This is a genomic window from Blastococcus sp. CT_GayMR16 (assembly GCF_004570875.1).
GTDB lineage: Bacteria > Actinomycetota > Actinomycetes > Mycobacteriales > Geodermatophilaceae > Blastococcus_B.
Genome location: NZ_SPQK01000008.1, coordinates 1 through 112,583, shown reverse-complemented (window position 1 = coordinate 112,583; position 112,583 = coordinate 1). Strand labels below are relative to the sequence as shown.

Here is a 112,583-nt window from a genome sequence, read left to right as displayed (position 1 = left end):
GTCATCAGTGGTGTACCTCCACCGGCCGAGGTTACGTGCGTGTGTCCGCGGCCGGGATGTGGATCCGGACACGATGATCTGCACACGCCAGCAACCTGCGGTGCTCGTGCGTCATTCCGAGGGGGGAGCGGCGCCGCTCCGGGAGGGAACGGCGGCCAGCACGGTCGCGTTGGACGGGTCGTGCAACGCTGGAACAACGGACTGAAGACCGCCCTGCTCCTCGGGCTCATGGGGGGCCTGATCCTGGCCGCCGGGGCCCTGATCGGCGGCCGGGGTGGTCTCTTCATCGCCCTCGTGATCGCGCTCGGCATCAACGGCTACGCGTACTTCAACTCCGACAAGCTCGCGCTGCGGGCGATGCGGGCTTTTCCCATTACCGAGACGCAGGCCCCACAGCTGTACTCGATCGTCCGCGAGCTGGCCACCGACGCACGTCAGCCGATGCCCCGGCTGTACGTCAGCCCGACCAACCAGCCCAACGCCTTCGCCACCGGCCGCAACCCCCGCAATGCGGCGGTCTGCGTCACGCAGGGCATCCTCGAGCTGCTCGACCGCCGCGAGCTGCGCGGGGTCCTCGCCCACGAGCTCTCCCACGTCTACAACCGCGACATCCTGATCAGCTCCGTCGCCGGCGCGATGGCCACGGTGATTACCTACCTGGCGCACATGGCGATGTTCGCGTCGCTGTTCGGCGGCCGCTCCGACGACCGGGGCGGCGGCAACGCCCTCGGGGGGCTCCTGCTCATCATTCTCGGCCCGGTCGCCGCCGGCCTCGTGCAGCTGGCGGTCAGCCGCAGCCGGGAGTTCCAGGCCGACGCCTCGGGTGCTCAGCTCTCCCAGGACCCGCTGGCCCTCGCCAGCGCGCTCCGCAAGATCGAGCGCGGCGCCTCGGCGCTGCCGCTGCCGCAGGACGACCGGCTGGTCACCCAGAGCCACCTGATGATCGCCAACCCGTTCCGCGGCCAGGGGCTGGCGTCGATGTTCGCCAGTCACCCCCCGATGCCCGAGCGGATCGCCCGGCTCGAGGGCATGGCCCGCGAGCTCGAGCAGCGCTGAGAACGTCCCGCTCAACTCCCGGACGGCCGCAGCGGCTCGTGGAGGTAGCGCTGGATGGTCGCCCCGACGTTCGCTGCGATCAGGTTCGGCGGCATCGCGTCGAACGGAGGGAGCTCGAGGACGGATCGAGCCAGCGCTAGGCCGAGGATCTGACTGGCCAGGAGGGCCGCGCGCTGCGGCACCTCGGACTCGTCGGGAATCAGGCGGCGCAGCGCGGGCACGAGCTGGGAGGCGAAGAGCTCGCGCATGGCGGCTGCCGCGTCGGCGTCACTGGCGGCGGAACGAAGCAGGCTCAGGAGAACCTGACCCTCCAGCGTCCCCGCATCCCAGCGCGAGAGGAAGTGCTCGACCAGGCTGTTCGCCTACCTGGTCGTCATCGCCCTGGCGCAGCACGCGTTCGTGCGCAGCTACGAGGAACCCACGCTGAGCGAGGTCTACGGGCCGTCCTACGACGAGTTCTGCGCGAACGTGCCCCGCTGGCTACCGCGCCCGACTCCCTGGCGGGGAGCCACCAGACGCCCCGATCTGAGCGTCGATCAGCGGTAGTTGTCGAACTGCAGGGCGACGTCGAGCTCGGCGCCGCGCAGCAGCTGCTGCACCGCTTGCAGGTCGTCCCGCTTCTTGCCGCTGACCCGCAGCTGATCGCCCTGGATCTGCGCCTGGATGCCCTTGGGGCCCTCGTCGCGGATGAGCTTGGCGATCTTCTTCGCGGTGTCGGACTCGATGCCCTGCTTGATGCGGGCGGAGATCTTGTACGTCTTCCCCGAGGACTGCGGCTCGTCGGCGTCCAGCGACTTCAGCGAGATCCCCCGCTTGATGAGCTTCTCCTTGAAGACGTCCAGCGCCGCGACGACCCGCTCCTCGGTGTCGGCCTGCAGCGTGACGCCTTCGTCGCCGGCCCACGCGACGGTGGCATTGACGCCCCGGAAGTCGAATCGCTGCGACAGCTCCTTGCCCGCCTGGTTGAGGGCGTTGTCGATCTCCTGGCGGTCGACCTTGCTCACGACGTCGAAGGACGCGTCTGCCATGGCTCATCCCTTTCACTGCGCGGGGCGTCCCCCCGGGGTTCGGGAACGCCGTCCACGGTTCTTGTACTCTTCTCCGGTACCACCGCACGGCGGGTTGCCCGAGTGGCCAATGGGAGCGGACTGTAAATCCGTCGGCTTAGCCTACGAAGGTTCGAATCCTTCACCCGCCACGCCTCGGTACGACGGCCCCCGACCCTTCTGTGGTCGGGGGCCGTCGCTGTTCTAGAGGGTGGGGGCGCGCGCGCTCGCAGTGGCGGTGCGCTCGAGCTGCTCGCCGCCGAGGAACAGCCAGCCGAAGGCGATGTCGACGTACCGCGTGCAACGGACGGTCACCTCGGCGCCGTCGGTCTCCGCCGCCCAGGAGTCCAACTGCATGCCGCCGTCGCCGAGCTGGTCGGCGACCGCGGCCTGCGCCGTCGCCCGCGTGAGCGGCAGCTCGGTGCCGACGCCGCTGGTGTAGACGACCGCTTCGTCGGTGCGGTTGGCGGCGGCGAGGGCGGCGCCGTCGCACACCGACTGCACCTCCTGCTGTTCGAGGAAGGCGTCGGAGGCGGCGATCGCGCCGAAGGCCATGAGGGCCGCCACGGTCCAGCAGACGAGCACGAAGGGCAGCGTCGATCCCCGCTCCGCCGTGTCCGCATCCCTCCGCACGCCGGGCAGCGTAGGCGGAGACAGCCCTGTCCACCGCCTGTGGACAGCACCTGTGGACACTGTGGACACCCGATCGGGTGGCGGCCTACCCCGCCAGCGAGCCTGTGGACGACGCCGGCGGGCACAGCGTCCGCGCCGACACACTGCCCGGCATGTCGATCGATGTGCCCGTGGCCGAGGTGTACCGGCTGGCCAACTCCCTGCGCGGTGCGGCCGGCGACGCCGAGGAGATCGCCGTCCGCCTCCAGGACACCGCTCCGGTCGGCAGCGGCCTGCTCGGCGACACGACCGCCGCGGTGGCCAACTCGTGGCTGCGGCTGGACGGCGCGCTGCAGGAGCCGCACGGACGGGCGAGCGCCGAATGAGCACCGAGATGCCCGATCAGATCCCGCTGGACATGCCGCCGGGCGACCCCGACGCGCTGGCCGACCTCGTCCGCGCCATAGCCGGCGCCGGCGTGTGTGTCGCCGCCGTCGACGACCGTCTCCTCGGAGCCGCCGACGCCGCGCCAGGGTGGCTGGGGGACGACGCCGCTGCGGCCGCCGCGCAGGTGGTCGCAGTCACCGCGCTGGTCCGGGAGGTCTCCGCCGCCGTGCTGCCGGCGAGCGGTCGGCTGAGGACCCACGAGGAGCGCCTCCGGGAGACCCGGCGCCAAGTGGCCGCGCTGGGGGCCGAACAGAGCGAGCAGTTCGCCGAGGCATGGCGGCGCCTCGGGCAGGTCGAGGACCTGCGGCTGCAGGTCATGTCCGGCGGCGCCGACGTCCGGGCGATTGTGGCCGACGTCGAGGCCGGGGAGGGGCGCCGGCGACGACGGCACACCGCGCTGCTGGAGGAACTCGAGGACGACGCGGCCGCGACGGCGCGCGTGCTGGACGACGCATGGGCCGCGGTCGGGGGCCGCAGGGCGCCGGGTGACGCGAACCGGGTCGTTGCGTACCTGGCCGCTCAGCTGCCGGGCTGGGGTGACCTGGAGCTCGCCCGCCGTGGCCGCGCGCTCGCAGACGGGTTTGGTCAGTTCATCAACCCGGAAGACCGGGAGGATCTGGCGCGCGACGCGTTGGCCTTCGCGGGGTCCGTGTCCTTCGCCGGCGCCCTTCTGGCCGGCCTGGGACCGGTCGGGACGAGGGATGCTCTGGAACACCTCGGCGGTGGTGACTACGGACCGCAGAGTGCCCTCGCCCGAGTGGTCGCTCTCGCACTCGGCGCCGCCGCTCGGAACGACGGAACGGGGCCGGTCGCCGAGGTTCTGGCGGCCGAGTACACGTCGGCCGACGATCCCGCCGGCCTCGACGACCTCGGTGTCCTGGGCATGGGCACCGTCCTCGCCGCGAGCCTCGCGCTGGGCCCGCGCGGCCTCGACCCGCAGACGGTCGCCGCGTGGGGGCGGCAGATCGCGCTCCGCGAGCGGGTGCTCGGGGCGGCCTCCGTCGATCGGATCAATCCACTGAGCGACGTGGCGGCACCGGTCGACGCACTCGTCGCCGTCGTGGCGATCCTCGGCGAGGGCACCGATCCGGCAGCCGGGGCCGCCTTCCTGAACAGGCCCTGGGTGTGGGGCGTTCTTCTCGCGCGTACCTGGGAGGACTGCGGAACGTCGCTGCAGGCACTCGTGGCGTCGGCCGGGGCGGTGGAGGGTCCAGCAGGCGAGGCGGTCGTGCGTGGTGGGCTCGAGGCCCTGGGTGCGCCTGGAGGACGGGAAGGCGGACGACTGGCCGGTCGCCCGGGCTGCGGCGAACGCGGTGTCGACCGCGCTGGCCGACGGACGGCCGTGCACGTCTCGCTCGCCGGAGAGGTGCTCATGTCCGGGGTGGATGGTTCTCTCCCAGCCGCCGACGCCGCGCTGTTGCGCGGCCTCGGCTACGTGACCTTGGACCGGAGCGCCTCGGCAGTTGTGGAGGAGGCCTTGCAGGGCTGGGTGACCGCCCAGCCGGTCGACATCAGCGGCGGCAGTTCGCTCCCGCAACTACCCGCGGTCGTGGTCCCGAATGCCTACCTCGCGGTGCAGAACTACGGCCAGGAACTCGCGTACACGTTGCATGGCCTCGAGGAGCAGAGGGAGGCGCAGGACCGCGCATTCTTGTGGACCATGACTGTCGATCTCGCCGTATCCCTGGCGCCTGGTTCTGCGGGCGTGGTTCTGGGGCTGCTCGCGGATTATGCCGCGATGGGGCTCGGCTACGACGGCACTTGGGACAACGGGGGGTTTCACGGGCTGACGTTCGAGCCGACGGCCGAGATCGCAGCGCTGACCCCTGACGAGGGGCTCGCGGTCCTCGGGATCGCGGAACAGGCCCGCGACTCCTTCGAGCGGACGGCCGGTGTGCTGGGGCATCCCGCCCCGCCCACGTCGCCGCAGTCGCACTGGTACGACCCGATTCTGGATGCCGTTGCCCCCGGGCCTGCGGACCGCATCGAGCAGATGGAGGAGCGACGCGGCGGCCGGGTACGGCTGCCGAGGTGAGTTACGGATCGACGGAGGACCTATCCGTTCACCCGTTTGGTGACAAGTCGCTTAATTCTGACTACGGAGCGCTACGACGCGAGGGACCGTCACCCCGTCGTGATCTTCGAAGCTTGTCCAGACGAGTGACGGGAAGCAATGTCTCCAGCGCGGTCCGTACTGAACGACGCTCTGCCCCCGCGCGTAAGTGGCTGCCGCATGCCGCAGTCAGTCATGCCGAGGAGGCAATCATGGGGATCAACAACGTCCAGTCTGGTCAGAGCGCAGTTCGCGGAGCCAAGTGGGGCCGCGGTGCCAAGTGGGGTCGCGGTGCCAAGTGGGGCCGCACGGTCGCTGTCTGATCAACGCATCTGATTCATAACGCGCTGCTCAGCGCGTGAACTCAGGGCAGCCGGTCTTACGACCGGCTGCCCTGAGTCGTTTCACCAGCCGTCCGACGCGACTGCCAACAGCCTTCGTGAGGGCCGATCCGCTGTTAGCCTCGGCGCCGCCCGTCTTCCCCACGAAATGCAGGTATCAGTGGCCGAGCAGGACGACCGCGTGCCACGTCGGCCGCTGACTTTCTTGAGTCAGTGGACGGTGGCCTGGATCGGGATCGCCGTCGCGGTCCCGATCGCTCTCTGGGCGCTCGTCCCGATGAACAAGCCCGTCGACGTCCCACTGCTGATCGCCGCATTCCTGGGCTTCCTCGCCGCCGAATCGTTCAACGTCCAGTTCGAGTTCCGCAAGCAGAGCTTCTCCTGGTCGCCCAGCGAACTCGCCTTCGTGATGTCGCTGGTCGCCATCGGCGGGTCCTGGACGGCGGTCGCCTGGGCCCTGGGCATCGGGGTCAGCGTCGTGGTGCAGGGCTACCCGCGGCCGAAGGTGGTCTTCAACGTCACCGTCGTCGTCCTCGAGGTGTGCGCGGCCGTCGGCGTGCTCCGCCTGCTGCCGGCCGGGGACATCGTCGATCCCTCGACCTGGTTCGCCTACCTCGTCGCCGTCCTGGTTGCGAGCATGGTCGGCGCCGCGCTCATCGCCGGCGCCATCTGCGCCACGCAGGGCTACCCCGGCCGCACGCTGTGGGCCAGCCTCTTCGTCCCGGTCGTGCTGGTCGGGCCGGTGTCGGTCCTCGTCGGCCTGGCTGTCCTGCTGCTGGTCAGCGTCACCCCGTGGGCCTGGTTGCTCATCGCGCCGCTCCTCGGCGCGCTCGCGCTCGTGTACCGGCGTTTCGGGTCGGTCACCCGCGAGGGCCACAGCGTGGAGCGGGTCTACGACTTCGCCCGCCGGGTCGAGCAGGTCTCACCGGACGAGGCCGGCACGCGGCAGATCGTGCAGGCCGTGCGGGAGCTGCTCAACGCCGAGCGGGTGGCCCTCTGGCTGCCGCCCTACCTGGACGAGGAGCCGCGGCTGGTCGTCTCCGCCGAGAACGGCGCCGTCTGGTACGACGGCCCCGGCGACCCGGACGACGTCTTCCGCCGGCGGGCGGTGACCTCCGACGGGGGACCGCTCCTGGTCTCCATGGGCCGGGCCGACAGCGAGGAGATCGCCGCCCTCGCCCGGCGTGGCGTCTCCGACCTGATCGGTGCGCCCGTGATGACCGCCGCGGGGGAGCCGGGTTACCTGGAGGTCTGCGACCGCCGCAGCGACATCGTCTCCTTCGCCGACAGCGACCGTGCCGCGCTGGACTCCATGCTCACGCACGTCAACGCGGCGATCCGCCATCAGCAGCTGCTCACCCAGATCCGCTACGACGCCGACCACGACCGGCTGACCGGCCTGCCCAACCGCCAGCGGCTGGCCGCCGAGATCGACCAGCTGCTCGCCGAGGACCCCGTCGGGGCCCGCGCCGGCCTGATCCTGGCCGCCCTCGGCAACTACACCGAGGTCACCGACACCCTGGGCCACGCCGCCAGCGACGAGCTGCTCCTGGTCACCGCCGGGCTGTTGCGCGAGCACGCACCCCCGCAGGCACTGCTGGCCCGGATGGAGGGCGAGCAGTTCGCCGTCCTGCTGCCCGGGCTGTCCCTGGCCGCCACCGAGCGGGCCGCACGGCGCCTGCGCGAGGCCGCCTCGACCCGGTCGCGCGTCGCCGGCCTGGACCTCGAGGTCACGCTGACCATCGGCGTCGCCGCAGCACCGGTGCACGGCACTGACGCCGGGATGCTCATGCAGCGCGCCGACGTCGCCCTGCTCGCCGCGGCCGATTCCGGCGGTGTCGCGAGCTACCACCCCGTCCTCGACCAGCAGAGCCTGCGCCGCCTGCAGCTGGGCACCGAGCTCGAGCAGGCGATGGCCGACGGGCAGATCAGCGTCGTCTTCCAGCCGATCATCGACGCGCAGACCTCCGACATCGTCTCGGTGGAGACGCTGGTGCGCTGGGCCCATCCGCGCTACGGCTCGATCCCGCCCGACGACTTCATCCACCTGGCCGAGCAGATCGGCCGGATCGGCGCCGTGACCGACCACGTGCTGGACCTCGCGCTGGCCCGCTGCCGCCGATGGCTGGACCAGGACATCGCGCTCTCGGTCGCGGTGAACCTTTCGGTGCACTGCCTGACCGAGCCCGACCTGGTCTCGCGGGTGCGGCGGGCACTGCAGCGTCACGGCGTGCCCGGGGAGCTGCTGACCCTGGAGCTGACCGAGGGCAGCGTCGTCGACGATTCGGTGCGCGACAGCAGCGTGCTGGGCGACCTGCACGCGCTCGGGCTGCGGCTGTCCATGGACGACTTCGGCACCGGGTATTCGTCGCTGTCCCAGCTGCGGCAACTGCCGATCGATGAGGTCAAGATCGACAAGTCCTTCGTGCTGGGCATGTCGACCAGCCAGGGGGAGTCCTTCATCGCCCGCTCGATCATCGAGCTGGCGCACAACCTCGGGCTGCGGGTCGTGGCCGAGGGCGTCGAGGACGAGCTGACCCGCAACCTGCTGGCCGAGATGGGCTGCGACAAGCTGCAGGGGTTCCTGGTCAGCCGGCCGCTGCCCGACGACCGGCTCGAGACCTGGCTGCTCGCCCGCACCGGCGTCCGGTCCGCGGGGCCGGGCGCCACGCACCGCCGGCTGTTCGTCCGGGCCTGACGCGGCGCGCCGACCCCCTGGCGGGCCACGCGGCGACGGCGAGGTAAAGTCTCCGACGGCTCTTCGAGCACGCCCCTTTAGCTCAGTCGGCAGAGCGTCTCCATGGTAAGGAGAAGGTCTACGGTTCGATTCCGTAAAGGGGCTCTAGCATGAACGCCGACCTGCCGGTCCTGTCGAGAGACCGGGCCGCGTGGTCGTCCTGGCGGTGTAGCTCAGCCTGGTAGAGCAAGCGGCTCATAATCGCTGTGTCACCGGTTCAAGTCCGGTCACCGCTACTCCCGACGGACCCCGGCTCTCCGGGGTCCGTCCGCACGTACGAAGACACCGCGTCGGCATCCGCCGCCGCGGACGCACAAGGCTAGGAGCACTCACGTGGCAGCCACCGACGTCCGACCGAAGATCACCCTGGCGTGCCAGGAGTGCAAGAACCGCAACTACATCACCCGCAAGAACCGTCGGAACGACCCCGACCGGCTCGAGCTGAAGAAGTACTGCCCCAAGGACCGCAAGCACACGGTGCACCGCGAGACCCGCTGACCTAGTCAGCCACAGACGCGAGAGGGCGGGAGCATGGCGCTGGACCGGGAACTGGTCGGGCGCAGCTACCCGCCCTCCGCCGTCTACGAGGTCGGCCGGGCGAAGATCGCCGAGTTCGCGCGCGCCATCGGCTCGGACGATCCGCTGCACCGCGACACCGAGGCCGCCCGGGCGGCCGGCCATCCCGACGTCATCGCCCCGCCGACGTTCGCGATCGCGCTGACCCTCGAGGCCGCGATGGTCGTGCTCGACGACCCGGATGTCGCACTCGACTACAGCCGCGTCGTGCACGGCGAGCAGCGCTTCACGCACCACCGGCCGATCCGGGCCGGTGACCGCCTGGTCGCGACCACGACGATCGAGGCCGCCCGGACCGTCGCCGGCAACGACCTGCTCACCGCTCGGGTCGACGTCGCCACGGAGGACGGGGAGCCAGTCTGCGCCTCCACGTCGATGCTCGTCGCCCGGGGTGAGGCATGACGCTCCGTCTCGCCGACGTCCAGGTCGGCACCGAGCTGCCGGAGCGGACCTTTCCGGTCACCCGCGCCGACCTCGTCCGCTACGCGGGCGCGTCCGGTGACTTCAACCCCATCCACTGGAACCAGCGGGTGGCGACCTCCGTCGGCCTCCCCGACGTCATCGCGCACGGCATGTTCACCATGGCGCTGGCCGGCCGCGCCGTCAGCGACTGGACCGGTGATCCCGGGGCCCTCGTCGAGTACAACGTGCGCTTCGGGCGCCCGGTCGTCGTCCCCGACGACGACGCCGGTGCCGAGGTGACCGTCCGCGGCAAGGTCGGGGCACTGCTCGAGGACGGCGGGGTGCGGGTCGATCTCACCGTGACCGCCGGCGGCGAGAAGGTGCTCTCCCTGGCGCGCGCGATCGTCCGCCTGGCATGAGCGCGGCGCGGCGGGCAGCCGTGGCCGGTGCGGCGGTGCTGCTCCTCGGCGGCTGCACGTCCTTCGCCGACACCGTGACGACCGGGACGGCGCCGAGCGCGGCCCCCACCACCGAGGCCCCCGACGAGGTCGAGGCGGGCGGCTGTCCCGCCGAGCGCGCCCGGCCCGATCCCGAGCGGCCGGTGGTCACGCTGGACTACCGCCTCGAGGACGACCTCGTCACCGTCACCGGCACCGAGACGGTCGTCTTCACCCCGGACCGCCGCGTCGACGAGCTCGTCTTCCGCCTCGTCCCGAACGGCCCCGACTCCGCGCCCGCGGGCAACCGGCTCGTCGTCGACGACGTGCGGGGCGACGACGTCGACGCCGGCCGCTACGAGGAGGCCGCGGCGGCCGACCCCGGCGGCCTCTACGTCGTCACTCTCGAGGACGACCTCGACGCCGGCGACTCCACCGAGGTCGAGCTCGATTTCACCCTGACCCTCGGCAGTCGCGGCTTCGACCGCTTCGGCACCGACGAGGGCGTCTCCTGGTGGGCCAGCGGTGCGCCGCTGCTCGCCTGGGAGCCCGGCGTCGGCTGGGCGGAGGACCCGTTCGTCGACCTGGGCGGGGAGACCACGACCAGCCCCGCCATGGACACCTCCGTCAGCGTCTCGGCCCCGGAGGCCCTCACGGTCCTGATGACCGGGGCGACCGCCGAGCCCTCGCCGGCGCGGGACGGCCGCCGCACCTGGACCTCGACGGAACCGGTCGCCCGCGACGTCGGTGTCGCCGCCGGCCTGTTCACCACCGAGCGGGTGACCACGCCCGGCGGGGTGGCCGTCACCGTCGGCGTCCTGCCCGACGGCGAGCTACCGGCCCCACAGCTCGCCGAGTGGACCAGTGCCGCGATCACCCATCTCGAGGCGCACGTCGGGCCCTTCCCGTACCGCACGCTGACGGTCGCCCTGCTGCCCGACTACGGCGGCGGGATCGAGTACCCGAGCATGATCTTCGAGGCCACTCCGAGCCGCCTGGTGCTCGTGCACGAGGTCGCGCACATGTGGTTCTACGGAATGGTCGGCAACTCGCAGTTCCGCGACCCGTGGCTGGACGAGGCGTTCGCCACGTGGGCCGAGGCCGTCGTCGACGAGCAGTCGGCCTTCGGCTACCAGGCCGCGCTGGGGATGCCCGGTGAGGTCGGGGGGGCGATGACCGACTTCCCCGACGACAACACCTACTTCGACGTCGTCTACGGGAAGGGCGGGGCGGCGCTGCTGGCCGCGCGCGAGGCCGCCGGCCCGGAGGCCTTCGACGCCGCGATCCGCTGCTACGTCGACGCCACCGCGTGGTCCATCGCCACGCCGGGGGACGTCGCCACCGCGCTGGCCGACCTCCCCGGCGCGCTCGCTGCGCTCACCGAGGCGCAGGCGCTCGGGAAGGACGACCTACCCCGCTAGGACGGGGGTCCTTACTCCGCCGAGCCGAGCAGTCGCTGCATGCGGGTGACGCCCTCGACCAGGTCCTCGTCGCCCAGCGCATAGGACATCCGGACGTAGCCCGGGGTCCCGAACGCCTCCCCGGGGACGACGGCCACCTCGGCCTCCTCGAGGATGAGCGTGGCCAGCTCGGCACTGGTCTCCGCCGTCCGCCCGGCGATCGGCCGGCCCAGCAGGCCCTTCACCGACGGGTAGACGTAGAACGCGCCCTGGGGCTCCGGGCAGGCGATGCCCGGGATCTCCCGCAGCATCGACACGATCGTCTGCCGCCGCCGGTCGAAGGCCTCACGCATGGTCGCCACCGCCGAGAGGTCGCCGGTCAGGGCAGCGACAGCCGCGGCCTGGGAGACGTTCGCGACGTTGGAGGTCGCGTGTGACTGCAGGTTGGTCGCGGCCCGGACGACGTCGGCGGGGCCGACCATCCAGCCCACCCGCCAGCCGGTCATGGCGTAGGTCTTGGCCACGCCGTTGACGACGACGCAGCGGTCGGCCAGTTCGGGCACGACCACCGGCATCGACGGGGCCGTGACTCCGCCGTAGGTGAGGTGCTCGTAGATCTCGTCGGTCAGCACCCAGAGGCCGGCGTCCAGCGCCCAGCGGCCGATCTCCTCGACCTGCTCCGGGGGGTAGACCGCCCCGGTCGGGTTGGACGGCGAGCAGAACAGCAGGACCTTCGTCCGGGGCGTGCGGGCGGCCTCGAGCTGGGCCGCCGAGACGAGGTACCCGCTCTGCTCGTCGGCGACCACGGGCACCGGCACCCCGCCGGCCAGCTGGATGGCCTCCGGGTACGTCGTCCAGTAGGGGGCGGGCACGAGCACCTCGTCGCCCGGGTCGAGCATCGTGGCGAAGGCCTCGTAGACCGCCTGCTTGCCACCGTTGGTGACCAGCACGTTCGCCGCCGTGGCCTGCAGCCCGGAGTCGCGCACCGTCTTGGCGACGATGGCCTCCTTGAGGGCGGGCAGCCCGCCGGCGGGCGTGTACCGGTGCATGGCCGGCTGCCGGCAGGCGGCCACCGCGGCCTCGACGATGTAGTCCGGCGTCGGGAAGTCCGGTTCGCCCGCGCCGAAGCCGATGACCGGCTTGCCTGCGGCCTTCAGGGCCTTGGCCTTGGCGTCGACGGCCAGGGTCGCGGACTCGCTGATCGCGGCGATGCGGCGGGAGATGCGGCGCTCGGCGGGCGGGAGGGTGGCGGACGGGGCGGACTCCGAGGAGACGGCGGTCATGGCCCCATCGTGTCAAAGACGGCGCGTCAGTGACGAAGGCGTACATGGGCCACGGCGTCCGACGGCGCGAACTCCACGCACGTCAGTCGTCGAGGGCCTCGCCGAGGTCCTCGAAAAGCCGCTCCTCGCTCCCCAGGAGCACCGGGACGACCTCGAGATGCAGTTCGTGAGCAGGCCGGCCCGGAGATACTCCTGCACCGTGGCGGACCCGCCGCCGAGCCACACGTGCCGGCCGCCGGCCGCGGCGCGAGCCTGGTCGAGCGCGGCCTCGATGATCGTCGCGCCGACGTCCCGCCGGCCGAGCTCGATGAACCGGTCATGCAGGGAGGACCGCGGCGGGTCGGGCAACTCATCGGCCCCGGCGCGGGGACCGGTGGGACGTTGGCTGTGGGCAGGTGCGGTCCCGTACACTCGCAGACCTGGGGCAGCTGACCCCGCCACCGGCGTGCCCCGGAACCTTCCTGAGGATCCGCGCTGCCGTGGTGAGGCGGGCCGTCCCGGGCCCCGGCCAGGGCATAGGGGTGTAGCTCAATTGGCAGAGCAGCGGTCTCCAAAACCGCAGGCTGCAGGTTCAAGTCCTGTCACCCCTGCCACCCGCACAGCAGTAACCGACCACCCGGCCGCTCACCCGAGCGGCCACCACCACGAGGCGAGCGAGGCGCAGTGAGCGACGAGAAGCCGGGACGCGAGGACGACGCTCGCGATGCCGAGCTGACCGACGAGCAGCTCGACGCCGAGGCCCCCGGGGTCGACGACGCCGGTGAGCTCGAGGCGGCCGAGGACGAGATCGCCGCGGAGGCCGAGGCCGACGAGGACAAGGTCGTGGCCACCCCGTCGCGTCGCCGGCGTGGGCGCATCACCGCCCCTGACGACGACGAGGACGAGGACGACGAGGAGCCCGCGGCGACGCGGCGGGCCGCCCGGTCGGCCTCCCGCCCGGCGCGCACCGGCGAAGGCACCCGCTCCCGCGCGGCAGCCGAGCGGGCCCGCGCCGACGGCGTCCGGCAGAAGCGCTCCCTGGCCCGGTTCCTCCGCGAGGTCGTGGCCGAGCTGCGCAAGGTCATCTGGCCGGGCCGCCGCGAGCTCATCACATACACCACGGTGGTCATCGTCTTCGTGGCGTTCATCGTCGCGCTGGTGGCCGGCCTGGACCTGCTCTTCGCCAGGGGCGTGATCGCCGTCTTCGGCTGATCCCCCGCCCCGCTGCAACGCACCATGACAAGGAAGAGATTTCTGTGACCGACCCCCGCGAGCCCAACGAGCGCGACAGCCCGGTCGAAGGCGGCGCTGCCACCGACCTCGACGACGCCCGCCTGGGCGAGCCGGGGGCGGTCGACCTCGACACCGGTGCCGGCGAGACCGGCGCGGCCGAGGGCTCCATCGACACCGCTGACCAGGACACCGACACCGAGGTCGCCGACGTCGTCCCCGAGATCGAGAGCGGCGACACGGACAGCCTGGTGAGCGACCCGCTCGTCGAGCCCGCTGCCGACTCCGACGTCGCGGTGGAGGTCGAGGAGGACGAGGACCCGGCCGAGGCGATGAAGAAGGCGCTGCGGATCGCTCCCGGCGACTGGTACGTCGTGCACTCCTACGCCGGCTACGAGAACAAGGTGAAGACCAACCTCGAGGCGCGGATCCAGTCCCTGGACGTCGAGGACTACATCTATCAGATCGAGGTGCCCACCGAGGAGGTCACCGAGATCAAGAACGGCAAGCGCGCGCAGGTCAACCGGAAGGTCCTGCCGGGCTACCTCCTCGTCCGCATGGAGCTCAACGACGAGTCGTGGGGCGCCGTCCGGAACACCCCGGGTGTCACCGGCTTCGTCGGCGCCACCTCGCGCCCGTCGCCGCTGACCCACGACGAGGTCGTGAAGATCCTCGTCCCGGCGATCACGCCGCAGGCCGCCCGCGCCGCCGGTGGCGAGGCCGCCACCGGAGCCGCCGCCGCACCCGCTGCCGTCGTCGACTTCGAGGTGGGGGAGTCGGTGACCGTCATGGACGGTCCCTTCGCGACCCTGCCCGCCACCATCAACGAGATCAACGCCGAGCAGCAGAAGCTGCAGGTGCTGGTATCCATCTTCGGCCGCGAGACGCCCGTCGAGCTGTCGTTCAGCCAGGTCCAGAAGTTGTAGGACCCCGGTGCCCCCCGACCCTCGCTCCGCTCGGGTCGGGACCCTGCACCGGGGCCTTCCAGACAAGACCACGAAGGAAGAAGAGAGAAAGAGATGCCCCCCAGGAAGCGGTTGACCGCGGTCATCAAGCTCCAGATCAACGCCGGTGCGGCCACCCCCGCGCCGCCCGTGGGTCCGGCGCTCGGCCAGCACGGCGTCAACATCATGGAGTTCTGCAAGGCGTACAACGCCGCGACCGAGTCGCAGCGCGGCAACGTCATCCCCGTCGAGATCTCGGTCTACGAGGACCGCTCGTTCACCTTCGTCACCAAGACCCCGCCGGCCGCGCGCATGCTGCTCAAGGCCGCCGGTGTCGACAAGGGATCGGGCGAGCCGCACAAGACGAAGGTCGCCACGGTCACCCGTGACCAGGTCCGCGAGATCGCCACCACCAAGATGGCCGACCTCAACGCCAACGACCTCGACCAGGCCGAGAAGATCATCGCCGGCACCGCCCGGTCGATGGGCATCACGGTCCAGTAGAAGGACCCCGGTGCCCCAGGCCCTCGCTCCGCTCGGGCCGGGACCCTGCACCGGGGCCGTTCCAGCACGTCACCAGTGGGAGGGCCTTCGCCGGCCCGCGAAACCACGCGATCGGGGCGCGAGCGTCCCGCGAGAGGAAACATCATGGCGAAGCACGGCAAGAAGTACCGCGCAGTGGCCGACAAGGTCGACCGCGACAACCTGTACAGCCCGCTCCAGGCCGCCACGCTGGCCAAGGAGACGTCGACGACGTCCTACGACGCCACCGTCGAGGTCGCCATGCGCCTGGGCGTCGACCCGCGTAAGGCCGACCAGATGGTCCGCGGCACGGTCAACCTGCCCCACGGCACCGGCAAGACCGCCCGCGTCATCGTCTTCGCGACCGGTGACAAGGCCGCCGAGGCCGAGGCCGCCGGCGCCGACGTCGTCGGCTCCGACGACCTGATCGAGAAGATCCAGGGCGGCTTCCTGGACTTCGACGCGGCGATCGCCACCCCCGACCAGATGGCCAAGGTCGGTCGCATCGCCCGCATCCTCGGCCCCCGTGGCCTGATGCCGAACCCGAAGACCGGCACGGTGACCCCCGACGTCACCAAGGCGGTCAACGACATCAAGGGCGGGAAGATCAACTTCCGCGTCGACAAGCAGGCCAACCTGCACCTGGTGATCGGCAAGACGTCCTTCGGTGAGACCCAGCTGGTGGAGAATTACGCCGCCGCGCTGGACGAGGTCCTGCGGGCCAAGCCGTCGTCGGCCAAGGGCCGGTACCTGAAGAAGGTCACCGTCTCCACGACGATGGGCCCGGGCATCCCGGTCGACCCGAACCGCACCCGCAACATGACGGTGGACGAGCCCACCGCCTGAGCAACACCGTTCGCTCTGCGTTCCGCCGGACGGGGGCCGGAGGCCTCCTCCGGCGGAACGCGCAGCGGCTCAGCTCAGCTGGGGGACGGCCGTTGGCCGCGGTGCGGCGCGGAGCGTCGCGGGGGTAATGGCAGGAAGCCGCTGGTGCGGCTGACGTAGTCGGCGTAGCCGCGCCGCGAGCTGGACATCCGCTTCTCGGTCAGCGGCGCTCCCGTGCCCTTCGCCAGCGTCCAGGTCATGAGCACCGGCGAGAGCACGAACAGCAGCCCCGACCAGTGCGAGGCGGCCAGCAGGAAAAGCCCCCACCACACGCACGCGTCGCCGAAGTAGTTCGGGTGCCGGGTGTACCGCCACAGCCCGCGGTCGTTGACGACGCCGGCGTTCGCGGGGTCGGCCTTGAACCGCTCGAGCTGCCAGTCGCCGACCGCCTCGAAGAACAGCCCGAGCGCCCACACCGCGATGCCGAGCACGGTCACGATCAGCGAGGCGCCCGACCAGAGCGGTCCGCGCTGGTACATCGCCACCTGCACCGGGAGCGAGACGAACCACAGGGCGGCCGCCTGGGTCACATAGACCCGGCGGTACATGTGCATCGCCGGGCTGCCGGTCGCCCGCGCCTGGATGTCGGCGTACCGCGGGTCCTCGCCCTTCCCGGCGTTGCGCCGGCCGATGTGCACGGCCAGCCGCAGTCCCCAGATCCCGGTCAGCGCCAGCACGAGCAGGCCGCGGGCCGGGTTGCCGGCGTCCTGGGCCCGGGCGAGCAGCAGGCTCGCCGCCGCCACGACGACGAACCCGCTGCCCCAGACGACGTCGACGACGGCGTGCCGCTGCACCCGCAGGGCCACCAGCCAGGTCGCCGTCAGCAGTGCCCATACGACGGCCAGGCTGATCGCGGCGTTGAGCCCGAAGGCCGACCAGTCGACACCTGCCCTCACGTCGCGGGGGTCCAACCTGCGCGGGTCGCCGGCATGCCGCTGGCACCGGTGTCGCCGGGCCGCACGAACAGCAGTTGGTCGACCCCCATCCGGTTCTCGGCGAAGGTCAGCCCACCGCCGGCGAGGTAGAGCCGCCAGATACGGGCCCCCGCCTCGCCGATCAGGCCGACGATCTCGTCCCAGCGCTGCTCGAGGGTGTCGGCCCAGGCGCGCACGGTCCAGGCGTAGTGCTCGCGGATGCTCTCGACGTCGCGCAGCTCCAAGCCCGGCCGGGCGAGCATCGCCGCGGTCTCCCACACCGGCCGCATGTGCATGTCCGGTGCGACGTAGCGCTCGATGAAGGCGCCGCCGCCGGGGGCACTCGGGTGGCTCATCGCCTGCAGGAGCACCCGCCCGCCGGGGCGCACGAGCCGGTGCAGGGTGGCCGCGTACTCCGGGTACTGCTCTTGCCCGACGTGCTCGCTCATCTCGATGGAGGCGACCGCGTCGTACGGGCCGACGGCAGGGACCGGCACCTCCCGGTAGTCCTGCAGCCGGACGGCGACGCGATCGGCCAGGCCCCGTTCGGCGACCAGCTTCTCCACGTGGTCTCGCTGCTGCGCGGAGATGGTGACCCCGGTGGCGTGCACGCCGTGGTGCTCGGCCGCGTAGAGGATCAACGACCCCCAGCCGCAGCCGACGTCCAGCAGTCGCATGCCCGGCTGCAGTCCGAGCTTGCGGCAGACCAGCTCCAGCTTGTCCCGCTGCGCCTCGGTGATCGTGTAGCCCGCGTCCCCGTTGTCCGCCGGGTCGGCACGGAAGTACGCGCAGGAGTAGGCCATGTGCTCGTCGAGCAGCGCCGCGTACAGCTCGTTGCTCTGGTCGTAGTGGTAGCTGATCGCATCGCTGTCGCGGTCGGTGCTGTGCTTCTCCCCGGAGAGCACCGCCTCCTCGGCCGGCGGTGGCGGGCGCCGTCCCACGACGCCGAGGCGCAGGGCGGTGCCCGCCCAGCGCAGCCGGTCCCGCCACCCGGGCAGTACCGGCGGCCGGGCCCGGACCAGCGTCCAGACACGGGACAGCCCCTCGGCGAGATCGCCCTCGACGTCGATCTCCCCGGCAACGTAGGCGCGGGCCAGGCCCAGCTCGTCCGGGTTCCACAGCAGCCGACGCAGCGCCGTCCGCGACCGGAGGACGACGACGGGTGCGTCGTCCGGTCCGGACTCGCTGCCGTCCCAGGCCCGGATGCGGACGGGGACCATGCCGAGGACGTCGCCGACCACCCCGGCGAGGCGACCGGCGATGGAACGGTCGGGGGAGGGGATCGTGCGCACGGCGGCTCCTGACGTCGAGGGAGGATCCTCCGGTCTTCGCATCGCGGGCGCTCCCCGGATGCGCCGGTACCCGGCCCGGCGGAGGTCTCGTCCCGCATGGCGTATGCTCGGCGCTGTTCCCCCCAAGACCGCAGGTCGTCGCACGTCCGCGTGCGATCGAAGGCTCCGGATTCCGGACGACCAGCGCAGGAGGACGGTTCGATAGACGAGCGGTTGCGCTCGTTCCTCGCCCCGTGCGCCCTGCGCCGGGGCGTTCCTCGTCTCCGGGCCCGGCTGATCGCTCCAGTGCACCGGCCGGTGGTCGCCCGACAGACGAGAGGAGGCCCATGCCCACCCAGGCGAAGGCCGCGGTGATCGACGAGATCACCGAGCGGTTCCAGAACTCCAGTGCGGCCGTGCTCACCGAGTACCGCGGGCTGACCGTGGCGCAGCTGACCCAGCTGCGCCGTTCCCTCGGTGCGGGCAGCAGCTACGCAGTCGTCAAGAACACCCTGACGAAGCGGGCGGCGGACTCGGTCGGATTCTCCGACCTCGGCCCGCTGCTCAACGGCCCGACCGCGATCGCCTTCATCGAGGGTGACCCGGTCGAGGCGGCCAAGGCCATCCGTGACTTCGCGAAGGCGAACCCGGCCCTGATCGTCAAGGGCGGCGTCGTCGAGGGCCGCACGGTCGACGCCCGCGAGGTCACCCGCCTCGCCGACGTCGAGAGCCGTGAGGTGCTCCTGGCGAAGCTGGCCGGCGCGATGAAGGGCAACCTGACCAAGGCCGCCGGGCTCTTCCAGGCCCCGCTGTCCCAGATGGCCCGCCTCGCCGCCGCGCTGCAGGAGAAGAAGGCCGCCGACGCTCCGGCTGCCGACGCTCCTGCCGCCGAGGCTCCCGCTGCCGACGAGACGGTTGCCGACGACACGGCAACCGACGCTGCTGCTGCTGACACCACCCCCGAGACCGAGACCGACACCGCTGCCGCCGACGCGGCCAGCGACGACTGACCCAGAAGGAGACCGACATGGCCAAGATTTCCAGCACGGACCTGCTCGACGCGTTCAAGGAGATGACCCTCCTCGAGCTGTCCGACTTCGTGAAGCAGTTCGAGGAGACGTTCGACGTCACCGCTGCTGCCCCCGTGGCCGTCGCGGCCGCCCCCGCCGCCGGTGGCGGCGGCGGTGGCGACGAGGCCGCTGCCGAGCAGGATGAGTTCGACGTCATCCTCGAGGCTGCCGGCGACAAGAAGATCCAGGTCATCAAGGAGGTGCGCACGCTGACCTCGCTCGGCCTCAAGGAGGCCAAGGACCTGGTCGACAACGCGCCGAAGCCGGTCTTGGAGAAGGTCGCCAAGGACGCCGCCGAGAAGGCCAAGGCCGCTCTCGAGGGCGCCGGCGCCACCGTCACCGTCAAGTAAAGGACCCCGGCGCCCCCCAGCCCTCGCTCCGCTCGGGCCGGGTCCCTGCGCCGGGGCCGTTCCATCGCGTCACCAGGGGCCGTTCCTCATTCGGGGGAACGGCCCCTGTTCTGTACCCCCACCAGGCGTAATAGCGGCCCGCGCGGGGCATTCGTGGAGACGCGGGTCACGGTAACCGCGTGACGCACGTAACCTAGGGCGAGCGTTGTCGTTACTCGTCAGTAGAAGCGGCTCGTGGGCGTCCGGATGCGGACCGGCCTGCGACGTCGCACACTGCCGGGGCTCGTCAATGCGACGGGGCGGGGAACCGGCAATGAAGCCGGAACGGAGGGGCAGGCAGTCGTGGGCGTCGCAGTAGAGGTCGAGGGTCTGTCGAAGTCGTTCGGCAGCCAGAACATCTGGAGCGATGTCACGCTCACCCTGCCGCCGGGCGAGATCTCGGTGCTGCTCGGCCCGTCGGGTACCGGCAAGTCGGTGTTCCTCAAGTCGCTGGTCGGTCTGCTCAAGCCCGAGAAGGGCTCGATCGTCATCCAGGACACCGACCTCGTGCGGACGAGCGAGCACAAGCTCTACGAGATCCGCAAACTCTTCGGCGTCCTGTTCCAGGACGGCGCCCTGTTCGGCTCGATGAACCTCTTCGACAACATCGCCTTCCCGCTCCGCGAGCACACGAAGAAGAGCGAGTCGGAGATCAAGCGCATCGTCCTCGAGAAGATGGACATGGTCGGCCTCCAGGGCGCCGAGGGGAAGCTCCCCGGCGAGATCTCCGGCGGTATGCGCAAGCGCGCCGGCCTCGCTCGCGCCCTCGTGCTCGACCCCGAGATCATCCTGTTCGACGAGCCGGACTCCGGCCTCGACCCGGTCCGCGTCGCCTACCTCAACCAGCTGATCGTCGACCTCAACGCCCAGATCGACGCGACCTTCCTGATCGTCACGCACGACATCGGCACGGCGCGCACGGTGCCGGACAACCTGGGCCTGCTGTTCCGCCGGAACCTGGTCATGTTCGGTCCGCGCGAGCAGCTGCTCACCTCGCAGGAGCCCGTCGTCCGCCAGTTCCTCAACGGGCGCCGCGAGGGCCCGATCGGGATGAGCGAGGAGAAGGACGTCGCCCAGGTCGAGGCCGAGATGGCGGCGCTGGAGGCCCGTGGCGGCGACGCGCACAACGGCGTGGGGCCCAAGGGCGCCAGCGGTGGCGACGCAGTCCCGCCGCAGCTGACGCCGACCGAGGGCCTGCCCGAGCGCAAGGCGGAGCGTCGCCGGCAGGAGCGGGTCGCCCGCATGCTGCACGAGTTCGACGAGGAGACGCAGGAGGCCATCCGCGCCTCCCTCCCCGAGGATCTCCTGGCCCAGGCCGACTCCGGCGCCTACGAGTCCACCCAGGGCTCCGGCGGCCGGCACTGGGCGCCGGAGCCCGACGCCGTCGGGTCTACCGGCCGGGGTGCCACCGCGACGCTGCCCCGTCAGGGTGGTGAGGCGTGACGGCGACCGACAAGCCGAAGGCGCCGGGGCTGCTCGACGGCAAGTTCTCGCCGACCCGCCCGCTCGCTGCCAGCGGCAACCTCTTCGCCTTCGCCCTGGATGTGCTGAGGGCGCTGCCCAAGCGCCCCTTCCAGATCCGCGAGTTCATCCAGCAGACCTGGTTCATCGCCAGCGTCACGATCCTGCCGACCGCGCTGGTCGCGATCCCCTTCGGCGCGGTCATCGCGCTGCAGCTGGGGTCGCTGACCCGACAGCTGGGCGCGCAGTCCTTCACCGGCTCGGCGTCCGTGCTCGCGGTGCTCCGTGAGGCGAGCCCGATCGTCACCGCGCTGCTCATCGCCGGGGCCGGCGGCTCGGCGATCTGCGCCGACCTCGGCGCCCGCAAGATCCGCGACGAGATCGACGCGATGGAGGTCCTGGGCATCAGCCCGATCCAGCGTCTCGTCGTGCCCCGCGTGCTGGCCTCGATGCTGGTCGCCGTCCTGCTCAACGGGCTGGTCAGCGTGGTCGGTGTCGCGGGTGGCTACTTCTTCAACGTGATCCTGCAAGGCGGGACACCGGGCGCCTATCTGGCCTCCTTCAGCGCGCTGGCACAGGTCGCCGACTTCTGGTCCGGGGAGATCAAGGCGCTGATCTTCGGCCTGATCGCCTCCGTGGTCGCCTCGTACAAGGGGCTGCGCGCCGGAGGTGGCCCGAAGGGCGTCGGCGACGCGGTGAACCAGTCCGTCGTCATCACGTTCCTGCTCCTGTTCGCGGTGAACTTCGTGATCACGGCGATCTACTTCCAGCTCGTTCCGCCGAAGGGGCAGTGATGGCGCTGCTCTCGACCACCGACCGCGTCAAGGTCGGCATGCGGAAACTCAAGAAGGTCTACCGCCAGCCGATCGGGGCCCTCGACGACCTCGGCGATCAGCTCGGGTTCTACGGCCGGGCGCTCGCCTGGACCCCGCGCACGCTCAAGCGCTACAAGAAGGAGACCTTCCGGCTGCTGGCCGAGGTCACCTTCGGCAGCGGCGCGCTGGCCGTCATCGGCGGCACGGTCGGCGTCATCGCCTTCCTGTCGTTCTTCACCGGCACCGAGGTCGGCCTCCAGGGCTACGCGGCGCTGGACCAGCTGGGCACCTCGGCGTTCACCGGCTTCCTCTCGGCGTACTTCAACACCCGGGAGATCGCGCCGCTGGTGGCCGGGCTCGCCCTGTCGGCGACCGTCGGCTGCGGGTTCACCGCCCAGATCGGCGCCATGCGGATCAACGAGGAGATCGACGCCCTCGAGGTCATGGGCGTGCCGTCGCTGCCGTTCCTCGTGACCACCCGGATCATCGCCGGCTTCATCGCCGTGATCCCGCTGTACGTGCTAGGGCTGCTGACCAGCTACTTCGCGACGCGGACCATCGCGACGCAGGCGTACGGGCAGTCCACCGGCACCTACGACCACTACTTCAACCTGTTCCTGCCACCCCAGGACGTCCTGTGGTCGTTCCTGAAGGTGCTCGTCTTCGCGGTCGTGATCATCCTGACCCACTGCTACTACGGCTACCGCGCCAGCGGCGGTCCGGCGGGCGTCGGCCTGGCCGTCGGCCGGGCGGTCCGGTTCTCGATCGTCGCGGTGAACATCATCGACCTGTTCCTGTCGCTGGCCATCTGGGGTTCGACGACGACCGTCCGGATCGCGGGGTGAGCGCGCGATGAGCAAGAAGATCCGGATCCGGATCCAGGGGCTGGCGTTCCTCGTCGTCCTGGCGCTGCTCCTCGGGCTGGCCGTGGCCACCTACCAGAAGGCGTTCACCGAGGTCGCCCGCGTGACGCTGGAGACCGACACCGCCGGCAACCAGCTGCAGGAGGCCTCCGACGTCAAGGTGCGCGGCGTCATCGTCGGCGACGTCCGCGAGGTGAACGCGAGCGCGGACGGCGCCACCATCGAGCTGGCCATCAACCCCGACTACCTCGACCAGATCCCCGCGGACGTGAGTGCGCGGCTGCTGCCCAAGACCCTGTTCGGCGAGCGCTTCGTCGCCCTGGAGATGCCCGACAACCCCGGCGACGAGCGACTGGCCGACGGCGACGAGATCGGTCAGGACCGCAGCGAGAACGCCATCGAGCTGCAGCGGGTCATCGACGACACGCTCCCGCTGCTGCAGGCCGTGGCTCCGCAGGACCTCGCCTACACGCTGGGGGCCATCGCCGACGCGCTGCGCGGCCGGGGGAACTCGCTCGGGGAGAACCTCGCCACGACCGGCGAGTACTTCGGCGAGATCAACACTGTGCTCCCGCAGCTACAGGACGACATCTCCAAGCTCGCCGACTTCGCCGACACCTACGACGCCGCCGCCGACGACCTGCTCGCCGTCCTCGACAACCTGTCGGTCACCAACACGACGATCGTCGACCAGTCCGAGCAGCTGCGCCGCACGTTCACCGTGGTCGACGCCTCCTCGAACGTGACGGCGGGCTTCCTGGAGACCAACGAGCAGAACCTGATCTCGCTCGCGGCCACCTCGCGCCCGGTGCTCGGCGTGTTCGCCAAGTACTCGCCCGAGTACCCCTGCCTGCTCAACGGGCTGACCCGGTTCAACCCGATGATCAGCGAGGCCTTCGGTGCCGACGGCGACCCGGCGCTGAACCTGAACATCACCGTCAGCCTGCCGCCGCGCAATCCCTACGTGCCGGGTGACCAGCCCGAGTACATCGACACGAGCGGCCCGGACTGCCGGGGGCTCGTCGACATCGACGCGATGATCGCCGCCGCGGCCAACAACGAGTACTACTGCCCGACGCCTCCGGCCGACGGCGTGGACTCCGTGGACAACCCGACGACCGGCAACCCGAACTGCCTGGGCGGCCGCGGGCCGAACGACATCCCGCCGGGGGCGGGCGAGCCGAGCGCCGGGAACTCCCTGCCCTACAACCTTGCCGGCTCGACAGCAGAACTGGACTTCGTGCGCAGCATCCTCGCGTATCAGACCGGCGTGGACCCGGACCAGATCTCCGACCTGGCCGCCTCCTCGATGGCTCCGTTGCTGCGGGGGACGCAGGTGATGCTCCGATGAAGGGCCAGTTCCGCGGGCTCGCGGCGCCGATGGTCAAGCTCGTGATCTTCGGGCTGGTCACGGTGCTGGCCAGCTACGTGCTCATCAGCACGATCACCAACGCCGGGTACGGCGAGCAGCTCGCCTACCGCGCGGAGTTCACCGACGTCGCCGGCCTCGTGGAGGGCGACGAGGTGCGCATCGCCGGTGTCCGCGTCGGTCAGGTCACGGGCATCGGGCTCACCGACAAGCAGGATCGGCCGACCGCGGTCGTCGAGCTGGAGGTCAGCGCGGACATCCCGGTCCCCGCCGCCGTCCAGGCGACCATCAAGTACCGCAACCTGGTGGGTCAGCGGTACATCTCGCTGACCGAGGGAGAGGGCTCGGGCGGCGAGACCCTCGAGGAGGGCGGGGTCATCCCGCTGGCCCAGACCAAGCCCGCGCTCGACCTGACGACGCTGTTCGGCGGCTTCCGGCCGCTGCTGCAGGCGCTGTCGCCGGCCGACATGAACCGGGTCTCCTTCGAGATCATCCAGGTCTTCCAGGGCGAGGGCGGCACGGTGGAGAGCCTGCTGTCCCACGTCGCGTCCCTGACCGACTCGCTCGCGGACAAGGACGCCGTCATCGGCAGCGTGATCGACAACCTGTCCACCGTGCTGGGCAGCGTGGCCGCCCGCGACGAGCAGCTGTCCGGCCTGATCGTGAGCCTGCAGCAGTTCGTCACCGGCCTGGCCGGCGACCGCGACGCGATCTTCGACTCGCTGCAGACCATCGACACCCTGGCGACGACGACCAGCGGCTTCCTCGAGGACGCCCGGCCGCCGCTGGCCGCCGACATCCAGGCGCTGGGCGACCTCTCCACCAACCTCGCCGACACCGGCGACGTCCTGGAGAGCTTCCTCCAGCTCGCCCCGATGAAGATCGACCTGATCACCCGCACCGCCATCAACGGCAGCTGGTTCAACTTCTTCATGTGCTCCGCGTCGGGCTACGTCGTCCTCCCGGTGACCGGGGCCGACGGCACCGAGACCGGCGTCCAGGTCCCGGCCGGCGACGGTCTCGACAACGGCGAGCGGGGGTGCAACTGATGGCCCGCGAATCCAAGCCGTTCCGTGACCGCAACCCGGTGACCATCGGGGCGGTCAGCCTGACCGTGATCGCCGCCCTGGTCTTCCTCGCCTTCAACGCGCAGTCGCTGCCCCTGATCGGTGGCGGCACGGTCTACCGCGCCCAGTTCTCCGAGGCGGCCGGCCTGCAGCCCGACGACCCGGTGCGCGTGGCCGGCGTGAAGGTGGGCAAGGTCGAGAGCCTGGCCCTGGAGGACGGCGCGGTCACCGTGGAGTTCCGGGTGACCGACGCCTTCGTCGGCGACCGCTCCGAGGCAGCCATCAAGATCGAGACCGTGCTCGGCGCCAAGTACCTCGCGCTGGTGCCCCGCGGTAGCTCGGAGATGGACGCCGACCAGCCGATCCCGCTGGAGCGCACTGCCTCGCCCTACGACGTGGTGGAGGCCTTCGCCGACCTGTCGACGACGGTCGACCAGATCGACACCTCTCAGCTGGCCAGCTCCTTCGAGGTGCTGTCGGAGACCTTCAAGGACACCCCGGAGGAGGTGCGGACGTCCCTGGAGGGGCTGGCCCGGCTCTCGGACACCATCTCCTCCCGTGACGCACAGCTCGGTCAGCTGCTCACGGCCACCCGGCAGGTCAGCCAGGTGCTCGCCGACCGGAACGGGGAGTTCACCCAGCTGATCGTCGACTCCAACACCCTGCTCACCGAGGTGCAGGAGCGGCGGGAGCTGATCGACTCGATCCTCACCAGCACCCAGGAGCTCTCGCGGCAGCTGTCCGGCCTGGTCGCCGACAACCGTGAGGCGCTCACCCCGGCGCTGCAGCAGCTCTCCACGGTCACCGACATCCTGTCCCGCAACCGGGCGGCGCTGGGGCAGACGATCAACAACCTGGCGCCGTTCGTCCGGGTGTTCACCAACACCCTCGGCAACGGCCGCTGGTTCGACAGCTTCGTCGACAACCTGCTGCCGGCCGTGGTCGGCGGGGTCATCTGCAGTGGCGCTCCCGAGCCGTTGCCCGTGGGCTGTTCGGAGGGCAACTGATGAGCGGCTCGATGCAGCGCGGTGTCGCCCTGGCGGCCACCGTCGTGCTGCTGGCGGCACTGGGCTGGACGATCCTCCGCCCGGTCGGCCAGTACGGCGTGACGGCCTGGTTCACCCAGACCGTCGGCCTCTACCCGGGGTCCGACGTCCGCATCCTGGGCATCGCCGTCGGCGAGATCACCGACGTCATCCCCGAGGGCGACCGCGTCCGCGTGGAGATGCTGATCGACGACGACTACGACATCCCGGCCGACGCCGACGCCATCGTCCTGGCGCCGTCGCTGGTGTCCGACCGGTACGTGCAGTTCGCGCCGGTCTACGACGGCGGGGCGACGATGGAGGACGGCGCGGAAGTGCCGCTGGACCGCACCGCGACCCCGGTCGAGCTGGACCAGGTCTACGGCGCCCTCGACGAGCTGTCCTCGGCGCTCGGCCCGACAGGGGCGAACAAGAACGGCGCGCTGTCGGACCTCATCGACACCGGTGCGGCCAACCTCGACGGCAACGGTGAGCTGCTCAACCGGACGCTCACCGGGTTCTCCCAGGCCGTGGAGACCCTCTCCGACCACCGCGAGGACCTCTTCTCCTCGCTGGACAACCTGCAGGCGTTCACCAGCGCGCTGGCGACCATCGACGCGCAGGTGGGGCAGTTCAACACCAACATGGCCGCGGTGGCCGACCTGCTGGCCCAGGAGCGGGCGGACCTCGCCGCGGCGATCTCCCTGCTCAACCAGGCGCTGTCCGACGTCGCCGGGTTCGTCCAGGACAACACCACCCTGCTGACCACGAACGTGAACCGGCTGGCCGACGTGACCCTCGCGCTCGTCCAGCAGCGGCAGGCGCTGGCCGAGGTCCTCGACGTCGCCCCGGCGGCGCTGGGCAACCTGGCCCACGCCTACAACCCCGACTACGGGACGCTGGACACCCGCGACAACTCCGTGGGCTCCACCGCCCCCGAGGTCATCGTCTGCCAGATCCTCGCCGCGACCGGGCGGGTCACGATCGCCGACCTCCCGGTCCAGGTCCCGCAGCTGCCCGTCCCGCTGCCGACGACGCCGGAGGGCATCTGCGCGCGGCTGCTGTCCGGTGACGCCGACGCCAACAACATCCCCGACGACGCGAACGGCAACGGCGTGCCCGACCTGCAGGAGCTGTTGACCCTGCTCGGCGGCGGGGGTGCCGGCAGCGGTGCCAGCGGCCGCTCGGTCGCCGGACTCCCGTCGATCCCGGGGAGCCAGGGATGAGCGCGACACCGATGAGGCGGCGCCTGCAGCAGCTGGCCGCGCTCGGCACGGGCGTGCTGCTGCTCGCCGGCTGCGGATTCCGCGGCGCCTACTCCTTCAGCCTGCCCGGCGGTGCCGACGTCGGCGACGACCCCTACACCGTCCAGGTGGAGTTCCTCGACGTCCTCGACCTGGTGCAGCAGTCCGGCGTCCGGGTCGCCGACGTCCCGGTGGGCCGGGTGGACAAGATCGAGCTCGCCGACGACTGGACGGCGCTGGTCACCCTGACCGTCGACGGCGACGTCGACCTCCCCGCCAATGCGGTCGCCATGATCCAGCAGTCGTCGCTGCTGGGGGAGAAGTACATCGAGCTGGCGGCTCCCGGCGACGAGGACCCACAGGGCGACCTCCGCGAAGAGCCGCGCATCCCGCTCGAGCGCACGAACCGCAACGTCGAGGTCGAGGAGCTGCTCGGCGCGCTCTCGCTGGTCCTCAACGGCGGCGGCCTCGCCCAGCTGCAGACGATCAACCGGGAGCTCGGCGAGGCGCTGCAGGGCAGGGAGTCCGCCGTCCGCAGCACCCTCACCGAGCTCGACACGTTCATCGGCGGCCTGGACGACCAGAAGTCGGAGATCAACCGGGCGCTGGACAGCGCGAACGCCCTTGCCAGCACATTGGCCGCCCGCACCGGCACGATCGAGACCGCGCTGGACACCATCGGCCCGGGCCTCGACGTCATCAACCAGCAGCGCGACCTGCTCGTCTCGATGCTGGAGAGCCTCGCCCGCCTCGGCGACGTCGGCACCCGGATCATCAACCAGTCCGCCGCCAACACCGTCGCCGACCTGCAGCTGCTCCAGCCGATCCTGACCCAGCTGGCCGCGGCCGGTCCCGACCTCGCCGGGTCGCTGGACCTGCTGCTGACCTATCCGTTCCCGGCCAGCTCCGTCATCGGGGCCGGCGACGGCGGGCCCACGCCGCTGAACTACCGCCAGGACCAGCGGACCGGCGGGTTCGCGCTGTTCACGAACATGACGGCCACGGTCGAGCTCGACCTCACCCAGACGCTGTGCCGGTACGTGATCGATCCGGCCACCGGTGCACTGGAGCAGCTGGAACCGCAGGACCTCGTCGGTGACGAGTGCGGCCAGTCCGGCACGTCGCCGGCCAACCAGGGGGGCAACACCGGGGGTTCCTCCCCGAGCACCTCCACCCTGAGCCTGCCCGGACTGCCCGGTGACCTCGTCAGCCGGCTCCCGGGCGCGAATCCCCAGACCGGGCTGCCAGGCCTGCCCCAGCTCCCGGGAGTCCCGCAGTGATCACCCGACAGACCAAGCTCCAGCTGCTTGCCTTCGCGGTCGTCGCGGTGCTCGGCATGTCCTACCTCGGCTTCAAGTACGTCGGGCTGGACCGGCTGGTCCTCGGCAGCGGCTACGACGTCGCGGCGGACTTCACCGACTCCGGCGGCATCTTCGTCAACGCGGAGGTGGTCTACCGGGGCGTCGCCGTGGGCCGGGTCACCGACATGAAGCTGGTCGACGACGGCGTGCGGGTCGTCCTGACCATGGAACCCGACGCCGACAAGATCCCGGCCGACACCCGGGCAGTCGTCGCCACGCGCAGTGCCGTCGGCGAGCAGTACGTGAACCTGGAGCCCGACGACAACGAGGGCCCCTACCTCGACGACGGCGCCGTCATCCCGCAGGACAAGACCTCGATCCCGGTCCCCGTCGAGCAGTTGCTCCTGAACCTGGACTCGCTCGTGAACTCCCTGGACCAGGAGAACCTGCGGATCGTCGTCGACGAGCTCGGGCAGGCCTTCGCCGGCTCGGGAGACGACCTGGGCCGTCTGATCGACAACGGCAACCTCCTGCTGGCCCGCGCGGAGCAGTCCCTGCCGCAGACCCTCCGGCTGATCACCGACGGCCAGACCGTCCTGGAGACCCAGATCGACAGCCGATCGGCGATCCAGCAGTGGGCCTCGGACCTGCGGCTGGTGACCGACACCCTGGTCGACATCGATCCCGATCTGCGCTCGCTGGTGGTCAACGCGCCCGACGCGGGAGCCGCCCTCCAGCAGCTGGTGCAGGACGCCGGACCGGGGCTGGGCTCCCTCGTCCGCAACCTGGACATCCTCAACAAGGTCACGATCCCGCGGCTGGACGGCGTCGAGCAGCTGCTCGTGACCTATCCCGACGTCGTCTCCGGTGGCTTCACCGTGGTCCGCAACGACAGCGGCGTCATGCGGGCGCACTTCGGGTTCGTGCTCAACGCCAACGATCCGCACGCCTGCCTCACCGGCTACACGTCGACGGCGGAAACCGGCAGCCCGGGCGCGGTCGCGAACACCGATACCCGTAGCGTCGCCTGCGACGTGATCAACGGCGCCGACCCGAACCCGGGCGACGAGACGAACGAGAGCGGCTCCAACATCCGCGGCGAGCAGAACATCGGCCGGTCCGGGGGAGTGGCCAGCACGGGCCCGCAGAGCGGCGCAGGTGCCGGTGGCCCGATCCTCGGGGTGCTGGACGACGTGCTCGGCGGACTGCTGCAGGCCAACCCCTTCGCCCGCACCGTCGGCTGAGCGCGGCATGCCGCCGGCCGGGAGCACGAGACCAGAAGGAGAATGGCGCGGGTGACCAGCGACGCGCGGGCGATCCCGCGGGAGGAGGACGACGCCGCACCGACGGCGACGTCCCCCGATGAGACGACGTCCCCGGACGAGACCACGTCCCCGGTGGTGACGACGAAGTCCGGCACCGGCACACCCGGCTCCGACCTTCCCGACCCCGACGAGCCCGCCGACGTGCCCTCCTCCGACGACGACACCGTCGCTGAGGACACCGTCGCTGAGGACACCGCCGCTGAGGACACCGCCGCTGAGGACACCGCCGCTGAGGACACCGCCGCTGAGGACAAGGCCGCTGAGGACACCGCCGCTGAGGACAAGGCCGCCCGGCGACGTGCCCGCCGGGCCGCGAGGGGCGACGACGGCGGCGACGGCGACGACGGCGGCGACGGCGGATCCGAACCGCGCACGCGGGCCTCGCTCCCGCTGGTGCCGGTCCTGGCCGTGCTGCTGGTCCTGCTGCTCGCCGGCGTCGGCTTCCTCTGGTTCACCCGGCCCGGGGCGTCCTCGGTTCGCACCGACGACTACGTCGACGCGCTCCAGGCGGCCCGCTCCGGCGTCGTCGACATGACGTCGTTCGACTACCTGACCCTCGACGACGACATCCAGCAGATCCGCGGGGTCACCACCGGTGACCTGCGCGACGAGGCGGTCGAGCAGCTCAACAGCCGTCGCCAGCAGATCGTCGACACCCAGGCCACCGTGAACACCGAGGTGGTCGGCGCGGGCGTCACGCGCGCGGACGCCGACGACGCCACGGTCGTCCTGGTCATCCAGTCGACGCAGCAGAGCACCGCCAGCGAGCAGGCCCAGGTCGTCCGCTACCGGATCCGGGTGGAGCTGCAGAAGCCGGACGACCGGTGGCTCCTCTCCGGGATCGCAGGAACGGAGTCGTCCGGCGATGAGTGAGACACCCGACGAGCGGCCCCGCCCCACGCCGCGCCCCCGCCCGGGCGCGGTCTCCCGCCCCACCCCGCGCCCCCGGGTCGCCGGCAGCCGGCGCGAGCGGGAGGAGGCTGCGGAGGCCGCCGCGCGTCCCGCCCGGCCGACGGCCACCGCGCGCCCCGTCACGCGTACCCAGACGAAGACCGCTCCGGCCGCACGTCCGGTCGTGTTCACGAAGGGCGCGACGGGCGGGTCGAAGGGGGCGGCGGCGTCCGCCACAGCGCGCCGCCGGGCCCCGGTGCTGGTCCTCGTGCTGGCGCTGCTGTGCCTGCTCGCCGCCGCCGGCGGCGGTCTGCTCCTCTGGCAGCGGCTGAACCCGAGCTACGTCGACTCGACGATCTTCTCGGCGGCCCGCAGTGGCGTCCAGGCGCTCTACGCCTACGACTACCGCGACTCCGACGGCAGCGTGCAGCGCAAGCTCGACGTCCTGACCGGTGACCTGCGCGACCAGTACGAGGAGGACCTCGGCCAGGGCGGGATCATCGACACCTACGAGCAGGTGTCGGCGACCACCAGCTACGAGGTGCTCGACGTCGGGCTCCAGCAGGTGAACGAGGCCCAGGACACCGCGACCGTCGTCGTGTTCGGCGAGTACGTCGTGAAGTCGGTGAACACCGGCGACCAGGCCGCGCCCGAGGGGTCGGAGTGCACGGTGACCGCCGACGGCGGGCAGTCCTGCACCCAGACGGTCCAGGTGCGCATCACCAGGGTCGACGGGGACTGGAAGATCAGCGAGCTCACCCTGCTCACCAGCTCGTAGCAAGAGGCCCCGTCCGCCGACGGCGTGGCAGTTCCACGAGGGTCGAGCGGCTGGCATCATGCTCGCGTACGCCCGCTGTACCCCGTGCTCGCAGGACCGTCCGTCCCGCGGATGTGGCGCCCGTCGCACCGGCGCCCCCCGCGTGGACATCGCGCTCGAGCAGGGGTAGGGTCTCCTGTTGCGCTGCCCTCTGACTGCCTGCCCGCCGAGACGGGTCACCAGGGGTGCCCGGGATCCGTCCCGGTCGCCCTGTTGATCGGCCCCTCCGGAACGTTCGGACAGACCAGGTGGACAGCTCCGCCATTACCGACGACGACCCCGCACAGTCCCGCCCGCACGTCGTGAGGTCCTTGGAAGGACGCATCTTGGCAGGCTCTCGCCCCACCAGCACGCCCACCAGCACCACCGAAAAGAACATTACGAGCGGCCCCCGAACCGGTGAGGCCGACCAGCAGAAGATTCCCGGCGCGCCGCTGCGCGTCTCCTTTGCGAAGATCCAGGAGCCTCTCGAGGTCCCGGACCTGCTCGCCCTGCAGACCGCTTCGTTCGACTGGCTCATCGGCAGCCCCGAGTGGCGAGCCACCCTCGCCGCCGAGGAGCAGGCCGACGCCGTCGGCGGTCTCGCCGAGATCCTCGAGGAGATCTCCCCGATCGAGGACTTCAGCGGCTCGATGTCGCTGTCCTTCTCCAACCCGCGCTTCGAGGACGTCAAGGCGTCCCTCGAGGAGTGCAAGGACAAGGACATGACCTACGCGGCGCCGCTGTTCGTCACGGCCGAGTTCATGAACAACACCACCGGCGAGATCAAGAGCCAGACGGTGTTCATGGGCGACTTCCCGATCATGACGAACAAGGGCACGTTCGTGATCAACGGGACCGAGCGCGTCGTCGTGTCCCAGCTGGTCCGCAGCCCCGGCGTCTACTTCGACAAGACCCTGGACAAGACGTCGGACAAGGACGTCTTCAGCGCCAAGGTCATCCCCAGCCGCGGTGCGTGGCTGGAGTTCGACGTCGACAAGCGCGACACCGTCGGCGTCCGCATCGACCGCAAGCGCCGTCAGCCGGTCACCGTGCTGCTCAAGGCGCTCGGCTGGGGCGAGGACCGCATCCGCGAGCACTTCCAGTGGTCGCCCACGGTCCTGGCCACGCTGGAGAAGGACCACATCGCCGGGCAGGACGAGGCGCTGCTGGACATCTACCGCAAGCTGCGCCCGGGCGAGCCGCCGACGCGTGAGTCCGCTCAGGCGCTGCTGGAGAACCTCTTCTTCAACCCGAAGCGCTACGACCTCGCGAAGGTCGGCCGCTACAAGGTCAACAAGAAGCTCGGGGTCTCGGTGCCGCAGAGCACCAGCACGCTGACCGAGGACGACATCGTCGCCACCATCGAGTACGTCGTGCGTCTCCACGCCGGCGAACCCGAGCACGGCACCGACGACATCGACCACTTCGGCAACCGTCGCCTGCGCACCGTCGGCGAGCTGATCCAGAACCAGATCCGGGTCGGCCTCTCCCGCATGGAGCGCGTGGTCCGCGAGCGGATGACGACCCAGGACGTCGAGGCGATCACGCCGCAGACCCTGATCAACATCCGGCCGGTCGTCGCCTCCATCAAGGAGTTCTTCGGCACCAGCCAGCTGTCCCAGTTCATGGACCAGACCAACCCGCTCGCGGGCCTGACCCACAAGCGCCGCCTGTCGGCGCTGGGTCCGGGCGGTCTGTCGCGTGAGCGGGCCGGCATGGAGGTCCGCGACGTGCACCCCAGCCACTACGGCCGGATGTGCCCGATCGAGACGCCGGAAGGCCCGAACATCGGCCTGATCGGCTCGCTGTCCTCCTTCGGCCGGGTCAACGCGTTCGGGTTCATCGAGACCCCGTACCGCAAGGTCGAGAACGGCACCGTCACCCCGCAGATCGACTACCTCACCGCCGACGAGGAGGACCGCTTCGTCGTCGCGCAGGCCAACAGCCCGCTCGACGCGCAGGGTCGCCTCGCCGAGGAGCGCGTCCTGGTCCGCACCAAGGGCGGTGAGGTCGACTACCTGGCGCCGGAGAACGTGGACTACATGGACGTCTCGCCGCGGCAGATGACCTCGGTCGCGACGGCGATGATCCCGTTCCTCGAGCACGACGACGCCAACCGCGCGCTCATGGGCGCGAACATGCAGCGTCAGGCCGTCCCGCTGCTGCGCAGCGAGGCGCCGCTGGTCGGCACCGGCATGGAGCTGCGTGCAGCTGTCGACGCCGGCGACGTCGTCATCGCGGAGAAGGCCGGTGTGGTCGAGGACTCCACCGCCGACTACGTCACCGTCATGGCCGACGACGGCACCCGGCAGACCTACCGGCTGCTGAAGTTCCGTCGCTCGAACCAGGGCACCTCGATCAACCAGTCCCCGGTGGTCGAAGAGGGCCAGCGGGTCGAGGTCGGTCAGGTCATCGCCGACGGTCCGTGCACCGACCAGGGTGAGATGGCGCTGGGCAAGAACCTGCTCGTCGCCTTCATGCCGTGGGAGGGCCACAACTACGAGGACGCGATCATCCTGTCGCAGCGCCTCGTGCAGGACGACGTCCTGTCCTCGATCCACATCGAGGAGTTCGAGGTCGACGCCCGCGACACCAAGCTCGGCGCCGAGGAGATCACCCGGGACATCCCGAACGTCTCCGAGGAGGTCCTCGCCGACCTCGACGAGCGCGGCATCATCCGTATCGGTGCCGAGGTCGTCCCCGGCGACATCCTCGTCGGCAAGGTCACGCCGAAGGGCGAGACCGAGCTGACCCCCGAGGAGCGGCTGCTGCGGGCGATCTTCGGTGAGAAGGCCCGCGAGGTCCGCGACACCAGCCTCAAGGTCAAGCACGGTGAGTCCGGCAAGGTCATCGGCGTCCGCGTGTTCTCACGCGAGGACGGCGACGAGCTGCCCGCCGGCGTCAACGAGCTGATCCGGGTCTACGTCGCCCAGATGCGCAAGATCTCCGACGGCGACAAGCTCGCCGGACGCCACGGCAACAAGGGCGTCATCTCGAAGATCCTGCCGCAGGAGGACATGCCGTTCCTCGAGGACGGCACCCCCGTGGACATCGTCCTCAACCCGCTCGGCGTCCCCGGCCGCATGAACGTCGGCCAGGTCCTGGAGACCCACCTCGGGTGGGTCGCCAAGCAGGGCTGGCAGGTCGAGGGCACCCCGGACTGGGCGAAGAACCTGCCCGACGCCGCCCGTCAGGCCGGCCCGGGTACCCGCACCGCCACGCCGGTGTTCGACGGCGCCAAGGAGGACGAGATCATCGGCCTGCTCGGCTCGACGACGCCGAACCGGGACGGCGACCGGATGGTCAAGGAGACCGGCAAGGCGCGGCTGTTCGACGGCCGCTCCGGGGAGCCCTTCCCCGAGCCGATCTCGGTGGGCTACGTCTACATCCTGAAGCTGCTGCACCTGGTCGACGACAAGATCCACGCCCGTTCGACCGGCCCGTACTCGATGATCACGCAGCAGCCGCTGGGTGGTAAGGCGCAGTTCGGTGGCCAGCGCTTCGGTGAGATGGAGTGCTGGGCGATGCAGGCCTACGGCGCCGCGTACGCGCTGCAGGAGCTGCTCACCATCAAGTCCGACGACATCCTCGGCCGCGTCAAGGTGTACGAGGCGATCGTCAAGGGCGAGAACATCCCCGAGCCGGGCATCCCGGAGTCGTTCAAGGTGTTGCTCAAGGAGCTCCAGTCGCTCTGCCTGAACGTGGAGGTTCTCTCCAGCGACGGCAACGCGATCGAGTTGCGCGACACCGACGACGAGGTCTTCCGGGCCGCGGAGGAGCTGGGTATCGACCTCAGCCGCCGCGAGCCCTCCAGCGTCGAGGACGTCTAAAAGTTCCGCGCCGGGTTTCTCTCCGCAAGCTCCGAGAAACCCGGCGCGGCCAGAACTCAAAGACAAAAGCAAAGGCATTACTAGCCCCGGAAAGGGGTCATCACGTTGCTCGACGTCAACTTCTTCGATGAGTTGCGCATCGGCCTTGCCACTGGCGACGACATCCGCCAGTGGTCGCACGGTGAGGTGAAGAAGCCCGAGACCATCAACTACCGGACGCTGCGTCCGGAGAAGGATGGTCTGTTCTGCGAGAAGATCTTCGGTCCCACCCGGGACTGGGAGTGCTACTGCGGCAAGTACAAGCGCGTCCGGTTCAAGGGCATCATCTGCGAGCGCTGCGGCGTCGAGGTGACCCGGGCCAAGGTCCGCCGTGAGCGGATGGGCCACATCGAGCTGGCCGCTCCGGTCACCCACATCTGGTTCTTCAAGGGCGTCCCCTCGCGCCTGGGCTACCTGCTCGACCTGGCGCCCAAGGACCTCGAGAAGATCATCTACTTCGCGGCCTACCTGATCACCGTGGTGGACGACGAGGCGCGGCACCGCGACCTCCCGACCATCGAGGCCGAGATCAGCGCCGAGAAGTCCAACCTCGAGGGTGCGCGGGACGCGAACGTCGAGGCCCGTCAGCAGAAGCTCGAGGCCGACCTGGCCGAGCTCGAGGCCGAGGGCGCGAAGTCCGACGTCCGCCGCAAGGTGCGCGAGGGCGGCGAGCGCGAGATGCGCCAGCTGCGCGACCGCTCCCAGCGGGAGATCGACCGCCTCGAGGAGGTGCTCGACACCTTCCGCAAGCTGGAGGTCAAGCAGCTCATCGCCGACGAGGGCCTCTACCGCGAGCTGCGCGACCGCTTCGGTGAGTACTTCGAGGGGGGCATGGGCGCCGCGGCGCTGCAGAAGCTGCTGTCCGACTTCGACCTCGACGCCGAGGCCGTCTCGCTGCGCGACACCATCCGCAACGGCAAGGGGCAGCGCAAGCTGCGCGCGCTGAAGCGGCTCAAGGTCGTCGCGGCGTTCCTGCAGACCCGCAACTCGCCCATGGGCATGGTGCTGGACTGCGTGCCGGTCATCCCGCCGGACCTGCGCCCGATGGTGCAGCTCGACGGTGGGCGCTTCGCGACCAGCGACATGAACGACCTGTACCGCCGCGTGATCAACCGGAACAACCGGCTGAAGCGTCTGCTGGACCTCGGCGCGCCCGAGATCATCGTGAACAACGAGAAGCGGATGCTCCAGGAGTCCGTGGACGCGCTGTTCGACAACGGCCGTCGCGGCCGGCCGGTCACCGGCCCGGGCAACCGGCCCCTCAAGTCCCTGAGCGACCTGCTCAAGGGCAAGCAGGGCCGGTTCCGCCAGAACCTGCTCGGCAAGCGCGTCGACTACTCCGGCCGCTCGGTCATCGTCGTCGGCCCGCAGCTGAAGCTGCACCAGTGCGGTCTGCCCAAGCAGATGGCGCTGGAGCTGTTCAAGCCCTTCGTCATGAAGCGGCTGGTCGACCTCAACCACGCGCAGAACATCAAGTCCGCCAAGCGGATGGTCGAGCGCGCCCGCCCCGTCGTCTGGGACGTGCTGGAAGAGGTCATCACCGAGCACCCGGTCCTGCTGAACCGGGCGCCGACGCTGCACCGCCTGGGCATCCAGGCCTTCGAGCCCCAGCTGGTCGAGGGCAAGGCCATCCAGATCCACCCGCTCGTCTGCACGGCGTTCAACGCCGACTTCGACGGTGACCAGATGGCGGTGCACCTGCCGCTGTCGGCCGAGGCGCAGGCCGAGGCCCGGATCCTGATGCTGTCGTCCAACAACATCCTGAGCCCGGCCGATGGTCGTCCGATCACCGCGCCGACCCAGGACATGGTGCTGGGCCTGTACCACCTGACGACCCTCGTGGCCTCGCCGGCCGAGGCCGACGGTGGCCACCCGCACGCGTACTCCTCGGCCGCCGAGGCGGTCATGGCCTACGACAAGGGTGTGCTGGGTCTGCAGGACCGGGCATGGATCCGTCTCGACGAGGTCTTCGGCGTCGACAACGGCTCGGTGAACGAGGCCTGGGAGCAGCCGGAGGACTGGGAGCCGGGCGCTCCCGCGCGCGTCCTCACCAGCCTCGGTCGGGTGCTCTTCAACGAGGCCCTGCCCGAGGACTACCGCTTCGTCAACTACCAGGTGCCGAAGAAGGAGCTCGGGGCGATCGTCAACGACCTCGCCGAGCGCTACCCCAAGGTGCAGGTCGCGGCGACGCTGGATGCGCTCAAGTCCGCCGGGTTCCACTGGGCCACCCGCGCCGGCATCACGATCGCCATCGACGACGTCGTCACGCCGCCGTCGAAGCAGGCGATCCTGGACCGGCACGAGGCCGAGGCCGCCAAGATCGAGAAGCAGTACGAGCGCGGTGTCATCACCGACACCGAGCGTCGTGGCGAGCTCATCGAGATCTGGACCCGCGCGCGGGCCGAGGTCAGCCAGGCGATGGTGGACAACTTCCCGACCACCAACCCGGTCTGGGTCATGGTCAACTCGGGCGCCCGAGGCAACATGATGCAGATCAGCCAGATCGCCGGTATGCGTGGTCTGGTCGCCAACCCGAAGGGCGAGATCATCCCGCGGCCGATCAAGGCCAACTTCCGGGAAGGTCTGTCGGTGCTGGAGTACTTCATCTCCACGCACGGTGCCCGTAAGGGCCTCGCCGACACCGCCCTGCGTACCGCCGACTCCGGGTACCTCACCCGTCGTCTGGTGGACGTCTCGCAGGACGTCATCATCCGCGAGGAGGACTGCGGCACCGACCGCGGCGTCGTCATGCCGATCGGCACCGTCGTCGACGGCAAGGTCACGCGGGACGCGCACGTGGAGACGAGCGTCTACGCCCGCGCCCTGGCCACCGACGTGGTCGCCGCGGACGGGACGGTGATCGCCGAGGCGAACGCCGACCTGGGCGACGTCCTCATCGCCGCGCTGGTCGACGCCAACGTCTCGGAGGTGAAGGTCCGTTGCGTCCTCACCTGCGAGTCGCTGCTCGGCACCTGCGCCACCTGCTACGGCCGGTCGCTCGCGACCGGCAAGCTCGTGGACGTCGGCGAGGCGGTCGGCATCATCGCCGCACAGTCCATCGGCGAGCCCGGCACCCAGCTGACGATGCGCACCTTCCACACCGGCGGTGTCGCGGGTGAGGACATCACCCACGGTCTGCCGCGTGTGGTGGAGCTCTTCGAGGCCCGCGTCCCCAAGGGCAAGGCCCCGATCGCCGAGCTGGCCGGCACCGTCCGCATCGAGGACGGCGAGCAGTTCCGGAAGCTCACGATCACCCCGGACGACGGCTCCGACGAGGTCGTCTACGACAAGTTGTCGCGTCGTTCGCGGCTGCGCGTCGAGGACGGTGCCCACGTCGAGGTCGGCGAGCAGCTCACCGAGGGTGCAGTCGACCCGCACGAGGTGCTGCGGATCATGGGCCCGCGCGAGGTGCAGCTGCACCTCGTCCGCGAGGTCCAGGAGGTCTACCGCTCGCAGGGCGTGTCGATCCACGACAAGCACATCGAGGTGATCATCCGCCAGATGCTGAAGCGGGTGACCATCATCGACTCGGGCGCCACGGAGTTCCTGCCGGGTGCGCTCGTCGAGCGGACGCTGTTCGAGACCGAGAACCGCCGTGTTGTCGCCGAGGGCGGCGAGCCGGCCTCGGCCCGACCGGTGCTCATGGGCATCACGAAGGCCTCGCTCGCGACCGAGTCGTGGCTGTCGGCCGCCTCCTTCCAGGAGACGACCAAGGTCCTCACCGACGCCGCGATCCAGGGCAAGAGCGACAGCCTGCTCGGGCTCAAGGAGAACGTGATCATCGGCAAGCTGATCCCGGCCGGTACGGGCATCAGCCGCTACCGGAACATCACGGTCGAGCCGACCGAGGAGGCCCGCGCCGCCGTCTACACGATGGCCGGGTACGACGACGGGCAGTACTACAGCCCGGATGTCTTCGGTCAGGGCTCCGGCGAGGCCGTGCGTCTCGAGGAGTACGACTGGCGGGGCTGATCCCCGATAGGCAGTGACGAAAGGGCCCCCAGGTCGCCAGACCTGGGGGCCCTTCCGTTCACTCGGGTTCCCTGATGATCAGGTCTCCTGATCATCAGGGGTCCTGGCTCACGGTCGACGGTGAGCCAGGACCCCATACGGTGAGCCAGGACGGACGAGGACGTCAGCCGGCGAGGCGCTTCATCGTCTCGACGGTCGTCAGCCGGCCTTCGCGGGTGCCGTCGAGGGGCTGCAGCATGAGGGTGTTCACGCCCGCCTCGGAGAACGCCGCGATCCGCTCGGCCACGTAGGACTCCGGGCCGACCAGGGACGCCGCACGGATCAGCTCGTCGGGGACGGCCGCGGCCGCCTCGTCCTTCTTCCCGTCGAGGTAGAGGTCCTGGATCGTCTTCGCCTCGGCCTCGTAGCCGTAGCGGACGGCGAGGTCGTTGTAGAAGTTCTTGCCGCGCGCACCCATGCCGCCGATGTACAGAGCGAACGCGGGACGCACGAAGTCCAGCAGCGGCTCGACGTCGTCCCCGATGGCGACCGGGACGCCCGTGATGACCTGCAGATCGCCCAGTTCCGGGTCCCGCTTGGCCTTCCCGGCCGCGAGGGAGTCGCCCCACACGGACGCCGCCTTTTCCGGCACGAAGAAGATCGGCTCCCACGCCTCGGCGATCTCGGCGGCGAGCTCGACGTTCTTGGGGCCGAGCGCGGCCAGCATCACCGGGATGCGCTCGCGGACGGGGGTGTTGATGAGCTTCAGCGGCTTGCCCAGGCCGGTGCCCTGGTCGGCCGGCAGCGGGATCGTGTACTTCTTGCCCTGGTGGTCCAGGCGGTCGCGGCGCCACACCTGGCGGCAGATCTCCACGATCTCCCGGGTGCGCTGCAGGGGTGCGTCGTAGGGGACGCCGTGCCAGCCCTCGATGACCTGCGGGCCCGAGGCGCCCAGGCCGAGGGTGAAGCGGCCGCCGGAGACGAAGTCCAGCCCGGCCGCGGTCATGGCCGTCAGCGCCGGCGTCCGGCTGTAGATGGGGAAGATCCCGCTGAGCAGCTCCACGCGCTCCGTGACCGCCGCCAGGTAGCCCAGCTGGCTCACCGCGTCGAACGTGTAGACCTCGGCCACCATGGCCAGGTCGAGACCGGCCGCCTCCAGGTCGCGGATCTCCGCCGCGGTCTCCTGGAACCCACCGCTGTAACTGGCCTGGATGCCGATGCGCACGTGCCCTCCTCGCTGTCGCGGCGCCCTCGTCGGCGCTAGTCGGCACGCTAGCGGCTGGCGGTCCGGCCGGAGTCGTGCGCCCAGGGCCCGGGCGATCGCGCTCGGATCCCTCGTGTCGCGCCGTCCTACTCCCGGAGGCGCCCTTCGACGGGTACCGTCGCCTGAGCTACCGGGGCCCCCCGGGAAGCGGTGCGCCGGCCGGGAGAGAACCGGGTGACGCCTCGTTGACCTGGGTGTCGTCCGCCCCGGTGGACGATCGCCGGCCAGTGGCCGCGTATGTGAGGGACCCGGCTTTGACCGGTCTCCGAGGCGCGGGTATCGTGGTCAGCTGTGCCCAGGGTGCCCTGGGCCTGCTCCCGTTCGCGGTGCGCCTGGATGGCCTTCTGGTCGTCGGGGTCCACCTCCTGGCCATCGCACGAGATGGTGGTCCGGAAGGTGGCGGCGCCGAGTCGCGAGGGGCAACCGAGTTCGGTCCGACATCGGGCCGGTCCCGGGTAGGGCGACACGCCCGACCTCGGGGGCCGGACGGAACGTCGCGGCCGGAGCCGGGAAGTCCTCCAGCAGGACCGGCACCCAGGTACGACCAGCAGAGCACCACGACGTCAGCAATACATCGAAAGCAACACCCCAGCGCAGGTAGGAGATCCAGGCCACCCATGCCCACGATCAACCAGCTGGTCCGCAAGGGCCGCGAGGACAAGGTCGAGAAGACCAAGACTCCGGCGCTCAAGGGTTCGCCCCAGCGCCGCGGAGTCTGCACGCGCGTCTACACGACGACGCCGAAGAAGCCGAACTCGGCGCTGCGCAAGGTCGCCCGCGTCCGGCTGACCAGCGGCATCGAGGTGACCGCCTACATCCCGGGTGTCGGCCACAACCTGCAGGAGCACTCGATGGTGCTCGTGCGTGGTGGTCGCGTGAAGGACCTCCCCGGCGTGCGTTACAAGATCATTCGCGGCTCGCTGGACACCCAGGGTGTCCGCAACCGCAAGCAGGCTCGCAGCAAGTACGGCGCCAAGAAGGAGAAGAGCTAATGCCGCGCAAGGGCCCCGCGCCGAAGCGCCCGCTCGTCGTCGACCCGGTCTACCAGTCGCAGCTCGTCACCCAGCTGGTGAACAAGGTGCTGGTCGACGGCAAGCGCTCGATCGCCGAGGCGATCGTCTACGGCGCCCTCGAGGGTGCCCGCGCCAAGAGCGACACCGACCCGGTCGTCACGCTCAAGCGCGCGCTGGACAACGTGAAGCCGTCCCTCGAGGTCCGCAGCCGCCGTGTCGGTGGTGCGACCTACCAGGTTCCGGTCGAGGTCCGCGCCTCCCGCAGCACCACGCTCGGCCTGCGCTGGCTCATCCAGTACAGCCGCGGCCGCCGCGAGAAGACGATGACCGAGCGCTTGATGAACGAGCTGCTCGACGCGAGCAACGGCCTCGGTGCCGCTGTGAAGCGTCGCGAGGACACGCACAAGATGGCCGAGTCGAACAAGGCCTTCGCGCACTACCGCTGGTGACATCCGTTCACCTGCACCCGCTGCCGGCGGGAAGCCCGGGCGACCCCCGGAACCCGCACGCGGACACGAACGAAGAGGAGTAAGTGATGGCCAACGCGGCCCAGCTCGCCAAGACCCGCAACATCGGGATCATGGCGCACATCGACGCCGGCAAGACCACGACGACGGAGCGCATCCTCTTCTACACCGGTATCAACTACAAGATCGGTGAGGTCCACGACGGCGCGGCCACGATGGACTGGATGGAGCAGGAGCAGGAGCGCGGCATCACCATCACGTCGGCCGCGACGAAGTGCGTCTGGAACGGCTTCGACATCAACATCATCGACACCCCCGGGCACGTCGACTTCACCGTCGAGGTGGAGCGGTCGCTGCGGGTGCTCGACGGTGCCGTCGCCGTCTACGACGGTGTCGCGGGCGTCGAGCCGCAGACCGAGCAGGTGTGGCGGCAGGCCGAGAAGTACGGCGTCCCGCGCATGTGCTTTGTCAACAAGCTCGACCGCACCGGGGCGAACTTCTTCCGCTGCGTCGACATGATGGTCGAGCGGCTGAACGCCAACCCGCTGGTGCTGCAGCTCCCGATCGGCGCCGAGGCCGACTTCGTCGGCGTCGTCGACCTGGTCACGATGAAGGCCCTCACCTGGCGCGGCGAGACCAAGCTCGGTGAGGACTACGCCATCGAGGAGATCCCCGCCGAGCTCGCCGAGCAGGCCGCGGAGTACCGCGAGAAGCTGCTCGAGGGAGTCGCCGAGAACGACGACTCGATCATGGAGTCCTACCTCGCCGGCGAGGAAGTCTCGGTCGAGACGATCAAGGCAGCGATCCGCAAGGCCACGATCGCCGGCCAGGTCAACCCGGTCGTCACCGGTTCCGCGTTCAAGAACAAGGGCGTCCAGCCCATGCTCGACGCGGTCACCGACTACCTGCCCAGCCCGCTCGACATCGAGGCGATCGTCGGCACCGCGCTGGACGGCGAGACCGAGGTCCTGCGGCACGCCGACGAGGACGAGCCGTTCTCGGCGCTGGCCTTCAAGATCCAGACCGACCAGCACCTCGGCAAGCTGACCTACATCCGCGTGTACTCCGGCAAGCTGGACGCCGGGTCCCCGGTGCTGAACAGCACCAAGGACCGCAAGGAGCGGGTCGGCAAGATCTACCAGATGCACGCCAACAAGCGCGAAGAGCGAGGTGGCGTGGGCGCCGGCGAGATCGTCGCCGTCAACGGCATGAAGCAGACGACGACGGGTGACACCCTCTGCGACCCGCAGAAGCCGGTGATCCTCGAGTCGATGACCTTCCCCGCGCCGGTCATCTCGGTCGCGATCGAGCCGAAGACCAAGAGCGACCAGGAGAAGCTGGGCACGGCCATCCAGAAGCTGGCCGAGGAGGACCCGACGTTCCAGGTCCGCCTCGACGAGGAGACCGGTCAGACGGTCATCTCGGGCATGGGTGAGCTGCACCTGGAGATCCTGGTCGACCGGATGCGGCGTGAGTTCAACGTCGAGGCCAACGTCGGCAAGCCGCAGGTGGCCTACCGCGAGACGATCCGCAAGGCCGTCGAGCGCTACGACTACACCCACAAGAAGCAGACGGGTGGCTCGGGCCAGTTCGCGAAGGTGCAGATCGCACTGGAGCCGCTGGCGATGAGCGGGGACTCCGCGACCTACGAGTTCGAGAACAAGGTCACGGGTGGGCGCATCCCGCGCGAGTACATCCCCTCGGTCGACCAGGGCATGCAGGACGCCATGCAGTACGGCGTGCTCGCCGGCTACCCCATGGTCGGCGTCAAGGCATCGCTCCTGGACGGCCAGTACCACGAGGTCGACTCCTCGGAGATGGCCTTCAAGATCGCCGGCTCGATCGCCTTCAAGGAGGCCGCACGCAAGGCCAGCCCGGCCCTGCTCGAGCCGCTGATGGCCGTCGAGGTCGTCACCCCGGAAGAGAACATGGGCGACGTCATCGGCGACCTGAACTCCCGGCGCGGAACCATCCAGGCGATGGACGAGCGCTCCGGCGCCCGCATCGTCAAGGCGCTGGTCCCGCTCTCGGAGATGTTCGGCTACGTGGGTGACCTGCGCAGCCGCACCCAGGGACGGGCGAGCTACACCATGGTGTTCGACTCCTACGCCGAGGTCCCGTCCAACGTGGCCAAGGAGATCATCGCCAAGGTCATGGGCGAGTAGCCCGGCATCACCTGAGCACGTCCCGTACCCCCTAGACACGCGCACGACTGCGAAAGACACGGAGAGAGGAACCCAGTGGCCAAGGCCAAGTTCGAGCGGACCAAGCCGCACGTCAACATCGGCACCATCGGGCACATCGACCATGGGAAGACGACGCTCACCGCGGCGATCACCAAGGTCCTGCACGACAAGTTCCCGAACCTCAACGAGGCGTCGGCGTTCGACCAGATCGACAAGGCGCCCGAGGAGAAGGCTCGTGGCATCACGATCTCGATCGCGCACGTCGAGTACCAGACGGAGAAGCGGCACTACGCGCACGTCGACTGCCCCGGTCACGCCGACTACATCAAGAACATGATCACCGGTGCGGCGCAGATGGACGGCGCGATCCTGGTGGTCGCGGCGACCGACGGCCCCATGCCGCAGACCAAGGAGCACGTCCTCCTGGCCCGCCAGGTCGGTGTCCCCTACATCGTCGTCGCGCTGAACAAGGCCGACATGGTCGACGACGAGGAGATCCTGGAGCTCGTCGAGCTCGAGGTCCGCGAGCTGCTCAGCGAGTACGAGTTCCCGGGCGACGACCTCCCCGTGGTCCGCGTCTCCGCGCTCAAGGCGCTCGAGGGCGACAAGGAGTGGGGCGACAAGCTCATGGAGCTCATGGACGCGGTCGACACCGCGATCCCCGAGCCCGAGCGTGAGATCGACAAGCCGTTCCTCATGCCCGTCGAGGACGTCTTCACGATCACCGGTCGCGGTACCGTCGTCACCGGTCGCGTCGAGCGTGGCATCGTCAAGGTCTCCGAGGAGATCGAGATCGTCGGCATCCGCGAGAACTCGACCAAGACGACCGTCACCGGCGTCGAGATGTTCCGCAAGCTGCTCGACCAGGGTCAGGCCGGCGACAACGTGGGCCTGCTGCTGCGCGGCATCAAGCGCGAGGACGTCGAGCGCGGCCAGGTCGTCGTGAAGCCCGGTTCGATCACCCCGCACACCAACTTCGAGGGTTCGGTCTACATCCTCTCGAAGGACGAGGGTGGCCGTCACACGCCGTTCTTCAACAACTACCGTCCCCAGTTCTACTTCCGGACGACGGACGTGACGGGCGTGGTCACGCTGCCCGCCGGCACCGAGATGGTCATGCCCGGCGACAACACCGAGATGACGGTCGAGCTGATCCAGCCCATCGCCATGGAGGAGGGCCTCCGGTTCGCCATCCGTGAGGGTGGCCGCACCGTGGGCGCCGGTCGCGTCGTCAAGATCAACAAGTAGTACCCCTGACGGGCGGCGGCCTGCAACGGCCGCCGCCCGTCACCCGGGTCAACAGACCCATTCAGCTACTCGAACACCGATCGGCAGGAGCAGAAGACAGCGATGGCGGGACAGAAGATCCGCATCCGGCTGAAGGCCTACGACCACGAGGCGATCGATGCCTCGGCGCGACGCATCGTGGAGACGGTCACGAAGACCGGAGCACGAGTGGTCGGCCCTGTGCCGCTGCCGACGGAGAAGAACGTGTACGCGGTGATCCGTTCGCCGCACAAGTACAAGGACTCGTTCGAGCACTTCGAGATGCGCACGCACAAGCGGCTCATCGACATCCTCGACCCGACGCCGAAGACGGTGGACGCGCTCATGCGCATCGACCTGCCGGCCTCGGTCGACGTCAACATTCAGTAAGGGCAGTCAGCAGACATGGCGAGCACATTTCGCGGTCTCCTCGGCGAGAAGCTGGGGATGACCCAGGTTTTCGACGAGAACAACCGCCTCGTGCCGGTGACCGTCGTCAAGGCGGGCCCGTGTGTGGTGACCCAGGTGCGCACCCCCGAGGTCGACGGCTACTCGGCCGTCCAGCTCGGTTTCGGTGAGATCGACCCGCGCAAGGTGAACCGCCCCGAGGGCGGACACTTCACCAAGGCGGGCGTGACGCCGCGGCGGCACCTGGTGGAACTGCGCACCGAGGACGCCGGCGAGTACACGGTCGGCCAGGAGCTCTCCGCCGAGGTCTTCGACGGCGTGGCCAAGGTCGACGTCATCGGCACCAGCAAGGGCAAGGGCACCGCCGGCGTCATGAAGCGTCACGGCTTCAAGGGCCTCGGCGCGTCGCACGGCACCCAGCGCAAGCACCGGTCTCCCGGTTCCATCGGTGGCGCGTCGACCCCCGGTCGCGTGTTCAAGGGCCTCAAGATGGCCGGCCGCATGGGCCACGTGAGGACGACGACGCTGTCGCTCGTCGTCCACAAGGTGGACACCGAGCGCGGGCTGCTGCTCATCAAGGGTGCTGTTCCCGGCCCGAAGGGTGGCCTCCTCCTCGTCCGTTCCGCGGTCAAGGGCGGCCCCGTGGGGAGTGACAAGAAGTGACGCTTTCATCCACCGAGACGCGTACCGACCGCCAGGTCGACGTCCGCACCCCGGCAGGGGAGACCTCCGGCAGCGTGACGCTGCCCGGTGAGCTCTTCGACGCCAACGCGAACGTCTCCCTGATGCACCAGGTCGTCATCGCCCAGCTGGCCGCGGCCCGCCAGGGCACGCACTCGACGAAGACGCGTGGCCAGGTCAGCGGTGGTGGCGCCAAGCCGTACCGCCAGAAGGGCACCGGCCGCGCCCGTCAGGGCTCGACCCGCGCGCCGCAGTTCGCCGGTGGTGGTGTCGTGTTCGGCCCCACCCCGCGTGACTACACGCAGAAGACCCCGAAGAAGATGAAGGCCGCCGCCCTGCGCGGTGCCCTCTCCGACCGGGCCCGCGAGGGCCGGGTGCACGTGGTCACCGCGTTCGTCGACGGCGACGCCCCCAAGACGAAGACCGCCCTGGCGACGCTCACCGCGGTGACGCAGGCCAAGCGCGTCCTGGTCGTCCTCGACCGCGAGGACGTCCTCAACTGGGTGAGCCTGCGCAACGCGCCGCAGGTGCACCTGATCGAGGCCGGTCAGCTCAACACCTACGACGTCCTGGTCTCCGACGAGGTGGTCTTCACCGAGACCGCGCTCGCCGAGTACGTCGCCGGGCCGGCCAAGGGCAAGGGCCGCGGAGTCGAGAAGCCGGACCTCACGACGCCGGACATCCCGGGTGCGATCCCGTCGATGGAGCTCGACCACGGCACGACCGACCTGGACCTCGCCGCCGAGGCGCCGGCCAAGAAGGCCGCCGCCACGAAGGGTCCGGCCAAGAAGGTCGCTGCCAAGAAGGCTCCGGCCAAGAAGGCCGCTGCGGCCGAGGCGCCGGCGAAGAAGGCCGCTGCCAAGAAGGCTCCCGCCAAGAAGGCGGCGGCTGCTGACGAGACCACCGAGGAGAAGGCATGAGCGTCCGCGACCCCCGGGACGTTCTGCTCTCCCCGGTCATCTCCGAGAAGAGCTACGGCCTGATCGACTCCGGGCAGTACACGTTCATCGTGCTGCCCGAGGCGAACAAGACCCAGATCAAGATCGCGGTCGAGCAGATCTTCAACGTGAAGGTCCTCGGCGTGAACACGATCAACCGCCAGGGCAAGCGCAAGCGCAGCCGGGGCACGCAGATGGGCAAGCGCAAGGACACCAAGCGCGCCATCGTCTCGCTCGCCCCTGGCGAGCGCATCGAGATCTTCGGGGGCCCGGGCGCCTGACGCGCTCGGACCACTGACCGGACCAGAGAGAACAGACAGGGACTCTGAGGAACCATGGCCATCCGTAAGTACAAGCCGACGACGCCGGGCCGCCGCGGCTCGTCCGTCGCCGACTTCGCCGAGGTCACCCGCGACCATCCCGAGAAGTCGCTGGTCCGGCCGTTGCACGGCCGCGGTGGACGCAACGTCCACGGCAAGGTCACCGCTCGCCACCAGGGCGGCGGTCACAAGCGCGCCTACCGTCTCATCGACTTCCGTCGGGCGGACAAGGACGGCGTGCCGGCGAAGGTCGCGCACATCGAGTACGACCCGAACCGCACCTCGCGGATCGCACTGCTGCACTTTGCCGACGGCGAGAAGCGCTACATCATCGCGCCGGCGAAGCTCAAGCAGGGCGACACCGTCGAGTGCGGTCCCTCGGCCGACATCAAGCCCGGCAACAACCTGCCGCTGCGCAACATCCCGGTCGGCACGGTGATCCACGCGATCGAGCTCCGTCCCGGTGGCGGTGCCAAGATCGCCCGCTCCGCGGGAACCAGCGTCCAGTTGGTCGCCCGTGAGGGCCGGCTGGCTCAGCTGCGCATGCCGTCGGGCGAGATCCGCAACGTCGACGTGCGCTGCCGCGCCACCGTCGGCGAGGTGGGCAACGCCGAGCAGTCCAACATCAACTGGGGCAAGGCCGGTCGCATGCGCTGGAAGGGCAAGCGCCCGACCGTCCGCGGTGTCGCCATGAACCCGGTCGACCACCCGCACGGTGGTGGTGAGGGCAAGACGTCCGGTGGACGTCACCCGGTGAACCCGAAGGGCAAGCCGGAGGGCCGTACGCGCAAGCGCAAGGCCAGTGACGCCATGATCGTGCGCCGCCGGCGCGCCAACAAGAAGCGCTGAGCGGGAAGAGGAGTCCGACAGACATGCCACGCAGCCTGAAGAAGGGCCCGTTCGTCGACGACCACCTGCTCAAGAAGGTGGACGTCCAGAACGAAAAGGGCACCAAGAACGTGATCCGCACCTGGTCGCGTCGCTCGACGATCATCCCCGACATGCTCGGGCACACGCTCGCCGTGCACGACGGCCGCAAGCACGTCCCGGTCTTCGTGACCGAGGCGATGGTCGGGCACAAGCTCGGCGAGTTCGCGCCCACGCGCACCTTCCGTGGGCACATCAAGGACGACCGCCGCTCGCGGCGGGGCTGACCAGGTAGAGAGAGATTTCGATGACTTCCCAGTTGGGACAGGAGGCGCCGGTCGCCCGGGCTACGGCCCGGTTCGTCCGCGTGACTCCCATGAAGGCCCGCCGGGTGGTGGACCTGATCCGCTACCTGCCGACCGATGAGGCTCTGGCTCTGCTGCGCTACGCACCGCAGAGCGCCAGCGAGCCGGTGGCCAAGGTGGTCGCCAGCGCGGTGGCCAACGCCGAGCACAACCTGCAGCTGGACCCGGCCGCACTGGTCGTCAGCGCTGCCTACGTCGACGAGGGCCCGACGCTGAAGCGGATCCGTCCGCGTGCGCAGGGGCGTGCGTTCCGCATCAACAAGCGGACCAGCCACATCACCGTCGAGGTGAGCGAGGTCGCCTCCAGCGACGTCCTCGCGCAGAAGTCGCGCAAGGCTCGCCGGGACACCGGCCAGTCCGGCCCGGCGACCCAGCAGACCGGCAATCAGTCAGCCACTTCCAGGCAGAGCAACACGAGGGGAGGGACCCGCTAGTGGGTCAGAAGGTCAACCCGCACGGTTTCCGACTCGGGATCACCACCGACTACAAGTCCCGGTGGTACGCGGACAAGCTGTACGCCGACTACGTCAAGGAAGACGTCGCGATCCGCAAGCTCATGTCCAAGGGCATGGAGCGGGCCGGCATCTCCAAGGTCGAGATCGAGCGCACCCGTGACCGGGTTCGCGTCGACATCCACACCGCCCGGCCGGGCATCGTCATCGGCCGTCGCGGCGCGGAGGCCGACCGCATCCGCGGCGAGCTCGAGAAGCTCACCGGCAAGCAGGTGCAGCTGAACATCCTCGAGGTCAAGAACCCCGAGTCCGATGCCCAGCTCGTCGCCCAGGGCGTGGCGGAGCAGCTCTCCAGCCGCGTCAGCTTCCGCCGTGCCATGCGCAAGGCCATGCAGTCGGCCCAGCGCAGCCCGCAGGTGAAGGGCATCCGGGTGCAGTGCTCCGGGCGTCTGGGCGGCACGGAGATGAGCCGGTCGGAGTTCTACCGCGAGGGCCGGGTGCCCCTGCACACGCTCCGCGCGAACATCGACTACGGCATCTACGAGGCCCGCACGACCTTCGGCCGCATCGGTGTGAAGGTCTGGATCTACAAGGGTGACGTCAGTGGCTCGCGCGCCGAGCGTGCGGCCCTCGAGGCGCTCGCCGACCGTCAGCAGCGTCGTGAGCGGGCCCAGCGCCCGCAGCGTCGTTCGGGCTCGTCGGGCACCACCGCCGGCGGCACCGAGGCCGGGCGCGCAGCGGTCGAGTCGTCGACCGGTCCTGTCGCGGAGGCTCCTGAGGGCACCACGCCCGACAGTGTCATCGCGGTGACCTCCGGCGAGGTCGCTCCCGAGACCACCGTCGCCGAGGTCGCCGGTCCGGAGGCCACTGCGGCCGCCGAGACCACGGCCACCGAGAGCGCGGCCGCCGAGACCACGGCGACCGAGCCCACGGCGACCGAGAACACGGAGAGCTGAGCCATGCTCATCCCACGGCGCGTCAAGCACCGCAAGCAGCACCACCCGGACCGCGGCGGCAAGGCCAAGGGCGGGACGGCGATCAACTTCGGTGAGTTCGCCATCCAGGCCCTCGAGCCCGCCTACGTGACCAACCGGCAGATCGAGTCCGCTCGTATCGCCATGACCCGTCACATCAAGCGTGGCGGCAAGGTGTGGATCTCGATCTACCCGGACCGTCCGCTGACCAAGAAGCCTGCCGAGACCCGCATGGGTTCGGGTAAGGGCTCCCCGGAGTGGTGGGTCGCCAACGTCAAGCCCGGCCGGATCATGTTCGAGCTGTCCGGTGTGGCCGAGCCCGTGGCCCGCGAGGCCATGCGCCGCGCGATCCACAAGCTCCCGATGAAGTGCCGCTTCATCACGCGTGAAGGAGAAGTGTGATGGCCGCCGGTCTGACCGCTCCCGAGCTGCGCGAGCTCTCTGCCGACGAGCTCGCCACGCGGCTGCGTGAGCACAAGGAAGAACTGTTCAACCTGCGGTTCCAGGTGGCCACCGGCCAGCTGGACAACAACCGGCGACTGCAGACCGTCCGCCGCGACATCGCCCGGATCTACACGATCATGCGCGAGCGCGAGCTGGGTCTCTCGGTCGCCCCGAATGAGGGTGTGGCATGAGCGAGACCCAGGAAGCGTCGGGCCCCGGCCTGGCCGGTCGCGGGTACCGCAAGGTGCGCGAGGGCCTGGTCGTCAGCGACAAGATGGAGAAGACCATCGTCGTCGAGGTCGAGGACCGTGTGAAGCACGCCCTCTACGCCAAGGTCATCCGTCGTACGACGAAGCTCAAGGTGCATGACGAGCAGAACGTCGCCGGCATCGGCGACCGCGTGCAGATCATGGAGACCCGTCCGACGTCGGCCACCAAGCGGTGGCGGCTCGTGACGGTCGTCGAGAAGGCCAAGTGAGCGGCGGCCCTCCGGGGCCGTAGCACGAAGCCAGAGCGGTACGCGTACTCTGGACGACTGGCGCGCATCGCACCCTCATCGGGGGTGCGCGCCGCATCCCGGTACCTCGTGCTTCGGACGCACCGGTGGCACTCGCCGCCGGTGCGTCGGCACGCGGGTTCCGGACAGCCGGTTCACCGATCCGGCCCGGCTGTCACAACAAGAATTGGGAGTTGGACGTGATCCAGCAGGAGTCGCGACTGCGAGTCGCCGACAACACCGGTGCGAAGGAGATCCTCTGCATCCGGGTGCTCGGCGGTTCCGGGCGACGCTACGCGGGCATCGGCGACATCATCGTCGGAACCGTCAAGGACGCGCTGCCCGGTGCCGGCGTCAAGAAGGGCGACGTGGTCAAGGCCGTCGTCGTCCGCACCGTGAAGGAGCGCCGTCGTCCCGACGGTTCCTACATCCGCTTCGACGAGAACGCCGCGGTCATCATCCGCGACACCGGCGACCCGCGCGGTACGCGCATCTTCGGCCCCGTGGGCCGCGAGCTCCGCGACAAGCGCTTCATGCGGATCATCTCGCTCGCACCGGAGGTGCTGTGATCATGGCTACCCACACGAACGGCGGCACCAAGAAGAGCGCCGGCAAGACGCCGTCGATGAAGGTCAAGAAGGGCGACACCGTCCTCGTGCTGTCCGGCAAGGACAAGGGCGCCAAGGGCCGTGTCATCGCCTCCTTCCCGAAGGTCCAGCGCGTGCTGGTCGAGGGAGTCGGCCGGGTCAAGAAGCACACCCGCATCAGCTCCACCCAGCGCGGCGCCCAGCAGGGCGGGATCGTCACGCAGGAGGCTCCCATCCACGTGAGCAACGTGATGGTGATCGACTCCGAGGACAAGCCCACCCGCGTCGGCTACCGCAAGGACGACAACGGCCGCAACGTCCGCGTCTCGCGGCGAACCGGTAAGGACCTCTGAACGTCATGAGCGCACCCACCCGCGAGCTGCCCCGCATGCTCGCCAACTACCGCGAGAACATCGCCCCCGCGCTGCAGTCGGAGTTCAACTACGACAACGTCATGCAGATCCCGCGGCTGACGAAGATCGTCGTCAACATGGGCGTCGGCGAGGCCACCCGCGACGCCAAGCTGATGGACGGCGCCGTCCGCGACCTCACCGCGATCACCGGTCAGAAGCCGGCCGTCGTCCGGGCCCGCAAGTCCATCGCGCAGTTCAAGCTGCGCGAGGGCATGCCGATCGGCGCGAAGGTCACCCTCCGCGGCGACCGCATGTGGGAGTTCCTGGACCGGCTGCTGTCGCTGGCCCTGCCCCGTATCCGTGACTTCCGTGGCCTCAACGCCAAGCAGTTCGACGGCCACGGCAACTACACCTTCGGTCTCAACGAGCAGTCGATGTTCCGCGAGATCGACGTCGACCGGATCGACCGGCAGCGCGGCATGGACATCACGCTGGTCACCACCGCCACGAACGACGACGAGGGCCGCGAGCTGCTCCGCCAGCTGGGGTTCCCCTTCGCCGGTCAGCCCGTCGTGGCCACCATCCGCTGAGCCGGTAGGAGAAACCAATGGCCAAGAAGGCTCTGATCGAGAAGGCGAACCGCAAGCCGAAGTTCAAGGTTCGCGGCTACACCCGTTGCCAGCGGTGCGGTCGCCCGCACTCGGTCTTCCGCAAGTTCGGCCTCTGCCGGATCTGCCTGCGGGAGATGGCGCACGCCGGGGAGCTCCCGGGCGTCCGCAAGTCCAGCTGGTGAAGGACCCCGTCCTCCGGACGGGGCCGATCCAGCACGTCACCACCGGCCGGGGCACTTGCCCGGGCCGCACCACAGCTCCACCGTTCGCCGATAGGCCCACGACCACCGTCTCACCGGGAAACGTGCGGAACCGCGGCGAGAGAGGCACCACACCATGACGATGACCGACCCGATCGCGGACATGCTGACGCGGCTGCGGAACGCCAACCAGGCGTACCACGACGCAGCGGCCATGCCGTCGTCGAAGTTGAAGACGAAGATCGCCGAGATCCTCCAGCAGGAGGGCTACATCGCCGGCTGGACCGTCAACGACATCGAGAAGGACGGCAGCACCTTCAAGCAGCTCGTGATCGACCTGAAGTACGGCCCCAACCGTGAGCGGAGCATCGCCGGTGTCCGGCGGGTCTCCAAGCCCGGTCTGCGGGTGTACGCGAAGTCCACCGCACTGCCCAAGGTGCTCGGCGGTCTCGGCGTGGCGATCATCTCGACCTCCACCGGGCTGCTGACCGACAAGCAGGCGAACAAGAAGGGCGTGGGTGGGGAAGTCCTCGCCTACGTCTGGTAACGGAGCGAGCGAAGATGTCACGAATCGGACGACTCCCGATCCCCGTGCCCACCGGCGTGGACGTCGCCATCGACGGTCAGACGGTCAACGTCAAGGGCCCCAAGGGCTCGCTGAGCCACACGGTCGCCGCGCCCATCACGGTGGAGCGCGACGAGGACGGCACGCTGAAGGTTCAGCGGCCCAACGACGAGCGGCAGAGCCGGGCCCTGCACGGCCTCTCGCGCACGTTGATCGCCAACATGATCACCGGCGTCACCGAGGGGTACACCAAGACCCTCGAGATCGTCGGTGTCGGTTACCGCGTCCAGGCACGCGGCTCGGACCTCGAGTTCGCCCTGGGCTTCAGTCACCCGGTGCCGGTGAAGGCCCCCGAGGGGATCTCCTTCGCGGTCGAGTCCCCGACCCGCCTGCGGGTGACCGGGATCGACAAGCAGCAAGTCGGCGAGGTCGCCGCCAAGATCCGCAAGATCCGCAAGCCCGACCCGTACAAGGGCAAGGGCGTGCGGTATCAGGGCGAGGTCGTCAAGCGCAAGGTCGGGAAGACGGGCAAGTGATGGCTCAGGCAGCTAAGAACGAGAAGGCCGGGGCCCGCAAGCCCGTCGGCACCGACATCAGCACGGCGCGCCGCGTCTCGCGGCTGCGTCGCCACAACCGGCTGCGCAAGCGCGTCTCCGGTACGCCGGAGCGTCCGCGCCTGGTGGTCAACCGCAGCGCGCGGCACATCCACGTGCAGCTGGTGGACGACACGGCCGGCCGCACGCTGGCCAGCGCCTCGACGATGGACGCCGGCCTGCGTGGTGCCGACGGCGACAAGTCCGCTCTGGCCCGCCAGGTCGGCGCCCTGATCGCCGACCGGGCCAAGGCCGCCGGCGTCACTGCGGTCGTCCTCGACCGTGGCGGCAACCGGTACGCCGGGCGGATCGCCGCCCTGGCCGATGCGGCCCGCGAGGGCGGGCTGGACTTCTGATGACTGACAAGCTGATCGAGAGGGACGTCTGATGCCAGGACCACAGCGACGCGGCGGTGGCGCCGGCGGTGCCGGTGGCGCCGGCGGCGGCAACGACCGCCGCGACCGCCGCGACGGCGGTCGGGGCCCCGGAGGCGCGCCCGCCGAGAAGAGCAACTACATCGAGCGCGTGGTTGCCATCAACCGCGTGTCCAAGGTCGTCAAGGGCGGTCGGCGCTTCAGCTTCACTGCCCTGGTGATCGTGGGTGACGGCGACGGCAAGGTCGGCGTCGGCTACGGCAAGGCCAAGGAGGTGCCCGCGGCGATCGCCAAGGGCGTCGAGGAGGCCAAGAAGCACTTCTACAACGTGCCGCGCATCGCCAGCACCATCCCCCACCCGGTGCAGGGTGAGGCGGCGGCCGGTGTGGTGCTGCTCAAGCCGGCCAGCCCCGGTACCGGCGTCATCGCCGGTGGCCCGGTGCGTGCCGTGCTCGAGTGCGCCGGGATCCACGACGTGCTCTCCAAGAGTCTCGGGTCCTCGAACCCGATCAACATCGTGCACGCCACGATGCAGGCGCTGAAGGACCTCGTCCGCCCCGAGGAGATCGCGGCCCGCCGTGGTCTGCCCCTCGAGGACGTCGCCCCGGCCGCCATGCTCCGTGCGCGTGCCGGCCAGGGAGCCTGAGATGGCACAGATCAAGGTCACCCAGATCAAGTCCGGGATCGGCACCAAGCCGAACCAGCGTCAGACGCTGCGTTCGCTCGGCCTGAAGCGGATCCACGACTCGGTCGTGCAGGAGGACCGTCCCGAGATCCGCGGGATGGTCGCGACGGTGCCGCACCTCGTGCGCGTCGAAGAAGTATGAGGGATTGACACACCATGACTCTGAAGGTTCACCACCTGCGTCCCGCCCCCGGCGCCCACACCCCGAAGACGCGAGTCGGGCGTGGTGAGGGCTCCAAGGGCAAGACCGCCGGTCGCGGCACCAAGGGCACCGGAGCGCGCGGCAACACCTCCGCCCGCTTCGAGGGTGGGCAGACCCCGCTGCACATGCGGCTGCCCAAGCTCTCGGGCTTCAAGAACAACAACAAGATCGTGTTCCAGGTCGTGAACCTCGACCGGATCGCGGCGCTGTTCCCGCAGGGCGGTTCGATCAACCCGGACAGCCTGGCCGAGGCCGGCGCCGTCCGGCGCAACCAGCCGGTCAAGGTCCTGGGCACCGGCGATCTCGGCGGTGTCGAGGTCCACGTGCACGCGCACGCGTTCTCCGCGTCCGCCGCCGAGAAGATCGGCGCGGCCGGAGGCAGCACGACCCGCATCTGAAGGACCTCTGCCCCTCACCACAGGCAGGATTGACGGCCGCCCTGCAGGGGCCCGCCGCGAGCCTGCGAGTGGTGGGGGGCAGGGTGGTCCTTACACTCACTCGACCGATAAGGGGAGGGCACGTGCTGCAGGCGTTCGCCGCGGCGTTCCGGACGCCAGACCTCCGGCGCAAGCTGCTGTTCTCCCTGGCGATGATCGCCGTCTACCGGCTGGGTGCGTCAGTCCCCGGGCCGGGTGTGTCGGTCGAGGCGATCAACAACTGCCTCGAGCAGGCCCAGGCCTCCGACCAGCGCGACATCTACTCGCTGGTGAACCTGTTCTCCGGCGGTGCGCTGCTGCGCCTGAGCGTCTTCGCGCTCGGGATCATGCCGTACATCACGGCCAGCATCATCGTGCAGCTGCTCGTCGTCGTGATCCCGCGGTTCGAGCAGCTGAAGAAGGAAGGGCAGTCGGGTCAGGCAAAGCTGACCCAGTACACCCGCTACCTGACGATCGCGCTGGCGATCCTGCAGAGCACGGGCATCATCGCCCTGGCCCGCAGCGGCCAGCTGTTCCCCGGTTGCCCCGACTCGATCATCCCGTCGGAGTCGGTGTGGACGACGGTGGTCCTCGTCATCGCCCTCACCGCCGGCACAGCCATGATCATGTGGCTCGGCGAGCTCCTGACGGAGAAGGGGATCGGCAACGGCATGTCGTTGCTGATCTTCACCTCGATCGCGGCACGCATCCCGGCCGAGGGCGGTTCGATCCTGCAGACCCGCGGCGGCGTCGTCTTCGCCGTCGTCTGCGTCATCGCGGTCCTGATCATCGGCGTCGTCGTCTACGTCGAACAGGCCCAGCGGCGGATCCCCGTCCAGTACGCCAAGCGGATGGTCGGCCGCCGCATGTACGGCGGCACGTCGACCTACCTGCCGCTGAAGGTCAACCAGGCCGGCGTCATCCCGGTCATCTTCGCCTCGTCGCTGCTCTACCTGCCGCAGCTGATCACCCAGCTGCAGGGGAACGAGACGGGCCCGGTGCGGCAGTTCTTCGAGAACTACATCATCGACCAGAGCAGTCCCGTCCACGTCGCCTTCTACTTCGGCCTGATCGTCTTCTTCACGTACTTCTACGTGTCGATCACGTTCAACCCGGAGGAGCGGGCCGACGACATGAAGCGCTACGGCGGCTTCATCCCCGGCATCCGTCCCGGCCGCCCGACCGCGGAGTACCTGCAGTACGTGCTGTCGCGGATCACGCTCCCGGGTTCGCTGTACCTCGGCACGGTGGCCGTCCTGCCCAACCTGTTCCTGTCGATCACGCAGTCGGGGCAGAACCAGAACTTCCCGTTCGGCGGGACCGCGGTGCTGATCATGGTCGGAGTGGGGTTGGAGACGGTGAAGCAGATCGAGACGCAACTCAATCAGCGCAACTACGAAGGGTTCCTGAAGTAGTGCGCGTCGTGCTGCTGGGCCCCCCCGGAGCAGGCAAGGGCACCCAGGCGCAGATCATCGCCGGCAAGCTGAACGTGCCGGCGATCTCCACCGGCGACATCTTCCGGGCGAACGTGAGCGGCAAGACCGAGCTCGGGCTGAAGGTGAAGGAGTACCTGGACGCCGGGGATCTCGTGCCCGACGAGATCACCGTGGCCATGGTCAAGGACCGGCTCGCCGAGCCCGATGCCAAGGCCGGGTTCCTGCTCGACGGCTTCCCCCGGTCGATCCCCCAGTCGGAGCAGCTGCGCGAGTCGCTCGCCGAGCTCGGCCACTCCCTCGACCGGGTGCTCGAGCTCGTGGTCGACGAGGACGAGCTGGTCCGCCGGCTCTCCGGCCGCCGGATGCTCGTCGACGGCGAGATGATCCAGCGCGACGACGACAAGCCCGAGACCGTGCGGCATCGGCTGCAGGTCTACCGGGAACAGACCGAACCTCTCTCCGGCTTCTACGAGGCAGCAGGCCTGCTCTCCCGCATCGACGCGATCGGTGAGGTCGAGGAGGTCACCGCCCGGGCGCTGAAGGCGCTGGGCGTGGACGACGCCGGGCAGCCGAGCGCGGACTGAGGGGCGGGCCAGTCGTGGCCGGACGCTATCCCGGTCTCCGCGCCCGTCTCCCGCTGCTCGCGAAGTGGAGTGGACGCATGATCCAGATCAAGACCGCGCACGAGATCGAGCTGATGCGGGCCTCCGGGCTGGTGACGGCGGGAGCCATCGCTGCGGTCAAAGCGGCAGTCCGCCCGGGTGTCAGCACCGGCGAGCTGGACGCGGTCGCCGAGGACCACATCCGGTCCAAGGGCGCGATCCCGAACTTCCTCGGCTACCACGGGTTCACCGGCACGATCTGCGCGTCGATCAACCACGAGATCGTGCACGGGATCCCCGACCCCGACCGCCGGCTGGCCGAGGGCGACAACATCTCCATCGACTGCGGGGCGATCCTGCAGGGCTGGCACAGCGACTCCGCGGTGACGGTGACGGTGGGGGAGTCGTCGGCCCAGGACGCCGCGCTGCTCGAGGTCACCGAGCGCTCCATGTGGGCGGGCCTGGCGAAGGCGATCGCCGGCGGCCGGCTGACCGACATCAGCGCCGCCGTGGAACAGACGATCACCGCCGAGTCCCACCCGTACGGGATCGTCGACCACTACGGCGGCCACGGCATCGGCACCGAGATGCACCAGGACCCGCACGTGCTCAACTACGGGCGTCCCGGCCGCGGGCCGAAGCTGGTCCCCGGGCTGGCCCTGGCCATCGAGCCGATGGTGACCGTGGGCGACCCGGCGACGGTCGAGCTCGAGGACGGCTGGACCGTCGTCACCAAGGACGGGTCCCGCGCCGCACACTTCGAGCACACCGTGGCCATCACGCCCGAGGGTCCCTGGGTCCTCACCGCCGAGGACGGCGGCATCGCGGGCCTCGCCCCGTTCGGGGTCACGGCCCGCAGCTAGCGGCCATGACGGCCGTCACCCGGAGGCGGGTTGGTGGCCGGTGAGAGGCCGGGGTACAGTGAACGACGGCGTTCGCGCCGTTCCGTGGTTGTGCTGTGGCCGCATGACCTGGAGCGCCCTCGCGAGAGCGTCTGCACCATCTGTTCTGCAACCACCGACTGCGTCCGTCCGGGTTCTCCCGTGGGCGCAGGCGGAACGAGTACCACCGAGTCAGGGAGCGCGTACAGGGCATGGCGAAGAAGGACGGGGCCATCGAGGTCGAGGGTCGCGTCGTCGAGCCGCTCCCCAATGCGATGTTCCGGGTCGAACTGCAGAACGGGCACCGGGTGCTCGCCCACATCAGCGGCAAGATGCGGCAGCACTACATCCGCATCCTGCCCGAGGACCGCGTGGTCGTGGAGCTCTCGCCCTACGACCTGACCCGCGGTCGCATCGTCTACCGCTACAAGTAATCGCTCGGTCCGCGTCTGCCCAGGGCAGACCAGCGGCCGGCACACGATCGACAGGAATGAGGGGCGGCACCGGTGAAGGTCCAGCCGTCGGTGAAGAGAATCTGCGACAAGTGCAAGGTGATCCGCCGGCACGGCCGGGTCATGGTCATCTGCGACAACGCCCGGCACAAGCAGCGCCAGGGCTGAGGGAGTACCTGAACATGGCACGACTGGCCGGCGTCGATCTCCCCCGCGAGAAGCGGATGGAGGTCGCGCTCACCTACATCTATGGCATCGGCAAGACCCACGCCAAGGAGACCCTTGCGGCGACGGGCGTCAGCCCCGACCTGCGCGTCAAGGACCTCGGCGACGAGGACCTGCTGAAGCTGCGTGACTACATCGACGAGCACTTCCGCGTCGAGGGTGACCTGCGCCGTGAGGTTGCTGGCGACATCCGCCGCAAGGTGGAGATCGGCTGCTACCAGGGGATCCGGCACCGTCGCGGACTGCCCGTCCACGGTCAGCGCACCAAGACCAATGCGCGCTCGAGCAAGGGCCCGCGCAAGACGATCGCGGGCAAGAAGAAGGCTCGCTGATCTCAGCACGTCGGCGTTCCTCTCGCTGAGTCCGTAGGGCCGGACCGACGGGGCGCCCTAGCACCACCTGCACGACCTAGGCCACGAACACAGACACAGACCGGAGAGACATGCCTCCCAGGGCTCGCACCGCGGCTGGTGCCAAGAAGGTCCGCCGCAAGGAGAAGAAGAACGTCGCCCACGGCGCCGCGCACATCAAGAGCACGTTCAACAACACGATCGTGTCGATCACCGACCCGAACGGGAACGTGATCAGCTGGGCCTCCGCCGGCCACGTCGGCTTCAAGGGCTCGCGCAAGTCCACGCCGTTCGCGGCGCAGATGGCTGCCGAGAGCGCCGCGCGCAAGGCGCAGGAGCACGGCATGCGCAAGGTCGACGTCTTCGTGAAGGGCCCGGGCTCCGGTCGCGAGACGGCCATCCGGTCGCTGCAGGCCACTGGCCTCGAGGTCGGCCAGATCCAGGACGTGACGCCGCAGCCGCACAACGGCTGCCGCCCCAAGAAGCGCCGCCGGGTCTGACCGGTCCTTGACGAGACGATCTAGGAGTATTTGACGTGGCCCGCTATACCGGAGCCGACTGCCGCCTGTGCCGGCGCGAGAAGATGAAGCTGTTCCTCAAGGGCAGCAAGTGCGAGTCCCCGAAGTGCCCGATCGAGATCCGGCCCTACCCGCCGGGCGAGCACGGCCGTGGCCGCACCAAGGACAGCGAGTACCTGCTCCAGCTTCGCGAGAAGCAGAAGGCCCGCCGCATCTACGGCGTGCTGGAGAAGCAGTTCCGCGGTTACTACGAAGAGGCCAACCGCAAGACCGGCAAGACCGGCGAGGTTCTGCTCCAGATCCTGGAGTCGCGCCTCGACAATGTGGTCTACCGGGCCGGCTTCGCCGAGTCCCGTGACATGGCGCGCCAGCTGGTGCGTCACGGCCACATCCGGGTCAACGGCCGCAAGGTCGACATCCCGTCCTTCCGCGTGAGCGAGAACGACATCATCGAGGTGGCCGAGAAGTCGCGCACGATGCTGCCGTTCGAGATCGCCCAGGCCCGGGCCGGCGAGCGTCCGATCCCGGCGTGGCTCGAGGTCGTCAGCAGCCAGCTGCGGGTGCTCGTGCACAGCATCCCGGCGCGTCAGGTGATCGACACCCCGGTCCAGGAACAGCTGATCGTCGAGCTCTACTCGAAGTAACGAAAGGACCCCCTGCCCCCCACCGCTCGCACGCTCGCGCTGGGACCCTGCAGGGGGCCAGAGACTGCACGACGGCGGGGCGGGCGGACAGATGTCCGCCCCGTCGGCACCACCACCTCACGGCGTCATATGGCGGGTGCCGGAGGACCTGAAGGAGAACCACCATGCTCATCGCTCAGCGCCCCACCCTCACCGAAGAGACGATCACCGAATCGCGTTCGCGTTTCGTGATCGAGCCGCTCGAGCCGGGCTTCGGCTACACGCTCGGCAACTCCCTGCGCCGCACGCTCCTCTCCTCGATCCCCGGCGCTGCTGTCACCAGCATCCGGATCGAGGGCACCCTGCACGAGTTCACCACCGTGCCGGGCGTCAAGGAGGACGTCACCGAGATCATCCTGAACCTCAAGGGCCTGGTCGTCAGCTCCGACTCCGACGAGCCGGTGACCATGTACCTGCGCAAGCAGGGCCCCGGCGAGGTCACCGCCGCCGACATCGCGCCCCCGGCCGGTGTCGAGGTGCACAACCCCGAGCTGCACATCGCCACGCTCAACGGCAAGGGCCGGCTCGAGATCGAGCTGGTCGTCGAGCGCGGCCGCGGCTACGTGCCGGCGCCGCAGAACAAGCAGCCCGGCCAGGAGATCGGCCGGATCCCGGTGGACTCGATCTACTCGCCGGTCCTCAAGGTCACCTACGCCGTCGAGGCCACCCGCGTCGAGCAGCGGACCGACTTCGACCGCCTCGTGGTCGACGTCGAGAGCAAGCCGTCGATCGCGCCGCGTGACGCGATCGCCAGCGCCGGCTCCACGCTGGTCGAACTGTTCGGCCTGCTGCGCGAGCTGAACGTCGACGCCGAGGGCATCGAGGTCGGGCCCAGCCCGGCCGAGGCCGCCGACATCGCGAACTTCTCGATGCCGATCGAGGACATGGACCTCACCGTCCGGTCCTACAACTGCCTCAAGCGCGAGGGCGTGCACACCGTCGGTGAGCTCGTCACCCGCTCCGAGGCCGACCTGCTGGACATCCGGAACTTCGGGGCCAAGTCGATCGACGAGGTCAAGATGAAGCTGGCCGCCATGGGCCTCGCGCTCAAGGACAGCCCGCCCGGATTCATCCCCACGTCGATCGAGAGCTACGACGAGGGCTACGAGACCGACGCGTACCAGGGAACGCCTGAGTACTCCGACGTCGAGTACAGCGACACCTCCTTCCAGGAGACCGAGCAGCTCTGAAAGAGGGCCCCGCTGCCCCCACCGCTCGCAGGCTCGCGGCGGGAACCTGCAGCGGGGCCAGCCGGGCGGCGGGGGAACCCGCCGTCCGGCACCGCCCTCCGGGCAGCCACACTGAACGGAAGCAGTACCGCACGACCCGGACGACGCACCACCACGGAAGCAGCCGCGCAGCCATTGCCGGCGGCCTGAGGAAGGACCGACATGCCCACCCCCACCAAGGGCCCCCGTCTCGGCGGGTCCCCTGCGCACGAGAAGCTGATGCTGGCCAACCTGGCCACCTCGCTGTTCGAGCACGGGCGGATCACGACCACCGAGACGAAGGCGAAGCGCCTGCGTCCCCTGGCCGAGAAGCTCGTCACCTTCGCCAAGCGCGGTGACCTGCACGCCCGCCGCCAGGTGATGACGACCATCCGTGACAAGGACGTCGTCCACACCCTCTTCGCCGAGATCGGTCCTCGCTACGAGAACCGCCCCGGTGGCTACACCCGCATCACCAAGGTCGGTCCGCGCAAGGGCGACAACGCCCCCATGGCGGTCATCGAGCTGGTCGAGGCGCTGACCGTGAGCCAGCAGGCCGTCGGTGAGGCCGAGCGTGCGCGCGGCACGAAGTTCGCCGCCACGGGTGCCGGCGCGTCCGCCGCCTCCGGCGAGGTCACCGCCGACGCCGTCGAGATCGCCGAGACCGACACCGAGGCGGCCGCGCCGGCCGCCGGCGACGACGAGCCGCAGGAGGTCGTCACCGACGTCTTCGTGCCCGACGGCGAGCGCCAGGACGACGGCGACGTCACCCCGGAGCCGAACGCGCAGCACGGTGTCGTCGTCGAGGGCGACAACGTCTCGCCGGAGCTGGCCGAGGCCGCTGCGGCCGAGATCAACGCCGCGGAGACCGGCGACGCCGCCACCGAGAGCCTGAACGCTCCCGGCGGCGAGGCTGCGCCCGACCCCAAGTAAGACCCTGAAGGACCTGCACGTCCCGGACGAGCCCGCCACCGACGACGGTGGCGGGCTCGTCCGTCTTCGTCTGGACGTCAGCTACGACGGCACGGCCCTGCACGGCTGGGCCCGCCAGCCCGACGAGCGCACCGTGCAGGGCGACCTCGAGCGGGCCCTGAGCACGGTGCTCCGGACCGACGTCGACCTGACCGTGGCCGGCCGTACCGACGCCGGCGTGCACGCGACCGGCCAGGTCGCCCACTGCGATGTCCCGCGCGAGCTGTGGCAGGAGCAGGAGCACCGCCTCGTCCGCCGTCTGCGGGGGGTGCTGCCCCCCGACATCGCCGTACCGGCCGTGACGAAGGCGCACCCGGACTTCGACGCCCGCTTCAGCGCGCTCGGGCGCCACTACGTCTACCGCCTGACCGACGACCCGGCCGGCCCGGCGCCGTTGCGCCGTGCGGACACCGTCGGCTGGCCGCGGACGCTGAACTCCGAGGACATGGCGCTGGCGACGGGCCTGCTGCTCGGCGAGCACGACTTCGCCGCCTTCTGCCGCCGCCGGGAGGGTGCCACGACCATCCGGACGTTGCTCGCCCTCGACGTCGTCCGTTCCGGCGGCCTGATCGAGGTGCGCGCGTCGGCCGACGCGTTCTGCCACTCGATGGTCCGCAGCCTCGTCGGCTCGCTGCTGGCCGTCGGGGAGGGCCGTCGGCCCCTCGAGTGGCCGGCCGGGCTCCTCCCGCGGACCGAGCGGGCCAGTGACGTGCCCGTGGCGCCCGCCCACGGGCTGACGCTGGTCGCCGTCGACTACCCGGCGGAGCACGACCTGGCGGCCCGCACGCTGGTCACCCGCGCCCGCCGCGGCTGACAGGTCACGGCAGGTCGGCGACAGCCTCGGCGATCGGGGTCGGGCCGCTGGTCAGTTCTACGACGTCGTTGATCTTGCCGGCGCGCAGGATCTCCGCGAGCACGGCCGCCACGTCGTCGCGCGGGATCTCCCCGGACCCGATGCCGTGCCCCAGCGTGACCCGGCCGGTGCCCGGGTCGTCGGTGAGGCTCCCGGGGCGGACGATCGTGGTGTCCAGGCCCGGGCGGGGCAGGATCTGGTCCTCCGCGCGCAGCTTGGCCTGCAGGTAGACGGCGAAGACCGGGTCCATCCCGCGAGGAGTCCCCAGCCGCGCCTGCTCGACGCCCATCGAGGAGACCAGGACGTACGGACGGACCCCGGCCCGTTCGGCGGCGTCGGCCAGCAGGACCGCGGCGCGGTGGTCCACGGTGTGCTTGCGCTCCACGCCGCTGCCGGGACCGGCACCCGCGGCGAAGACGACCGCATCCGCGCCTTCGAGGACCGGCGCCACGTCGTCCACCGAGGCCGTCTCGAGGTCCAGCACCACCGGGGTGGTGCCGTCCTCGGTCAGATCGGCCGTGTGTGCCGGGTTGCGGACGATGCCGACGACGGTGTCCCCGCGGCCCGACAGGAGGCGGCCGAGACGGCGGGCGACCTGCCCGTGGGCCCCGGCGATGGCGATGCGCATGCGAGAGATCTACCCGCCGGGGGATCTGCGCACCAGTGCCGGGCCGCTCATCCGGCCGGCTTCACGTCGATCACGATCCGGCCCGGGTCGGTCAGCGCGAACGCGCGGAACGGCGCCTCGCCCCCGCGGACGCCGATCAGTACCTCCTCCACGCCCTCGAAGAGGCCGGTCGTCACGACGCCGGCAATGGTGCCGGGCGGGCCGAGGGTGGCCCGCGAACTGCCCTGACCGCCCGGTTGTGCCCCGGTCTGCAGCGACAGCCGCAGGAAGGCGTCCCCGTCGATGTCGACCGGTCCGCCGCCGGGACCGGATGCCTCGGTGTACCGGACGGTCCACGCGGGGACGCCGTTGGTGTTCAGGTCGATGACCAGCCGGTCGTACCCGTCGTGGGTCGCGAGCCGGATCCCGAGACCGCCACCCTGACCCGCCGGGTCGGGGTCGGACCCGGCCTGTGCGGGACCGCCGTCGTCGGAGGTGTCCGCGGGGAACGAGGCGTCGCCGGGCAGTTCCTCGTCCGTCGGGGCGGCGCCGGTCGACGTCGGGGGGCTCGGCGAGGGCGACGTCGTCGTCGCGGCCGACGACGAACTGCTGCTCGACGCGGACGGCTCCTCGTCGTCCCCTCCGGAGCAGCCGGCCGACAGCAGGAGCGGGCCTGCGACCAGCAGTGCGGCGATACGGCGTCGCTGGCGCATCAGGGCCCTTTCTCCGGCGGGGACGTCGAAGATATCTCCCGCGCGGTCAGTCCGGGGGGCTCAGGAAGCGCGGGATCAGGGACGGGGGCTGCGTCGGAGGTGCCGGCGGGGTCTCGGCCGTTGGGGGAGCGCCGTGCCGTGTCGCGGCCAGCGCCCGGGCGCGGGCGAGGTCGGCGGGGGTGTCGCAGTCGGTCCACGGCGGAGGGGTTCCCGGCTGCACGACGGGGCGGTAGCGGTCGACCCGCAGGGGTGCCATCACCCGCCGCAGGGACGTCGGCCCGCCGGCCCCCGCCACCGCAGCGAGCAGCGCCGCCGTCCGCCACATCCCGAGCAGGTACTGGTCCCTCCCCCCGTCGTCGACCACGAGGACGCCGTCACGCGTCAACCGTGCCCGGAGCTCGCCGACGAGGGCGTCGGTGAGGAAGGGCAGGTCGCCCGCGAGGACCGCCACCACCTCCGTGGGCACCTCGGCGAGCCCGGCACGCAGGGCGGCGACCGGGCCGCCGCCGGGCGGCTGCTCGCGAACCCGACGCACGTCGTCCGGAACCGGCTGCGGGGGCCCGACGACGATCCGGTGGTCGGCGTCGGCGACGGCGGTCAGCACCGTGGCGAGCATGGTCCGCCCGCCGACCTGCAGCTGCGGCTTGGCCTGTCCGCCCAGCCGGGCCGCCTTACCGCCGGCGAGCACGACGGCCGTGTACAGCGGCAGCGGATCCACGGCGACACCGTAGAGCGGAACGCGTGGGTACCGTCCTCCGCGTGGGACGAGTCACCAGCCGGACACCGGTACTGCGCATCCGCGGGGCAGTGCACACCACGCGCCCCGACACCGTCGCTGCCGAGGAGCCGCTGGAGATCCGTCTCGACGGCACGCCGCTGGCGGTCACGATGCGGACGCCGGGCGACGACTTCGACCTCGTGCACGGCTTCCTCGCCACCGAGGGGGTCATCACCGGGCCGGCGGACATCGGCGGGCTGCGGTACTGCGACTCGGTGGACGCCGACGGCCGCAACACCTACAACGTCGTCGACGTCGACCTGGCGCCCGGTGTGCCCATCCCCGACACCGGCCTGGAGCGGAACTTCTACACCTCCAGCTCCTGCGGGGTCTGTGGCAAGGCCAGCATCGACGCGATCCGCACCAAGACGCGCTTCGACGTGGTCGCCGATGACCTCCGGCTGCCCCTGGACGTGCTGCTCGGCCTGCCCGACAAGCTCCGGGCCGCCCAGCAGGTGTTCGACAAGACAGGCGGACTGCACGCGGCCGGGCTGTTCACCGCGACCGGGGAGCTGCTGACGCTGCGCGAGGACGTCGGCCGGCACAACGCCGTCGACAAGGTCATCGGGGACGGCGTCCGCGAGGGGCGGCTGCCGCTGGCCCGACAGGTCCTCATGGTGAGCGGGCGGGCGAGCTTCGAGCTCACGCAGAAGGCGGCGATGGCCGGCATCCCGGTGCTCGCGGCTGTCTCTGCCCCGTCCTCGCTGGCGGTGGAGCTCGCCCGCGAGGTCGGCATCACGCTGGTGGGCTTCCTCCGCGGCGACGGATGCAACGTCTACACCCGCCAGGAAAGACTGGTCCTACCCGAATAGCTGAGCCGCCCCGCGTGGCTGCCCTTCCGGAGCCGCCCTGCGAGGCGACGAGACGAGTGGGGGCCGGAGGCTCCCGCGAGGAGCGGCGGGGTGGGCTCAACGCAGGCCGGGACGGCTCCTGGCCGCGGTGGGAGCGCGGGAGCGCGACAGAGTGCGGAGCGTCGCAATGTGCTCAAGCATGGTCCCCCCCGCGCAGCTGGCTGACGACGTGCGGGAGCAGCGGACCCAGCACGGCCAGGGCGTCCTTCACGCCGCCGGTGGAGCCGGGCAGGTTGACGATCAGCGTGCGGCCGGCCGTGCCGGCCAGCCCGCGGGAGAGCACCGACGTCGGCACACCGTTCTCGGCGCCGTACCGACGGATCGCCTCGGCGATGCCGGGTGCCTCGCGCTCGATCATCGACCGCGTCGCCTCCGGTGTGACGTCGGTGGGGGACAGCCCGGTTCCCCCGGTCGTCAGGACGACGTCGAAGCCGGCGTCGACCGCCGCGCGCAGCACAGCCTCGAGCTCGTCGACGTCGTCCGGCCGCACGTGCGGTCCCTCGACGTCGAACCCGAGCGCGGCCATGCCCTCGGCGAGGGCCTTGCCGCTGCGGTCGTCGTACACGCCCGCGTACGCCCGGTTGGAGGCCGTCAGCACCATGGCGCGGGCGTCGGGAGGCAGCTCGGAGTGATCGGACGGTGCGCTCATCGGACCCAGTCCCCGCTCTTGCCGCCGCTCTTGGTCAGCAGCCGGACGTCGGTGATCGCGGCCCGCGGGTCGACGGCCTTGACCATGTCGATCATCGTCAGCCCGGCGACCGCGACCGACGTCAGCGCCTCCATCTCCACGCCCGTCCGGTCGGCAGTCCGCGCGGTCGCCGTGATCTCGACCGCCTCGTCGGTGACCTCGATGTCGACGGTGACCCCGTGCAGGGCGATCGGATGGCAGAGCGGCACGAGGTCCGGCGTCCGCTTGGCCCCGGCGATGCCGGCGATCCGGGCGACGGCGACGGCGTCGCCCTTCGGCACCCCGGAACCGCGCAGGAGCGCGACGACCTCCGGGCTGACCGTCACCCGCCCGGCCGCCGTCGCCACGCGGACAGTGACCGCCTTCTCGCTGACGTCGACCATCCGGGCCGCGCCCGACTCGTCGACGTGGGTGAGCCGCGGTTCCGTCATTGCAGCGCTCCTTCGATCAGCACGACGTCGACCTCGGCGCCGGCGGGCAGTTCGGTGACGTCCTCGGGGACGATCACCAGGCAGTTGGCGCGCGCCAGATGGGCGACCAGGTGCGAGCCAGGACCGCCGACCTGGGACACGTGACCGCCGTCGTAGCGGCCGCGCAGGAACTGGCGGCGCCCGGCGGGGGAGCGCAGGGCACCGGACAACCGGGCCGGGGCGTGCAGCCGCTCCGGGGACGCGTAGCCGAGCGCGCGCCGCAGCGCCGGCCGGACGAAGACCTCGAAGGAGACGAACGCGCTCACCGGGTTGCCCGGCAGGGTCACCACCGGGACGCCGTCGACCGTGCCGGCCCCCTGCGGGCCACCGGGCTGCATGGCGACCTTGGCGAACTCGACGGTGCCCAGACCCCGGAAGGCGTCCTTCACGACCTCGTAGGCCCCGGCGCTGACGCCGCCGCTGGTGATCAGCAGGTCGGCGCCGGCCAGCTCGCTCCGGACCGTGGTGAGGAACTCGTCGACGTCGTCGGGGACGAAGTGCAGCCGGCGGGCCTCACCACCGGCTTCCTCGACCGCCGCGACGAGCAGCTGGGAGTTCGACTCGTAGATCTGGCCGGGCAGGAGCGGCTGCCCGGGCGCGACGAGCTCGCTCCCGGTGGACAGCACGAGCACGCGCGGGCGGCGCCCCACGGGGAGGGTCGTGACGCCGACGGCTGCTGCGAGCCCGAGCTGCGCTGCGCCCAGCGGAGAGCCGGCCGTGAGCGCTATCGCCCCGGCCGCGATGTCCTCGCCGGCGGCCCGGAGGTGACTGCCGGCGGGAAGGATGTCGCGGATCTCGACGACGTCGGTACCCCCGTCGGTGAGCTCGACGGGGATGACGACGTCGGCGCCGGCCGGGAGCGGTGCGCCGGTCATGATCCGGTGAGCGGTGCCCGGCGCCAGCGGGACGACGTCGGTGCGGCCCGCGGGGATGTCCTCGGCCACGGGCAGCCGGACCGGGGAGCCTGAAGCAGCGGTCGACACCTCCGCCCAGCGCAGGGCGTAGCCGTCCATCGCGGAGTTGTCGAAACCGGGCAGGGCGACCGCCGCGGCGACGTCCCGGGCGAGCACCCGGCCGTGCGCGTCGGCGAGGGCGACCTCCTCCACGGGCAGCGGCGTCAGCAGTGCGGCGACCACTGCCTGGTGTTCTTCGACGGTGCGCACCGTCACATCCTCTCCGATCGGTCCGACGGTCACCGTCGGAGGAGCCCCGATATGGTCGGCTGGCGTCGCAGACCTGGAGGTAGGAGTGGCCGAGATCGACCGGATGCTGGTGGCGAACGAGGAGTGGGCGCGGCGGTTCCCCGGCAGCAAGCCGGTGCGGCCGGCCCGCGCCGTCGCCGTCGTCGCCTGCATGGACTCCCGGATGCCCTTGTTCGGCCTGCTCGGCCTGGACGTCGGCGACGCGCACGTGATCCGCAACGCCGGCGGGGTCATCACCGAGGACACCATCCGGTCGCTGACCATCTCCCAGCACCTGCTCGGCACCCGGGAGATCGTGCTCGTCCACCACACCGAGTGCGGGCTGCAGGCGACCGACGACATCGCCTTCGCCGACCTCGTCGAGCAGTCCACCGGGCGGCGTCCACCGTGGGCGGCGCGGGCGTTCACCGACGTCGACGACGACGTCCGCGAGTCCGTGCGGCTGATCCAGGAGAGCCCCTACCTCCTGTCCAAGGAGGTCCGCGGGACCGTCTACGACGTGGAGACCGGGCACCTGCGCGAAGTCGTCTGACAGAGGACCTCCCTGCCCCACCACTCGCAGGCTCGCGGCGGGACCCCGCAACAGGGCCGAGAGCCGGGGGCTCAGCTCCCGCTGGTATCGTGGCCGACTGGCGCGCGCAAGCTGGCTGGTGCCCGCGCGTCGCAACGTCTCCCGTGCTCGGTGAGGCGACAACACCAGCCTCCCGACGACGACGGAGGACACGAGCGCCGTGCGCACGTACTCACCCAAGCCCGGAGACATCACCCGGGCCTGGCATGTCATCGACGCCACTGACGTGGTGCTCGGTCGACTTGCCACCCAGACCGCGATCCTGCTGCGCGGCAAGCACAAGCCCCAGTACGCCCCGCACGTGGACGTCGGCGACTTCGTCGTCATCGTGAACGCCGGGCAGGTGGCCCTCACCGGCTCCAAGCGCGAGAACAAGGTCGCCTACCGCCACTCGGGTCACCCGGGCGGTCTCAAGACGATCAACGTCGGCGACCAGCTGCGCACGCACCCGGACCGGGTCGTCGAGCGCGCGATCAAGGGGATGCTGCCGCACAACAGCCTCGGCCGGCAGATGCTCTCCAAGCTCAAGATCTACGCGGGTCCTGAGCACCCCCACGCTGCGCAGCAGCCCCAGACCTTCGAGATCAAGCAGGTGTCCCAGTGACGAGCGCACAGACCGTGACCGACGCCGACGGGCGTCCCATCCAGACGGTCGGCCGTCGCAAGCAGGCCATCGTCCGGGTGCGTCTGCTCCCCGGCACCGGCCAGTTCAAGCTCAACGGCCGCACGCTCGAGGACTACTTCCCGAACAAGGTGCACCAGCAGCTCATCCGTGAGCCGTTCGTGACCCTGGAGAAGGCCGACCAGTACGACGTCGTGGGCCTCCTCAAGGGTGGCGGTGTCACCGGTCAGGCCGGTGCCCTGCGCCTCGGCATCGCCCGCGCACTCATCGAGATCGAGATCGAGGACCGTCCGGCCCTGAAGAAGGCCGGCTTCCTCACTCGTGACCCGCGGGCCAAGGAGCGCAAGAAGTACGGGCTGAAGAAGGCCCGCAAGGCTCCCCAGTACTCCAAGCGCTGACCCGCACGGCTGCCCCGCCCATGGGGGGGAGACTCTTCGGGACCGACGGCGTCCGGGGTCTGGCCAATGCCGACCTCACGCCGGAGTTGGCCTTGTCGGTGGCGCGCGCCGCTGCCGGTGTCCTCGCCGACCGCGACGGGACTCGACGTCCCGTCGCGGTCGTCGGCCGTGACCCCCGCGCCAGCGGGGAGATGCTCGAGGCCGCGGTGGTCGCCGGGCTGACCAGCGCCGGGGCCGAGGTGCTGCGCGCCGGCGTTCTCCCGACGCCTGCGCTCGCCTACCTGACCGCCCGGACCGACGCCGATCTCGGCGTCATGATCTCGGCGAGCCACAACCCGATGCCCGACAACGGCATCAAGCTCTTCAGCCGGGGTGGGCAGAAGCTGCCCGACGCGGTCGAGGCCGCGATCGAGCGCACCGTGGTGAGCGGTGCCTCCGCCGACCACCGGCCGACCGGTGCCGGTGTGGGCCGGGTCCGGGACCTGCCGGACGCCGCCGACGACTACGTGGCCCATCTCCTCTCGACGGTCGACCGGCCATTGACCGGGCTGTCCCTCGTCGTCGACGGAGCGCACGGCGCGGCCGCCACGATCGCCCCGGAGGTCTACCGCCGCGCCGGTGCCACCGTCCACGCCATCGGGTGCGATCCCGACGGCTGGAACATCAACGACGGGATCGGGTCCACCCACCTGGGCCCGCTCATCGACGCCGTCCGGCAGCAGGGTGCCCACCTGGGTCTTGCCCACGACGGGGACGCCGACCGGTGCCTGGCCGTCACGGCAGAGGGCGACCTCGTCGACGGCGACGCCATCCTGGCCGTCTGCGCGCTGGCGCTGCACGAGCGGGGCGAGCTGGCCCAGGACACGGTCGTCGCCACCGTCATGAGCAATCTGGGGTTCCACCACACGATGCGCGACGCCGGCATCGCGGTGCACACCACCGCCGTCGGCGACCGCTACGTCCTGGAGGCCCTGCGCGCCCGCTCGCTCAGCCTCGGTGGCGAGCAGAGCGGACACCTGGTGTTCCTCGACCACGCCACGACCGGCGACGGGCTCCTCACCGGCCTGGCGCTGATGTCGCGGATGGCCGCGACCGGCGCCTCGCTGGCCGACCTGGCCGCCGTCGTCCAGAAGCTGCCGCAGATCCTGATCAACGTCCCCGTGACCGACCGGCTGGCCGTCGCCGCGAGCGACGAGGTCGCCGAGGCCGTCAACGCCGTCGAGGCGGAGCTCGGGGACACCGGGCGGGTGCTGCTGCGCCCGTCGGGGACCGAGCAGCTCGTCCGCGTGATGGTCGAGGCGCCCACCCAGGAACAGGCCGACGAGGTCGCCGCCCGCCTCGCCGAGGTCGTCGCAGCGGTCGGCTGAGCCGGGGCCACCCATCGGGGGGCCCACACCGGTCGCCTGAGCCGGGTTGTGCCCCTTCCCCCGGTACTCTCGGTGCAATGTGCGGCATCGTGGGTTACGTCGGTCCTCAGGACGCGCGGGACGTCGTCCTGGAAGGGCTGCGCCGGCTCGAGTACCGGGGGTACGACTCGGCGGGCATCGCGGTCGTCGCCGACGGTCGGCTGAGCTCGGCGAAGAAGGCCGGCAAGCTGGCCAACCTGGAGAAGGTGCTGGCCGAGCACCCGTTGCCGCCCGCCACCGTCGGGATCGGCCACACCCGGTGGGCCACGCACGGCGGTCCCACCGATCGCAACGCGCACCCGCACCTGTCCGCCGACGGCTCCGTCGCCGTGATCCACAACGGCATCATCGAGAACTTCGCCGCCCTGCGCGCCGAGTGCGAGGCCGGGGGGGTCGAGTTCCGCTCCGAGACCGACACCGAGGTCGCCGCGCACCTGCTTGCCGCCGCCTACGCCCGGACGCCCGAGGGCCCCGGACGGCTCGCCGAGGCGATGCGCCTGATCTGCCGCCGCCTCGAGGGTGCCTTCACCCTGGTCGCCACCGCCGCGACCGAGCCGGACACGCTCGTCGCCGCCCGGCGCAGCAGCCCCCTCGTGGTCGGCCTCGGCGAGACAGTCGACGGTACTGCTGAGTACTTCCTGGGCTCCGACGTCGCCGCGTTCATCGCGCACACCCGTGAGGCCCGCGAGCTCGGCCAGGACCAGGTCGTCGAGATCGACCGGACCACCGGCCTCACCGTCACGGACTTCTTCGGAGCAGCGGTCGAACCGAAGGCCTACACGGTCGACTGGGACGCCGCCGCCGCCGAGAAGGGCGGATACGACTGGTTCATGCTCAAGGAGATCGCCGAGCAGCCCCAGGCGATCGCCGACACCTTGCTGGGCCGCCTCGGTCCCCAGGGCGAACTCGTGCTCGACGAGGTGCGCCTCTCCGACCAGGAGCTGCGGGACATCGACAAGATCTTCGTCGTCGCCTGCGGCACGGCGTTCCACGCCGGCCTGATCGCCAAGTACGCCATCGAGCACTGGACCCGCATCCCGGTCGAGGTCGAGCTGGCGAGCGAGTTCCGCTACCGCGACCCGGTGCTCGACCGCTCGACGCTGGTCGTCGTCATCAGCCAGTCCGGCGAGACGATGGACACCCTGATGGCGCTGCGTCACGCCAAGGAGCAGAACGCCCGGGTGCTGGCCATCTGCAACGCCAACGGCTCCACGATCCCGCGCGAGTCCGACGCCGTCCTCTACACGCACGCCGGGCCCGAGGTCGCCGTCGCCTCGACCAAGGGCTTCCTCACCCAGGTCGTCGCGTGCTACCTCGTCGGGCTGTTCCTGTCCCAGATCCGCGGCGTCAAGTACGAGGACGAGGTGGCGGCCATCGTCGCCGACCTCCGCCGACTTCCCGAGGCCGTCGCGCAGGTGCTGACGACCATGGAGCCGGTGCGCGAGCTGGCCCGGTCCCTGGCCGACGCGAACACGATCCTCTTCCTCGGCCGCCACGTCGGGTACCCGGTGGCCCTGGAGGGCGCGCTGAAGCTCAAGGAGCTCGCCTACATCCACGCCGAGGGCTTCGCGGCCGGCGAGCTGAAGCACGGCCCGATCGCCGTCGTCGACCAGGGCACGCCGGTGATCATCGTCGTGCCGTCGCCGCGCAGCCGCGAGTCGGTGCACGGCAAGGTCGTCTCCAACATCCAGGAGGTCCGCGCCCGCGGTGCCCTGACGATCGTGATCGCGGAGGAGGGCGACGAGGACGTCGTCCCGTACGCCGACCACCTGATCCGGGTTCCTCGGACGCCGACGCTGCTGGCACCGGTGGTCACCACCGTGCCGCTGCAGGTGCTGGCCTGCGAGATCGCCGACACCCGGGGTCTGGACGTCGATCAGCCGCGGAACCTGGCGAAGAGCGTCACCGTCGAATGAAGGACCCCGACCTCCGGTGATCATCGGGATCGGTATCGACGTCGTGCCGGTCGAGCGGTTCGCCGAGTCGCTCACCCGCACCCCGGGTCTGCGCGACCGGCTGTTCACCGCTGCCGAACAGCGCACCCCGTCGGGCGCGGAACGGTCGGGTGAGTCCCTGGCCGCCCGGTTCGCGGCCAAGGAGGCGCTCGCCAAGGCGCTCGGCGCTCCCGGTGACCTGCACTGGCACGACGCCGAGGTGATGGTCGGCGAGCACGGCCGGCCGCATCTGGAGGTCCGTGGATCGGTCGCCGGCCGGGCCGCCCAGCTCGGCGTCTCCTCCTGGCACATCTCCCTGAGCCACGACGGCGGCATCGCCTCGGCGATGGTGGTGGCGGAGGGCTTCCCGCGGGACAGTGATCTGTGATCGGGCTGTACACGGCCGCGGAGATCCGCGTCGCTGAGGCGCCGGTGCTCGCTGCGACCCCCGACGGCGCTCTCATGCAGCGAGCCGCCACGGGCCTGGCCACGGTGTGCCTGCGGCTGCTCGGCGCGGTGTACGGACGGCGCATCGTGCTTCTCGTCGGCACCGGCAACAACGGCGGCGACGCCCTCTTCGCCGGTACGCACCTCGCACGGCGGGGCGCCCGGGTGAGCGCCCTCCTGCTCGATCCCGACCGGGCCCATCCCGCCGGCCTGTCCGCGCTGCGCCGGGCGCGCGGCCGGGTGCTGGCGGCGGGCACCGACGACGCCGCCGCAGCCATCAGCCGGGCCGACCTGGTGCTCGACGGGATGCTGGGCATCGGCGGCCGCGGCGGTCTGCGCCCGGACGCCGCGGAGCTCGCCCGGCTGGCCGGGGAGTCCGCGGCGCTCACCGTCGCCGTCGACGTCCCCAGCGGCATCGACGCCGACACCGGCGCCGTCGACGGAGCCGCGTTCCCGGCCATGCACACGGTCACCTTCGGCGCGGTGAAACCCGGCCTGGTCGTGGGGGAGGGGCGAGGGTACGCCGGCGAGGTCCACCTGATCGACATCGGCCTGGGTCCCCACCTGCCGTCGCCCACCGCCGTCCGGCTCACCGACGCCGACGTGGCCGCGCGCCTGGTTCCGCCGTCGGCCTCGGACGACAAGTACACGCAGGGCGTGGTCGGGGTCGTCGCCGGCTCGGCCACCTTTCCCGGTGCCGGTGTCCTGTGCACGGGAGCGGCGCTGCGCACGCGGCCCGGCCTGGTCCGGTACGCAGGCACGGCCGCGGACGGCGTCCGCGCGGCGTGGCCGGAGGCCATCGTCACCGACGGCCGACCCGGGGACGCCGGTCGCGTGCAGGCGTGGGTGGTCGGGCCGGGGATGGGCACCGACGACGACGCCCGCAGCGTGCTGACCGAGGTGCTCGGCACCGACGTCCCCGTGGTCGTCGACGCCGATGCCCTGACGATGCTGGCCGAGGATCCGTCGCTGGTGCGCGACCGGTCCGCGCCCACCCTGCTGACCCCGCACGACCGCGAGTTCGCGCGGTTCGGTGCCGAGCCCGGCCCCGACCGGATCGGGGCGGCACGCCGGCTGGCCGCAGACCTGGGCTGCGCCGTCCTCCTCAAGGGCGAGGCCACCGTCGTCGCGGACGCCGCCGGCACGGCGTTCGTCAACGCCACCGGGACGTCCTGGCTGGCCACCGCCGGCACGGGCGACGTCCTGGCCGGGATCGCCGGTGCGCTCCTGGCCACGGGCCTGGACGCGGCGGAGGCCGGTGCGGTGGCCGCCCATCTGCACGGCCGAACCGGCCAGCTGGCCGCCGAGCGCGGGCCGCTGGTGGCCGGCGACCTGATCCGGCGGTTGCCCGACGCGATCGGCCGGGTGCGAGGGGTTCCGGCCCGCCGCCTGGGAGACTCGGGAGCGTGAGCGCCCCCTCAGCACGAGCCGTCCCCCGCGCGGAGGTGGTCGTCGACCTGGATGCGATCGCCGCGAACACCGCGGTGCTCCGCGAGCGGGTCGGCCGTCCCCTCATGGCCGTGGTCAAGGCCGACGGCTACGGCCACGGCCTGCTCCCCGCAGCGCGCGCGGTGCTCGCCGGCGGCGCGGACTTCCTCGGCGTCGCCGTCCTCGAGGAGGCGCTGGCGCTGCGCGCGGGCGGCATCACCGCGCCGCTCCTGGCCTGGCTGCACGGGCCGGGCACCGACTACGCCGCCGCGCTGGATGCCGACGTCGAGGTCTCGGTGAACGCCGACTGGGCGCTGGCGGAGGTTCTGGGGGCGGTCCGCGCGACCGGTCACACCGCCCGGGTGCATCTCAAGGCCGACACCGGGCTCTCCCGGGCGGGGGCGACGCCGGCGGAGTGGCCCGCACTCGTCGGGGCGGCCGCCCGCGCACAGGCCGCCGGCGAGATCGACGTGGTGGGCCTCTGGAGCCACATGATCTACGCCGACGCGCCCACGCATCCCTCGATCACCGCGCAGGTCGGGGTCTTCGAGGAGGCCGTCGCGCTGGCCCGGCGTGCCGGGCTGACCGACGCCCGCCTGCACCTGGCGAACTCGGCGGCCACGGTCGCCCTCCCGAACACCTGGTACGACTTCGTCCGCCCCGGGATCGCGCTGTACGGGTTGGACCCGCTCGGCGGCGACCCCGCCGAGCACGGCCTGCGGCCGGCGATGACGGTGCAGGCCACGGTCGCCCTGGCCAAGCGCGTCCCGGCCGGCTCGGGGGTCTCCTACGGCCACACCTACGTCACCGACCGCGAGACCACGCTCGCCCTCGTCCCGGTCGGCTACGCGGACGGTGTCCCCCGGGCGGGCGGCAACCGGGCGCCGGTCCTGGCCGCGGGCGCGCAGCGGACCATCGCCGGGCGGGTCTGCATGGACCAGTTCGTGCTCGACGTGGGCGACGACGCCGTCGAGGCGGGGGACGAGGTCGTGTTGTGGGGCCCGGGCGACCGCGGCGAGCCCACGGCGCAGCAGTGGGCCGACGCCGTCGACACCATCCACTACGAGCTGGTCACGCGGGTGGGCGGCCGGTTCGCCCGGCGCTACGTCGGCTCGGCAGGGGCGGTCTGATGGCGGCCCGCCCGGCGAAGCGGAACGGCCTGACCGGCGCCGTCTCGCGGCACCCCGCCGCAGGCATCATCGGTGGGCTGGTCGGCCTGGCGGCCGCGGGGACGGCGGTCGGTGTCGCGGTCACCCGGAAGGCGGGCGGCCGGGTGCGGGCCGCCGAGCTGACCGACGAGGTCACCACCGCTACGGAGCAGACGGCCGCGGAACTCCGGACGGACGACCCGCTCGGTTCCGCGTCCCGGACGGCGGACCGGACGGCGGTGGTGCAGACCGACGACGGCGTCCCGCTCGCGGTGGAGGAGATCGGTCCGGCCGATGCGCCGCTGACCGTCGTCTTCGTGCACGGCTACACGCTGTCCATGGCCTCCTGGACCTTCCAGCGCAGGACCCTGGCCGCCGAGCTGGCCACCGCGAACGGCCACCGACCGGCCGCGCGGCTGGTCTTCTACGACCAGCGCGGCCATGGCGCGTCCGGGCGCGGGCACTCCGAGAACTCGACCATCGATCAGCTCGCGCGTGACCTCGACGCGGTCATCGAGGCGCGGGTGCCGCGCGGGCCGGTGGTCCTCGTCGGCCACTCGATGGGCGGGATGACGATCATGGGGCTCGCGTCGGTGAGTCCCGAGCTCTTCGGCCCGAAGGTGGCCGCGGTCGCGCTGATCTCCACGTCCAGCGGCGGCCTGGCCGAGCTGAACTTCGGGCTGCCCGAACTGCTCACCCGCGTCCGGGCCGCCGTCTTCCCGGTGGCGGCCTGGACGATGCGCCGCCGACCGGCCCTCGCCGAGCGGACGCGGCGGATGGCCGCGGACGTCGTGTCGGCCGCGACGCGGTCGCTGTCGTTCGCGTCCGGGAACGTGGACAAGGCGCTGGTCCACTACGTCGACGCGATGATCGCCGGCACCCCCGTCGACGTGATCGCCGAGTTCTACCCGGCGCTCGCGGGGCTGGACGAGACCGGGTCGCTCGAGCCGCTGCGCGCGATCCCGACGCTGGTCCTGACCGGCGACAAGGACCGGATGATCCCCAAGGAGCACAGCGAGCTGATCGTGGGCCAGTTGCCGGACGCGGAGCTCGTGGTCGTCCCGGACGCCGGGCACCTGGTGCTGCTGGAGAAGCCGACCGAAGTGAGTGCTGCCCTCACGGCGATGCTGCGGCGCGTCTCCGCGGAGCAGGGTGCGCGTACCGCCGGCTGAGCCGTGTGCGGGGAACGTAGCCCGGACGTAACCCCGGGGTTCGAGCAGCGGTAACAGGCCAGCGGTTCGCTGTCCGCGACCCGGTGCCACGCCGGGGCGCACCTAGGGTTCCGCTGCCGTCCGGGCGCACGACGGGCGACAGGCCTGGTCCGAGAGGTGCATGCACGGACGTCGTCCGATCTGGCCGGCCCCGTGTTCCACGGCGGGACAAAAGCCCGGGAGGTCGATCGCGGCCGCGCGCGCGGCGCTGTCCCTCCGGAGGCACCGGTGTCCCACTCCCATCCGCACGGTCCGCCGCTGCACGACAACTACGGGCCGGAAGCCCGCTTCGCGGTCGAGGCGGAGGCGCGGCTGCCCACGACGGTCCACGAGCGGGAGATCGCCCGTGGCCTCGAGCTGGGCCTGCAGGGTGCCGACTCCATCGTCGACCGCACCATCCCGACCTTCTCCCGCGGGGAACTGCCGCACTTCGCCGGCATCAACACGTTCCTGAAGGCGCCGTACGTCGAGGACGTCCGTCGGGCGGGCGAGTACGACGTCGCCGTCCTCGGTGTCCCGTTCGACGGCGGCACGACCTACCGCTCGGGCACCCGCTTCGGCCCGCAGGGCATCCGCAAGATCTCCGCGCTCTACGGGCCCTACAGCTTCGAGCTCGGGGTGGACCTCCGGGAGTCGATCACGATCGCCGACCTGGGGGACGTCTTCACCATCCCCGGCAACATCGAGAAGACCTTCGACCAGATCACGAAGGCCGTCAGCCACGTCTACGAGAGCGGGGCCTTCCCGGTCGTCCTGGGCGGCGACCACTCGATCGGCTATCCGACGACCCGCGGTGTCGCGCCGCACCTGAACGGCGGCAACCTCGGGATCATCCACTTCGACCGTCACGTCGACACCCAGGAGACCGACCTCGACGAGCGGATGCACACCACGCCGTGGTTCCACGCCACGGACATCCCGAACGTGCCGGCCAAGAACCTCGTGCAGATCGGCATCGGCGGCTGGCAGGCCCCGCGGCCGGGCGTGAAGGTCGGGCGCGAGCGCGGCACGACGGTCATGACCGTCACCGACTGCGTGGAGATGGGCATCGAGGAGGCCGCGCAGCGGGCGCTCGACGTCGCCTGGGACGGCGCCGAGGCCGTGTGGCTCTCCTTCGACGTCGACTGCCTCGACGCCGCTTTCGTGCCCGGCACCGGATGGCCGGAGCCCGGCGGTTTCCTGCCGCGCGAGGTCCTGAAGTTCATCCAGATCATCGCCGACGCCCGGCCGCTGGCGGGGATCGAGGTCGTCGAGTGCGCCCCGCCCTACGACAACGCCGAGATCACCGCGCTCATCTCGACCCGCATCATCTGCGACACCCTCGGCTGCCTCGTCCGCTCCGGTCACCTGCCGAAGGGCACCACCCGGTGATCCCTTTCCGCACCCTCTCCGCCGTCCCCGAGGAGTTCCTGATGGCTGCCGAGACAACCACTGTCGCCGCTCCGTCGACACACTCGTCCGCCGACGAGAGGACCGACCTCAGCGGCTTCGGCTACCAGCAGGAGCTGCACCGGGGCGTCGGGTACTTCGCCTCCTTCGCCGCCGGCTTCTCCTTCGTCTCGATCCTGACCACGGTGTTCCAGCTCTTCGGGCTGGGCTTCAGCTTCGGCGGCGCGGCGTTCTTCTGGACCTGGCCGGCTGTCTTCGCAGGACAGCTCCTCGTCGCCCTCTGCTTCGCGGAGCTCGCGGCCCGCTATCCCATCTCCGGCTCGATCTTCCAGTGGTCGAGCCGCCTCGCGGGGACCGACTTCGGCTGGTTCACCGGCTGGGTCATGATCGTCGGACAGATCCTCACCGTGGCCACCGCCGCGATCGCCCTCCAGGCCGTGCTGCCCTCCATCTGGTCGGGGTTCCAGCTCATCGGCGGTTCCTCGGCGGACTCGGCGCCGACCAGCCCGACCGGTGCGCAGAACGCCGTCCTCCTGGGGCTGCTCCTTCTCGTCGTCACGACCGTCATCAACATCATCGGCGTCCGCCTCATGGCCATGCTGACGTCGGTCGGCGTCGTGATCGAACTGCTCGGCGTGGCCGCACTCGTGGTCGCGCTCTTCTTCCAGGCCGAGCGCTCACCGTCGGTCGTGCTCACCACGGAGGGCGCCCCCGAAGGCTCCTACCTGCCGCTGTGGCTCGCCTCGTCGCTGATGGCCGCCTACGTCATGGTCGGCTTCGACTCCGCCGGTGAGCTGTCCGAGGAGACGCACCGGCCGCGCCGGACGACGCCGCGGACGATCATCCGGGCGCTCGTCGTGTCCGGGCTCGGCGGAGTCCTGCTGCTCCTGGGCGGCCTCGTCGCAGCCCCCAGCCTCACCGACGGGACGTTGGCGACGGGCGGTCTGGCGGGCGTGCTGACCAGCCAGCTCGGCGGGGTCGGTGGACGCCTCCTGCTGGCCGCCGTCGCCGTCGCCGTGTTCGCCTGCACCCTCGCGGTGCAGACCTCCGGCGCCCGGATGATGTTCTCGATGGCTCGCGAGCGGTCGCTGCCGTTCCACCGGGTCCTCGGCAAGGTCTCGCCCCGCACCGGCACCCCGATCGCCACCTCGCTCGTCGTCGGCGTCGGGGCGGCCATCGCCCTGGCCGTGAACTGGAACCAGAGTGCGGTCTTCACCGCGCTGGCCTCGCTGTGCATCGCGATGCTGTACCTGGCCTACCTCGGGGTCACGCTCCCGCTGCTGCTCAAGCGGCTGCGGCTCCGCCGCTCCGGCGGCCTGGAGTCCGGCATCGCCGAGGACGGCAGGCCGCTGTTCTCCCTCGGCCGGTGGGGCATCGCGATCAATGTGGTCGCCGTCGCCTACCAGGTGGTCATGGTGGTCAACCTGGTCTGGCCGCGCCCGGAGATCTACGACCTGACCGGCGACACGTGGTGGCTGAAGTGGAGTGCGTTGCTGTTCATCGGGCTCACCCTGGTCGTCGGCGCCGTCATCCACTGGCGCAACCGGGTCCGCCACGACGGGGCGATCATGCTCGGCGCACTGCACACGTCCGCCGAGCCGCAGGAGGCGGCGGCGTAGGGCCCGGCCGACGGGCTCGGCGTCCCCGCCTCGTCATCGGCGGCGGGACGGGTTGCGGGGGGCGGTCGGACCGCCCGGCGCCACCCACTCGTTGAAGGTGCCGTGGATGACGTTCGGCGTCCGGGAGGCGGCCTCCGCGGCTTCCGCGGCCGCCTCGATCCGGTTGCTGCTGCGGCTGCCCCGTCGGAACGGGGTCACCGTCCGGGTCGTCGCGAAGATCGCCGCGTGGAACTCGTGATCGGGCAGCCGGTCGGCGCCGCACAGGGCCACCAGCATCGCGTCGGTGTCGGGGGCGATGTCGTCGGCGGGCGGCTGCGCCTCCAGCCGGTGCAGGACCCGCCGTCCCTCGCCGGTGGGGGCGGGCGACGAGCGACCGCCGGACAGGTGCGGGACGAGCCGGTGCGCGTGGCCGAGCAGCCCCTCCCGCTGGAGGCGGCGGGCGACGTCGAGCAGGCGGTCGTCGGTCGCCAGCCGCCAGCGGATCGTGTCCACCGAGCGGTGGCCGGTCGGGCCGACGGCGTCCAGGACGGCGGCCTCGACGGGATGGCGGCGCGACAGCGTGACGGTCGCCAGCTGCCCGGGGCGGTGGATGCGCACGCGCCCGGACTGGATCAACGCGACCAGTGCCGTGTCGACCATCCGATCAGGCCCGCCGGCGAGGCAGGCGATGTCGTAGACGTCGAGGATGCCGGCGTTGCCGGATGCCGTCATGACCGCCGCCCTTCGAGGCGCAGACGTGGGCTGGAGCCGCAGTGAAACGGTCCCACGCCGGGGCGGACGACGGAAGCGGGATTCCGCCGCCCGGTTAGGGTGCCGGGCGTGGCAGCACTCCGACCGCCCCGGCTGGACGCTGCCCCGGACGAGGTCGCCCGCATCGCCGCGGCCGCGCCCGACTGGGCCACGCTGGCCGCGACGGCGCGTTCCTGCGTCGCCTGCCCCGAACTCGCCGCCGTCCGGCAGCACGTCGTCGTCGGCGACGTCCCGGCCTCCGGCCGTCCGCTCGTCGCGTTCGTCGGCGAGGCGCCCGGCGCCACCGAGGACGAGACCGGCCGGCCGTTCGTCGGGAGGTCCGGCGCCCTCCTCGACCAGCTCCTGGCCGAGGCCGGCCTCGACCGTGCCGAGTGCGCAGTCCTCAACGTGGTGAAGTGCCGTCCGCCGGGCAACCGAACGCCGAAGGCCCCCGAGGTGGCGCGGTGCAGCGGCTGGCTGCACCGGCAGATCGACCTCCTGGACCCTCCGGCCATCGTGGCGCTGGGGCTGTCTGCGGCGAAATGGTTCCTCGGGCCGAAGACGGTGCTGGGCCGCGCCCGCGAGCACCCCCACCCGTGGAACGGGCGGGGCCTGTACGTCACCTATCACCCCTCCGCGGCGATCCGGTTCGGACCCAACGGTGCACCGCGCGCGGCGCTGGCGGCCGACCTGCGGCAGGTCGCCCACCTCGTCGGGAAGCGGGATCTCCCGTGAACCGCGAGCACGTCCTGCCGACACCGGAGGACACCCACGCGCTCGGGCGCTCCCTCGCCGAGGTGCTGCGGGCCGGTGATCTCGTCGTCCTGGTCGGGCCGCTGGGAGCCGGCAAGACCGCGCTGACCCAGGGAATCGGTGCGGGCCTCGGCGTCCGCGAGCCGGTCACCTCGCCGACGTTCGTCATCTCCCGCGTCCACAACGGCGGGCGCGTGCCCCTGGTGCACGTCGACGCCTACCGGCTGGGCGGCGTGGCCGACGTCGACGACCTCGACCTCGACGCGTCGACGGACGAGTCGGTCACGGTCGTCGAATGGGGGCAGGGTCTGGTCGAGCGGCTGGCGGAGGAGCACCTGGAGGTGCGGCTCGAGCGGCGGGACGACGACGTCCGGACCGCCGTGCTGGTGCCCCACGGCCCCGGCTGGGAGGAACGCCTCCGGCCGACTCGGTAACGTGGTCGGACGTGCTCGTCCTCGCTCTCGACACCGCCACCCCGACGCTGGTCGCCGGGCTGGCGAACTGGTCGCAGGACGGGGCGACGGAGGTGCTGGCCGAGCGCGCCGTCCCGTCGGGCACCCGGCACGCCGAGCTGCTCACCCCCGCGATCGCCGGCGTCCTGGCCGACGCCGGCCTGACGATGGGGAACCTCGAGGCGGTCGTCACAGGCCTCGGGCCCGGACCCTTCACCGGGCTGCGGGTCGGGGTCGTCACCGCGGCGGCGCTCGCCGACGCCCGGGGCCTGCCGGTGATCGGGGTCTGCTCCCTGGACGCGATCGGCTCCGGCGCTCGCACCGTCGTCACCGACGCCCGGCGCAAGGAGATCTACTGGGCGACCTACGCGGCCGACGGCAGCCGCCTCACCGGCCCCGCCGTCGACAAGCCGGCCGACGTGACCCTGCCGGAGCCCGCGGTCGGGGATCCCGCCTTCGCCGAGCGCCTGGGGATCGCGGTCGCGTCGGCCGATGTGACGACGGCGGGACTGGTGCGCGCCGCTGCGGCCCAGCTCGCCGATCCGTCGTCCGCCGGCCCGCTGGTGCCGCTGTACCTCCGCCGTCCCGACGCCACCCCGCCGACGGCGATCAAGGCGGTGACGAGGGCATGATGGTGCGGCTGCGTGCCATGACGCCCGACGACCTTCCCGGGGTCATGGTGCTGGAGGAGGAGCTCTTCGCCCCGGACACGTGGACGGAGGCGATGTACCGCGACGAGCTCTCCCGCGGCGACACGCGCTTCTACGTCGTGGCCGAGTTCCACCTGGAGGGCGAGGACGACGACGAGGAGGCCGGCACCGGGGCGCCGGTGATGGTCGGTTACGGCGGGCTGATCGCCTACGACGACGAGGCCCACGTCGCCACCCTCGGCGTGACCAAGGCGCTCCAGGGCGAGGGGGTGGGCTCGCTGCTGCTCGACGCGCTGCTCGCCGAGGCCGACAAGCGGAGCCCCGTGGTGCTGCTGGAGGTGCGGGCCGACAACGACGTGGCCCAGCGCCTCTACCAGCGCCGCGGCTTCACCGAGATCGGCCGGCGGCGGGGCTACTACCAGCCCAGCGGCGCCGACGCCGTCGTCATGAAGCGCAAGCGGGTGCGGTCCTTGAGCCGGGCGCCGGGAGGAAACCGTGCCTGAGGAGCCACTGGTCCTGGGCTTCGAGACCTCCTGCGACGAGACCGGCGTCGGCCTCGTGCGCGGCCGCACGCTGCTCGCCGACGCCCTGGCGACCTCGATGGCGGAGCACGAGCGGTTCGGTGGCGTCGTCCCGGAGATCGCGTCGCGCGCGCACCTGGAGGCCATGGTGCCGACGGTGCACCGCGCGCTGGCCGAGGCGGGGGCGACCGTCGACGACGTCGACGCGATCGCGGTGACCTCCGGGCCCGGGCTGACCGGCGCGCTGCTGGTCGGCGTCGCCGCGGCGAAGGCGTACGCGCTGGCGCTCGGGAAGCCGCTGTACGGCGTCAACCACCTGGCCGCGCACGTCGCCGTCGACGAGCTCCAGCACGGCCCGCTGGCCGAGCCGTCGATCGCCCTGCTGGTCTCCGGGGGGCACAGCTCCCTGTTGCTCGTGCCCGACCTCGCGAGGCACGTCGAGTCGCTCGGCCGCACCGTGGACGACGCGGCGGGGGAGGCCTTCGACAAGGTCGCGCGGGTGCTGGGGATGCCGTTCCCGGGTGGCCCGCCGATCGACCGGGCGGCTCGCGAGGGCGACCCCTCGGCGATCGCCTTCCCCCGCGGTCTCACCGGACCGCGCGACGCCCCCTACGACTTCTCGTTCTCCGGGCTGAAGACCGCCGTCGCTCGCTGGGTGGAGGCCCGCGAGCGGGCGGGCGAACCGGTGCCGGTCGCCGATGTCGCCGCGTCGTTCCAGGAGGCGGTGGCCGACGTGCTGACGGCGAAGGCGGTGCGGGCCTGCCGCGACCACGGCGTGGACCACCTCGTGCTCGGCGGGGGGGTGGCGGCCAACTCCCGGCTGCGTGCCCTCGCCGAGGAGCGCTGCGGGAAGGCCGGGATCGTGCTGCGGGTGCCGAGCCCGAAGCTGTGCACAGACAACGGGGCGATGGTCGCCGCGCTCGGCTCACGGCTGGTGGCGGCCGGCGTCGCGCCGTCGGCGCCCGACCTCGGCGCGGACAGCTCGCTGCCGATCGAGACGGTGAGCCGCTGAACGACGATCGTGGGTCCTTCACCCGCTGAGCGGCTCGCAGACCAGCACGGTGGGGGCCCCTGCCACACGGGTGACCACGACGACGGCTGAGCCGGTCCCGGGGCCTCTCAGCTGCCTGGCCAGGGTCTCCGGCTCGATCGGCGAGCCCCGCTTCTTGACGACGACCCGGCCGACCCCGCGCGCCCGGAGCAGGGCCTTCAGCTTCTTGAGGTTGAACGGCAGCACCTCGGTGACCCGGTAGGAGCTGACCCACCGGGAGTCCGCGCGGGAGTCGGAGGTCAGGTACGCGATCGTCGGGTCCACCAGGGTGGCGTCCAGCTCAGCCGCCACGAGGGACATCAGCCCGGACCGGATGAGTGCCGGGTCGGGCTCGTGCAGCCAGCCGCGCACGGGTGCGACCGGCGCCGGGCCCGGGTCCGCGCCGGCCGTCAGCTCGAGCACCGCGCCGTCCCGGACCAGGGTGGCCCGCCGCCAGGTGCGCGACGGCTCCCGCCCCCACAGGAGCGCCTCGACGATCGACCCGCCGACGGACACCCACTCGGCCTCGATCCCGTCCGGCACCCGGTCGTGGTCGAGGCCCGGGGCCACTTTCACCACCGCGGCCGGCACGCGGTCGAGCAGCGCGGTCACGGTGGACCAGGGCGGCGACCAGCGGTCGGGGTCCAACTGCCGGCGCCCACCCGACCGTCTCGCGGGATCCAGGACGGCGGAGTCGCACCCGGCCACCCGGCCGTCCGCGGCTGCGGCCACCAGGTCGACGACGTCGGCGTCGAGCACCTCCACAGCGGTCAGCCCGAGTGCGGCGGTGTTGAGCCGGGTGAGCTCGCGGGCCACCGGGTCGCGGTCGACCGCGACCACCCGCGCGCCGGCCCGGGCCAGGGCCATCGTGTCGGTGCCGGCCGCGCAGCCCAGGTCGGCGACCGACGTCGCGCCGCCGGTCAGGAGCCGGGCGGCGCGACGGTCGGCCAACGCGGGGCGGCCCGCCTGCTCGAGGGCGTCCCCGGTGAACAGCAGCCGCGCGGCTTCGGCACCGAACGAGGCCCGGGCCTTGTCGCGCTGCCTCGCCACACCCCACGCCGGACCGGCGAGGTCCGCGCCCACCTCGGCACGCAGTCGGCTCAGCGCGGTCACCGCGTCGGTCCGGCCGGCCAGCAGTTCGCCAGCCCGGGACAGAGCCGCCGCGCCCTCCGGCGTCGCGAGGGACCGGAGCTGGCGCACCGTCTCGGCGGCCTGCTCGTCGGGTTCCCGGTCCACCGGCCCAGCCTGGTGCACGTCTCGTTACGCCCTGAGAGGGACCCGGTTGAGTGGCTGGCACTCTCGTGGGTAGAGTGCCAACCGACACGGGCTGGCGCCCGACCCCCGCGACGGCGGGTGCCCGGATCCCGTGCCACAGCATTGCAGTACATCCCCAGCCGTCTCATACCGAAGGGGGCGTCACGACGTGACGACCGCTACCAAGGTCAGCATCAAGCCGCTGGAGGACCGTGTCGTGGTCCAGGCCAACGAGGCCGAGACCACCACCGCCTCCGGTCTGGTCATCCCGGACACCGCCAAGGAGAAGCCGCAGGAGGGCACGGTCATCGCCGTGGGCCCCGGCCGCATCGACGACAACGGCAACCGCGTTCCGCTCGACGTGAACGTGGGCGACGTGGTCATCTACTCCAAGTACGGCGGCACCGAGGTCAAGTACGCCGGTGAGGACTACCTCGTCCTCTCGGCCCGCGACCTGCTCGCCGTCGTGGAGAAGTAGAAGGACCCCGTCCTCCTCATCCCTCGCACGCTCGGGACGAGCCTCTAGACGGGGCCGTTCCAGCACCTCACCACCGACCGCCCCGGGCGACCCGATCTCGGGTCCCGGGGCGGTCGTCTTTCCCCGCACCACTGATCGAGAGGTCCGGCATGGCCAAGATCATCAAGTTCAACGAGGACGCCCGGCGCGCCCTCGAGCGCGGCGTCGACAAGCTCGCCGACGCGGTCAAGGTGACGCTCGGCCCACGCGGCCGCAACGTCGTCATCGACAAGAAGTTCGGCGCACCGACGATCACCAACGACGGCGTCACCATCGCCCGCGAGATCGACCTCGACGACCCGTACGAGAACCTCGGCGCGCAGCTGGCCAAGAGCGTCGCCACCAAGACCAACGACGTCGCCGGTGACGGCACCACCACCGCCACCGTCCTCGCCCAGGCGCTCGTCCACGAGGGCATGCGCAACGTCGCCGCCGGCGCGAACCCGATGGCCCTGGGCCGGGGCATGCGCGCCGCCGTCGACGCCGTGCACGCCGCGCTCGACAAGGCTGCCATCCCCGTCTCGGAGCGCTCGGCCATCGCCGGCGTCGCCACCATCTCCGCGCAGGACACCGAGGTCGGTGAGCTGATCGGCGAGGCGTTCGAGCGCGTCGGCAAGGACGGCGTCATCACCGTCGAGGAGAGCAACACGATGTCCACCGAGCTGGACGTCACCGAGGGCGTCCAGTTCGACAAGGGCTACCTGTCCCCGTACTTCGTCACCGACCAGGAGTCGATGGAGGGCGTCCTCGACGACGCCCTGGTGCTGCTCGTGCAGGGAAAGATCGGCGCGCTCGCCGACCTGCTCCCGCTGCTGGAGAAGGTGCTGTCGCGCGGCGGCCAGCCGCTGCTGATCGTGGCCGAGGACGTCGAGGGCGAGGCGCTGTCGACCCTCGTCGTCAACTCCATCCGCAAGACGATCAAGGTCATCGCGGTGAAGTCGCCGTACTTCGGTGACCGCCGCAAGGCGTTCATGGCCGACCTCGCCGTGGTCACCGGTGGCCAGGTCGTCAGCGAGGACGTCGGGCTGTCCCTGGACTCCGTCGGCCTCGAGGTGCTCGGCACCGCCCGGCGGGTCACCGTCGACAAGGAGACGACCACGATCGTCGACGGCGGCGGCACCTCCGAGGGGATCGGCGACCGCGTCGCCCAGATCAAGCGCGAGATCGAGTCCACCGACTCCGACTGGGACCGCGAGAAGCTCCAGGAGCGGCTGGCGAAGCTCGCCGGCGGCATCGGCGTCATCCGGGTCGGCGCCGCCACCGAGGTGGAGCTCAAGGAGCGCAAGCACCGCATCGAGGACGCCATCGCCGCCACCCGCGCGGCTGTCGAGGAGGGCGTGATCCCCGGCGGCGGTTCCGCGCTGGTGCACACCGCCGCGGCGATCGACGCGCTCGACCTGAGCGGTGACGAGCTCACCGGCGCCCGCGCGGTGCGCACGGCGCTCGACGCGCCCCTTGCCCGGATCGCGGAGAACGCCGGCTTCGAGGGCCGCGTCGTGGTCAACAAGGTCCGCGAGCTCGGCGCCGGTCAGGGCTTCAACGCCGCGACCGGTGAGTACGGCGACCTGGCCGCTCAGGGCGTCATCGACCCGGTCAAGGTCACCAAGGCCGCGCTCGGCAATGCCGCCTCCATCGCGGCGATGGTGCTCACCACCGACTCCGCCGTCGTGGAGAAGCCGGCCGAGGAGGAGCACGAGCACGCAGGTGCCGGGCACCACACCCACGGTCACTCGCACGGCGGGCACGGCCACAGCCACTGAACGAGGCGGCCCCCGCACGGGGGGCCGGGAACGACAGAGAGGGCCGGTCCAGATCAACTGGACCGGCCCTCTCTGTGCCTCGCTCTGCTCCGACGTCGGCGCCGTCTCAGGTCAGACACCGACGCCGAGTCGTCAGACCCCCGCGGCGACTGCTGCCGGCTCGGCCGCGATCAGCCGCGCCCGCTCTTCCTCACTCATCCCACCCCAGACCCCGTACGGCTCGCGAACCGACAGCGCGTGCTTGAGGCACGCATCGAGTACCGGGCACCGGGCGCACACGGCCTTGGCCGCCGTCTGCCGCCTGGCGCGTGCCGGGCCACGCTCGCCGTCGGGGTGGAAGAAGAGGGACGTGTTCTCGCCACGGCATGCGCCGTGGAGCTGCCAGTCCCAGACCTCGGCGACGGGTGTCGGGAGCCTGCGAATGTCGGCCATCTCTCCTCCAGGGCTCTGCGAGCCGGAGGGGGCTGTCCGGCTGCTGCAAGGCCCCGGTGCCCGAGCCCTGACATGGTCAAACACGTCGCGATCGCAACTTTTTGCTTCGAGTTGCGAAATCGCGCTCCTCACCCCCGGGGGTGAGGGCGGGTGTTGTAGCCCGATCGTGTCGATCAAGCTCGGAACAGGTCGTGCCGGAACCGGGAGGGGGAGAAACCCGATTCCGCGCCGCGACCCGTGCAGCGGTGGGGGCTCCCCGGTTCCGGAGGGCCCCCACCGACGCACCGCCGGCCGGGTGTTCCCCGGTCGGTCGGGACCCGGCGGCTCGTTCACCGGGGAGAGCGAGGAGCAGGCCTTGATCGACGACAGGATGCGCGGCCCTGGACACGGCACCACCACCGTCTGGGTGTACGACGAGCGGCGACGCGTCCGGGACGACGTCGCCTCCCGCCTGGTCGCCCTGCCCTTCGTCGGCCGGGTCGAGGTGGTGGCTGACGCCGCCTCCCTCATGTCCCGGCTGGCCACCCGCACGCCCGACGTGCTGATCGTCGGCACCCAGCGGGCCGTCGACACCGGCCTGAGTGCCGCGACCCAGGCCCTGCGGGCCTACCCGGGTCTGCCGGTGCTCGTGCTCGGTGCGCCGGACGACGCCGAGAGCGTCCGCGCCGCCGTCGCCTTCGGTGCCCGCGGTTACCTCCGGTGGGACGCCAGCCCGATCGAGATGGGCCTGGGCCTGTCCCGCCTCGGCCTCCGCGCCGAGGGCGGCCGCATCCCGCAGCAGGTCGGCTCCGTGCCGGCCTGGAGCGGTGCCGCCCCCCTGGCCGGTTCCGCGCCGACCACGGTGCGCTCGACCGTCCGTGAGGCCACCCCGCCCGCCGCGCTCTCGATGCGCGAGATGCAGGTGCTGACCGGCATGAGCCAGGGCAAGAGCAACGCCCAGATCGGGCGCGAGCTCTACCTGTCCGAGGACACCATCAAGACCCACGCCCGCCGGCTGTTCCGCAAGCTCGGCGCCAAGGACCGCGCCGAGGCCGTCGCGACGGGTTTCCGCCGCGGCATCATGACCTGAGGCTCGTTCCCACCGATGTACGCCTGAGGGCGGTTCTCCCACCTGGGGGAACCGCCCTCACGCGTACGCGGGCTGACGGCGTCAATGGTCGCTCGCGACCGGGTTGTCGCGTACGGGGAGGGCGGCGGCCTGCGCGACGACGTGGTCGACGAGGCCGTACGCCAGCGCCTCGTCGGAGGTGAACCAGCGGTCGCGGTCGGAGTCCTTCTCGATCTGGGCCACGGTCTGCCCGGAGTGCTGCGACTGCAGTTCGTTGAGCTCGCGCTAGAGTCGGCCGAAGAGGTCGGCCTGGATGGCGATGTCCGACTGCGTGCCCCCGACGCCGGCCGAGGGCTGATGCATCATGATCCGCGTGTGGGGCAGCGCGAATCGCTTGCCCGGCGTACCGCAGGTGAGCAGGAACTGCCCCATCGAAGCGGCCATGCCCATGCCGTAGGTGGCGACGTCGCAGTCGATGAACTGCATCGTGTCGTACACCGCCATCCCGGCGCTGACGGAGCCGCCCGGTGAATTGATGTAGAGATGGATGTCGCGGCGGGGATCGTCGGCCGACAGCAGCAGCATCTGGGCGGCGAGCTGATTGGCGATGACGTCGTCGACCTCGCTGCCGAGGAAGATGATCCGCTCCCCGAGCAGCCGTTCGTAGACGGAGTCCTTCAGACTCCCCGGCGAGACACCCCCGTCCAGCAGTCGTGTGGTCTCGCTGGTGGACGCATCGGGGTGCATGGTTTCAGACCTCCGCAGAGCAGGGATTGACGTCGCGGAAAGTCTGGCGGGAATGGTCGGAAAAAGCGCCGCGGAATGGCGCATTGCGCTGACTGCGCAATTGTTGCGCCAGTCGCGAAAGCGCGTTGACAGGTGTCGAGCGGTCAGGGCGGCACGTGGCCGCGTGTGGTCCGGAGGACGAGAGGTCTAGTCGTCGCGGGCGTGGCGGCCGCCGGCCGCGCCGTGCTGGCCGCTGGGCTCGTCCTGCTCGGCCGTCGCGGCAACCCCGTCGGCGTATCCGCTGGCGTAGTCCCAGCTGACGTAGTCGTCGGGATCGGGGTCGAACGGCGGCTCGTGCCGGCCGGTCTGCCCCTCCTCCAGCAGCTGCTGGAGGTTGGCCTGCATGAGGGCCCAGTCGACGTGGTGCTCCTCGTCGCAGTCGGGGCAGTCCACGACGATGCCCTTGATGCCGGTCGGTTCCAGGAGCGTGCGGAACACCTCGAGCTCGGCCAGGTCGTCGAGGACGCCGGCTCGCTCCTCCATGGTGAGCGGGGGAGGACCGGTGGGGTCGCCGGGCCCGAAGTCGGGTCCGGAGGCGTCGTCGAACGGAGTCACGCCCTCCACGGTAACGGCCGAACAGGCGGAGCACCGTGCCATCTGCACCGCCGCCTACGATCGGGTGCGGTCTTCCGGCGCCCGGCGGGTGCCGACCGGAGTCCTACGCGATCAGCTGAAGGGTGGCCGTGCACATGCAGCCTGACGACCGAGCCCAGGAGCTGCCGGCGAAGTTCGCCCCGCTCGGGCTCACCTACGACGACGTCCTGCTCATCCCGGGCGCGTCCGACATCGTCCCGGCCGAGGTGGACACCAGCACCCGGCTCACCCGCCGCATCCGTCTGGCCGTGCCCCTGGTCTCCAGCGCCATGGACACGGTGACCGAGGCGCGGATGGCGATCGCGATGGCCCGCGTCGGCGGCGTCGGCATCCTGCACCGCAACCTGGCCGCCGAGGAGCAGGCCGGCCAGGTGGACCTCGTGAAGCGGTCCGAGGCCGGCATGGTCACCAACCCGATCACCTGCTCGCCGGACAACACCCTCGCCGAGGTCGACGCGCTCTCGGGCCGGTACCGGATCTCCGGTGCCCCCGTCGTGGACGCCGACGGCGTGCTCCTCGGCATCGTCACCAACCGCGACATGCGCTTCGAGACCGACCAGCACGTGCTCGTCCGTGACGTGATGACGCCGATGCCGCTGGTGACCGCGCCGGTCGGCGTCGACCCGGACCAGGCGCTCGAGCTGCTGAAGCGGCACAAGATCGAGAAGCTGCCCCTCGTCGACGGCGCGGGCCGGCTGCGCGGCCTGATCACGGTCAAGGACTTCGTCAAGCGCGACCAGTACCCCCACGCCACCAAGGACGACGACGGCCGGCTCGTCGTCGGCGCCGCCCTGGGCGTGGGCGAGGACGCCTACAAGCGCGCCGGGCTGCTCGTGGAGGCCGGCGTCGACGTGCTGATCGTCGACACCGCGCACGGCCACCAGCTCGCGGTCCTCGACATGGTCGCCCGGGTGAAGAAGGACTTCGGCGGGGACGCCGGGGTCGAGGTCATCGGCGGGAACGTCGCGACGCGGGCCGGTGCGCAGGCACTGATCGACGCCGGGGTGGATGCGGTGAAGGTGGGCGTCGGGCCCGGCTCCATCTGCACCACCCGGGTCGTGGCCGGCGTCGGCGTCCCGCAGGTCAGCGCGATCTACGAGGCATGGCTCGCCGCGGGTCCGGCGGGGGTGCCGGTCATCGCCGACGGCGGCCTGCAGTACTCCGGTGACATCGCCAAGGCCCTCGTGGCCGGCGCCGACACCGTGATGATCGGCGGCCTGTTCGCCGGGGTCGAGGAGGCTCCGGGCGAACTCGTCTTCGTCAACGGCAAGCAGTACAAGACCTACCGGGGCATGGGCTCGCTCGGCGCGATGCAGAAGCGCGGCAACCAGTCGTTCAGCCGCGACCGCTACTTCGCCGACGACGTCCTCTCCGACGACAAGCTCGTCCCCGAGGGCATCGAGGGCCAGGTGCCCTACCGCGGCCTGCTCGCCGGGGTGGCCCACCAGCTCGTCGGCGGCCTGCGGGCCTCGATGGGATACGCCGGAGCCGCGACGATCACGGACCTGAAGGAGCGCGGACAGCTGACCCGGATCACGTCGGCGGGACTCGTCGAGAGCCACCCCCACGACATTCACATGACCGTCGAGGCACCGAACTACAGGGGTCGCTGACATGAGTGCACGCGACACCGTCGAGATCGGCCTCAACCGGTTCGCCCGCCGTGGCTACGACCTGGACGACGTCTCCATCGTCCCGTCCCGCCGCACCCGCGACGTCGACGACGTCTCCACCGCCTGGCAGATCGATGCCTTCCGGTTCGACATCCCGCTGATCACCAGTCCGTCGGACGCGGTGGTCAGCCCGGCGACTGCGGTCGCGGTCGGCAACGCCGGAGGGCTCGGCGTCCTCAACGCCGAAGGTCTGTGGACCCGCTACGAGGACCCGGAGCCCGTCTACCGGAAGCTGCGTGACGCCGCGGGCAGCGGCGCCCCGTCGGTGGCCCTGCTCCAGCAGGTCTACTGCGAGCCGGTGAAGCCCGAGCTCATCACCGCCCGGATCAAGGAGATGCGGGACGCCGGCGTCACCACGGCCGTGCGCGTCTCGCCGCAGCACACCGAACAGCTCGCGCCGGCAGCGCTGGCCGCGGGTGTCGACCTCCTGGTCATCCAGGGGACGATCGTGTCCGCCGAACACGTCACCACCCAGGGCGACGCGCTCAACCTCAAGCAGTTCATCGCTGACCTCGACGTCCCCGTGATCGTCGGCGGCGCGGCCAACTACACGACCGCGCTGCACCTCATGCGCACCGGCGCGGCCGGCGTGATCGTCGGCGTCGGCGCCGACAGCTTCTCCACGGGTGACGCCGTCCTGGGCATCCGCGTGCCGCTGGCCAGCGCCATCGCCGACGCCGCGGCCGCCCGCCGCGACTACCTCGACGAGACCGGCGGGCGGTACGTGCACGTCATCGCCAACGGCCGGATCGAGACCAGCGGCGCGATCGCCCGCGCCCTGGCCTGCGGCGCCGACGCCGTCCAGCTCGGGGAGCCGCTGCGGATCGCCGCCGAGGTACCCGGCGGCGGCATCTGGTGGGACTCCGTGGCGGCCCATCCCCGGCTGCCGCGCGGCGGCGCCTCGGCGCCGGTGCCCCCGGTGGGGTCGCTGGAGCAGGTGCTGCTCGGCCCCGCGGAGACCTCCGACGGACGCACCAACCTCTTCGGTGCGCTCGCCCGGACGATGGCGAAGACGGGCTACCGGGACCTCAAGGAGTTCCAGCGGGTGGACCTGGTCATCGGTGGAGCGATCGGCGACGAGAGCCGTTGATGGACTTCCCGACCGTCCTCGTCGTCGACTTCGGTGCCCAGTACGCGCAGCTGATCGCCCGGCGGATCCGCGAGGCCGGCGTCTACTCGGAGATCGTCTCGTCCGACGTCCCCGCCGAGGAGATCGTCGCCCGCAAGCCGGCCGCCATCGTGCTGTCCGGCGGCCCGTCGAGCGTCTATGCCCCCGGTGCCCCGCAGGTCGACGCCACGCTGTTCGAGTCCGGCGTCCCGGCGTTCGGCATCTGCTACGGGTTCCAGGCCATGGCGCAGAGCCTCGGCGGAACGGTCGCCCACACCGGCGACCGCGAGTACGGCGGGACGCCGCTGACGCTCACCACCGGGGGCCGGCTGTTCGGCTCACTGCCGATCGAGCAGAGCGTCTGGATGAGCCACGGGGACGCCGTCAGCGAGGCGCCCCCCGGGTTCACCGTCACCGCGACCTCGACCGGTGCGCCGGTCGCCGCGTTCGAGGACGTCGACCGCAAGCTCGCCGGGGTGCAGTTCCACCCCGAGGTGCGGCACACCGCGCACGGGCAGACGGTGCTCGAGCACTTCCTCTTCGACATCGCCGGGCTCGAGCCGACCTGGACGATGGCCAACGTCGTCGAGGAGCAGGTCGAGCGGATCCGCGCCCAGATCGGCGAGGGCCGCGCCCTGTGCGCCCTGTCCGGCGGTGTGGACTCCGCCGTCGCGGCCGCGCTGGTGCAGCGCGCGATCGGCGACCGGCTCACCTGCGTCTACGTCGACCACGGGCTGATGCGCGAGGGCGAGACCGAGCAGATCGAGCGGGACTTCGTCGCCGTCACCGGGGTCGACCTGCGGGTGGTCGACGCCCGCGAGCAGTTCCTGACCGCTCTGGCCGGGGTCTCCGACCCCGAGGAGAAGCGCAAGATCATCGGCCGGGAGTTCATCCGGGTCTTCGAGCAGGCCGCCCTCGACGTCGTCGGCGACGCGAAGGAGCACGGCGACACCCTCGACTTCCTCGTGCAGGGGACGCTCTACCCCGACGTCGTCGAGTCCGGCGGCGGCAGCGGGACGGCGAACATCAAGAGCCACCACAACGTCGGCGGGCTGCCCGAGGACCTCCAGTTCACGCTGGTCGAGCCGCTCCGGACGCTGTTCAAGGACGAGGTCCGCGAGGTCGGCATCCAGCTCGGGCTGCCCGAGGCGATGGTGTGGCGCCAGCCGTTCCCGGGCCCCGGCCTCGGCATCCGGATCGTCGGCGCCGTGACCCAGGAGCGGCTGGACATCCTGCGCAAGGCCGACGCGATCGTCCGGGCCGAGCTCACCGCCGCGAAGCTGGACCGCGAGATCTGGCAGTGCCCCGTCGTGCTGCTCGCCGACGTCCGGTCGGTCGGCGTCCAGGGGGACGGCCGCACGTACGGGCACCCGATCGTGCTGCGGCCGGTGTCCAGCGAGGACGCGATGACCGCCGACTGGACGCGGCTGCCCTACGACGTGCTGGCGAAGATCTCCACCCGGATCACCAACGAGGTGCCCGAGGTCAACCGGGTGACCCTCGACGTGACCAGCAAGCCGCCGGGCACCATCGAGTGGGAATGAATCAGCCTGCGCGGTAGACGAGGCCGCGGCCGTCGGGGGCGGTGAGGGTGAGCCGGTCCTCGGAGATCTCGACCGCCGGCCCGCTCGACAGGACTGCCGTCACGTGCGCGTCCTGCGGTTCGACGTCGGGCGGGCAGGTGCCGGTGACGAGCAGGTCGTCGATGACCAGGGCGCCGTCCTCGACCAGCCAGGTGCCGGTCACCGCCCGGCAGCCGGTGGACGCGTCGGCCGTGCTGTCCGGCTCGAGCAGCAGGACGGCGGGCTCGCCCAGCGTGGAGCTCGCGACATCGCCGTCCACGAGCGTGTCCAGCACCCACCGCGTGCCGGCCAGCTCGCGGTCGGGCACCGGCGGGACGAGGGAGAACCGCAGCCGGACGCCGTCCCCGGTGAGCAGGAGATCCTCACCGTCACGCGCGACGGTGTCCGCCCGACCGAGGGCGCCCAGGTACGCGGCCTCGGCCGCCATGACGGCGGGCTCGCAGCCCATGTCGGTACCGCCCAGGCCGTCGACGGCGAGGGTGGTGCCGTCGAGTGAGTAGGTCGAGCTGTAGTGGTTGCAGAAGCTCCGGCCGCTCAGCTCGTCGGGCCCGACGGTCAACGTCGCGCCGGCCCCGGCGGGCTGCGGGAGCGCGCCGCCGTCCGCACTGCCGTCGACGAGGAACCACTCGCCGCTCAGCTCGGAGGCCGTCCCCGCGCGCTCGGCGCAGCCGGCGACCAGCAGCGCAGCGACGAGGACGAGCAGGGCGCGGGGCACGTGCAAGGGACGCGCTGACGGGGCCAACGGTTCCGCCACGGACGCGAGAGGACCCGGGGAGCGATGCTCCCCGGGTCCTCTGCCCTCCGCCCCCGGCGTGTGCCGCCTACCGCCGGCGGCGGGCCTTGCGGAGCTCGGAGATCAGCAGCGCGATGCCGCCTCCGATGAGAAGCACCCAGACGAACCCGCCGTCCCGCCACAGCCCGAACGGGAGGTCCACGCCGGTCATCAGGACGATGGCCAGGACGCTGAACGCCACGCCGGGGATCAGGGCGCCGAGGTCGACCCGCCGACGTGGTGGGTCGGCGTCCTCGGTCTCCAGCGGGGTGACGGTCTGCCAGTCAAGGGCCTGCCGCTCCTGCCAGGCCGTCGGGGTGGTCGGGAACTCGCTGTAGTCAGCCACGGGACACCTCCACGTCTCCGAGACCGGAGTCGATGGTCAGGACGAACTCGGGCTCGCCGTCGTCGGTCCACGGCCGGGACCCGGTTCCGGCGAAGAAGCCGTCCGCGTCCGCCCCCCGGTCGAAGACATCCAGGTCGCCGATCCCCTGCTCGACGACCAGTTGCACGTCCGCGGACCGCGGAACGATGACCGTCAGATCCCCGACGCCGTGCTCGACGCTCGTGGTGATCGGGTCGCCGGAGATCCCCTGGTCGAGCCGCGAGAAGTCGACGGTCATGTCGCCGGCGCCGTTGCGGTAGACGTCCCGCACCTCGGCGACCGCGGCCGGCCGGTACGTGCGGTCACCGACGCCGCCACGGAGACCGCTCCAGGGCAGCGTCGACACCGCCACCAGGGCGATGGAAAGGACGACGCCCAGGGCGATGAGTCCGCCACGGGCCGTGCGGCCACCGCTGAACGCCGCGGCGACCAGTCCGAGCCCGACGACGAGCAGGGCGGCGCCGAGGAAGCCGCGCGGACCCAGGTCCCAGTTGCTGAACCGGGTGATCAGGACGAGCAACCCGACGACGATGAGCAGGCCGGCGATCGTGAGGCCCGGAATCGGTGATCGCGGCCCGACCGGTGCCTTCGCCTTCTGCTCGGCCGGCACTCCGTAGGTCCCGTAGGCGGGCGGGCCGGCCGGCATGAGCAGCCACAGCAGCAGGTAGACGATGATGCCGGTGCCACCGGCGAGGGTCAGGGCCACGAAGCCGACCCGCCACAGCAGCGCGTCGATGCCGCTGTAGTCGGCGAGGCCGCCGCTGACGCCACCGAAGATCTTGTCGGTGCGGCTGCGGCGCAGCTGGGGGCGGACGGGTGGGCCGGGAGGCGGCGGCGGGGGCTGCCACACGGGCGGCTCGAGGGGCGGCGGGCTCGGCGGCGGCGCTGCGGGGGGCGGAGCGGTTGTCATGGCGAGAAGCCTGCCGATCCGCGTCCCGGGAATCCATCAGGGAACGCCCCCATCCGACCCTGGTTCCTCAAGGGGGGTGATCACCGGTGTCGGCCGGGGGCTGGGCGGTGCGACGATCGATACCGTGACCACCACTCCGACCCGGGCGCCGGCCCGCGTGACCGCCCCGCGGCCGCCCCTCGTGCGTCCCCGGTCGGGGCGCCTGTTGGCCGGCGTCGCCGCCGGCACGGCCGCGCACCTGCGGCAGGACCCGCTGGTGGTGCGCGTCGCGTTCGCCGTCCTGGCGACCGCCGGGATCGGCATCGTCGCCTACGGCCTGCTCTGGCTGACCATGCCCGTCGCCGCGCCGGGCGAGGACCCCGAGCCGGGGGCGGTGCACCTCGGTGCGACGACCGGCCGCCGCCAGCTGTTCATCCTCGTGCTGCTGGGCCTGGCCGCGTTCGCCCTGCTGGGTCAGGTGGCCCAGTGGAGCGGCGCGCTGGCGGTGCCGCTCATCCTGGTCTCGGTCGGCCTCGCCGTCATCTGGCGCCAGCTGGACACCGACCGGACCCTCGCCGTGCCCGGCGTCCGCTGGGCGCTGGCCGGTGGCGTCGTCCTGGCCGCCGGTGGAGTGATCCTGCTGCTGGCCACCACCGGCCAGCTCACCGCCGCCCGCAACGGGTTCGCGGCCACGCTCGTCATCCTCACCGGCGTCGTCCTCGCGACCGCGCCCATCTGGCGGCGGCTGCTGGACTCGCGGGCCGAGGAACGTACGGCCCGGATCCGCTCGGAGGAACGTGCGTCGGTGGCCGCCCACCTGCACGACTCGGTCCTGCAGACGCTGGCGCTCATCCAGCGGCACGCCGACGACCAGCAGGCGGTCGGCCGGCTGGCGCGCAGCCAGGAGCGTGAGCTCCGTGCCTGGCTCTACGACCCGAAGGTCGTCCGCGAGGGCGGCACCTGGGCCGGCATCGTGGCCGGGATGGTCGCCGAGGTCGAGGCCGACCACGCCCTGATCGTCGACCCGGTCGTCGTGGGCGACGCCCCGATCGACGACGGGCTCGCCGCGCTCGGTGCGGCCACCCGCGAGGCGCTGGTCAACGCGGCCAAGCACTCCGGTGCCACGGCGGCCGACCTGTACACGGAGGTGACCCCGGAACAGGTGTCGGTCTTCGTCCGCGACCGCGGCAAGGGGTTCGATCCGGCGACGGTGCCCGACGACCGGCGTGGGCTGCGTGACTCGGTGAGCGGCCGGCTCGCCCGGCTGGGCGGGACGGCCGAGATCCGGTCGGCGCCAGGTGAAGGGACCGAAGTGGAGCTCGTGCTGCCGAGGGTCGCGACGTGAGCGGACAGGGGCGTGAGCATCGCAGCGAGGAACGAGCGAGGAGCGGAGCGCCCCGCGGGAGCGAACCGAGGAGCACGTCATGACCGGCCCCCGCGTCTTCGTCGTCGACGACCACGCCATGGTCCGCGCCGGCGTGCGCGCCGAGCTCGGGGACGACGTCACGTTCGTCGGCGAGGCCCCCGACGTCGCCACGGCCGTGGAGGGCATTCGCGCGACCGTGCCCGACGTCGTCCTGCTCGACGTGCATCTGCCCGGTGGCGGCGGGCGGACGGTGCTCGAGACGCTGCGCGCGGAGCTGCCCGAGGTGCGCTGGCTGGCGCTGTCGGTGTCGGACGCCGCCGAGGACGTCATCGCCGTCATCCGGGCCGGCGCGAAGGGCTACGTCACCAAGACGATCTCCGGGCCGGACCTGCTCGACGCCGTCCGCCGCGTGGCCGAGGGCGACGTCGTCTTCAGCCCCCGGCTGGCCGGCTTCGTGCTCGACGCGTTCTCCGCCGCCGGTGCTGCCCCCGAGCCCGCCGAGGAGGCGGTCGATCCCGGGCTGGACCTGCTGAGCGCCCGCGAGCGCGAGGTCATGCAGCTGCTGGCCCGCGGCTACACCTACCGCGAGATCGGCTCCCGCCTGTTCATCTCGGTGAAGACCGTGGAGTCGCACGCCTCGAACGTGCTGCGCAAGCTGCAGCTGTCCAACCGCAACGAGCTCACCCGCTGGGCGGCGACCAACCGCCTGCTCTGACCTACCGCTGCTGCGCCTCGACGTGGGTGCGCGCCTCGCCGACCAGCTCGTCCCAGTCGGCAGCGGGGGCGACGACCAACCAGCCGTTCATCCGGCGCCCCTCCATCGGCTCGAACGGCTGGCCGTCGCCGGCCTCGACGAGCTCGGTCAGCCGGGCAGGGGGCAGTTTCACGACCAGCTGCTCGTGCCACCAGATGGCGAAGAACTTGGTGCCCGTCCGCAGGCCTTTCGAGCCGAACATCGTCCCCTGGGTGACGTGGCCGCCCTCGGCCGCCTCGACCAGGTCCAGCCACCGCTCGTCCGTCATGCGGAAAGCATGTCAGCGACCGCCGACGTCACGGTCGCGCCGAGTGGGCCCCGGAGGGGTCCGCGCAGGCGCGACGGAGCGGCTCAGCACCGCACGGGTCGGCAGGTGGCCGCGGTTGTCGTCCGGAGGACGACAGATCACATCGCCGCGAATCACATGGTGTGGACGACGTGGAAGGCCTCGGCCAGCCGTCCCTCGGGCAGGCCGAACCGCTGCGCTGTCTGGGCCATCCAGCCGGTCACGAACGTCTCGAGATCCGGGTTGTGGCTCACCTGCGTCACGTGCGACCGCAGCGCCGCGAACTTGCGGTCGACGACGTCGGTCACGTCGACGGCGTGGTCGGCCTGCGGGCTGGCGCTGAGCCACACCTCCGACACCGTCCAGGCCTCCAGTCCCTCCGCGGCGAGCTCCGGGAAGGCGAAGGGGTTGCGGGCGTCGGGGTAGACGGCCCGCAGGGTCGACTCGCCGACCGTCATGTGATCGGGGTGGCTGGCGCCGATCCGGTCCCAGAACCGTTCCGGCGACGTGGTGAGCACGCGCTGCGGACGTACCTGCCGGATCACCCGGCTGATGTCGCGGCGCAGGTCGAGCGTCAGTTCCAGCCGGCCGTCGGGATAGCCGAGGAACCGGACGTCGGAGACGCCGACCTCCTTGCCCGCCGCCCGCTGCTCGGCTCTGCGCAGGGGGCCCATCTGGTCGCGCGGGGTGTCGTCGAAGCCGCCGGCGTCCCCGTCGGTGATGACGCAGTAGGTCACCTCGGTGCCGGCCGCCGTCCAGGTGGCGACCGTGCCGGCGCTGCCGAAGTCGACGTCGTCGGGGTGGGCGACCACGCAGAGCACACGCTCCACGCGCTCCGCCGGGATGACTGCAGCTGGCTGGGTCACGTCGGCTCCTCGCCGGGGCGCAGGACGAGCAGCGCGATGTCGTCGTCGTTGATGTCCATGCCCACCTCGGCGAGCAGCCGGTCGCACAGCTCCTCCGGGTCGAGCGCCCCTGCCCGTGACAGCGCGTCGGCGAGCCGGTCGATGCCCTGGTCCAGGTCGGCCTTCCGGCGCTCGACCAGCCCGTCGCTGTAGAACAGGACGGTGTCGCCGGCCACCAGGTCGACGACGTGCTCGCTCCGGGAAGCGCGGGCGTCGAGGCCCAGCAGCAGCTCGGGTCGGCCGGCGAGGACCTCGACGGTCCCGTCCGGACGACGCAGCAGCGGCGGCAGGTGTCCGGCGTTGCCCCACCGCAGCCGCCAGGTCCGGTGCCCCGCCGCACCGTGCAGCTCGACCCGGCCGAGCACCGCGGTCGCCAAGGTGCCGACCTGCAGACCGTCCATGGCAGCGTCGAGCCGGCTGAGCAATTCCGCCGGGCTGTCGTCGGAGTCGTAGGCCAGGCCGCGCAGGAGGTTGCGGAGCTGGCCCATCGTCGCCGCCGCCGTGCGGTCGTGACCGGTGACGTCCCCGACCACCAGCATCGTGGCGCCGGAGACCGTCCGGAACGCGTCGTACCAGTCCCCGCCGACGTGGGCTCCCTGGGAGGCGGGCTGGTAGCGCACCGCGATCTGCAGCGACTCCGGTGTCGGCGGCTGGGTCAGCAGGCTGCGTTGGAGGGTCTCGGACATCTTCTGCGCAGTGACAGCGGCAGCCCGTTGTGCGGCCGTGGCCCGGATCCGCACCAGCACCTGGGCGCACTGCGCGGCGAAGACGCGCATCAGCTCCAGCTCGTCGGCACCGAACGGGTGCTCCTCGGCCCACGCCACCGCCAGGCTTCCGACGCACATGTCGTTGACGCTCAGCGGCAGGAACGCCCAGCCGTACCGGCCGATGTCGGCGTACACACCGGCCATCGACTCGCGGTCGAACGCCAGGCCCGACTCCCGGGTCGGCAGCAGCTTCTCCTGGCCGGTCCGAGCGACCCACGGCGCTGGGAGCGGGCTGTCGTAGGGGACGTTGCCGTAGGCGAGCTGGACGTCCTCACCGAGGGCGTCGCTGAGGGTGGCCCGCCAGCCACCGTGATCGTCGGGGGAGATGATCCCGCCGCCGTCGGCCCCCAGGACGGCGAGCCCCCGGCTGACGACGACGCGCTCGAGGTCCTCCACCGTCTCGGCCGTGGTCAGCTGGATCGCCACCTCAGCGAGGCTGGACAGCCGTCGGGCAGCGGTGTCACGCGCCTCCTGAGCGATCCTCAGCTCCTGCACCCGGGCATACAGATCGGCCTCCACCGCCTCGACATCGCGGTGCCCGTTCATGCCGTGCATCGGCTCGACCTGCTGGCCCGACCGTTCCCTGACGTAGGCCGACACGTCCTCCGTCCGCTGCAGGACCAGGACGGTGCGGCCGGCGGCATCGAGCACCGGGGCGCTGATCAGCGACCAGTACCGCTCGCCGAGCTTCCCGGTGACCGGGTCCAGGACGTCGTACTTCGCGATCGGCATCGGGTCGACCACGCCGGTGTCGCGAGCTCGCTCGAAGGAGATCTCGATCGGGTTCCGGCCGCTCTCGTCGAGCGCGTCCGGCGCGGGTGGGAACGCCTCGAACACGGGCCGGCCGACGATCTCGTCCCGCCGACGACCCACCAGCTCCAGGTACGCCGGGTTCGCCTCGACGATCACCAGGTCCGGGTCCATCACCAGGAACGCCGTCGGGAGCGCGGTGAACAGGAGCTGGAAGTCGACGGGCACCGTGCCGATGGGGTTCGGCTCCGCTGCCGACATGCACGCCTCCGCATCCCTGGTGCCGCCCGCGAGTGGGCGGCACCCCCCGTGTACCCAGCATGCCGACGTGAACCGGATGGTACCGAGCCGCTCATGGGGCTGCCGCCGTCAGGTCGGTCCGCCGGTGCCCTGGCCCTCCTCTCCGGACGGCACGACGAGGCCGGCGAGCTTGTCCGGGTTGACGACGACCAGGACCTGCTCGATCCGGCCGTCGACCACGGCGAGGGAGATCGACCCGAAGGGCTCGACCCCGGACCATCCGACGATCGCGGGCCACCCGTTGACCTCGGCGACCTCGATCCGCAGGTCCGGGATGCCCGCCCCCTGCTGCGCGATGGCCACCAGCCAGCGGGCCACCTTGTCCGAGCCGGTGATCGGCCGGAGCGCAGCCCTGGTCTTGCCCCCGCCGTCGCTGATCAGGACGACGTCGGGTGCCAGCGCGGCGAGCAGCGCCTCGACGTCGCCGCCGGCGACCGCGGCGAAGAACCGCTCGGTCACCTCCCGTTGCGCCCGGCGGTCGGCGTCGAAGCGCGGCTGTCGCGCCTGCACGTGCTGCCGGGCGCGGTGGGCCATCTGCCGGACGGCAGCTTCCGTCCGGTCCAGCGCCCCGGCGACCTCCGCGAGCGACATGCCGAAGACCTCGCGGAGCACGAAGACCGCCCGCTCGGCCGGCGACAGCGTCTCGAGGACGACGAGCAGGGCCAGGGACACCATCTCGCCGAGTTCGGCGGCGTCCTCCGGGTCAGGTGCCGGAGGACCCGAGGCGACCGCAGCGGCCCCGGTCAGCAGGGGCTCGGGCAACCACGGTCCGACGTAGGTCTCCCGCCGCGCCCGCGCCGAGCCCATCCGGTCGAGGGCCAGCCGGGTGGTGATCTGCACCAGGTAGGCCCGCTCGTCGGTGACATCGGTGCGGTCCGCCGCCGACCACCGCAGCCAGGTGTCCTGGACGACGTCCTCGGCGTCCGCGACGCTGCCGAGCATCTGGTACGCCACCGAGAACAGCAGCCGTCGGTGCCGGTCGAACGCGCCGAGCGCGGCCGTCACGAGCGGGCCGGGATCTCGCAGCGGTCCGTGAAGCCCTGGCTCGTGAGCCCCAGCGAGCTGTTGAACCGGGACCGGACGTTCTCCACAGCCACCATCATGGTCAGCTCGACCAGCGCCGCGTCGTCCAGTTCGCGCCGGAGGCGGGCCACCATCTCGTCGGTGACGGCCGGCGGCGTCGCCGTCACGGCCTCGGCGTAGGCCATGACCTGCCGCTCCAGGTCGGTGTACACGTCGCTGTCGCGCCAGTGCGGCACGTCGCGCATCTTCGCCGGGTCGGTCCCGTGCCGGGTGGTCTCCCAGTAGCCGAAGTCGACGCACCAGCTGCAGCCGATCGCCACGGCCGAGGCCATGGCGGCGAGGTTCTTCAGGGTCGGGTCGAGCTTGTTCCATCGCGCCGCGGACGTCTCGAACCGGAGGTCGGAGACCAGGACACGCATGTTGTGGGCCATCGCCGGGAGCGGGTCGGGGACCACGCCGTAGCTACGACGGGCGTACCACTCGGCGAGGCGGTAGAGCGGGGTGCGGGGCGGGTCGAGCGGGATGCGGCTGGTTGCGCTGCGGGTCATGTCGGGTCCTCTCCGTCGGGGGAACGCCCATGTGACGGAGCAGGGGGACCTGACGTGACATGCCGAAGCCGGCCGGGTCCTCCCCCTGGCGACCCGGCCGGCTCCCGCTGACCGGCCCTGGCCGGTCCCCGGCCTCGTCGTCGACAGCCCGCGGGGTCACGGCGGGCGGGTGTCGGACGGGCCGGACGACGGTGATCAGCAGCGGTCGTTCTCGACGCGCCGCTTCGGCGGCGGAGCGGTGGCCCTGATGCGGTCGGCGACCTCGGCGGGCAGCTGACGGGACAACGGCGGAACGGGGGTCGGCTCGGGCATGGGGGTCACGTCTCTCCGGTTCCGGTGCTGTGGACGTGGGGAAGAGGCGGGCCGGACCTCCGCGGATACACGGCGCTCGACGAGGAGGTCGTCGCGGTGGACGACGAACGGCAGCTGGTCCGGCGGGCGAAGCCCTGACTCAGAGCCGGCCGCGGCCCTGGCGGAGCAGCATCATGCCGAGCGCGGCGCCGTCCGGCCCGAGCGCGGCCTGGAAGCGGGAGAGGACCTGCTGCTCCCGGGACAGCGACAGCCGCGTCCCGCCACTGGCGGCGCGGAGGGCGCCGATCTCGTGCGAGATGGCCAGCCGGCGCTGGACGAGCTCGATGATCTCGGCGTCGCAGGCGTCGATCGAGCTGCGCAGCTCACCGATCCGCGCCGACGGGTCGTCGACGGCGGAAGCGGGGGAGGCGGTGACGGTGCTCATCGGATGTCCTTCGGGGTGCTGGTGGACCGTCGACCCCGGAAACAGAAAAACGCCCCGGGGCTCTTCGGGCCCGGGGCGTCTGTTGCGGCGGTTGCTCAGCCAGCGGTGACGGACACCGGATCCCGGTGACCGTAGTAAAAGCTGACCGTGGCGAGCACGGCGCCGAGTCTGCCACAGCGCCCGGCGCGACGCCATGACCACCGCTGGGGCGGGTGTGGCAGGGGGTCCCTCGCCGGGGAGGTCTGTCACCCGTCCGGCTTACAGTGAGGAGGACATGAGCAGCGTCCAGCAGGCCCTCTCCGGTGCCCAGAGCAGTCTTCCCGGCACGGAGACCCTCCAGCGCACCGCTCCGGGGTCCGTGGGCCGGGAGCTCGACCGCATGCTGGCCGGCCTCAACGGCCCGCAGCGGCAGGCCGTCGTCCACGAGGGCGGCCCGCTGCTCATCGTGGCCGGGGCCGGATCGGGCAAGACCCGCGTGCTCACGCACCGCATCGCCTACCTCCTCGGCGCCCGGCACACCCAGCCCGGCGAGATCCTCGCGATCACGTTCACCAACAAGGCCGCCGGTGAGATGAAGGACCGGGTGGCCTCCCTGGTCGGCCCGCGCGCCCGCGCGATGTGGGTGTCGACGTTCCACTCGATGTGCGTGCGCATCCTGCGTGCCGAGGCGGCCAAGCTGGGCCTGAAGTCCTCGTTCACGATCTACGACCAGGGCGACTCGGTGCGCCTGATGACGATGGTGGCCCGCGACCTCGACCTGGACGCCAAGCGCTATCCGGGTCGCAGCCTCGCCGCCCAGGTGTCCAACCTGAAGAACGAGCTGATCGACGAGGAGAGCTACGCCCCGCAGACGGCGCCCGAGAAGGTGCTCGCCGAGGCCTACAAGCTCTACCAGCAGCGGCTGCGCCAGGCGCACTCCATGGACTTCGACGACCTGATCATGAACACGGTGCACCTGCTGCAGGCGTTCCCCGACGTCGCCGAGCACTACCGCCGCCGGTTCCGCCACGTGCTGGTCGACGAGTACCAGGACACCAACCACGCGCAGTACATGCTGGTGCGCGAGCTGGTCGGCACGGGCGAGGGTCCGGTTCCCATGGCCGAGCTGTGCGTCGTCGGCGACGCCGACCAGTCGATCTACGCCTTCCGGGGCGCGACGATCCGCAACATCGACGAGTTCGAGCGCGACTACCCGCAGGCCACCACGATCGTGCTGGAGCAGAACTACCGCTCCACCCAGCGCATCCTCCGCGCGGCCAACACGGTCATCGCGAAGAACACCGGCCGTCGTCCCAAGAGCCTCTGGACCGACGCCGGTGACGGCGAGCTGATCGAGGGCTACGTCGCCGACAACGAGCACGACGAGGCCGCGTGGGTCGCCGAGCAGATCGATGCCCTGGTCGACGAGGGCGTCGCCCAGCCGAAGGACATCGCGGTCTTCTACCGGACCAACAACGCCTCGCGTGTGTTCGAAGAGGTCTTCATCCGGGTCGGCATGCCCTACAAGGTCGTCGGCGGGGTGCGGTTCTACGAGCGCAAGGAGGTCCGCGACGCGCTGGCCTACCTGAAGGTCGTCGCCAACCCGGCCGACGTCGTCAGCCTGCGGCGGATCATCAACACGCCCAAGCGCGGCATCGGTGAGCGCGCCGAGGCCTGCGTGGAGAAGTTCGCCGACCGCGAGCGGATCGCGTTCGCCAGCGCGCTGCGCCGCGTCTCCGAGGTGCCCGACCTCGCCACCCGCTCGCTCAAGGCGCTGCAGGAGTTCGTGGCGCTGCTCGAGGAGTTCGAGCAGTTGGTCGAGACCGGCTCGGGGCCGGCCGCGCTGCTGGAGAGCATCCTCGACCGCACCGGCTACCTGACCGAACTGCAGGCCAGCACCGACCCGCAGGACGAGGGCCGCGTCGACAACCTCAACGAGCTCATCTCGGTGGCCGCCGAGTTCGAGGCGGCCAACCCCTCCGGAACCGTGACCGACTTCCTGGAGCAGGTGTCGCTGGTCGCCGACGCCGACCAGATCCCCGTCACCGGCGACGACGCCGGCGTCGTCACGATGATGACGCTGCACACGGCCAAGGGACTGGAGTTCCCCGTCGTGTTCCTGACGGCGCTCGAGGACGGCGTCTTCCCGCACCTGCGCGCCCTCGGCGACCCGCGGGAGCTGGAGGAGGAGCGCCGCCTGGCCTACGTGGGCATCACGCGGGCCCAGCAACGCCTGTTCCTGTCCCGGGCACAGGTGCGTACGAGCTGGGGTCAGCCCTCCTACAACCCGCCGTCCCGGTTCCTCGACGAGCTGCCGGCCGACACCGTGCACTGGTCACGGCTCGAGGCGGCCCCGGCCTCCACCGGCTACGGCTCGGCGCAGGCGCGGGTCGCCGCGACCGGGCTGTCGACCGGGGGACTGCGCGGCGGCATCGGCAACCGTGCGGTCATCTCCGTCGCCGTCGGCGACCGGGTCAGCCACGACGCGTTCGGGCTGGGCACCGTCGTCGAGGTGACCGGGGCCGGCGACAAGGCCCAGGCCACCGTCGATTTCGGCTCGGGCGGCACGAAGCGCCTGGTCCTGCGCTACGCACCGCTCGTCAAGCTCTGACGTCGGTCGTCGGGGAACCCTGCGGGTTCCCCGACTCCGGCCTAGATCTCGACGCCGCGCTCGGCGAGCCAGTCCTCGGGGTCCAGCGGTCGGCCGTCGATCCCGCCGCGATGGATCTCGTAGTGCAGGTGGGGGCCGGTCGACTGGCCCTGGTTGCCGACCTTCGCGATCGGGTCGCCCGCGTGCACGACGTCCCCCGCCTGCACGTCGTAGTAGCGCATGTGCCCGTAGATGTGGACGTTGCCGTCCGCGTCCTGGATGTAGAGGGCGTTGCCGAAGCCGGACGCGGGGCCGGCCCGGAGGACGACGCCGTCGGCGGCGGAGATGATGGGGGTTCCCAGCGGGGCGGCCAGGTCCAGGCCCCAGTGCATCTGCCCCCAGCGCATGCAGTAGCAGGTGGTGAGCCGTCCCTGGGTGGGAAGGAAGGTCTTCGGCTCGCGGGCGGCGCGGGAGGCGGCCAGCTCGCCCAGGCGGGCCTGGGCCTCGGCCTCGGTGATGCTCCGGCGGACGCCGGCGTCGTCGATCTCGCCGCCGAGGCCGAGCTCGGAGGCGGCACCGAGGCCGTAGTCCGACGCCGCAGCCTGGGGTCCGGCAGGGCTGCCGATCACGCTGGGTGTGGCGGCCAGGAGGGCACCGGCCACGAGGGCGGCGAACCACAGGTGTGCGCGCCGGCCGGGCGGGTGGGGGACGCGCCGGCGGCGGGGCCGATCGGCAGCCGCCGGTCGGACGTCGACGACGGGCTCGGCGGGAGGTGCCTGGGTGGTGACGGCCTCGACCGCGGGGCGCTCGAGGACCTGCGGTGCACTGCTGCGAGACAAGGCGCACCTTCCCGGTCGAGCGCTTCCCTGCCGGGCGCCGCGAGGCGCTCCGCCGGGGGAGCGGCGGCGGCCTGAGGGCTCCCCATGGGTGCCCGCCGGTTGTCACCGACGCCGTGATCGAACCGTAACGATGCGTGAGAACGCGTCCAAGCACCGCACACGACGTGTCGCGATGCGTGCGGTGCGTGCGGGACGAGTGGTGCGTGGACGAAAGGTGCGTGGCTCAACCGACGCTCGCACGGGGGTACGACAGGGGGCCCCGTCTGCCGAGCGTCGCGGCGCAGGACTGCCCCCGCCCAGGGACCCGACCCGAGCGTGCGAGGCGTGGGGAGGGAGGGGGTCTTGTCTCAGGCAACGGCGGAACGCGATGCGGGAGCGTCTGCGATGCCGCGGACACCTGCCAGCGTCGCCGCCACCTCGTCCACGACGCCCCGGTGCCGGGGGAGAGACATGTGCCCGATGCCGCGGAACAGCACGTTGCGCGCCTGGAGGTCCGGGTGGTCGCACCGCCCGGAGCTCGTGGGCACGACCACCTGGTCGAGGTCGCTGTAGATGGCGGTCACCGGCGTGCGGCAACCCGGCGCCGGCTCGTCCAGCTTCTGGATCACCGGCGATCCCGGCCGGAGCTGGCGGATCAGCGGCGTGGGCACCACGTGCGCCCAGACCGAGCCGTGATGCGGCGTCCCCAGGGTGACCAGGGACTCCACCCGACGGTCGCCGCCCTGCCGCTGCACGTAGTAGCGGGCGATCAGCCCGCCGAGGCTGTGCCCGACGACGTGCACCCGGTCGTGGCCGGTCTGCTCGCAGATGCGGTCGATGTGCGCGCCGAGGTCGGCCGCACCGCGGGCCACGTCGGTCAGCAGCGGGCTGTAGTTCCAGGTACCCACCTGGGCGAAGCCGCGACGGCGCAGGCTCCGGTTCATCACGGAGAAGACCGATCGGTTGTCGACGAGGCCGTGCACGAGCAGTACCGGGATCCGGGCGGCCAGGGGGTCGGAGGCGAAGAGGGCCCGCACGGTGGCGGGCTGGACGCCGGGCCGGTGCCGAGGATCGGGCCGCAGCACAGCGGTGCGCGTGCCGAGCGGATACATGAGCACGTGGGCGCCGACCCAGGCCAGCTCGGTGAGCCCGCCGGTCAGTGTGGACGCGCTGCACAGACCGCGGAGACCACCTCGTGGCGCGGCCTCCGGCCGGGGCTCGGTGTGCGACTCTGGACCGGAACCCGATCCGCCCGAATCACGCATGTCCTGCGATTCCTTCCCCGGCTGTCCTACCGACGGCGGCACGGGTTTCGGCCCCGGCGGTACCCGGCTATGTGCTCCGTTCACCGGACGGTAATGCCCGCGTGTGGCGGACGTCACATGGGCGTCACCAACGGGTGGCGGATCGACGCCGGTTCGTGACCAAGTCAGCTGAAAGGGGAACCGTGTCCCGCGACGCCCGCTCCGGGTCCGGCCGCGACCGGGGCACCCCGGCGACGGCCTCCGGGAAGGCCCGCCGCAGCGCCGCAGCTTCCCGGGCCGGCGCCTCCTTCAGTGCCCCGGCGCTCGCCCGACGGGGTGCCACGGTCGGCACCGTGGACGGCGGCGGTCCCGACGCCCTCGTCGTCGGCACGATCCCCACGACGGCTCGCCTGACCGGCGTCCTGCTCGTTCTGGCGGCGCTCGCGGGCGTTGCCGCGCTGTTCCCCACCTACCTCGTGGTCGGCGGCGCGGAGCTCTCGACCGTGAGCGGGTTCGGCAGCCTGCTGGCCGCGCTGCCCGTCCCGCTGGTGAACCTCGCGGTGGGCATCGTCCTCGTGCGAGGCGCCGTCCCGAAGTTCGGTCTGGCGTACGCGGGCGTGGCCGGGGCGCTGGCCCTCGGCCAGCTGCTCATCGAGATCTACCGCGGCAGCAGTTCCACCACGCGCCCGGCCGTGGAGGTGATCGCGGGCGAGCGGGTGCTGACCAGCGGTGTCGACGTCGGCACGGGCTGGGTCCTGGGCGTCGTGGCACTCGCGCTGACGGTGCTCGCGGGCATGGGCGCCGTCGCCGCGTGGGGCCGCACGGTGATGGAGGACGGCGGCGCGCTGGACCCGGCCCGTTCGGGACTGGCCGGGGCAGCGGTCCTGCTCGGTGTCGCGACCGTGCTCTGCCTCGCGCTGCCCGCCGCGGACGTTCCCGACCAGCTGGTGACCGACCCGACGACCGGACTGGAGACCGTGGTGACCCGCGAGGGTCCCCAGGCGCTGCTCGAGCGGCCGGGGATGGCGTTGCTCGGCGGGCTGCTGCTCGCCGGCGCGGTCGTGCTGTGCTCGGTGGTCGCGCCGTCCCTGCGGCCCCGGCTGGCCACGGTCGGAGGACTGCTGGCGATCACCGTCACCGTGCTCGCCGCCGCGATGACCGGCCTGCGCGACGCCACCTCGTCCGCGGACCTGGAGTGGACGGTACCGGGGGCCGGCCTGGTCGTCACCGGTCTGGGGTACGCCGTCCTCACCGTGCTCGCGTGGCGACTGCGGCGCAGCCCCACCTGATCGGGGCCACGCTGCATAAGCTGCCTGTCGTGGACGAACGCATCCGGGTGGTCATCGCCAAGCCGGGCCTCGACGGGCACGACCGCGGCGCCAAGATCGTGGCGCGTGCGCTGCGCGACGCGGGCATGGAGGTCGTCTACACCGGCCTGCACCAGACACCGGAGCAGATCGTCGAGACCGTCGTCCAGGAGGACGCCGACGCCGTCGGGCAGCGCCAGGACGGTGACGGTGCTGCCGTCGAGGAGGGCCCCGACCCAGCCACCGCGCCAGCCGTCGACTCCCAGGACCGCCATCCCGGCAGCCTGTCAGACTTGCCGCCATGCGCGTCT

At 71.2% G+C, this 112,583-nt stretch carries 118 protein-coding genes, 4 tRNA genes and 3 pseudogenes (1 of these 125 running past the window's edge); 95 read left to right on the top strand and 30 right to left on the bottom strand.

From position 1 onward, the window contains the following. Positions 1–5, bottom strand: partial view of a 2-oxoacid:acceptor oxidoreductase subunit alpha gene (locus E4P38_RS11305; RefSeq protein WP_135131909.1) — the start only. The gene continues 1,948 nt to the left of window position 1, outside the view; the window shows 5 of its 1,953 coding nt (coding positions 1–5); the start codon lies at positions 3–5; its stop codon lies off the left edge, out of view. 175 nt (positions 6–180) lie between these two features. Between E4P38_RS11305 and htpX the strand changes: the two genes are divergently transcribed. Next, a complete protein-coding gene (gene htpX / locus E4P38_RS11300; protein WP_135131908.1) occupies positions 181–1,056 on the top strand; it encodes a zinc metalloprotease HtpX in 876 nt (291 codons plus the stop codon). A gap of 11 nt (positions 1,057–1,067) precedes the next feature. Here the strand turns inward: htpX and E4P38_RS11295 are convergent, their stop codons facing one another. Together E4P38_RS11295 and E4P38_RS11290 are read right to left on the bottom strand one after the other, a co-directional pair. Then, positions 1,068–1,409, bottom strand: a complete 342-nt coding sequence (locus tag E4P38_RS11295; RefSeq protein WP_167760535.1) for a hypothetical protein — start codon at positions 1,407–1,409, stop codon at positions 1,068–1,070. Positions 1,410–1,592: 183 nt separating this feature from the next. Then, entirely contained in the window at positions 1,593–2,084 is a 492-nt protein-coding gene (locus E4P38_RS11290) for a YajQ family cyclic di-GMP-binding protein (RefSeq protein WP_135131906.1), read from the bottom strand. 88 nt (positions 2,085–2,172) lie between these two features. On the opposite strand from E4P38_RS11290, the gene E4P38_RS11285 reads away from it, so the two are divergent. Then, positions 2,173–2,254 (top strand) — tRNA-Tyr (locus E4P38_RS11285). A gap of 52 nt (positions 2,255–2,306) precedes the next feature. On the opposite strand, the gene E4P38_RS11280 is transcribed toward E4P38_RS11285, so the two are convergent. Further along, positions 2,307–2,735 carry a pilus assembly protein TadG-related protein gene (locus E4P38_RS11280; protein ID WP_135131905.1) on the bottom strand — a complete coding sequence of 143 codons (429 nt, stop codon included), beginning with the start codon at positions 2,733–2,735 and terminating at the stop codon, positions 2,307–2,309. Between the two features lie 77 nt (positions 2,736–2,812). Between E4P38_RS11280 and E4P38_RS11275 the strand changes: the two genes are divergently transcribed. The 9 genes from E4P38_RS11275 to E4P38_RS11235 all read left to right on the top strand — a co-directional run bounded on the left by E4P38_RS11275 (position 2,813) and on the right by E4P38_RS11235 (position 11,128). Next, positions 2,813–3,100 (top strand): hypothetical protein, encoded by a 288-nt coding sequence (locus E4P38_RS11275; RefSeq protein ID WP_135131904.1) that lies wholly within the window; start codon positions 2,813–2,815, stop codon positions 3,098–3,100. After that, positions 3,097–5,196: a hypothetical protein gene (locus E4P38_RS11270; protein WP_135131903.1), complete on the top strand. Its 2,100-nt coding sequence runs from the start codon at positions 3,097–3,099 to the stop codon at positions 5,194–5,196. Before E4P38_RS11275 ends, E4P38_RS11270 begins: the two co-directional genes overlap by 4 nt. Positions 5,197–5,760: 564 nt before the next feature. Continuing rightward, positions 5,761–8,253 (top strand): GGDEF and EAL domain-containing protein, encoded by a 2,493-nt coding sequence (locus E4P38_RS11265; RefSeq protein WP_245160949.1) that lies wholly within the window; start codon positions 5,761–5,763, stop codon positions 8,251–8,253. Positions 8,254–8,324: 71 nt separating this feature from the next. Beyond that, positions 8,325–8,397, top strand: a tRNA-Thr gene (locus tag E4P38_RS11260). Between the two features lie 57 nt (positions 8,398–8,454). After that, positions 8,455–8,528 (top strand) — tRNA-Met (locus E4P38_RS11255). 97 nt (positions 8,529–8,625) lie between these two features. Next, positions 8,626–8,790 (top strand): 50S ribosomal protein L33, encoded by a 165-nt coding sequence (gene rpmG, locus E4P38_RS11250; RefSeq protein WP_106275304.1) that lies wholly within the window; start codon positions 8,626–8,628, stop codon positions 8,788–8,790. Positions 8,791–8,823: 33 nt separating this feature from the next. Continuing rightward, positions 8,824–9,270, top strand: a complete 447-nt coding sequence (locus E4P38_RS11245) for a MaoC family dehydratase N-terminal domain-containing protein (protein ID WP_135131901.1) — start codon at positions 8,824–8,826, stop codon at positions 9,268–9,270. Beyond that, positions 9,267–9,689, top strand: coding sequence for a MaoC family dehydratase (locus tag E4P38_RS11240; protein ID WP_135131900.1), 423 nt, complete (start codon positions 9,267–9,269; stop codon positions 9,687–9,689). The genes E4P38_RS11245 and E4P38_RS11240 overlap by 4 nt, the downstream gene beginning before the upstream one ends. Continuing rightward, positions 9,686–11,128 (top strand): M1 family aminopeptidase, encoded by a 1,443-nt coding sequence (locus tag E4P38_RS11235; RefSeq protein ID WP_135131899.1) that lies wholly within the window; start codon positions 9,686–9,688, stop codon positions 11,126–11,128. Before E4P38_RS11240 ends, E4P38_RS11235 begins: the two co-directional genes overlap by 4 nt. A gap of 11 nt (positions 11,129–11,139) precedes the next feature. Here E4P38_RS11235 and E4P38_RS11230 read toward each other — a convergent pair whose 3' ends face one another. Then, positions 11,140–12,390 carry a pyridoxal phosphate-dependent aminotransferase gene (locus E4P38_RS11230; RefSeq protein ID WP_135131898.1) on the bottom strand — a complete coding sequence of 417 codons (1,251 nt, stop codon included), beginning with the start codon at positions 12,388–12,390 and terminating at the stop codon, positions 11,140–11,142. Between the two features lie 517 nt (positions 12,391–12,907). Here E4P38_RS11230 and E4P38_RS11220 point away from each other — a divergent pair. The 5 genes from E4P38_RS11220 to rplA all read left to right on the top strand — a co-directional run bounded on the left by E4P38_RS11220 (position 12,908) and on the right by rplA (position 15,911). Next, a tRNA-Trp gene (locus E4P38_RS11220) sits at positions 12,908–12,983 on the top strand. Positions 12,984–13,053: 70 nt separating this feature from the next. Beyond that, positions 13,054–13,581 (top strand): preprotein translocase subunit SecE, encoded by a 528-nt coding sequence (gene secE, locus E4P38_RS23535; RefSeq protein ID WP_135131897.1) that lies wholly within the window; start codon positions 13,054–13,056, stop codon positions 13,579–13,581. A 44-nt stretch (positions 13,582–13,625) separates the two neighbouring features. Beyond that, a complete protein-coding gene (gene nusG / locus E4P38_RS11210) occupies positions 13,626–14,525 on the top strand; it encodes a transcription termination/antitermination protein NusG (RefSeq protein WP_209309058.1) in 900 nt (299 codons plus the stop codon). 93 nt (positions 14,526–14,618) lie between these two features. Next, positions 14,619–15,047 (top strand): 50S ribosomal protein L11, encoded by a 429-nt coding sequence (gene rplK, locus E4P38_RS11205; RefSeq protein ID WP_135131896.1) that lies wholly within the window; start codon positions 14,619–14,621, stop codon positions 15,045–15,047. Positions 15,048–15,191: 144 nt separating this feature from the next. After that, complete coding sequence (gene rplA / locus E4P38_RS11200; RefSeq protein ID WP_135131895.1) at positions 15,192–15,911, top strand: 50S ribosomal protein L1; 720 nt, start codon at positions 15,192–15,194, stop codon at positions 15,909–15,911. Positions 15,912–15,985: 74 nt separating this feature from the next. Here rplA and E4P38_RS11195 read toward each other — a convergent pair whose 3' ends face one another. Beyond that, positions 15,986–16,846, bottom strand: coding sequence for a DUF1295 domain-containing protein (locus tag E4P38_RS11195; RefSeq protein ID WP_135131894.1), 861 nt, complete (start codon positions 16,844–16,846; stop codon positions 15,986–15,988). After that, a complete protein-coding gene (locus E4P38_RS11190) occupies positions 16,843–18,156 on the bottom strand; it encodes a cyclopropane-fatty-acyl-phospholipid synthase family protein (RefSeq protein WP_245160948.1) in 1,314 nt (437 codons plus the stop codon). Before E4P38_RS11190 ends, E4P38_RS11195 begins: the two co-directional genes overlap by 4 nt. Positions 18,157–18,482: 326 nt before the next feature. Here E4P38_RS11190 and rplJ point away from each other — a divergent pair. The 15 genes and pseudogenes from rplJ to E4P38_RS11110 all read left to right on the top strand — a co-directional run. After that, positions 18,483–18,992: pseudogene (gene rplJ, locus E4P38_RS11185) on the top strand (50S ribosomal protein L10); the annotation flags it as partial. 179 nt (positions 18,993–19,171) lie between these two features. After that, complete coding sequence (gene rplL, locus E4P38_RS11180) at positions 19,172–19,555, top strand: 50S ribosomal protein L7/L12 (RefSeq protein ID WP_348633792.1); 384 nt, start codon at positions 19,172–19,174, stop codon at positions 19,553–19,555. Positions 19,556–19,897: 342 nt separating this feature from the next. After that, positions 19,898–21,037 carry an ATP-binding cassette domain-containing protein gene (locus E4P38_RS11175; RefSeq protein ID WP_135131890.1) on the top strand — a complete coding sequence of 380 codons (1,140 nt, stop codon included), beginning with the start codon at positions 19,898–19,900 and terminating at the stop codon, positions 21,035–21,037. A 29-nt stretch (positions 21,038–21,066) separates the two neighbouring features. Continuing rightward, positions 21,067–21,849, top strand: a complete 783-nt coding sequence (locus E4P38_RS11170) for an ABC transporter permease (protein ID WP_135131950.1) — start codon at positions 21,067–21,069, stop codon at positions 21,847–21,849. A gap of 38 nt (positions 21,850–21,887) precedes the next feature. Then, positions 21,888–22,715, top strand: a complete 828-nt coding sequence (locus tag E4P38_RS11165; RefSeq protein ID WP_135131949.1) for an ABC transporter permease — start codon at positions 21,888–21,890, stop codon at positions 22,713–22,715. A gap of 7 nt (positions 22,716–22,722) precedes the next feature. Further along, a complete protein-coding gene (locus E4P38_RS11160; protein ID WP_135131889.1) occupies positions 22,723–24,084 on the top strand; it encodes an MCE family protein in 1,362 nt (453 codons plus the stop codon). Further along, on the top strand, positions 24,081–25,151 hold the full coding sequence (locus E4P38_RS11155; protein WP_135131888.1) for an MCE family protein: 1,071 nt from the start codon (positions 24,081–24,083) through the stop codon (positions 25,149–25,151). Before E4P38_RS11160 ends, E4P38_RS11155 begins: the two co-directional genes overlap by 4 nt. Beyond that, positions 25,151–26,176: an MCE family protein gene (locus E4P38_RS11150; protein ID WP_135131887.1), complete on the top strand. Its 1,026-nt coding sequence runs from the start codon at positions 25,151–25,153 to the stop codon at positions 26,174–26,176. The genes E4P38_RS11155 and E4P38_RS11150 overlap by 1 nt, the downstream gene beginning before the upstream one ends. Beyond that, entirely contained in the window at positions 26,176–27,420 is a 1,245-nt protein-coding gene (locus E4P38_RS11145; RefSeq protein ID WP_135131886.1) for an MCE family protein, read from the top strand. The genes E4P38_RS11150 and E4P38_RS11145 overlap by 1 nt, the downstream gene beginning before the upstream one ends. Continuing rightward, positions 27,417–28,718 carry an MCE family protein gene (locus E4P38_RS11140; protein WP_245160944.1) on the top strand — a complete coding sequence of 434 codons (1,302 nt, stop codon included), beginning with the start codon at positions 27,417–27,419 and terminating at the stop codon, positions 28,716–28,718. The genes E4P38_RS11145 and E4P38_RS11140 overlap by 4 nt, the downstream gene beginning before the upstream one ends. After that, positions 28,715–29,983 carry an MlaD family protein gene (locus tag E4P38_RS11135; protein WP_135131885.1) on the top strand — a complete coding sequence of 423 codons (1,269 nt, stop codon included), beginning with the start codon at positions 28,715–28,717 and terminating at the stop codon, positions 29,981–29,983. Before E4P38_RS11140 ends, E4P38_RS11135 begins: the two co-directional genes overlap by 4 nt. A 51-nt stretch (positions 29,984–30,034) precedes the next feature. Further along, positions 30,035–30,937, top strand: a complete 903-nt coding sequence (locus E4P38_RS11130; protein ID WP_135131884.1) for a hypothetical protein — start codon at positions 30,035–30,037, stop codon at positions 30,935–30,937. Then, positions 30,930–31,733: a hypothetical protein gene (locus E4P38_RS22895; protein ID WP_167760530.1), complete on the top strand. Its 804-nt coding sequence runs from the start codon at positions 30,930–30,932 to the stop codon at positions 31,731–31,733. The genes E4P38_RS11130 and E4P38_RS22895 overlap by 8 nt, the downstream gene beginning before the upstream one ends. Positions 31,734–32,191: 458 nt before the next feature. Beyond that, positions 32,192–35,584, top strand: a complete 3,393-nt coding sequence (rpoB, locus tag E4P38_RS11115; RefSeq protein WP_348633791.1) for a DNA-directed RNA polymerase subunit beta — start codon at positions 32,192–32,194, stop codon at positions 35,582–35,584. A gap of 105 nt (positions 35,585–35,689) precedes the next feature. Continuing rightward, complete coding sequence (locus tag E4P38_RS11110) at positions 35,690–39,595, top strand: DNA-directed RNA polymerase subunit beta' (protein ID WP_135131880.1); 3,906 nt, start codon at positions 35,690–35,692, stop codon at positions 39,593–39,595. 163 nt (positions 39,596–39,758) lie between these two features. Here E4P38_RS11110 and E4P38_RS11105 read toward each other — a convergent pair whose 3' ends face one another. Continuing rightward, entirely contained in the window at positions 39,759–40,799 is a 1,041-nt protein-coding gene (locus tag E4P38_RS11105; RefSeq protein ID WP_135131879.1) for an LLM class F420-dependent oxidoreductase, read from the bottom strand. 656 nt (positions 40,800–41,455) lie between these two features. Here E4P38_RS11105 and rpsL point away from each other — a divergent pair. The 36 genes and pseudogenes from rpsL to truA all read left to right on the top strand — a co-directional run bounded on the left by rpsL (position 41,456) and on the right by truA (position 64,442). After that, positions 41,456–41,830, top strand: a complete 375-nt coding sequence (gene rpsL / locus E4P38_RS11100) for a 30S ribosomal protein S12 (protein WP_135131878.1) — start codon at positions 41,456–41,458, stop codon at positions 41,828–41,830. Further along, positions 41,830–42,300, top strand: a complete 471-nt coding sequence (rpsG, locus tag E4P38_RS11095) for a 30S ribosomal protein S7 (RefSeq protein ID WP_135131877.1) — start codon at positions 41,830–41,832, stop codon at positions 42,298–42,300. The genes rpsL and rpsG overlap by 1 nt, the downstream gene beginning before the upstream one ends. A gap of 86 nt (positions 42,301–42,386) precedes the next feature. Then, positions 42,387–44,483 carry an elongation factor G gene (gene fusA / locus E4P38_RS11090; RefSeq protein WP_135131876.1) on the top strand — a complete coding sequence of 699 codons (2,097 nt, stop codon included), beginning with the start codon at positions 42,387–42,389 and terminating at the stop codon, positions 44,481–44,483. 75 nt (positions 44,484–44,558) lie between these two features. Beyond that, positions 44,559–45,752: an elongation factor Tu gene (tuf, locus tag E4P38_RS11085; protein WP_135131875.1), complete on the top strand. Its 1,194-nt coding sequence runs from the start codon at positions 44,559–44,561 to the stop codon at positions 45,750–45,752. 102 nt (positions 45,753–45,854) lie between these two features. Further along, complete coding sequence (rpsJ, locus tag E4P38_RS11080) at positions 45,855–46,160, top strand: 30S ribosomal protein S10 (protein ID WP_014377994.1); 306 nt, start codon at positions 45,855–45,857, stop codon at positions 46,158–46,160. Positions 46,161–46,175: 15 nt separating this feature from the next. Continuing rightward, positions 46,176–46,841 (top strand): 50S ribosomal protein L3, encoded by a 666-nt coding sequence (rplC, locus tag E4P38_RS11075; RefSeq protein ID WP_135131874.1) that lies wholly within the window; start codon positions 46,176–46,178, stop codon positions 46,839–46,841. Then, positions 46,838–47,779: a 50S ribosomal protein L4 gene (gene rplD / locus E4P38_RS11070; protein WP_135131873.1), complete on the top strand. Its 942-nt coding sequence runs from the start codon at positions 46,838–46,840 to the stop codon at positions 47,777–47,779. Before rplC ends, rplD begins: the two co-directional genes overlap by 4 nt. Then, positions 47,776–48,078 carry a 50S ribosomal protein L23 gene (rplW, locus tag E4P38_RS11065; protein ID WP_135131872.1) on the top strand — a complete coding sequence of 101 codons (303 nt, stop codon included), beginning with the start codon at positions 47,776–47,778 and terminating at the stop codon, positions 48,076–48,078. The genes rplD and rplW overlap by 4 nt, the downstream gene beginning before the upstream one ends. A gap of 54 nt (positions 48,079–48,132) precedes the next feature. After that, on the top strand, positions 48,133–48,966 hold the full coding sequence (gene rplB / locus E4P38_RS11060; protein ID WP_135131871.1) for a 50S ribosomal protein L2: 834 nt from the start codon (positions 48,133–48,135) through the stop codon (positions 48,964–48,966). A gap of 23 nt (positions 48,967–48,989) precedes the next feature. Further along, positions 48,990–49,271, top strand: coding sequence for a 30S ribosomal protein S19 (rpsS, locus tag E4P38_RS11055; protein WP_135131870.1), 282 nt, complete (start codon positions 48,990–48,992; stop codon positions 49,269–49,271). A 20-nt stretch (positions 49,272–49,291) separates the two neighbouring features. Beyond that, positions 49,292–49,639 (top strand): annotated as a pseudogene (gene rplV, locus E4P38_RS11050) (50S ribosomal protein L22); the annotation flags it as partial. 143 nt (positions 49,640–49,782) lie between these two features. After that, the gene (rpsC, locus tag E4P38_RS23530; protein WP_135131868.1) at positions 49,783–50,757 is read left to right on the top strand and encodes a 30S ribosomal protein S3; all 975 of its coding nucleotides are present in this window, start codon (positions 49,783–49,785) and stop codon (positions 50,755–50,757) included. A 3-nt stretch (positions 50,758–50,760) separates the two neighbouring features. Beyond that, a complete protein-coding gene (rplP, locus tag E4P38_RS11040) occupies positions 50,761–51,177 on the top strand; it encodes a 50S ribosomal protein L16 (RefSeq protein WP_135131867.1) in 417 nt (138 codons plus the stop codon). Next, positions 51,177–51,410: a 50S ribosomal protein L29 gene (gene rpmC, locus E4P38_RS11035; protein WP_093578194.1), complete on the top strand. Its 234-nt coding sequence runs from the start codon at positions 51,177–51,179 to the stop codon at positions 51,408–51,410. The genes rplP and rpmC overlap by 1 nt, the downstream gene beginning before the upstream one ends. Next, a complete protein-coding gene (gene rpsQ, locus E4P38_RS11030; protein ID WP_029340042.1) occupies positions 51,407–51,697 on the top strand; it encodes a 30S ribosomal protein S17 in 291 nt (96 codons plus the stop codon). Before rpmC ends, rpsQ begins: the two co-directional genes overlap by 4 nt. Before the next feature lie 218 nt (positions 51,698–51,915). Next, positions 51,916–52,284, top strand: a complete 369-nt coding sequence (gene rplN / locus E4P38_RS11025) for a 50S ribosomal protein L14 (protein WP_135131866.1) — start codon at positions 51,916–51,918, stop codon at positions 52,282–52,284. A gap of 56 nt (positions 52,285–52,340) precedes the next feature. Then, complete coding sequence (gene rplX / locus E4P38_RS11020) at positions 52,341–52,655, top strand: 50S ribosomal protein L24 (RefSeq protein WP_135131947.1); 315 nt, start codon at positions 52,341–52,343, stop codon at positions 52,653–52,655. Between the two features lie 35 nt (positions 52,656–52,690). Next, on the top strand, positions 52,691–53,245 hold the full coding sequence (rplE, locus tag E4P38_RS11015) for a 50S ribosomal protein L5 (RefSeq protein ID WP_245160957.1): 555 nt from the start codon (positions 52,691–52,693) through the stop codon (positions 53,243–53,245). Between the two features lie 17 nt (positions 53,246–53,262). Continuing rightward, positions 53,263–53,448 carry a type Z 30S ribosomal protein S14 gene (locus E4P38_RS11010; protein WP_135131864.1) on the top strand — a complete coding sequence of 62 codons (186 nt, stop codon included), beginning with the start codon at positions 53,263–53,265 and terminating at the stop codon, positions 53,446–53,448. Between the two features lie 154 nt (positions 53,449–53,602). Continuing rightward, positions 53,603–54,013, top strand: coding sequence for a 30S ribosomal protein S8 (rpsH, locus tag E4P38_RS11005; RefSeq protein ID WP_135131863.1), 411 nt, complete (start codon positions 53,603–53,605; stop codon positions 54,011–54,013). A gap of 14 nt (positions 54,014–54,027) precedes the next feature. Beyond that, entirely contained in the window at positions 54,028–54,567 is a 540-nt protein-coding gene (gene rplF, locus E4P38_RS11000) for a 50S ribosomal protein L6 (RefSeq protein WP_135131862.1), read from the top strand. Continuing rightward, a complete protein-coding gene (gene rplR, locus E4P38_RS10995) occupies positions 54,567–54,980 on the top strand; it encodes a 50S ribosomal protein L18 (RefSeq protein WP_135131861.1) in 414 nt (137 codons plus the stop codon). Before rplF ends, rplR begins: the two co-directional genes overlap by 1 nt. A gap of 31 nt (positions 54,981–55,011) precedes the next feature. Continuing rightward, positions 55,012–55,644, top strand: a complete 633-nt coding sequence (gene rpsE / locus E4P38_RS10990) for a 30S ribosomal protein S5 (protein WP_135131860.1) — start codon at positions 55,012–55,014, stop codon at positions 55,642–55,644. 1 nt (position 55,645) lies between these two features. Then, entirely contained in the window at positions 55,646–55,825 is a 180-nt protein-coding gene (gene rpmD, locus E4P38_RS10985; protein ID WP_135131859.1) for a 50S ribosomal protein L30, read from the top strand. A gap of 14 nt (positions 55,826–55,839) precedes the next feature. Continuing rightward, positions 55,840–56,283: a 50S ribosomal protein L15 gene (gene rplO, locus E4P38_RS10980; RefSeq protein ID WP_135131858.1), complete on the top strand. Its 444-nt coding sequence runs from the start codon at positions 55,840–55,842 to the stop codon at positions 56,281–56,283. Between the two features lie 122 nt (positions 56,284–56,405). Next, positions 56,406–57,716, top strand: a complete 1,311-nt coding sequence (gene secY, locus E4P38_RS10975) for a preprotein translocase subunit SecY (protein WP_135131857.1) — start codon at positions 56,406–56,408, stop codon at positions 57,714–57,716. Continuing rightward, entirely contained in the window at positions 57,716–58,321 is a 606-nt protein-coding gene (locus tag E4P38_RS10970) for an adenylate kinase (protein WP_135131856.1), read from the top strand. The genes secY and E4P38_RS10970 overlap by 1 nt, the downstream gene beginning before the upstream one ends. Before the next feature lie 77 nt (positions 58,322–58,398). Then, a complete protein-coding gene (gene map, locus E4P38_RS10965) occupies positions 58,399–59,202 on the top strand; it encodes a type I methionyl aminopeptidase (protein WP_135131855.1) in 804 nt (267 codons plus the stop codon). A gap of 230 nt (positions 59,203–59,432) precedes the next feature. Further along, positions 59,433–59,654, top strand: coding sequence for a translation initiation factor IF-1 (infA, locus tag E4P38_RS10960; RefSeq protein WP_012950459.1), 222 nt, complete (start codon positions 59,433–59,435; stop codon positions 59,652–59,654). A gap of 72 nt (positions 59,655–59,726) precedes the next feature. Then, positions 59,727–59,840, top strand: a complete 114-nt coding sequence (gene rpmJ / locus E4P38_RS10955) for a 50S ribosomal protein L36 (protein ID WP_135131854.1) — start codon at positions 59,727–59,729, stop codon at positions 59,838–59,840. Between the two features lie 14 nt (positions 59,841–59,854). After that, positions 59,855–60,229, top strand: a complete 375-nt coding sequence (rpsM, locus tag E4P38_RS10950; RefSeq protein ID WP_135131853.1) for a 30S ribosomal protein S13 — start codon at positions 59,855–59,857, stop codon at positions 60,227–60,229. 110 nt (positions 60,230–60,339) lie between these two features. After that, positions 60,340–60,747 (top strand): 30S ribosomal protein S11, encoded by a 408-nt coding sequence (gene rpsK, locus E4P38_RS10945; RefSeq protein ID WP_135131852.1) that lies wholly within the window; start codon positions 60,340–60,342, stop codon positions 60,745–60,747. 35 nt (positions 60,748–60,782) lie between these two features. Then, positions 60,783–61,409 (top strand): 30S ribosomal protein S4, encoded by a 627-nt coding sequence (gene rpsD, locus E4P38_RS10940; protein ID WP_135131851.1) that lies wholly within the window; start codon positions 60,783–60,785, stop codon positions 61,407–61,409. A 164-nt stretch (positions 61,410–61,573) separates the two neighbouring features. Continuing rightward, positions 61,574–62,638 (top strand): DNA-directed RNA polymerase subunit alpha, encoded by a 1,065-nt coding sequence (locus tag E4P38_RS10935; protein ID WP_135131850.1) that lies wholly within the window; start codon positions 61,574–61,576, stop codon positions 62,636–62,638. 201 nt (positions 62,639–62,839) lie between these two features. Next, positions 62,840–63,589 carry a 50S ribosomal protein L17 gene (gene rplQ / locus E4P38_RS23970; protein WP_135131849.1) on the top strand — a complete coding sequence of 250 codons (750 nt, stop codon included), beginning with the start codon at positions 62,840–62,842 and terminating at the stop codon, positions 63,587–63,589. After that, on the top strand, positions 63,570–64,442 hold the full coding sequence (gene truA, locus E4P38_RS10925) for a tRNA pseudouridine(38-40) synthase TruA (RefSeq protein WP_348633790.1): 873 nt from the start codon (positions 63,570–63,572) through the stop codon (positions 64,440–64,442). Before rplQ ends, truA begins: the two co-directional genes overlap by 20 nt. Before the next feature lie 4 nt (positions 64,443–64,446). Here the strand turns inward: truA and E4P38_RS10920 are convergent, their stop codons facing one another. The 3 genes from E4P38_RS10920 to E4P38_RS10910 are packed head-to-tail and all read right to left on the bottom strand — an operon-like array spanning position 64,447 to position 66,519. Beyond that, positions 64,447–65,109 (bottom strand): SDR family oxidoreductase, encoded by a 663-nt coding sequence (locus E4P38_RS10920; protein WP_135131847.1) that lies wholly within the window; start codon positions 65,107–65,109, stop codon positions 64,447–64,449. A 47-nt stretch (positions 65,110–65,156) separates the two neighbouring features. Continuing rightward, a complete protein-coding gene (locus E4P38_RS10915) occupies positions 65,157–65,801 on the bottom strand; it encodes a hypothetical protein (protein WP_135131846.1) in 645 nt (214 codons plus the stop codon). 46 nt (positions 65,802–65,847) lie between these two features. Next, entirely contained in the window at positions 65,848–66,519 is a 672-nt protein-coding gene (locus E4P38_RS10910) for a molybdenum cofactor guanylyltransferase (protein WP_135131845.1), read from the bottom strand. A gap of 41 nt (positions 66,520–66,560) precedes the next feature. Between E4P38_RS10910 and fdhD the strand changes: the two genes are divergently transcribed. Next, a complete protein-coding gene (gene fdhD, locus E4P38_RS10905; RefSeq protein ID WP_135131844.1) occupies positions 66,561–67,391 on the top strand; it encodes a formate dehydrogenase accessory sulfurtransferase FdhD in 831 nt (276 codons plus the stop codon). 172 nt (positions 67,392–67,563) lie between these two features. Here the strand turns inward: fdhD and E4P38_RS10900 are convergent, their stop codons facing one another. From E4P38_RS10900 to glp, 3 genes are read right to left on the bottom strand one after another with little or no spacing between them, the layout of a single operon-like run. Continuing rightward, positions 67,564–68,079 (bottom strand): MogA/MoaB family molybdenum cofactor biosynthesis protein, encoded by a 516-nt coding sequence (locus E4P38_RS10900; protein WP_135131843.1) that lies wholly within the window; start codon positions 68,077–68,079, stop codon positions 67,564–67,566. After that, a complete protein-coding gene (gene moaC / locus E4P38_RS10895) occupies positions 68,076–68,549 on the bottom strand; it encodes a cyclic pyranopterin monophosphate synthase MoaC (RefSeq protein ID WP_135131842.1) in 474 nt (157 codons plus the stop codon). The genes E4P38_RS10900 and moaC overlap by 4 nt, the downstream gene beginning before the upstream one ends. Then, positions 68,546–69,751 carry a gephyrin-like molybdotransferase Glp gene (gene glp / locus E4P38_RS10890; protein WP_135131841.1) on the bottom strand — a complete coding sequence of 402 codons (1,206 nt, stop codon included), beginning with the start codon at positions 69,749–69,751 and terminating at the stop codon, positions 68,546–68,548. The genes moaC and glp overlap by 4 nt, the downstream gene beginning before the upstream one ends. Positions 69,752–69,836: 85 nt before the next feature. Between glp and E4P38_RS10885 the strand changes: the two genes are divergently transcribed. From E4P38_RS10885 to E4P38_RS10835, 11 genes are all read left to right on the top strand, one after another. After that, entirely contained in the window at positions 69,837–70,322 is a 486-nt protein-coding gene (locus E4P38_RS10885) for a carbonic anhydrase (RefSeq protein ID WP_135131840.1), read from the top strand. A 199-nt stretch (positions 70,323–70,521) separates the two neighbouring features. Continuing rightward, positions 70,522–70,965: a 50S ribosomal protein L13 gene (gene rplM / locus E4P38_RS10880; protein ID WP_135131839.1), complete on the top strand. Its 444-nt coding sequence runs from the start codon at positions 70,522–70,524 to the stop codon at positions 70,963–70,965. After that, positions 70,962–71,381 (top strand): 30S ribosomal protein S9, encoded by a 420-nt coding sequence (gene rpsI / locus E4P38_RS10875; protein WP_135131838.1) that lies wholly within the window; start codon positions 70,962–70,964, stop codon positions 71,379–71,381. Before rplM ends, rpsI begins: the two co-directional genes overlap by 4 nt. 20 nt (positions 71,382–71,401) lie before the next feature. Then, positions 71,402–72,748 carry a phosphoglucosamine mutase gene (gene glmM, locus E4P38_RS10870; RefSeq protein ID WP_135131837.1) on the top strand — a complete coding sequence of 449 codons (1,347 nt, stop codon included), beginning with the start codon at positions 71,402–71,404 and terminating at the stop codon, positions 72,746–72,748. 77 nt (positions 72,749–72,825) lie between these two features. After that, a complete protein-coding gene (gene glmS, locus E4P38_RS10865; protein WP_135131836.1) occupies positions 72,826–74,703 on the top strand; it encodes a glutamine--fructose-6-phosphate transaminase (isomerizing) in 1,878 nt (625 codons plus the stop codon). Positions 74,704–74,719: 16 nt separating this feature from the next. Continuing rightward, positions 74,720–75,109 carry a holo-ACP synthase gene (locus E4P38_RS10860; protein WP_135131835.1) on the top strand — a complete coding sequence of 130 codons (390 nt, stop codon included), beginning with the start codon at positions 74,720–74,722 and terminating at the stop codon, positions 75,107–75,109. After that, the gene (locus E4P38_RS10855) at positions 75,106–76,578 is read left to right on the top strand and encodes an NAD(P)H-hydrate dehydratase (RefSeq protein ID WP_135131834.1); all 1,473 of its coding nucleotides are present in this window, start codon (positions 75,106–75,108) and stop codon (positions 76,576–76,578) included. The genes E4P38_RS10860 and E4P38_RS10855 overlap by 4 nt, the downstream gene beginning before the upstream one ends. Beyond that, positions 76,575–77,726 (top strand): alanine racemase, encoded by a 1,152-nt coding sequence (alr, locus tag E4P38_RS10850; RefSeq protein ID WP_135131833.1) that lies wholly within the window; start codon positions 76,575–76,577, stop codon positions 77,724–77,726. The genes E4P38_RS10855 and alr overlap by 4 nt, the downstream gene beginning before the upstream one ends. After that, on the top strand, positions 77,726–78,916 hold the full coding sequence (locus E4P38_RS10845; protein WP_135131832.1) for an alpha/beta hydrolase: 1,191 nt from the start codon (positions 77,726–77,728) through the stop codon (positions 78,914–78,916). The genes alr and E4P38_RS10845 overlap by 1 nt, the downstream gene beginning before the upstream one ends. Before the next feature lie 267 nt (positions 78,917–79,183). Then, the gene (locus tag E4P38_RS10840) at positions 79,184–80,326 is read left to right on the top strand and encodes an agmatinase family protein (RefSeq protein WP_135131831.1); all 1,143 of its coding nucleotides are present in this window, start codon (positions 79,184–79,186) and stop codon (positions 80,324–80,326) included. 41 nt (positions 80,327–80,367) lie between these two features. Further along, positions 80,368–81,963 carry an amino acid permease gene (locus tag E4P38_RS10835; protein WP_135131830.1) on the top strand — a complete coding sequence of 532 codons (1,596 nt, stop codon included), beginning with the start codon at positions 80,368–80,370 and terminating at the stop codon, positions 81,961–81,963. A 33-nt stretch (positions 81,964–81,996) separates the two neighbouring features. Here the strand turns inward: E4P38_RS10835 and E4P38_RS10830 are convergent, their stop codons facing one another. Next, the gene (locus E4P38_RS10830) at positions 81,997–82,716 is read right to left on the bottom strand and encodes a TIGR04222 domain-containing membrane protein (RefSeq protein ID WP_280791073.1); all 720 of its coding nucleotides are present in this window, start codon (positions 82,714–82,716) and stop codon (positions 81,997–81,999) included. A gap of 66 nt (positions 82,717–82,782) precedes the next feature. Between E4P38_RS10830 and E4P38_RS10825 the strand changes: the two genes are divergently transcribed. Genes E4P38_RS10825 through tsaD form a run of 5 tightly spaced genes read left to right on the top strand, consistent with a single transcriptional unit; the run spans position 82,783 to position 86,080 of the window. After that, a complete protein-coding gene (locus tag E4P38_RS10825; protein ID WP_135131828.1) occupies positions 82,783–83,427 on the top strand; it encodes a uracil-DNA glycosylase in 645 nt (214 codons plus the stop codon). Next, positions 83,424–83,879, top strand: coding sequence for a tRNA (adenosine(37)-N6)-threonylcarbamoyltransferase complex ATPase subunit type 1 TsaE (gene tsaE / locus E4P38_RS10820; protein ID WP_135131827.1), 456 nt, complete (start codon positions 83,424–83,426; stop codon positions 83,877–83,879). Before E4P38_RS10825 ends, tsaE begins: the two co-directional genes overlap by 4 nt. A gap of 11 nt (positions 83,880–83,890) precedes the next feature. After that, a complete protein-coding gene (gene tsaB / locus E4P38_RS10815) occupies positions 83,891–84,529 on the top strand; it encodes a tRNA (adenosine(37)-N6)-threonylcarbamoyltransferase complex dimerization subunit type 1 TsaB (protein WP_135131826.1) in 639 nt (212 codons plus the stop codon). Continuing rightward, on the top strand, positions 84,529–85,050 hold the full coding sequence (gene rimI, locus E4P38_RS10810; protein WP_245160943.1) for a ribosomal protein S18-alanine N-acetyltransferase: 522 nt from the start codon (positions 84,529–84,531) through the stop codon (positions 85,048–85,050). Before tsaB ends, rimI begins: the two co-directional genes overlap by 1 nt. Further along, positions 85,043–86,080, top strand: coding sequence for a tRNA (adenosine(37)-N6)-threonylcarbamoyltransferase complex transferase subunit TsaD (tsaD, locus tag E4P38_RS10805; RefSeq protein WP_135131824.1), 1,038 nt, complete (start codon positions 85,043–85,045; stop codon positions 86,078–86,080). The genes rimI and tsaD overlap by 8 nt, the downstream gene beginning before the upstream one ends. An 18-nt stretch (positions 86,081–86,098) precedes the next feature. On the opposite strand, the gene E4P38_RS10800 is transcribed toward tsaD, so the two are convergent. Further along, positions 86,099–87,334, bottom strand: coding sequence for a methyltransferase domain-containing protein (locus tag E4P38_RS10800; RefSeq protein ID WP_135131823.1), 1,236 nt, complete (start codon positions 87,332–87,334; stop codon positions 86,099–86,101). A gap of 187 nt (positions 87,335–87,521) precedes the next feature. On the opposite strand from E4P38_RS10800, the gene groES reads away from it, so the two are divergent. Together groES and groL are read left to right on the top strand one after the other, a co-directional pair. Further along, entirely contained in the window at positions 87,522–87,830 is a 309-nt protein-coding gene (gene groES, locus E4P38_RS10795; RefSeq protein ID WP_135131822.1) for a co-chaperone GroES, read from the top strand. A 149-nt stretch (positions 87,831–87,979) separates the two neighbouring features. Continuing rightward, positions 87,980–89,629 (top strand): chaperonin GroEL, encoded by a 1,650-nt coding sequence (groL, locus tag E4P38_RS10790; protein ID WP_135131821.1) that lies wholly within the window; start codon positions 87,980–87,982, stop codon positions 89,627–89,629. A gap of 132 nt (positions 89,630–89,761) precedes the next feature. On the opposite strand, the gene E4P38_RS10785 is transcribed toward groL, so the two are convergent. Beyond that, entirely contained in the window at positions 89,762–90,061 is a 300-nt protein-coding gene (locus tag E4P38_RS10785) for a WhiB family transcriptional regulator (protein ID WP_089337042.1), read from the bottom strand. A 370-nt stretch (positions 90,062–90,431) separates the two neighbouring features. On the opposite strand from E4P38_RS10785, the gene E4P38_RS10780 reads away from it, so the two are divergent. After that, positions 90,432–91,130, top strand: a complete 699-nt coding sequence (locus E4P38_RS10780; RefSeq protein WP_167760533.1) for a response regulator transcription factor — start codon at positions 90,432–90,434, stop codon at positions 91,128–91,130. An 81-nt stretch (positions 91,131–91,211) separates the two neighbouring features. On the opposite strand, the pseudogene E4P38_RS10775 reads toward E4P38_RS10780, so the two are convergent. Together E4P38_RS10775 and E4P38_RS10770 are read right to left on the bottom strand one after the other, a co-directional pair. Further along, positions 91,212–91,856: pseudogene (locus tag E4P38_RS10775) on the bottom strand (ATP-dependent Clp protease proteolytic subunit). A 186-nt stretch (positions 91,857–92,042) separates the two neighbouring features. After that, entirely contained in the window at positions 92,043–92,450 is a 408-nt protein-coding gene (locus E4P38_RS10770; RefSeq protein WP_135131819.1) for a DUF5319 family protein, read from the bottom strand. Positions 92,451–92,584: 134 nt separating this feature from the next. Here E4P38_RS10770 and guaB point away from each other — a divergent pair, with 134 nt between their 5' ends. Genes guaB through guaA form a run of 3 tightly spaced genes read left to right on the top strand, consistent with a single transcriptional unit; the run spans position 92,585 to position 96,814 of the window. Beyond that, positions 92,585–94,102, top strand: a complete 1,518-nt coding sequence (gene guaB, locus E4P38_RS10765) for an IMP dehydrogenase (protein ID WP_135131818.1) — start codon at positions 92,585–92,587, stop codon at positions 94,100–94,102. Between the two features lies 1 nt (position 94,103). Beyond that, on the top strand, positions 94,104–95,252 hold the full coding sequence (locus tag E4P38_RS10760; RefSeq protein ID WP_135131817.1) for a GuaB3 family IMP dehydrogenase-related protein: 1,149 nt from the start codon (positions 94,104–94,106) through the stop codon (positions 95,250–95,252). Next, entirely contained in the window at positions 95,252–96,814 is a 1,563-nt protein-coding gene (gene guaA / locus E4P38_RS10755) for a glutamine-hydrolyzing GMP synthase (protein ID WP_135131816.1), read from the top strand. Before E4P38_RS10760 ends, guaA begins: the two co-directional genes overlap by 1 nt. 1 nt (position 96,815) lies before the next feature. Here guaA and E4P38_RS10750 read toward each other — a convergent pair whose 3' ends face one another. The 3 genes from E4P38_RS10750 to E4P38_RS10740 form a co-directional block, all read right to left on the bottom strand. Then, complete coding sequence (locus E4P38_RS10750) at positions 96,816–97,568, bottom strand: META domain-containing protein (RefSeq protein WP_167760527.1); 753 nt, start codon at positions 97,566–97,568, stop codon at positions 96,816–96,818. Positions 97,569–97,674: 106 nt separating this feature from the next. Beyond that, positions 97,675–97,971: a hypothetical protein gene (locus E4P38_RS10745; protein WP_135131814.1), complete on the bottom strand. Its 297-nt coding sequence runs from the start codon at positions 97,969–97,971 to the stop codon at positions 97,675–97,677. Next, positions 97,964–98,920: a PspC domain-containing protein gene (locus E4P38_RS10740; protein WP_135131813.1), complete on the bottom strand. Its 957-nt coding sequence runs from the start codon at positions 98,918–98,920 to the stop codon at positions 97,964–97,966. The genes E4P38_RS10745 and E4P38_RS10740 overlap by 8 nt, the downstream gene beginning before the upstream one ends. Positions 98,921–99,044: 124 nt before the next feature. Here E4P38_RS10740 and E4P38_RS10735 point away from each other — a divergent pair, with 124 nt between their 5' ends. Together E4P38_RS10735 and E4P38_RS10730 are read left to right on the top strand one after the other, a co-directional pair. Continuing rightward, positions 99,045–100,244, top strand: coding sequence for an ATP-binding protein (locus E4P38_RS10735; protein ID WP_245160942.1), 1,200 nt, complete (start codon positions 99,045–99,047; stop codon positions 100,242–100,244). A gap of 79 nt (positions 100,245–100,323) precedes the next feature. Then, on the top strand, positions 100,324–100,980 hold the full coding sequence (locus E4P38_RS10730) for a response regulator transcription factor (RefSeq protein ID WP_135131811.1): 657 nt from the start codon (positions 100,324–100,326) through the stop codon (positions 100,978–100,980). A gap of 1 nt (position 100,981) precedes the next feature. Here E4P38_RS10730 and E4P38_RS10725 read toward each other — a convergent pair whose 3' ends face one another. From E4P38_RS10725 to E4P38_RS10700, 6 genes are all read right to left on the bottom strand, one after another. Beyond that, positions 100,982–101,287: a TfoX/Sxy family protein gene (locus E4P38_RS10725; RefSeq protein WP_135131810.1), complete on the bottom strand. Its 306-nt coding sequence runs from the start codon at positions 101,285–101,287 to the stop codon at positions 100,982–100,984. A gap of 152 nt (positions 101,288–101,439) precedes the next feature. Further along, a complete protein-coding gene (locus E4P38_RS10720) occupies positions 101,440–102,171 on the bottom strand; it encodes a PIG-L deacetylase family protein (protein WP_135131809.1) in 732 nt (243 codons plus the stop codon). Next, the gene (locus E4P38_RS10715) at positions 102,168–103,988 is read right to left on the bottom strand and encodes a SpoIIE family protein phosphatase (protein WP_135131808.1); all 1,821 of its coding nucleotides are present in this window, start codon (positions 103,986–103,988) and stop codon (positions 102,168–102,170) included. Before E4P38_RS10715 ends, E4P38_RS10720 begins: the two co-directional genes overlap by 4 nt. A gap of 108 nt (positions 103,989–104,096) precedes the next feature. Continuing rightward, on the bottom strand, positions 104,097–105,032 hold the full coding sequence (gene sigJ / locus E4P38_RS10710; protein ID WP_245160941.1) for an RNA polymerase sigma factor SigJ: 936 nt from the start codon (positions 105,030–105,032) through the stop codon (positions 104,097–104,099). Beyond that, positions 105,029–105,598: a carboxymuconolactone decarboxylase family protein gene (locus E4P38_RS10705; protein ID WP_135131807.1), complete on the bottom strand. Its 570-nt coding sequence runs from the start codon at positions 105,596–105,598 to the stop codon at positions 105,029–105,031. Before E4P38_RS10705 ends, sigJ begins: the two co-directional genes overlap by 4 nt. Positions 105,599–106,049: 451 nt before the next feature. Further along, positions 106,050–106,334 carry a chorismate mutase gene (locus E4P38_RS10700; protein WP_135131806.1) on the bottom strand — a complete coding sequence of 95 codons (285 nt, stop codon included), beginning with the start codon at positions 106,332–106,334 and terminating at the stop codon, positions 106,050–106,052. Positions 106,335–106,608: 274 nt separating this feature from the next. Here E4P38_RS10700 and pcrA point away from each other — a divergent pair, with 274 nt between their 5' ends. Next, positions 106,609–108,924 carry a DNA helicase PcrA gene (pcrA, locus tag E4P38_RS10695; RefSeq protein WP_135131805.1) on the top strand — a complete coding sequence of 772 codons (2,316 nt, stop codon included), beginning with the start codon at positions 106,609–106,611 and terminating at the stop codon, positions 108,922–108,924. 41 nt (positions 108,925–108,965) lie between these two features. Here pcrA and E4P38_RS10690 read toward each other — a convergent pair whose 3' ends face one another. Together E4P38_RS10690 and E4P38_RS10685 are read right to left on the bottom strand one after the other, a co-directional pair. Beyond that, positions 108,966–109,742, bottom strand: a complete 777-nt coding sequence (locus tag E4P38_RS10690) for a M23 family metallopeptidase (RefSeq protein WP_135131804.1) — start codon at positions 109,740–109,742, stop codon at positions 108,966–108,968. Positions 109,743–110,089: 347 nt separating this feature from the next. Continuing rightward, positions 110,090–110,986: an alpha/beta fold hydrolase gene (locus E4P38_RS10685; protein WP_135131803.1), complete on the bottom strand. Its 897-nt coding sequence runs from the start codon at positions 110,984–110,986 to the stop codon at positions 110,090–110,092. A gap of 182 nt (positions 110,987–111,168) precedes the next feature. Here E4P38_RS10685 and E4P38_RS10680 point away from each other — a divergent pair, with 182 nt between their 5' ends. Further along, positions 111,169–112,254: a hypothetical protein gene (locus E4P38_RS10680; RefSeq protein ID WP_245160940.1), complete on the top strand. Its 1,086-nt coding sequence runs from the start codon at positions 111,169–111,171 to the stop codon at positions 112,252–112,254. A 29-nt stretch (positions 112,255–112,283) separates the two neighbouring features. After that, the coding region (locus tag E4P38_RS23520; protein ID WP_245160939.1) for a cobalamin-dependent protein at positions 112,284–112,583 on the top strand (300 nt) is incomplete at its 3' end.

Bases quoted from the DNA above. Each gene is read 5' to 3' on its own strand.
- rpsG (WP_135131877.1), top strand. From the start codon at position 41,830: ATGCCGCGCAAGGGCCCCGCGCCGAAGCGCCCGCTCGTCGTCGACCCG.
- rplO (WP_135131858.1), top strand. From the start codon at position 55,840: ATGACTCTGAAGGTTCACCACCTGCGTCCCGCCCCCGGCGCCCACACC.
- E4P38_RS10920 (WP_135131847.1), bottom strand. From the start codon at position 65,109: ATGCGCATCGCCATCGCCGGGGCCCACGGGCAGGTCGCCCGCCGTCTC.
- E4P38_RS10915 (WP_135131846.1), bottom strand. From the start codon at position 65,801: ATGCGCCAGCGACGCCGTATCGCCGCACTGCTGGTCGCAGGCCCGCTC.
- rplF (WP_135131862.1), top strand. From the start codon at position 54,028: ATGTCACGAATCGGACGACTCCCGATCCCCGTGCCCACCGGCGTGGAC.
- E4P38_RS10685 (WP_135131803.1), bottom strand. From the start codon at position 110,986: ATGCGTGATTCGGGCGGATCGGGTTCCGGTCCAGAGTCGCACACCGAG.
- infA (WP_012950459.1), top strand. From the start codon at position 59,433: ATGGCGAAGAAGGACGGGGCCATCGAGGTCGAGGGTCGCGTCGTCGAG.
- E4P38_RS11245 (WP_135131901.1), top strand. From the start codon at position 8,824: ATGGCGCTGGACCGGGAACTGGTCGGGCGCAGCTACCCGCCCTCCGCC.
- map (WP_135131855.1), top strand. From the start codon at position 58,399: ATGATCCAGATCAAGACCGCGCACGAGATCGAGCTGATGCGGGCCTCC.
- pcrA (WP_135131805.1), top strand. From the start codon at position 106,609: ATGAGCAGCGTCCAGCAGGCCCTCTCCGGTGCCCAGAGCAGTCTTCCC.
- E4P38_RS11240 (WP_135131900.1), top strand. From the start codon at position 9,267: ATGACGCTCCGTCTCGCCGACGTCCAGGTCGGCACCGAGCTGCCGGAG.
- rplW (WP_135131872.1), top strand. From the start codon at position 47,776: ATGAGCGTCCGCGACCCCCGGGACGTTCTGCTCTCCCCGGTCATCTCC.
- E4P38_RS10700 (WP_135131806.1), bottom strand. From the start codon at position 106,334: ATGAGCACCGTCACCGCCTCCCCCGCTTCCGCCGTCGACGACCCGTCG.
- E4P38_RS10730 (WP_135131811.1), top strand. From the start codon at position 100,324: ATGACCGGCCCCCGCGTCTTCGTCGTCGACGACCACGCCATGGTCCGC.
- E4P38_RS11270 (WP_135131903.1), top strand. From the start codon at position 3,097: ATGAGCACCGAGATGCCCGATCAGATCCCGCTGGACATGCCGCCGGGC.
- rimI (WP_245160943.1), top strand. From the start codon at position 84,529: ATGGTGCGGCTGCGTGCCATGACGCCCGACGACCTTCCCGGGGTCATG.
- E4P38_RS11150 (WP_135131887.1), top strand. From the start codon at position 25,151: ATGGCCCGCGAATCCAAGCCGTTCCGTGACCGCAACCCGGTGACCATC.
- rplK (WP_135131896.1), top strand. From the start codon at position 14,619: ATGCCCCCCAGGAAGCGGTTGACCGCGGTCATCAAGCTCCAGATCAAC.
- guaA (WP_135131816.1), top strand. From the start codon at position 95,252: ATGGACTTCCCGACCGTCCTCGTCGTCGACTTCGGTGCCCAGTACGCG.
- rplR (WP_135131861.1), top strand. From the start codon at position 54,567: ATGGCTCAGGCAGCTAAGAACGAGAAGGCCGGGGCCCGCAAGCCCGTC.
- E4P38_RS10705 (WP_135131807.1), bottom strand. From the start codon at position 105,598: ATGACCCGCAGCGCAACCAGCCGCATCCCGCTCGACCCGCCCCGCACC.
- E4P38_RS22895 (WP_167760530.1), top strand. From the start codon at position 30,930: ATGAGTGAGACACCCGACGAGCGGCCCCGCCCCACGCCGCGCCCCCGC.
- groL (WP_135131821.1), top strand. From the start codon at position 87,980: ATGGCCAAGATCATCAAGTTCAACGAGGACGCCCGGCGCGCCCTCGAG.
- E4P38_RS10715 (WP_135131808.1), bottom strand. From the start codon at position 103,988: ATGTCGGCAGCGGAGCCGAACCCCATCGGCACGGTGCCCGTCGACTTC.
- E4P38_RS10780 (WP_167760533.1), top strand. From the start codon at position 90,432: ATGCGCGGCCCTGGACACGGCACCACCACCGTCTGGGTGTACGACGAG.
- rpsK (WP_135131852.1), top strand. From the start codon at position 60,340: ATGCCTCCCAGGGCTCGCACCGCGGCTGGTGCCAAGAAGGTCCGCCGC.
- rplE (WP_245160957.1), top strand. From the start codon at position 52,691: ATGCTCGCCAACTACCGCGAGAACATCGCCCCCGCGCTGCAGTCGGAG.
- E4P38_RS10835 (WP_135131830.1), top strand. From the start codon at position 80,368: ATGGCTGCCGAGACAACCACTGTCGCCGCTCCGTCGACACACTCGTCC.
- E4P38_RS10740 (WP_135131813.1), bottom strand. From the start codon at position 98,920: ATGACAACCGCTCCGCCCCCCGCAGCGCCGCCGCCGAGCCCGCCGCCC.
- rplQ (WP_135131849.1), top strand. From the start codon at position 62,840: ATGCCCACCCCCACCAAGGGCCCCCGTCTCGGCGGGTCCCCTGCGCAC.
- rplA (WP_135131895.1), top strand. From the start codon at position 15,192: ATGGCGAAGCACGGCAAGAAGTACCGCGCAGTGGCCGACAAGGTCGAC.
- rpsE (WP_135131860.1), top strand. From the start codon at position 55,012: ATGCCAGGACCACAGCGACGCGGCGGTGGCGCCGGCGGTGCCGGTGGC.
- E4P38_RS11160 (WP_135131889.1), top strand. From the start codon at position 22,723: ATGAGCAAGAAGATCCGGATCCGGATCCAGGGGCTGGCGTTCCTCGTC.
- E4P38_RS11140 (WP_245160944.1), top strand. From the start codon at position 27,417: ATGAGCGCGACACCGATGAGGCGGCGCCTGCAGCAGCTGGCCGCGCTC.
- E4P38_RS11010 (WP_135131864.1), top strand. From the start codon at position 53,263: ATGGCCAAGAAGGCTCTGATCGAGAAGGCGAACCGCAAGCCGAAGTTC.
- rpsS (WP_135131870.1), top strand. From the start codon at position 48,990: ATGCCACGCAGCCTGAAGAAGGGCCCGTTCGTCGACGACCACCTGCTC.
- E4P38_RS10845 (WP_135131832.1), top strand. From the start codon at position 77,726: ATGGCGGCCCGCCCGGCGAAGCGGAACGGCCTGACCGGCGCCGTCTCG.
- E4P38_RS11165 (WP_135131949.1), top strand. From the start codon at position 21,888: ATGCGGAAACTCAAGAAGGTCTACCGCCAGCCGATCGGGGCCCTCGAC.
- E4P38_RS11230 (WP_135131898.1), bottom strand. From the start codon at position 12,390: ATGACCGCCGTCTCCTCGGAGTCCGCCCCGTCCGCCACCCTCCCGCCC.
- E4P38_RS10785 (WP_089337042.1), bottom strand. From the start codon at position 90,061: ATGGCCGACATTCGCAGGCTCCCGACACCCGTCGCCGAGGTCTGGGAC.
- E4P38_RS11290 (WP_135131906.1), bottom strand. From the start codon at position 2,084: ATGGCAGACGCGTCCTTCGACGTCGTGAGCAAGGTCGACCGCCAGGAG.
- fusA (WP_135131876.1), top strand. From the start codon at position 42,387: ATGGCCAACGCGGCCCAGCTCGCCAAGACCCGCAACATCGGGATCATG.
- moaC (WP_135131842.1), bottom strand. From the start codon at position 68,549: ATGACGGAACCGCGGCTCACCCACGTCGACGAGTCGGGCGCGGCCCGG.
- rplC (WP_135131874.1), top strand. From the start codon at position 46,176: ATGGCGAGCACATTTCGCGGTCTCCTCGGCGAGAAGCTGGGGATGACC.
- E4P38_RS10725 (WP_135131810.1), bottom strand. From the start codon at position 101,287: ATGACGGACGAGCGGTGGCTGGACCTGGTCGAGGCGGCCGAGGGCGGC.
- rplP (WP_135131867.1), top strand. From the start codon at position 50,761: ATGCTCATCCCACGGCGCGTCAAGCACCGCAAGCAGCACCACCCGGAC.
- E4P38_RS10760 (WP_135131817.1), top strand. From the start codon at position 94,104: ATGAGTGCACGCGACACCGTCGAGATCGGCCTCAACCGGTTCGCCCGC.
- glmM (WP_135131837.1), top strand. From the start codon at position 71,402: ATGGGGGGGAGACTCTTCGGGACCGACGGCGTCCGGGGTCTGGCCAAT.
- E4P38_RS11145 (WP_135131886.1), top strand. From the start codon at position 26,176: ATGAGCGGCTCGATGCAGCGCGGTGTCGCCCTGGCGGCCACCGTCGTG.
- E4P38_RS11155 (WP_135131888.1), top strand. From the start codon at position 24,081: ATGAAGGGCCAGTTCCGCGGGCTCGCGGCGCCGATGGTCAAGCTCGTG.
- E4P38_RS10900 (WP_135131843.1), bottom strand. From the start codon at position 68,079: ATGAGCGCACCGTCCGATCACTCCGAGCTGCCTCCCGACGCCCGCGCC.
- rpmC (WP_093578194.1), top strand. From the start codon at position 51,177: ATGGCCGCCGGTCTGACCGCTCCCGAGCTGCGCGAGCTCTCTGCCGAC.
- rpsH (WP_135131863.1), top strand. From the start codon at position 53,603: ATGACGATGACCGACCCGATCGCGGACATGCTGACGCGGCTGCGGAAC.
- rplB (WP_135131871.1), top strand. From the start codon at position 48,133: ATGGCCATCCGTAAGTACAAGCCGACGACGCCGGGCCGCCGCGGCTCG.
- guaB (WP_135131818.1), top strand. From the start codon at position 92,585: ATGCAGCCTGACGACCGAGCCCAGGAGCTGCCGGCGAAGTTCGCCCCG.
- rplX (WP_135131947.1), top strand. From the start codon at position 52,341: ATGAAGGTCAAGAAGGGCGACACCGTCCTCGTGCTGTCCGGCAAGGAC.
- rpmD (WP_135131859.1), top strand. From the start codon at position 55,646: ATGGCACAGATCAAGGTCACCCAGATCAAGTCCGGGATCGGCACCAAG.
- rpsM (WP_135131853.1), top strand. From the start codon at position 59,855: ATGGCACGACTGGCCGGCGTCGATCTCCCCCGCGAGAAGCGGATGGAG.
- glmS (WP_135131836.1), top strand. From the start codon at position 72,826: ATGTGCGGCATCGTGGGTTACGTCGGTCCTCAGGACGCGCGGGACGTC.
- E4P38_RS11235 (WP_135131899.1), top strand. From the start codon at position 9,686: ATGAGCGCGGCGCGGCGGGCAGCCGTGGCCGGTGCGGCGGTGCTGCTC.
- rpsQ (WP_029340042.1), top strand. From the start codon at position 51,407: ATGAGCGAGACCCAGGAAGCGTCGGGCCCCGGCCTGGCCGGTCGCGGG.
- E4P38_RS10935 (WP_135131850.1), top strand. From the start codon at position 61,574: ATGCTCATCGCTCAGCGCCCCACCCTCACCGAAGAGACGATCACCGAA.
- rpsL (WP_135131878.1), top strand. From the start codon at position 41,456: ATGCCCACGATCAACCAGCTGGTCCGCAAGGGCCGCGAGGACAAGGTC.
- rpsJ (WP_014377994.1), top strand. From the start codon at position 45,855: ATGGCGGGACAGAAGATCCGCATCCGGCTGAAGGCCTACGACCACGAG.